The organism is Spirosoma soli, assembly GCF_042684525.1.
Classification (GTDB): domain Bacteria; phylum Bacteroidota; class Bacteroidia; order Cytophagales; family Spirosomataceae; genus Spirosoma; species Spirosoma soli.
In genome coordinates this window covers 1-115343 of the sequence record NZ_JBHULN010000006.1, presented here as the reverse complement: position 1 = coordinate 115343, position 115343 = coordinate 1, and the positions used below count along the sequence as shown (strand labels likewise).

At 47.0% G+C, this 115343-nt stretch carries 89 protein-coding genes (1 of these 89 running past the window's edge); 31 read left to right on the top strand and 58 right to left on the bottom strand.

Annotated elements, in window-relative coordinates:
• From ACFSUS_RS11685 to ACFSUS_RS11650, 8 genes are all read left to right on the top strand, one after another.
• Positions 1-776, top strand: partial view of a FecR family protein gene (locus ACFSUS_RS11685; RefSeq protein ID WP_381522691.1) — the 3' portion only. Its footprint begins 364 nt before the window's first position; 776 of the gene's 1140 nt are visible here — the last part of the coding sequence; its start codon lies beyond the left edge, outside the window; it ends in the stop codon at positions 774-776.
• A 204-nt stretch (positions 777-980) separates the two neighbouring features.
• The gene (locus tag ACFSUS_RS11680) at positions 981-4385 is read left to right on the top strand and encodes a TonB-dependent receptor (protein WP_381522689.1); all 3405 of its coding nucleotides are present in this window, start codon (positions 981-983) and stop codon (positions 4383-4385) included.
• A 19-nt stretch (positions 4386-4404) separates the two neighbouring features.
• A complete protein-coding gene (locus ACFSUS_RS11675; RefSeq protein ID WP_381522687.1) occupies positions 4405-5925 on the top strand; it encodes a RagB/SusD family nutrient uptake outer membrane protein in 1521 nt (506 codons plus the stop codon).
• A 90-nt stretch (positions 5926-6015) separates the two neighbouring features.
• On the top strand, positions 6016-8793 hold the full coding sequence (locus ACFSUS_RS11670; protein ID WP_381522686.1) for a glycoside hydrolase family 2 protein: 2778 nt from the start codon (positions 6016-6018) through the stop codon (positions 8791-8793).
• 57 nt (positions 8794-8850) lie between these two features.
• Positions 8851-10842, top strand: coding sequence for a glycoside hydrolase family 97 protein (locus tag ACFSUS_RS11665; RefSeq protein WP_381522684.1), 1992 nt, complete (start codon positions 8851-8853; stop codon positions 10840-10842).
• Positions 10843-10924: 82 nt separating this feature from the next.
• The gene (locus ACFSUS_RS11660) at positions 10925-11812 is read left to right on the top strand and encodes a sugar phosphate isomerase/epimerase family protein (protein ID WP_381522682.1); all 888 of its coding nucleotides are present in this window, start codon (positions 10925-10927) and stop codon (positions 11810-11812) included.
• Between the two features lie 441 nt (positions 11813-12253).
• Positions 12254-12448 (top strand): hypothetical protein, encoded by a 195-nt coding sequence (locus tag ACFSUS_RS11655; RefSeq protein WP_381523124.1) that lies wholly within the window; start codon positions 12254-12256, stop codon positions 12446-12448.
• Positions 12432-12497 carry a hypothetical protein gene (locus tag ACFSUS_RS11650; RefSeq protein ID WP_381523118.1) on the top strand — a complete coding sequence of 22 codons (66 nt, stop codon included), beginning with the start codon at positions 12432-12434 and terminating at the stop codon, positions 12495-12497. The genes ACFSUS_RS11655 and ACFSUS_RS11650 overlap by 17 nt, the downstream gene beginning before the upstream one ends.
• A gap of 175 nt (positions 12498-12672) precedes the next feature.
• On the opposite strand, the gene ACFSUS_RS11645 is transcribed toward ACFSUS_RS11650, so the two are convergent.
• From ACFSUS_RS11645 to ACFSUS_RS11570, 16 genes are all read right to left on the bottom strand, one after another.
• Entirely contained in the window at positions 12673-13461 is a 789-nt protein-coding gene (locus ACFSUS_RS11645) for a LytR/AlgR family response regulator transcription factor (RefSeq protein WP_381522680.1), read from the bottom strand.
• Positions 13458-13658, bottom strand: a complete 201-nt coding sequence (locus ACFSUS_RS11640; protein WP_381522679.1) for a hypothetical protein — start codon at positions 13656-13658, stop codon at positions 13458-13460. Before ACFSUS_RS11640 ends, ACFSUS_RS11645 begins: the two co-directional genes overlap by 4 nt.
• Complete coding sequence (locus tag ACFSUS_RS11635) at positions 13655-14719, bottom strand: sensor histidine kinase (RefSeq protein WP_381522677.1); 1065 nt, start codon at positions 14717-14719, stop codon at positions 13655-13657. The genes ACFSUS_RS11640 and ACFSUS_RS11635 overlap by 4 nt, the downstream gene beginning before the upstream one ends.
• Before the next feature lie 341 nt (positions 14720-15060).
• Positions 15061-15591 (bottom strand): hypothetical protein, encoded by a 531-nt coding sequence (locus ACFSUS_RS11630; protein WP_381522675.1) that lies wholly within the window; start codon positions 15589-15591, stop codon positions 15061-15063.
• Positions 15592-15908: 317 nt separating this feature from the next.
• Positions 15909-17147: a PQQ-dependent sugar dehydrogenase gene (locus ACFSUS_RS11625; RefSeq protein ID WP_381522674.1), complete on the bottom strand. Its 1239-nt coding sequence runs from the start codon at positions 17145-17147 to the stop codon at positions 15909-15911.
• 298 nt (positions 17148-17445) lie between these two features.
• Positions 17446-18456, bottom strand: coding sequence for a hypothetical protein (locus ACFSUS_RS11620; RefSeq protein WP_381522672.1), 1011 nt, complete (start codon positions 18454-18456; stop codon positions 17446-17448).
• Positions 18457-18586: 130 nt separating this feature from the next.
• Positions 18587-21283, bottom strand: coding sequence for a bifunctional YncE family protein/alkaline phosphatase family protein (locus ACFSUS_RS11615; RefSeq protein ID WP_381522670.1), 2697 nt, complete (start codon positions 21281-21283; stop codon positions 18587-18589).
• A gap of 2 nt (positions 21284-21285) precedes the next feature.
• Positions 21286-22350, bottom strand: coding sequence for a phosphatidylinositol-specific phospholipase C1-like protein (locus ACFSUS_RS11610; RefSeq protein WP_381522668.1), 1065 nt, complete (start codon positions 22348-22350; stop codon positions 21286-21288).
• Between the two features lie 158 nt (positions 22351-22508).
• Positions 22509-25259 carry a PAS domain-containing protein gene (locus tag ACFSUS_RS11605; protein ID WP_381522667.1) on the bottom strand — a complete coding sequence of 917 codons (2751 nt, stop codon included), beginning with the start codon at positions 25257-25259 and terminating at the stop codon, positions 22509-22511.
• Between the two features lie 217 nt (positions 25260-25476).
• A complete protein-coding gene (locus ACFSUS_RS11600) occupies positions 25477-26394 on the bottom strand; it encodes an alpha/beta hydrolase (RefSeq protein WP_381522665.1) in 918 nt (305 codons plus the stop codon).
• Between the two features lie 56 nt (positions 26395-26450).
• A complete protein-coding gene (locus ACFSUS_RS11595; RefSeq protein ID WP_381522664.1) occupies positions 26451-27701 on the bottom strand; it encodes a serine hydrolase domain-containing protein in 1251 nt (416 codons plus the stop codon).
• Between the two features lie 130 nt (positions 27702-27831).
• Positions 27832-29346: a capsule assembly Wzi family protein gene (locus tag ACFSUS_RS11590; RefSeq protein WP_381522662.1), complete on the bottom strand. Its 1515-nt coding sequence runs from the start codon at positions 29344-29346 to the stop codon at positions 27832-27834.
• Positions 29347-29575: 229 nt separating this feature from the next.
• Positions 29576-30955, bottom strand: a complete 1380-nt coding sequence (locus tag ACFSUS_RS11585; RefSeq protein WP_381523116.1) for a sugar transferase — start codon at positions 30953-30955, stop codon at positions 29576-29578.
• A 185-nt stretch (positions 30956-31140) separates the two neighbouring features.
• Positions 31141-32676: a capsule assembly Wzi family protein gene (locus ACFSUS_RS11580; protein ID WP_381522660.1), complete on the bottom strand. Its 1536-nt coding sequence runs from the start codon at positions 32674-32676 to the stop codon at positions 31141-31143.
• A 168-nt stretch (positions 32677-32844) separates the two neighbouring features.
• Positions 32845-33375, bottom strand: coding sequence for a T9SS type A sorting domain-containing protein (locus tag ACFSUS_RS11575; RefSeq protein WP_381522658.1), 531 nt, complete (start codon positions 33373-33375; stop codon positions 32845-32847).
• A 1-nt stretch (position 33376) separates the two neighbouring features.
• Positions 33377-34552: a bZIP transcription factor gene (locus tag ACFSUS_RS11570; RefSeq protein WP_381522656.1), complete on the bottom strand. Its 1176-nt coding sequence runs from the start codon at positions 34550-34552 to the stop codon at positions 33377-33379.
• A gap of 872 nt (positions 34553-35424) precedes the next feature.
• Between ACFSUS_RS11570 and ACFSUS_RS11565 the strand changes: the two genes are divergently transcribed.
• On the top strand, positions 35425-37074 hold the full coding sequence (locus tag ACFSUS_RS11565; protein WP_381522654.1) for a tail fiber domain-containing protein: 1650 nt from the start codon (positions 35425-35427) through the stop codon (positions 37072-37074).
• Between the two features lie 1209 nt (positions 37075-38283).
• Here ACFSUS_RS11565 and ACFSUS_RS11560 read toward each other — a convergent pair.
• On the bottom strand, positions 38284-39666 hold the full coding sequence (locus ACFSUS_RS11560) for a bZIP transcription factor (RefSeq protein WP_381522652.1): 1383 nt from the start codon (positions 39664-39666) through the stop codon (positions 38284-38286).
• Positions 39667-40041: 375 nt separating this feature from the next.
• Here ACFSUS_RS11560 and ACFSUS_RS11555 point away from each other — a divergent pair, with 375 nt between their 5' ends.
• Entirely contained in the window at positions 40042-41466 is a 1425-nt protein-coding gene (locus ACFSUS_RS11555; protein WP_381522650.1) for a right-handed parallel beta-helix repeat-containing protein, read from the top strand.
• A gap of 287 nt (positions 41467-41753) precedes the next feature.
• On the opposite strand, the gene ACFSUS_RS11550 is transcribed toward ACFSUS_RS11555, so the two are convergent.
• From ACFSUS_RS11550 to ACFSUS_RS11495, 12 genes are all read right to left on the bottom strand, one after another.
• A complete protein-coding gene (locus ACFSUS_RS11550) occupies positions 41754-42932 on the bottom strand; it encodes a WD40/YVTN/BNR-like repeat-containing protein (protein WP_381522648.1) in 1179 nt (392 codons plus the stop codon).
• Positions 42933-43207: 275 nt separating this feature from the next.
• A complete protein-coding gene (locus ACFSUS_RS11545) occupies positions 43208-44113 on the bottom strand; it encodes a glycosyltransferase family 2 protein (protein WP_381522646.1) in 906 nt (301 codons plus the stop codon).
• Between the two features lie 25 nt (positions 44114-44138).
• Positions 44139-44843: a glycosyltransferase family 2 protein gene (locus tag ACFSUS_RS11540; RefSeq protein ID WP_381522644.1), complete on the bottom strand. Its 705-nt coding sequence runs from the start codon at positions 44841-44843 to the stop codon at positions 44139-44141.
• Between the two features lie 5 nt (positions 44844-44848).
• Positions 44849-46075 carry a hypothetical protein gene (locus tag ACFSUS_RS11535; protein WP_381522642.1) on the bottom strand — a complete coding sequence of 409 codons (1227 nt, stop codon included), beginning with the start codon at positions 46073-46075 and terminating at the stop codon, positions 44849-44851.
• Positions 46065-47027 (bottom strand): glycosyltransferase, encoded by a 963-nt coding sequence (locus ACFSUS_RS11530; RefSeq protein WP_381522641.1) that lies wholly within the window; start codon positions 47025-47027, stop codon positions 46065-46067. The genes ACFSUS_RS11535 and ACFSUS_RS11530 overlap by 11 nt, the downstream gene beginning before the upstream one ends.
• A 19-nt stretch (positions 47028-47046) precedes the next feature.
• Positions 47047-47772, bottom strand: coding sequence for a glycosyltransferase family 2 protein (locus ACFSUS_RS11525; RefSeq protein WP_381522639.1), 726 nt, complete (start codon positions 47770-47772; stop codon positions 47047-47049).
• 66 nt (positions 47773-47838) lie between these two features.
• Positions 47839-48942, bottom strand: coding sequence for a glycosyltransferase family 4 protein (locus ACFSUS_RS11520; RefSeq protein ID WP_381522638.1), 1104 nt, complete (start codon positions 48940-48942; stop codon positions 47839-47841).
• A 27-nt stretch (positions 48943-48969) separates the two neighbouring features.
• On the bottom strand, positions 48970-49581 hold the full coding sequence (locus ACFSUS_RS11515) for a class I SAM-dependent methyltransferase (protein ID WP_381522637.1): 612 nt from the start codon (positions 49579-49581) through the stop codon (positions 48970-48972).
• Between the two features lie 215 nt (positions 49582-49796).
• Complete coding sequence (locus tag ACFSUS_RS11510; RefSeq protein ID WP_381522636.1) at positions 49797-51161, bottom strand: oligosaccharide flippase family protein; 1365 nt, start codon at positions 51159-51161, stop codon at positions 49797-49799.
• A complete protein-coding gene (locus ACFSUS_RS11505) occupies positions 51158-52147 on the bottom strand; it encodes a GDP-mannose 4,6-dehydratase (RefSeq protein ID WP_381522634.1) in 990 nt (329 codons plus the stop codon). The genes ACFSUS_RS11510 and ACFSUS_RS11505 overlap by 4 nt, the downstream gene beginning before the upstream one ends.
• On the bottom strand, positions 52144-53247 hold the full coding sequence (locus tag ACFSUS_RS11500; RefSeq protein WP_381522633.1) for a Wzz/FepE/Etk N-terminal domain-containing protein: 1104 nt from the start codon (positions 53245-53247) through the stop codon (positions 52144-52146). Before ACFSUS_RS11500 ends, ACFSUS_RS11505 begins: the two co-directional genes overlap by 4 nt.
• Before the next feature lie 20 nt (positions 53248-53267).
• Positions 53268-55667, bottom strand: coding sequence for an SLBB domain-containing protein (locus ACFSUS_RS11495; RefSeq protein ID WP_381522631.1), 2400 nt, complete (start codon positions 55665-55667; stop codon positions 53268-53270).
• A 259-nt stretch (positions 55668-55926) separates the two neighbouring features.
• On the opposite strand from ACFSUS_RS11495, the gene secA reads away from it, so the two are divergent.
• The 4 genes from secA to ACFSUS_RS11475 all read left to right on the top strand — a co-directional run bounded on the left by secA (position 55927) and on the right by ACFSUS_RS11475 (position 62826).
• Positions 55927-59316, top strand: a complete 3390-nt coding sequence (secA, locus tag ACFSUS_RS11490) for a preprotein translocase subunit SecA (protein WP_381522630.1) — start codon at positions 55927-55929, stop codon at positions 59314-59316.
• A 125-nt stretch (positions 59317-59441) separates the two neighbouring features.
• A complete protein-coding gene (locus ACFSUS_RS11485) occupies positions 59442-60524 on the top strand; it encodes a hypothetical protein (RefSeq protein WP_381522628.1) in 1083 nt (360 codons plus the stop codon).
• A 98-nt stretch (positions 60525-60622) separates the two neighbouring features.
• Entirely contained in the window at positions 60623-61777 is a 1155-nt protein-coding gene (locus ACFSUS_RS11480; RefSeq protein ID WP_381522627.1) for a glycosyltransferase, read from the top strand.
• A gap of 110 nt (positions 61778-61887) precedes the next feature.
• Positions 61888-62826: a 3-oxoacyl-ACP synthase III family protein gene (locus ACFSUS_RS11475; RefSeq protein ID WP_381522625.1), complete on the top strand. Its 939-nt coding sequence runs from the start codon at positions 61888-61890 to the stop codon at positions 62824-62826.
• 67 nt (positions 62827-62893) lie between these two features.
• On the opposite strand, the gene ACFSUS_RS11470 is transcribed toward ACFSUS_RS11475, so the two are convergent.
• The 15 genes from ACFSUS_RS11470 to ACFSUS_RS11400 form a co-directional block, all read right to left on the bottom strand.
• Positions 62894-64864, bottom strand: coding sequence for a M1 family metallopeptidase (locus tag ACFSUS_RS11470; RefSeq protein ID WP_381522624.1), 1971 nt, complete (start codon positions 64862-64864; stop codon positions 62894-62896).
• A gap of 61 nt (positions 64865-64925) precedes the next feature.
• Positions 64926-65534, bottom strand: a complete 609-nt coding sequence (locus ACFSUS_RS11465; protein ID WP_381522622.1) for a cytochrome c oxidase subunit 3 — start codon at positions 65532-65534, stop codon at positions 64926-64928.
• Between the two features lie 74 nt (positions 65535-65608).
• Complete coding sequence (gene ispE, locus ACFSUS_RS11460) at positions 65609-66415, bottom strand: 4-(cytidine 5'-diphospho)-2-C-methyl-D-erythritol kinase (RefSeq protein ID WP_381522620.1); 807 nt, start codon at positions 66413-66415, stop codon at positions 65609-65611.
• Between the two features lie 79 nt (positions 66416-66494).
• Positions 66495-68954 (bottom strand): OmpA family protein, encoded by a 2460-nt coding sequence (locus tag ACFSUS_RS11455; RefSeq protein WP_381522619.1) that lies wholly within the window; start codon positions 68952-68954, stop codon positions 66495-66497.
• Positions 68955-69042: 88 nt separating this feature from the next.
• On the bottom strand, positions 69043-71202 hold the full coding sequence (locus ACFSUS_RS11450; RefSeq protein ID WP_381522617.1) for a gliding motility-associated C-terminal domain-containing protein: 2160 nt from the start codon (positions 71200-71202) through the stop codon (positions 69043-69045).
• Positions 71203-71464: 262 nt separating this feature from the next.
• Positions 71465-72877 carry an ATP-binding cassette domain-containing protein gene (locus ACFSUS_RS11445; RefSeq protein WP_381522615.1) on the bottom strand — a complete coding sequence of 471 codons (1413 nt, stop codon included), beginning with the start codon at positions 72875-72877 and terminating at the stop codon, positions 71465-71467.
• Between the two features lie 65 nt (positions 72878-72942).
• Positions 72943-73536: a hypothetical protein gene (locus tag ACFSUS_RS11440; RefSeq protein WP_381522613.1), complete on the bottom strand. Its 594-nt coding sequence runs from the start codon at positions 73534-73536 to the stop codon at positions 72943-72945.
• A 180-nt stretch (positions 73537-73716) separates the two neighbouring features.
• A complete protein-coding gene (locus tag ACFSUS_RS11435; protein ID WP_381522611.1) occupies positions 73717-75435 on the bottom strand; it encodes a GMC oxidoreductase in 1719 nt (572 codons plus the stop codon).
• 105 nt (positions 75436-75540) lie between these two features.
• On the bottom strand, positions 75541-76182 hold the full coding sequence (locus tag ACFSUS_RS11430) for a gluconate 2-dehydrogenase subunit 3 family protein (RefSeq protein ID WP_381522609.1): 642 nt from the start codon (positions 76180-76182) through the stop codon (positions 75541-75543).
• A gap of 96 nt (positions 76183-76278) precedes the next feature.
• Positions 76279-77982, bottom strand: a complete 1704-nt coding sequence (locus ACFSUS_RS11425; protein WP_381522607.1) for a DUF885 domain-containing protein — start codon at positions 77980-77982, stop codon at positions 76279-76281.
• Between the two features lie 133 nt (positions 77983-78115).
• Positions 78116-79432 (bottom strand): esterase-like activity of phytase family protein, encoded by a 1317-nt coding sequence (locus tag ACFSUS_RS11420; protein ID WP_381522606.1) that lies wholly within the window; start codon positions 79430-79432, stop codon positions 78116-78118.
• An 89-nt stretch (positions 79433-79521) separates the two neighbouring features.
• Positions 79522-80136 carry a YdeI/OmpD-associated family protein gene (locus ACFSUS_RS11415; RefSeq protein ID WP_381522604.1) on the bottom strand — a complete coding sequence of 205 codons (615 nt, stop codon included), beginning with the start codon at positions 80134-80136 and terminating at the stop codon, positions 79522-79524.
• Positions 80137-80286: 150 nt separating this feature from the next.
• Positions 80287-80892: a hypothetical protein gene (locus ACFSUS_RS11410; protein ID WP_381522602.1), complete on the bottom strand. Its 606-nt coding sequence runs from the start codon at positions 80890-80892 to the stop codon at positions 80287-80289.
• Positions 80893-80947: 55 nt separating this feature from the next.
• Complete coding sequence (locus ACFSUS_RS11405) at positions 80948-82135, bottom strand: M20 metallopeptidase family protein (protein WP_381522600.1); 1188 nt, start codon at positions 82133-82135, stop codon at positions 80948-80950.
• Between the two features lie 80 nt (positions 82136-82215).
• Complete coding sequence (locus ACFSUS_RS11400) at positions 82216-82911, bottom strand: RDD family protein (protein WP_381522599.1); 696 nt, start codon at positions 82909-82911, stop codon at positions 82216-82218.
• 173 nt (positions 82912-83084) lie between these two features.
• Here ACFSUS_RS11400 and ACFSUS_RS11395 point away from each other — a divergent pair, with 173 nt between their 5' ends.
• From ACFSUS_RS11395 to ACFSUS_RS11360, 8 genes are all read left to right on the top strand, one after another.
• Positions 83085-84044, top strand: a complete 960-nt coding sequence (locus ACFSUS_RS11395; protein ID WP_381522597.1) for a stage II sporulation protein M — start codon at positions 83085-83087, stop codon at positions 84042-84044.
• Positions 84041-84934, top strand: a complete 894-nt coding sequence (locus ACFSUS_RS11390) for a hypothetical protein (RefSeq protein ID WP_381522596.1) — start codon at positions 84041-84043, stop codon at positions 84932-84934. The genes ACFSUS_RS11395 and ACFSUS_RS11390 overlap by 4 nt, the downstream gene beginning before the upstream one ends.
• A 10-nt stretch (positions 84935-84944) precedes the next feature.
• Entirely contained in the window at positions 84945-85715 is a 771-nt protein-coding gene (locus ACFSUS_RS11385) for a DUF4129 domain-containing protein (RefSeq protein ID WP_381522594.1), read from the top strand.
• A gap of 7 nt (positions 85716-85722) precedes the next feature.
• Positions 85723-86922: a DUF4350 domain-containing protein gene (locus tag ACFSUS_RS11380; protein ID WP_381522593.1), complete on the top strand. Its 1200-nt coding sequence runs from the start codon at positions 85723-85725 to the stop codon at positions 86920-86922.
• 103 nt (positions 86923-87025) lie between these two features.
• Entirely contained in the window at positions 87026-88000 is a 975-nt protein-coding gene (locus ACFSUS_RS11375; protein WP_381522591.1) for an AAA family ATPase, read from the top strand.
• Between the two features lie 3 nt (positions 88001-88003).
• On the top strand, positions 88004-89080 hold the full coding sequence (locus ACFSUS_RS11370; protein WP_381522590.1) for a hypothetical protein: 1077 nt from the start codon (positions 88004-88006) through the stop codon (positions 89078-89080).
• On the top strand, positions 89077-89886 hold the full coding sequence (locus ACFSUS_RS11365; protein WP_381522588.1) for a tetratricopeptide repeat protein: 810 nt from the start codon (positions 89077-89079) through the stop codon (positions 89884-89886). The genes ACFSUS_RS11370 and ACFSUS_RS11365 overlap by 4 nt, the downstream gene beginning before the upstream one ends.
• Positions 89887-89891: 5 nt before the next feature.
• Positions 89892-91253 carry a DUF58 domain-containing protein gene (locus tag ACFSUS_RS11360; protein ID WP_381522587.1) on the top strand — a complete coding sequence of 454 codons (1362 nt, stop codon included), beginning with the start codon at positions 89892-89894 and terminating at the stop codon, positions 91251-91253.
• Here the strand turns inward: ACFSUS_RS11360 and ACFSUS_RS11355 are convergent.
• The 5 genes from ACFSUS_RS11355 to ACFSUS_RS11335 all read right to left on the bottom strand — a co-directional run bounded on the left by ACFSUS_RS11355 (position 91250) and on the right by ACFSUS_RS11335 (position 95635).
• On the bottom strand, positions 91250-91468 hold the full coding sequence (locus ACFSUS_RS11355; RefSeq protein ID WP_381522585.1) for a hypothetical protein: 219 nt from the start codon (positions 91466-91468) through the stop codon (positions 91250-91252). The genes ACFSUS_RS11360 and ACFSUS_RS11355 overlap by 4 nt on opposite strands.
• Positions 91469-91474: 6 nt before the next feature.
• Positions 91475-91867, bottom strand: a complete 393-nt coding sequence (locus tag ACFSUS_RS11350; RefSeq protein WP_381522583.1) for a Uma2 family endonuclease — start codon at positions 91865-91867, stop codon at positions 91475-91477.
• A gap of 316 nt (positions 91868-92183) precedes the next feature.
• Positions 92184-93041, bottom strand: a complete 858-nt coding sequence (tatC, locus tag ACFSUS_RS11345; RefSeq protein WP_381522581.1) for a twin-arginine translocase subunit TatC — start codon at positions 93039-93041, stop codon at positions 92184-92186.
• A 102-nt stretch (positions 93042-93143) separates the two neighbouring features.
• Positions 93144-94436, bottom strand: a complete 1293-nt coding sequence (locus tag ACFSUS_RS11340; protein ID WP_381522578.1) for a serine hydroxymethyltransferase — start codon at positions 94434-94436, stop codon at positions 93144-93146.
• Positions 94437-94765: 329 nt separating this feature from the next.
• Positions 94766-95635 carry an AraC family transcriptional regulator gene (locus tag ACFSUS_RS11335; protein ID WP_381522576.1) on the bottom strand — a complete coding sequence of 290 codons (870 nt, stop codon included), beginning with the start codon at positions 95633-95635 and terminating at the stop codon, positions 94766-94768.
• Positions 95636-95800: 165 nt separating this feature from the next.
• Here ACFSUS_RS11335 and ACFSUS_RS11330 point away from each other — a divergent pair, with 165 nt between their 5' ends.
• Together ACFSUS_RS11330 and ACFSUS_RS11325 are read left to right on the top strand one after the other, a co-directional pair.
• Complete coding sequence (locus tag ACFSUS_RS11330; protein ID WP_381522575.1) at positions 95801-96634, top strand: phytanoyl-CoA dioxygenase family protein; 834 nt, start codon at positions 95801-95803, stop codon at positions 96632-96634.
• Between the two features lie 133 nt (positions 96635-96767).
• Entirely contained in the window at positions 96768-98876 is a 2109-nt protein-coding gene (locus ACFSUS_RS11325; protein ID WP_381522573.1) for a protein-disulfide reductase DsbD family protein, read from the top strand.
• Positions 98877-98963: 87 nt separating this feature from the next.
• On the opposite strand, the gene ACFSUS_RS11320 is transcribed toward ACFSUS_RS11325, so the two are convergent.
• Both ACFSUS_RS11320 and ACFSUS_RS11315 read right to left on the bottom strand, forming a co-directional pair.
• Positions 98964-99995: a fatty acid desaturase gene (locus ACFSUS_RS11320; protein ID WP_381522571.1), complete on the bottom strand. Its 1032-nt coding sequence runs from the start codon at positions 99993-99995 to the stop codon at positions 98964-98966.
• 219 nt (positions 99996-100214) lie between these two features.
• Positions 100215-100904, bottom strand: coding sequence for a porin family protein (locus tag ACFSUS_RS11315; protein WP_381522569.1), 690 nt, complete (start codon positions 100902-100904; stop codon positions 100215-100217).
• A 143-nt stretch (positions 100905-101047) separates the two neighbouring features.
• On the opposite strand from ACFSUS_RS11315, the gene ACFSUS_RS11310 reads away from it, so the two are divergent.
• Positions 101048-101836, top strand: a complete 789-nt coding sequence (locus tag ACFSUS_RS11310; protein WP_381522567.1) for a DUF3050 domain-containing protein — start codon at positions 101048-101050, stop codon at positions 101834-101836.
• A 143-nt stretch (positions 101837-101979) separates the two neighbouring features.
• Positions 101980-102783, top strand: coding sequence for a lysophospholipid acyltransferase family protein (locus tag ACFSUS_RS11305; protein ID WP_381523114.1), 804 nt, complete (start codon positions 101980-101982; stop codon positions 102781-102783).
• Between the two features lie 76 nt (positions 102784-102859).
• On the opposite strand, the gene ACFSUS_RS11300 is transcribed toward ACFSUS_RS11305, so the two are convergent.
• The 4 genes from ACFSUS_RS11300 to ACFSUS_RS11285 form a co-directional block, all read right to left on the bottom strand.
• Positions 102860-104281, bottom strand: a complete 1422-nt coding sequence (locus ACFSUS_RS11300) for an inorganic phosphate transporter (RefSeq protein WP_381522565.1) — start codon at positions 104279-104281, stop codon at positions 102860-102862.
• Positions 104282-104460: 179 nt separating this feature from the next.
• Complete coding sequence (gene rlmN, locus ACFSUS_RS11295; protein WP_381522563.1) at positions 104461-105507, bottom strand: 23S rRNA (adenine(2503)-C(2))-methyltransferase RlmN; 1047 nt, start codon at positions 105505-105507, stop codon at positions 104461-104463.
• Between the two features lie 43 nt (positions 105508-105550).
• Positions 105551-106087, bottom strand: coding sequence for a CvpA family protein (locus ACFSUS_RS11290; RefSeq protein ID WP_381522561.1), 537 nt, complete (start codon positions 106085-106087; stop codon positions 105551-105553).
• A 71-nt stretch (positions 106088-106158) separates the two neighbouring features.
• A complete protein-coding gene (locus ACFSUS_RS11285) occupies positions 106159-106608 on the bottom strand; it encodes a GatB/YqeY domain-containing protein (protein ID WP_381522560.1) in 450 nt (149 codons plus the stop codon).
• Between the two features lie 115 nt (positions 106609-106723).
• On the opposite strand from ACFSUS_RS11285, the gene ACFSUS_RS11280 reads away from it, so the two are divergent.
• From ACFSUS_RS11280 to ACFSUS_RS11265, 4 genes are all read left to right on the top strand, one after another.
• Positions 106724-107437, top strand: coding sequence for a pyridoxine 5'-phosphate synthase (locus ACFSUS_RS11280; RefSeq protein ID WP_381522558.1), 714 nt, complete (start codon positions 106724-106726; stop codon positions 107435-107437).
• Positions 107438-107535: 98 nt separating this feature from the next.
• A complete protein-coding gene (gene mnmH / locus ACFSUS_RS11275; protein WP_381522556.1) occupies positions 107536-108576 on the top strand; it encodes a tRNA 2-selenouridine(34) synthase MnmH in 1041 nt (346 codons plus the stop codon).
• A 118-nt stretch (positions 108577-108694) separates the two neighbouring features.
• Positions 108695-109519: an SGNH/GDSL hydrolase family protein gene (locus tag ACFSUS_RS11270; RefSeq protein WP_381523112.1), complete on the top strand. Its 825-nt coding sequence runs from the start codon at positions 108695-108697 to the stop codon at positions 109517-109519.
• Positions 109520-109660: 141 nt separating this feature from the next.
• A complete protein-coding gene (locus ACFSUS_RS11265; protein WP_381522555.1) occupies positions 109661-110575 on the top strand; it encodes a hypothetical protein in 915 nt (304 codons plus the stop codon).
• A gap of 130 nt (positions 110576-110705) precedes the next feature.
• On the opposite strand, the gene ACFSUS_RS11260 is transcribed toward ACFSUS_RS11265, so the two are convergent.
• Together ACFSUS_RS11260 and ACFSUS_RS11255 are read right to left on the bottom strand one after the other, a co-directional pair.
• Complete coding sequence (locus tag ACFSUS_RS11260) at positions 110706-112601, bottom strand: YgiQ family radical SAM protein (RefSeq protein WP_381522553.1); 1896 nt, start codon at positions 112599-112601, stop codon at positions 110706-110708.
• Between the two features lie 140 nt (positions 112602-112741).
• Complete coding sequence (locus ACFSUS_RS11255) at positions 112742-113326, bottom strand: hypothetical protein (protein ID WP_381522551.1); 585 nt, start codon at positions 113324-113326, stop codon at positions 112742-112744.
• A 181-nt stretch (positions 113327-113507) separates the two neighbouring features.
• Here ACFSUS_RS11255 and prfA point away from each other — a divergent pair, with 181 nt between their 5' ends.
• The gene (prfA, locus tag ACFSUS_RS11250; protein WP_381522549.1) at positions 113508-114581 is read left to right on the top strand and encodes a peptide chain release factor 1; all 1074 of its coding nucleotides are present in this window, start codon (positions 113508-113510) and stop codon (positions 114579-114581) included.
• Between the two features lie 166 nt (positions 114582-114747).
• On the opposite strand, the gene ACFSUS_RS11245 is transcribed toward prfA, so the two are convergent.
• Positions 114748-115086 (bottom strand): hypothetical protein, encoded by a 339-nt coding sequence (locus tag ACFSUS_RS11245; RefSeq protein WP_381522547.1) that lies wholly within the window; start codon positions 115084-115086, stop codon positions 114748-114750.
• Positions 115087-115343: the final 257 nt, after the last annotated feature.

Sequence of the window (115343 nt, the reverse complement as noted above, 5' to 3'; positions counted from 1 at the left end):
TCTGGGTAAAGCAGCAGTCGTTGGTTGGTTTGGCAAACAGGAAGACGATAAGCTACGAGCAACTTGTTGCTAACCAATCTCAGAAACTAGTTGAAACCGTGAACGCCACCAGCAAAGCTATGCCGGTCAAACTAAGCGATGGAACGCTGGTGATGTTGCAGCCGGGCAGTCGGGTGAGCTACGCGCCTACTTTCTCCACTGCCCGCCGGGAGGTATACGTAACGGGTGAGGCATTCTTCGAGGTAACCAAGAATCCTGAGAAGCCCTTCCTGGTGTACGCCAATGAGTTATTGACCAAAGTGCTGGGTACCAGCTTTGTGGTGCGCGCCCGCGATACGGACCCTCAAATACTGGTCGAAGTAAAAACAGGCCGGGTGTCGGTGTTTGCCCAGGCTGATCCGGAGAGTGGCCCAAAAGTCAGCGGTCAAAACCTGACAGGAGTCGTGGTAACGCCTAATCAGCGGATCGTGTATGCCCGGGAGGAGGAGCGAATGAGCCAATCTTTAGTTAACAAGTCAGACGTTATGGCTCCAGACCTTAGCAACGCAACGTTTGCGTTTGACGATACGCCCGCCAGCGAAGTGTTTAAAACACTGGCCGCAACCTACGGGGTCGATATTCAATTTGACGAAAAAGTCCTGGCCAAATGTCCGCTGACTGCGACGTTAACCACCCAGCCTTTATTTGCCAAGCTGGACGCCATTTGTAAAGTAATTGAAGCCAGCTACGAGGTCGTCGATGGCCAGATTGTCATTAAGAGCAAGGGATGCCAATAAGTTTGACTCCCCGAAAGCTAACCCATTTGCGTATGTAACAGCTGAAACGGACCAATTGCCAATTATAGAATAGAGGCCGACGGTGCTGGAACATCGTTGGCCTCCCGGATTCCCCGATAGTTTGGTGGCTGCCTAACTATATCTCCAGCGAGACGACGGGGTGTTTTGCCCAATATTCCTAATCCAACAAAACATACCGAAGGTATGGAAAAACCCTTACCCTCTAGAAAAGCCCTCTATAAGGCTATGAAAATCACGTTTTTTCAGTTGGTCACGGCTGTTTTGTTCGTCGGAGCGACCTATGCCATCGATGGAAGGGCGCAGACGCTTCTGGACCAGAAGATAACCTTGCCGCATCAGACCAAAGAAATGCGCGCGGTGCTTCATGCGATTGAAAAGCAAGCGGGCGTTCGATTTGTGTTTAGCTCCCGAATGATTCAGGCACGCCGACTCATTACAATTAGCGCACAGAACGAACCACTGTCTAATCTACTTAACCGGGTGTTTAAACCACTGGGTATTAGCTATGAAGTGTCGGAAAACCTGATTATGCTGAACCGGACCGAAGCGGTGGGGTTAGCCGATGCAAAAGACGGATTGGCGACACTGTCTAAACACGAAGCAATCGTTGAGCGACAGGTAACGGGTATGGTTACAGACGAAAAAGGAGAAGGTCTGCCGGGCGTGAGCGTAGTGGTGAAAGGCACCAATCGAGGCACGAGCAGTGACGCTGCGGGAAAGTACTCGCTGCGGGCTCCGGATGGCGACGTGGTCCTGGCGTTTTCTTTTCTAGGATACGAAAAGCAGGAAATTTCCCTGGGTAACCGCTCGACGCTGGATGTGCAGATGATATCAGGCACCAATAATCTCCAGGAAATCGTCGTGGTCGGGTACGGCACCCAACGCCGACAAGACGTAACCGGTGCTATTTCGTCCATCAAAGCCGACGACATCATCACGCAGGGAGCCAGCACGGTGCAAAAGTCACTCCAGGGGCGGGTGGCGGGTGTGCAGATTGAATCGGCGGGGGGCAGCCCCGGCTCGGGTGTACGCATCCTCATTCGGGGAACGGGATCGCTGAACAACAACAATCCGCTCTACATCGTCGATGGCGTACAGGTCGACAATATCAATAACCTTAACCCAACCGATATTGCCTCCATGGACATCCTGAAGGATGCATCGGCGGCTGCTATCTACGGATCGCGGGCCGCCAACGGTGTGGTGCTGGTCACGACCAAATCGGGTCGGAAAGGCGAAAACCGAGTGGAGTTCAACGCGTATTATGGCGTGCAGAATGTCGCCAGAAAATTAGACGTGCTCAACGCCCAGGAGTGGGCGACCGTCAATAATGCGGCCCACGATGCGGCTGGTCTGGCCCGTTTGGATATTGCCAAAAATCCAGAATCGCTGGGCGCGGGTACCGATTATCAAAAAGAAATTTACCAGGTCGCTCCGATGCAGAACTACGTGCTCAGCGCGAGCGGTGGTGGTGAGAATAACACCTATAGCGTATCCGGTGGCTATCTTGGCCAACAAGGCATCGTTAAAAAAACCAATTATGACCGCTACAACCTTCGTATCAAATCGGATTTCACCAAGGGGCGGGTTAAGATTGGCGAAACCATTATTCTGACCCGGGAGCAATGGCGGAACATGGCCGGTGGCTGGGGTGGTCAGGGTGGTAATCCGGTCGGCTCGGCCGTCAAGATGATTCCGGTGTTCAACGTTTATGATCCCAGGGCAGTGGGTGGTTACGGTGGCGCTTATGGTCCGGTCGTCAACGTGGCCAACCCGGTGGCGCAACTGAATCTGGAAATCCCAGAGTACACGTCAACGACGGCCATTATCAATGCCTTTGCTGATGTGTCTATCGTCAACGGCCTGAATTACCGCTTCAACTTAGGCTATACGAACCGGTTCGGCTACACCTACACGTACACCTACCCCTATGCGGTGGGGGCATTGTTCATCAATCAGGACGCTGACTTAAGCGAAAACCGGGACGAAGCAAACTTTTTTCTGCAGGAACACACACTGACGTACACCAAAACATTTGGCAAGAGTTCGGTACAGGCGCTGGCTGGCTACACCTTTCAGAACGGGCGATACCGGGGACTGAGTGGTTCCAAAAGCGGTATGCCCATGGGCGTAGAAGTGCTGGACGCCGGGACGACGAACATAGCCGCTGGCAGCAGTCAGCTGGAAAGTGCACTGCTGTCGTATCTCGGGCGGTTGGTGTATTCCTACGATGATCGGTACGTGTTCACCGGTACGTTTCGTCGGGACGGATCGTCGCGGTTTGGTCCAGCCTATAAGTACGGTAACTTCCCTTCGGTGGCGCTGGCCTGGAACGCATCCAACGAGAAATTCTTCGAGCCGCTGCGGTCCGTGGTTTCCAGCCTGAAAATTCGGAGCAGTTACGGCATACTGGGTAACCAGGAAATTGCGGATTATCGCTATAGCCCGGCCATTAACCTAAATACCAACTACGTGATTGGGCAGGACCAGCACCTATGGTCAGGAGCTATCCAGACGGCCTTTGCGACGCCCAACATCAAGTGGGAAACGTCGAAAACGTTCGATATGGGGATGGACTGGGGATTTTTCGCGAACAAACTGACCCTAACGGCTGATTATTTCGTCCGGCGTAATTTGGACATTCTATTGCAGGTGCCGATTCCGCTATCGACGGGAGCCAACGCCAACAGCCCTTTTGTCAATGCGGGTCAGATCACAAACCGGGGTGTTGAGTTAGCCCTGAATTACAGCGGCACTGCAAAAGACTTTAGGTATCAGCTCACCGGCACGTTTACCGCGATCGACAACACGGTCGACAAATTAGGAACGGGCACACAGCAAATCTTCGGGGGGATACCGACGCACACGGGGGGATCGGCTACGGTGACGCAGGCGGGCTATCCGGTGGGGGCGTTCTATTTGATCAAAACGGCCGGTATTTTCAATACCCAGGATGAGATTAACGCCTATGCCAAAGAGGGGCGTCTGATTCAACCCCTGGCGAAACCCGGCGATGTCCGGTTCGTGGATTACAATAACGACGGCAAAATTGATCAGAACGACCGGCAATACTTGGGTAGCCCAACGCCCAAGTTTTCGTTTGGTTTTGGGGGGAACGCAGCCTGGAAAGGCTTTGATCTGAACCTGTTCCTGCAAGGCACGTATGGCAACAAGATCTACAACGGCCTGCGTCAGGATCTGGAGGGGATGAACATCGAGATGAACTACGCCAGGTCGACGCTGAACGCCTGGACTCCACAGAACCAGTCGGATATGCCCCGGGCCGTTATCAACGATCCAAACCTGAACTCGCAAACATCGGACCGCTTCCTCGAAGACGGCTCGTATCTGCGGTTTAAGACGTTGCAAATCGGCTATACGCTGCCGCAAACGTTGATGAAATCGGCTAAAATTTCGAGTTGCCGCGTGTACCTGAGCGTCGATAATCTGTTTACCGTCAGCAGCTATAAAGGGCATAACCCGGACATAGGACGAGGTGGCTCGGTGCTCGACCGGGGTGTTGACTTTGGTCATGTCGCCTATCCGTTGGCCCGCACTTCGCTGGCTGGCCTACAACTTACTTTCTGACCCTAAACCCGCACCCATTATGCAACGATATATCCTAACGCTACTCTTGTCGGGCTCCTTCCTGGCCTGCACCAAGGAGCTAACGCAGGTGAACCCGAACGTTATTACGCAGGAAAACTATTGGAAAACCGAAAACGACGTATTGTCCGGACTGGCGGCTACTTACAAAGTACTGCGGACACCGTTTCGGGGCTATTGGGGCTACAAAGGCGTTCAGATGGTCAACGGCCGGGGCGATGACTTTTTTATCCGGAACGATTCGAAGGATATGTACCAGCTCACGACGTTCTCGAACACGCCTACGACGAGCGTTCCGGCCGACATTTTCGCGGGTTGTTATACGGGCATTTTCCGGGCCAACCAGATTATTGAAAACACCCCGAACGCCCAGATTTCTGATGAGCTGAAAAAGCAGTACGTGGCCGAAGCTAAATTTCTGCGGGCGCTCAACTACCATCTCTTAGTGACCAACTTTGGGGCTGTCCCGATCATCACAAAAGTTCCGCAGGACCGGACCGCGTACTTCCCGCAACAATCGCCGGAAGAGCAGGTATGGGCACAGGTTGTCAGTGATTTACAGGAAGCCAAAGCTAATCTGCCCGTTTCTTACCCGGCCCAGTGGGTTGGGCGGGCGACCAAAGGAGCCGCCATTGGTTATCTGGCTAAATCCTACGTCTATCAGAAGAAATGGGCTGAGGCCGAAGCTGAATTTAAGTTACTGGCTCAGCCAACGGGGCAAGCGCAGGCTCCGTTTACCTACGATCTGCTGGCTAATTACGAAGATAACTTCCTGAAAGAGAAAGACAACAACGTTGAATCGCTGTTCGAGGTGCAGAACCAGAACGTGGGTGGTCAGGATCTGTCGGGAACCGAAAACGCGATTGAAACTCAGGGGTCAACCACGGCGCAGGCTTTTGCCCCAACGGAAGTGGCGGGCTGGTTCCAGGCGTACCCAACCAACAAAATGTTTACCGAATTTCAGAAGGAAAAAACCATGACCGGTGACGTTGACCCGCGCATGTACGCATCGTTAATATGGGACTACCCCGGCGCTACGTTCTACCGGAAGCCCTATAGCCAGTTTACTGTAGTATTTGGCAAACTATCTCGGATTAAAAAGTACCAGAATTTCCGGGATGTCGATGAAGGGGTCAAGGTGTCGGAGATCAATGAGAAAACCCTGCGCTACGCCGATATTCTTCTGCTGTATGCCGAGACATTGATCATGCAGGGCAAAACGACCGAAGCGTATCCGCTAATCAACCGCATCCGACAACGGGCGAAACTGGCCGATTTGCCAACGGGTTACACGCAAGACCAGCTCATGGCCGAACTTCGTCACCAGCGGATGGTCGAGTTCTTCCGCGAAGGGCAGCGGTTCTATGATCTTCGCCGGTGGGGTTTGCTCGAACAGGAAATCAAGAACAGCGATAAGGAGGGGCGCGAGTTTTTTAACCTGCAACGACACGCGTATTTCCCGATTCCCCAGGGCGAATTGAATACAAATCCGAACATCACCCAGAATCCAGCCTGGAAATAATCACCTGTTAATTCATCTATAGAAGCTAAGTCTCTCCGTGGAGGAAAGGACTTGTTTTTACTCATTTTTCTTAATTGTCTCTTATTTTCTATGCGTTCTTGCTCGCGTTTTTTGTCTCTCTTACTGCTATTGGCTCACCAGGTGGTGGCGCAAAAAACCGAAATTAAATACCTGTCCGGCACGGGCAATGACAATACTATAAACTGGGAATTTCAATGCACCCGCGGCCGAAACAGCGGCCAATGGACTACCATCCCGGTACCGTCGAACTGGGAATTTCACGGCTTTGGCAATTACACCTACGGGTACGAAAAGGAAGACCGCGACGAAGCCGGTCTGTATCGGCACTCGTTCACGGTACCGGCAAGCTGGCAAAACCGCCCCGTGTTTATCGTTTTCGACGGGTCAATGACCGACACCGAGGTTAAGATTAATGGGCAACTGGCGGGGCCGATTCACCAGGGCGCTTTTTATCGCTTCCGCTACAACATTACGCCCTTGCTGAAGGTCGGCCAACCGAACCTGCTGGAAGTGAAGGTAAACAAAGTATCGGCGAATCAAACCGTCAACGAAGCCGAGCGCACGGCCGATTTCTGGGTGTTCGGTGGCATTTTTCGGCCGGTCTTTTTAGAAGCTTACCCCGCTCAGTACCTTGATCGCATCGCTATCGACGCCAAGGCGGATGGTTCCGTGAGCATCGATGCGTTTCCGGGAGCACTCAAAGGGCGATCTACCGTCATCGCGCAGGTGACCACGCTGGATGGTAAACCCTTCGGCAACCCCTTCTCGGCTACCGTGCAGCCCGGTGATTCTGTGGTTCGGCTAAAGGGTCAGGTCAGCCAACCAGCGTTATGGTCGTCGGAGTTCCCGAACCGCTACCGGGTGGCAGTGCAACTCAAACAAGGCGCAACCCTGCTTCACACCGTAACAGAAACGATTGGGTTCCGTACCGTTGAACTACGTCGGCACGACGGCTTTTACGTCAATGGCCAGAAGATCCGGTTCAAAGGCGTGAATCGGGGGGCTTTCTGGCCCACCAGCGGCCGAACGACCAATCGCAAAGTCAGCATTCAGGATGCGAATTTGATTAAAGATATGAACATGAATGCCGTGCGCAGTTCGCACTACCCGCCTGATAAGCACTTTCTGGAGGTGTGCGACTCGCTGGGCCTGTTCGTGATCGACGAATTGACGGGCTGGCAGTACCCGCCCTACGATACGCCGGTTGGTCGTAAGCTGGTCAAAGAACTCATCCTACGCGATATCAACCACCCGAGCGTGGTCATGTGGGCCAACGGCAACGAAGGCGGTTTTAATTTTGATCTGCTCCCCGATTACCCGCGCTACGACATCCAGAAACGGCCCGTCATTCACCCCTGGAGTCTGGTCAATGGCATGAACACCAAGCATTACATCGGCTATAACTATGGCTTGAACACTTTTTTCAACGGTAACGAGGTATTCTTTCCCACGGAGTTTCTGCACGGCTTATACGACGGGGGCCACGGCGCGGGGCTAGACGATTTCTGGAATTTAATGATGAGTAATCCCTTGTCGGCAGGTGGATTCTTGTGGGATTTCTGCGATCAGGCCATCGTGCGAACCGACAAGAACGGTGAACTCGACACCAAAGGTAACTCGGCCGCTGATGGCATACTAGGGCCCTACCGGGAGAAGGAAGGCAGTTTTTATACTATTCGGGAAGTCTGGGCACCCATCGGGTTTGACAAACAATTCGTCAGCGAGGCCTTTACCGGCCAGTTTACAATCGAGAACCGCTATCATTTCACCAACCTGAACCGGTGTCGGTTTAGCTGGCAGTTGAAGAAGTTTTCGGGCGCCTTGGGTACTGCGCCACAAGCCCTGGCCGGACAAGCCACCGCCCCGAGCGTGGAACCTGGTCAGAAAGGCTCGTTGAAACTAGCATTACCGGCCACCTGGCGGCAGTACGACGTGCTCTACGTCAGCGCGAAAGACCAGTACGGCCGCGACATCTGCACCTGGTCCTGGCCGATTACAAGCCCAGATCAGGTAACCAAGCGCGTTGTAGAAAAAGGCACGGGTTCAATAGCCGTCCGCGACGAAAACGATCAGCTCACGATGACGGCCAATGAGGTAGCGGTGACGCTGGACAAGAAAACGGGCCTGCTCCTGAGCGCCCAACACCGCGACCGTACGTTCTCGCTGGCTAACGGTCCGGTACTGCTGGGTGGAGAGGCCACCTTTGCGTCTATGCGCCACTATGATACGTTGGGAACGCACGTGGTCGAAAGCCGGTACGAAGGCAAGAACCGCTTCCGGGCCACCTGGACAATGCATCCGTCCGGTTGGCTTGAACTCCGGTATCAATACCGACCTGAAAACGAACAGGAGCTCCTGGGCGTCAATTTCGCGTACCCCGAAGCACAGGTGAACGGGATTCAATTGCTGGCCAACGGCCCCTACCGCGTGTACAAAAACCGGCTCAAAGGGGGCACGCTGGATCAGTGGCAGAAGACGTACAACGACGCTGTAACGGGCGAGCGCTGGGAATATCCAGAGTTCAAAGGCTACTACAGCCAGTTTTACGGCGGCACCCTGCAAACCAAAGAAGGCAACATTCGGGTCTTTACAACCACCGATAATTTATTCCTGCATTTACTCAACCCGACCGTTCCGAAGGCGGCTGCCCGTACGCAGTCGGTGGCGACCTATCCGGCGTCGGGCGGCATTTCGTTTCTGCACGGTATTCCGGCCGTGGGCACCAAAACCCAGAAAAAAGAAACCCTCGGTCCACAAAGCCAGAACAACCTGACATTTGCCAATGGCGGCTTAGACACGTTTAGTGGCGTGCTCTATTTTGATTTTCGGTCCCAGAAAAACCAGTAATGCATCTTATCTATGACACTGACAATAAACCATCTTACCCTCTACAACTATTTTATCATGACAAAAAGAAAGTGGGCATTATTAGCTTTTTTACTTGTTTTCACGAGTACGCTCCTCAATGCGCAGAAGTCAAAAGAGTTTGACCTGAAATCGCCGGATGGGAATATTACTCTTCATGTTTCTGCTACCGATAAATTGCAATGGTCGGTTTCACACAAGGGACAGCAAATCCTTACGCCATCTGTTCTTTCCTTGCAATTAGAAGATGGATCTGTTTTGGGCAGCCAGCCAAAAGTCACCAACTCAAAAGTCGACAAGATTAATGCGACCATCACGGCCATCAACTATAAGAAGGCTCGCATTCCGGATCAATATCACCAACTTACTCTGAATTGTAAGGGCGATTATGGCGTCATCTTCCGAGTTTATAATGATGCCGTAGCGTACCGGTTTACCACCAAGAAAAAAGGTGAATTGATCATTAAAAACGAAGAAGCAACGTTCAATTTTACCGACGACCACAAAGCTTTTATTCCGATTCAATGGGATTACCGGGGCGGACAGAATTTTAACTCCTCGTTTGAAGCCCTGTATCACGAAATCAATCTGTCTCAATTTCCGAAAGATTCCCTGGCTTTTCTGCCCCTGCTGGTCGATGTAGGGCAGAACAAGAAAGTGGTATTGCTGGAGGCCGATCTGGAAGATTACCCCGGCATGTACGTGAACCTGAATGAGACGCAGAAAGGCTTCAAAAGCGTTTACGCACCTTACCCGCTGGAAGCCCAGTTAGGTGGCTCCGGGAACATGAACTTTATTCCCACTAAACGGGCTGAGTACATCGCCAAAACTGCAGGCACCCGCTCTTTCCCTTGGCGGGCTATTGCGATTAGCGAGCAGGACAAAGACTTGCTCAACAACGATATTGTTCAGAAACTGGCCTCACCATCACGGATTACGGATGTTTCGTGGATTCAGGCCGGGCAGTCTACCTGGGACTGGTGGAGTAGCCGAACCATTTCGCACGTCGATTTCAAAGCGGGCAACAACACCGAAACCTATAAGTACTACATTGACTTTGCCGCCAAGAATGGGGTAAAGTACATCGTCATCGACGCCGGCTGGTCGGATCGGGCGGACCTTTTAACGATTAATCCCGCCCTGAACCTCCAGGAGATTGTAGACCATGGCAAGCAGAAAAACGTAGGGGTTGTGGTCTGGGCTTATTGGTACACCATTACCCAGCAGATGGACAAAGCGTTTCCGCACTACGCGAAGATGGGCGTTAAAGGCTTTAAGATTGATTTCATCGACCGGGATGATCAGGTAGCCGTCAAATCGCTGTACGATATCGCCAAAGCCGCGGCTGACAACAAGCTGATGGTCGATTACCACGGCGTGTTCAAACCGACCGGACTCCAGCGGACCTATCCCAACGTCATTGGTTACGAAGGAGTGAAGGGTCTGGAAAACTTCAAGTGGGCCAACGAGGATCAGCCCCGCTATACGGTGAGTATTCCCTATATCCGCATGATGGCGGGACCGATGGATTATACGTCGGGGGCATTTCGAAACGTAAACCAGGCCAATTTTCGACCCATTAACAATTTACCCCTGGCTAAGGGCACGCGTAGCAATCAACTGGCCCAATTTGTGGTGTTTGAAGCGCCTTTCCAGATGCTTTCAGATAGCCCGACAACGTACATTAAGGAGCAGGAATGCACCGATTTTATGACCAAAATCCCGGCTGCGTTTGATGAAACCGTACCGCTGGATGGGAAAGTCGGCGAATACGCTGCCCTAGCCCGTAAGAAAGGCGATTCCTGGTTTGTGGGCGCTATGACTAACTGGACGGCGCGGGACCTGACCCTGGATTTTTCCTTTCTGCCAGCCGGAAATTATCAAGTTGAAGTATTCCGGGATGGTATCAATGCCGACCGTGACGGAACCGATTACAAAAAGGAGGTCACGAAAATTTCATCCGGTCAGAAGCTTCCTATACACCTCGCTCCCGGTGGTGGTTGGGCGGCCCGAATTGAGCCAACAAAATAATAAGAGGGAATGCCTTCTATCTAACAACGGCTTCTCTGGTTGCAGATCGTTCCTTCAATTAAGCATTGTTTATTTCTATAAAATGAAAAGAAGAAATTTCGTAAAGTGTGCCACTGGCATGATGGCCGGGATAGCCGGAGTCAATGCAATGGCTGAACATATTAGCCTAAATACGAACACTGCCCAGCTTTCACTGCCATTGGGGGTCTGTACGTCCTACGACAAAGCTGGGTTATTGAAGGGGTTAGGGTATTCCTTCGTCGAGGAGAGCGTAGGCCGATTTCTGATACCGGACCAGGGCGATGCGCAATACGAGAAAAATAAACTGGCCCAGAAAACTGAAGGTCTCCCGGTTCGGTCTTACATCTATTTTTTCCCGGGGAGCTTGAAGTCAGTAGGACCGGACACTCACCACGAGGCCATCTTACAGCGAGCCGACCTAGCCCTTAAGCGGGCTAAAGAATGCGGTTCGAAAAACATTGTATTCGGAAGTGGCGGTTCGCGGGCTATTCCGAATAGTTTCGACCGGGCCACTGCTAAAGCTCAACACATTGCTCTTTGCAAAAAGATGGCTCCCTTAGCCGAGAAACATGGCGTTACGCTGGCCGTTGAGCCGCTTAACCGGGGTGAAACAAATTTCATTAACAGTTTGGCCGAAGGTGTAGAAATCATTCAGGCCGTAAACAACCCCTGGTTCCGGTTGCAGTGCGATATCTATCATATGCTCAAAGAGGACGAAAAACCGGAGGAGATCGTCAAGTACGGTCAGTACATCGTGCATTGCCACCTGGCAGAAAAACAAAGCCGTACTCCTCCTGGTGTGAAAGGTGATGATTTCAAACCTTATTTCCGGGCTCTAAAACAAATAAACTACCAGGGAGGCTTATCGCTGGAATGCAACTGGACCGATTTTGATAGTGAGGTAAAGCGTGGTATTGCGGTTGTCAAGCAACAATTGGCGGACGCATAAATAACTGCCAAAATTGATTCTTTATCTAGCCAAACAACTCCAGTGAAACCAGTATTCTTCGTGCCTAGTAGCTGTAGGCTACTAAACAACGACTCATACTTAGGCTTAAGCTTACTGATTAAAAATAGCGGTTTGATGAGGCAGTATACGTAGCAATGGGCTCAATAAGTACGCTGATGGTCTGCGAAAATTGATTTACGATTTACTCCAAACAGTTCCGTTGGGTACTGCTTTAATTAAGTATTCTGGGCTCAAATCAAGAACCAATATTTTGGTTAAAACTACCTATGTTTCGCATGAAGTGCTCAAACAGCTTTCTGTTAACATACCACTTTCAGGGGGTATCTCAACCAGAACGGTCTGCTCAAAGACTACAGCAAGGGCCAGGGCGTTGGCAACAATTATTACCAGCAGCGCTACAACTATCGGTCTAACTTAGACATGAGCGTGACCAAAGGGCTTGACCTCCGGCTCGACCTGTATGGCAACTTCGGCCAGGTGAATACGTCCAACGCGGGTAGCGGCTCCGACCGCTTTGTGGGCGGTAACCGATTTGGCTTGTTCCCGGCCGTATCAGCGGGCTGGAACATTTCGGAAGAAGAATTCTTCAGAGCAGTATCTGAATCCCCTGCCTGATCCGGAGATCCGCAAAATGCCAGCCACCAAGCAGAATCCAGGTTGGTAAACAAGATGGGAGCGCTTGAGTTAATTTATCTGCCGGTACGGAGTAATACCCGTACCGGTAATCTTTTTTAGTGCTAGTCTATTTGCCTCCCCAAAGAGCATTTGACAAAATAAAAAAGGGCACACTCGTTATTTCTGGCTTAGAGTAACCCATCGTAAGGCTTATTTACCTGATCTTACTTGCCCATCCACTTTTTAAACTCGCTTACTTTTTCTCGGCTGACGATGGCTTCTTTATCAAAAACAGGTTGCATCGTCAGTGCCAGGCGGTTACCAAAGTAAGGCTGGATCTGCACTACTGAACGATGGGTAACGATTACGCCCCGGTTGATGCGATAAAAATCGGCCGGGTCGAGGGCATCGGCCAGTTCGTCGAGTGTGTAGTCAACCAGAAATTTCTGGTTGGTATGCGTACGGAAAAAGCTAAAGCGCTCATCGGTATAGAAGTAGGCAATCTCGCTCGTTTCGACCGACAACAGCCGCTGGCCCTGACGAACCAGAAACCGCTTCCGGTAGTCTTTAGGCTGCTGCTGAAGCTGCAACTCACGCAGGAGCTTATCCAGGTTGAACGGTTGCCCGCCACCGGCCTGTTCATCGGATTGCCTGGCAGGATGCAGATCATGAAATTTTTTCAGGCTGCGCTGCAAATCCTCTTTCTGAATTGGCTTGAGCAAGTAATCAATGCTGTTGACCTTGAAGGCCTGCAAAGCATACTCATCGTAAGAGGTGGTAAAGATCACCGTACTGCGCACTTCGGTTCGCTCGAAAATTTCAAAGCTTTGTCCGTCGGCCAGTTCAATGTCCATAAAAATCAGATCTGGAGACGGGTTGTGCTGCATCCACTCCACTGTATCTTCAATGCTGGCCGTGACTCCCACAAGTGACAAGGTAGGGTCCACTTCGCGCACTAGTTTTTGCAATTTGCGAACGGCCAAATCTTCATCTTCAACAATCAATACGTTCATAAACTCACAGGTGATAACAAGGGTAAAACTACGGTAAAATAGCCGTTATCATCGCTGATAACTGGTTCAGATTGGGCTAATAATCGGTACTTTGCGATAACGTCAGTTAGTCCGATCTGATTAGACGCTACCCGAATGGTTTTGCCAGAGCGAACGGCGGCTAGTTGCCGAAACCAGTGGCGAACAACTAACTTCATACCGCTTTTATGAGTTGAGTCTCTGACAACAAGGGCAATAGCACCGTGAAGTACTGGCCATCGTCTTCAACAACAATATCCTGTTTGCTAAGCATTTGGTATTTAGCCGCAATGTTCGACAAACCTACCTGGTTAGACCCGGTGCGGATGGTTCGCTTCTGCAAATTATTACGGACCATCAACTGACCAACGTGCTGATGAACGGAAGGCATTGCTTTAATCTCAATCGTTAAAGGCTTATGATTTAGAATAGTATTATGCTTCACTGCGTTTTCGACCAGCATTTGCAGGGTTAAGGGTGGCAAGTAGCACGTATCTTCTACGGCTTCAACATCAACCGTTACCGAGATGCCTTTGCCATAGCGCGTTTTGAGCAAATGCGTGTATGAGCTGATGAACCCCAGCTCCGTCTTCAACGTAGTTAATTCACCCTCGTTGGATCGCAGCAAATAGCGATACACTTTGGCCATCTCGTCCACGAATCGTTCGGCTTTGGCCGGTTCGTCACTGATCAGCGAAGAAAGTGAATTGAGACTGTTGAACAAAAAATGCGGATTTACCTGATTCTTCAGACTTTCAAACTGCCCCTGCCATTGCACCTTCAATAAAGCTTCCTTTTCAGCATTCGTCTGTTGCCACTGCCGATAGAGGTAAATACCTTCATAAATAGCAATATAAATTGAATGATAAAACAACTGAATGCCCGTCGTGGTAGCGTAGTCGAACAAGCCAGGCCAATAAAACAGTTTGCCGGACAACCATGAATGAGCAACAAGCCGAATGAACACACCGATATTTACGAGGAACGGATAAACGGCCGCTAACCAGAGCAACCGTTTCTTAGTCTGGCCTAAGCCGGGGTTTCGCCGTTGAATAAGTAGAACCACCCAGCGCGTCAGGTTCCAGCAGATGTAGCCAGCCGATATGCCAATCCACTCGTACCGGAGAATCATGTTTAGATCTTCGCTGAAATAAACGTTCAGTCGAAAGAAGATTGTCCCGAAGGCGTATAGCACCAGTGGTCCAACAATACGCAAACGGGTCTCGTAATAAGGCTTCATAGCGTATGATGGGTTGATCGTAACGGCCCTGCTTCTTCAACCGGCCAAGGCAGCACCAGTACTTGCTCTCGCCTTGCTGGCAACTCATGCTTCGGTTTCACGTTTAAGCGAAAACTGGAACGACTTTTAATGGACGGTGTGGTATAGAATGAAGTCATGTCGGCTAATATCCGAAAATAGTAGCAAGTTCATAAAAACCCGTGCCAGGTTTGGCTCAAGTGTTTGATACGCTGCATGAGTTGGCAAAAACGGCGGATGAATTGTGGGACAAAAAACTGCCCGGCAATAACATCGCCGGGCAGTTTACTTCCCTAACCTAACTTCTATGTCCAAAATCTTTATTAGAATTTCGCCGTAAGGCCGAGCTTAAGCGCTGAAACGCCGTAGCCAGCTTCGGCAAACACGCCAAGTTTATCGGAGAACTGGTAGCGGCCGCCCACGTGAATACCCAGGAAGAGGCCACTGTTATACGGGTTGTAATATTCACCGCTATAACCCGTGTTGTCGCTGTAACTGGCGTGGCGGAATCCCAATGATACGCCAGCGTAAGGATCGAGTTTGTCGTTGGCCAGGCTCAACAATTCGCCGAGGTGGTAAGAACCCCGTGCACCAGCGTAAATGAACGTGTAGTTCCACTTGTAGCCGCCTGAGCTATAACCATACCGGGCAAAGTCGGCAAAACCACCCACACTGATCTGTTCGGTAATTCCTTTCTCGAACGAAACACCTATCGGAATACCACCGGCGGTGTAGGCACCGAGTCCAACACCAACGTTGAGCAGGTTATCTGACTTCTGATACGATTGAGCGAAGGCGGGTGCAAACAGAGCCGCCATGCAGAGGGTAAGTGCGAGTGTAATGGTCTTTTTCATGAGTATTTGTTTTTGGTAGTACTTGTTGTTTAGTGCTTTAGGCCGTGTTATGTCCGGCTTGGTGTTACAAAGTTGTGGAGGATGCGGGGTTGTCTCTATCAATAGTTGAATGAACTGCTGGTTTTAATCATCGAAGTGTTAGAAGTGCCTCATGAGTCGAAATCGGCCAACGAGCTTTTTATCCCTAAGCGTACGTAGTACAGCTAAATTTCTCCTATGTCGACACGGCTGTTCATGCAAAAAACGGGGCAGGCTGATCAGCCTGCCCCCTACAATAGCTACATAAGTTGATAAGCAGCCTGCCCCTGGCTTGTCTACTATTTTTTGTAGCTCACCCGGTAAATAACGCCGTTGTTGTCGTCGGTGAACAACAGTGAGCCGTCGGGTAGTGTCGCGATACCGACCGGACGCCCAAACTGGGATTGGTTATTATCTACCAGAAAGCCGGTCACGAAATCATCCGACCGAACGGGCTTACCTCCTTCAAAGTGAACCCGAGCGACCTTATAACCCGAAGGTTGTGTCCGGTTCCATGAACCACGCATTGTTACAAAGACATCGTTCTGGTATTCGGCGGGGAAACCGCTGGTGGCTGCGTTGCTTGGGGTGTAAAACAACATGGCTAAGGGAGCGGCATGCGCTTCGTAGAGCAACGACGGCAAGGTCGTTTTAGACAAGTATTGAGCGTATGTACTGTCGCCCATAGGCCGAGGATGCGGATTATACTTACCATCCGCATAGATGTAAGGCCAGCCGTAAAAGGCGCCTTCCTTGATAAGGTTTAGCTCTTCCTGCTGTTGTTCATCGCCTAGCCAGTCAATACCGTGGTCGAAACCGTATAGCTCTTTCGTTTCGGGATGCCAACCGAAACCAATGGTGTTCCGTAATCCGCTGGCGTAGATCTTCCGTCCTGATCCATCGGCGTTAGCTCGCACGATGGTGGCGTTTTCGGCGTTCGGTTCAGCACAGGCATTACAGGTACTACCGACGGTGATGTACATTAACCCATCGGGTCCAAACGCAATGGTGCGGTTGGGGTGCTGCCCTGCGTCGGGTAGATTATCAATCAGTCGTTGGGGCGTAGCTAACGTGCCATCCGCGTTAATGTCAGCCGAATACACTTCCCGGATGGCTACCAGGTACATCTTATTAGTATGAATAGTCAGTCCGTGAACACTCTTGATGTTCGCCACCACTTGTTTCTGATCCGACTGTCCATCACCGTTCGTGTCGCGCAGTAGCGTAACGGTGCCCGCTTCACGATTAGTTACGTACACATTGCCCGACCCACTCACGGTGAGCATACGCGGCTTGCCCATCTGATCGGCAAACTTACCGATGCTGAAACCCGCGGGCACTCTGAGCTGAGCGATTCGCTCGTTGGTGGCCGGCACCAGCGCGGGTTCAAACACATTACCCTGCACCTGGGCGGTGGTGGGCTGGCCGTTCGTTTCGGGCACCTGCGCATTAAACACCTCGTCTTCTTTGTCGCAAGCGGTTAACATGACCGCAAAAGCTGCTCCCCATAAAGCCGCTGATCCAGATAGAATTTTCATTGAATACGTGATTATGAATAACGTTAAGTAAACGATGGTCAGTAGTAGGCTTTTCCAATACCGAATATTAACCAATTAAAGCAATAGATTATATATAATAACGTAAAAGTCTGCCTCCGGTTAACGGCGCTGTTCTTATGCTATTTACTGGTACGAGGCTTATCAACCCACAAAGAGATCTAAGACATTGATTCAGACAGCTTCCAACTGGTTGCATGCCCACTTGGCCGAGCGCCACAAAACGCAGAACGCTGATCTAAATAGATCAGCGTTCTGTAACCACAGCCGTTTAGCGATTCTATCGGTATTTGTTGTCGATGTACTGTAAGTCGAAGCTTCCCAGGTTCCTGAAGTAAGCCTGTATTAAGGCAGCGGGGTCTTTGGCCAAGGCACCGGCAGCTGGTCGGTCGTTTCCATCATCCCATCGCCAGGGAGCATTGGCACTGCCATCGCCCACACTTTTCTTGAAGTTTCCGTCTGGGCTAACAAACAGATTCGTGTTGAAACGTTGAGCCCATAAACCACCCGGCTCAAAAATATCTACAAGCTTATACTTAACATCGCGGTCGTCAGCGTTGGACGGTGCTTCTGACGTACCCGTTAGTGAAGGCAGATACTTGATACCATCGCCATTTATTTTGTAATACGGGTTTGCTTTCAGACCGTGTCCTTTCGCTTCCTGAGCCGTTGCCGGGCGCAGCTGGCCGTTATATAATTCCATGGTAAGCGTCCCATCAATGTTTTCTTCATTGGCCTGCAAGGGGCTACCACTGGGCACGAACGAGAAGAAATCTGAATGGGCCACCGTTACAATAGCCTGAAGGCTACCGTACTGGCTACCGTCTTTTTTGATGACCGACAAAAAGCCTTCGAGGTCATTTTCGTGCTCGTCGATGTTATACAGGAAAGCAATGTCGGTCCAGTCGCGGGCGTGGTAAAAGGCGTAAATAATAAACCAATGGGTGCTCGTTTCGACCACCGAATAATAGCAGTGGGCCGTTGCCGGGCGGTTCACAATGTTGTTCCAGTTGTTGGTTGCGATCCAGTCACCATCGAAGTTGATGGCGCTGATGTAGTCGGCTTTACCGCTTAGTCCGTGTGAGCCGGTTACATCGGTATCCTGATAATGAATGGGAGCCCATCGCAGCGCCAGGCTAGCCTGGTCAGCCGCCAGACGGGCCGACCGATTTTCGACGGCCTGAGGGGTAGTGGTTGGTGCCACTGGTTCGATGGCACTACAACCCGATAGTAGCCAGGTAAGCGTGAGAGCTGCCGCCGAGAGGAGCGGGCGGGGTAAAAACAATTTCATTCCGTTGGGGCGTTGCGAGGATTTAGGCACAACACCCCAAAACTATTGGGCCAACTTCAGTTAGTTGGCCCAAAGAGTAACCGTAATGATTTGATAAAAACTCGCTTGATTCCTTCACATTGGCGTTACGTTAACCATCGTCATCATCGCTTTTCACGGCACTGGCATAAGCGCTTGGGTATGGTAGTTTACCTTTAGCGGCAAACCACAAAATTCGATTCATCTGGTCATCGTCGCCCTTGTCAGTACCTTCTTTGGCATTTCGGGCGGAGAGTTTGGCAAATTTTAGTGCGGGGCCTGACAGTGACGTCAATGGTTTGTTCATTTCATCCAGCGGAATGCGATTGGGCAGAACCGTGTAAGGTGTAGCGGTCGATTTATTCGTAAAGCAATCAAACATAGGCAAAGCTGTTGCGTCGATGGGGTTCATCGGCGGTAAGCCCAGAATAAGTTCGATGGTTCGGAGCATAGAGATCTGGTTATAATTCGTTCGTACGGTACGGCCAAGTTTTGAGTATGGGCTGAGCACTAAAGCGCCCGTTCGGTACGAAGAGATATGATCCCAGCCGCCCTGCGAATCATCTTCCGTTACAAACACTACCGTCGACTCCCAAAAACGACTGTGTGTCAAGGCCTCCATGATTTTGCCTAAGGCCAGATCATTGTCGGCAACCATGGCTCGCGGGGTTGGAAAGCCGGGGGTCGTGCCAGCCGTGTGATCATTTGGCAAAGCAAGGATCATTAATTCGGGTAAGCTATCGCCGGGTAATTGCTCATAGTGTTTGATTTCCCGAATAAACGCGTCGGCCCGTAACTGATCGTTGATTTTTGGATCGTCGTAACCAGGGTAGTCCTGCGAAAGTATCGGGCGTACCCGCGAAATAGTGCTTGTATTCTTAAAATCGAACGGCTCCTTCTTAAGGTACTTCTGGTAAATGTCGGCCCACTTCAGCGACTCATCGAATTCGGTAAAGCAGGCTTCGCCGTAGATACGTACTGATTTACCATGGTCGAGGGCATGATTCCAGATAAAACCGTGTTGCGAGTACACCATGGCATCGTATTGGCGGTGTGGGTAACTCCGGAACCAGGCCCGCACATTCTTTTCAATATAATCAGATACCATGCCCGCATCCGTCCACTGATGACCTTCGGCCGACGATTTCCCTGCGGCATGGTAATTATCCAGCAGCGAATAGGTTAAGGCAAGTTTATGCTGGTTAGGCGTGATGCTATCGCCGTAAATGCATAACGAAGGCATACCACGCCCCTGCTTCAGATCACCGTATACCTGATCGTAGGTACGGTTTTCTTTAATAATGTAAATTACGTGCTTGAAAACCGACGGTTCACCCGTCCGCTCGGGCACTGGCACTGGTCGTATATTGGGACGAGGCAATAACTTGCTCAGCTGCTGCCGGAACGTCAGGTTCATAGTTTTCACCTGTTTGGTATACGTAGCCAGTTGCGCCGGATTTGGTACGGGAATGATTGACAGCGAAGCCAGCTGCTCATGAGCATTATACGCGCCTTTAGCCGATTTTGGCATGTTCGGAAAGCGCTTCTTTAGCTCAGGGGTTTGGTTAGCAACCCGAGCTCCCCGTGCTTCCAGATTGGTAACGTACAGCGTGTTGTTAGTCCATAACATACCCGACGGATAAGCCTCAGTTGGGATATAGCCAGCTACGGTGGGCTTCTCTCCTAGCGTAACCACGGCAACCGCATGATCAAGCCCATTGGCCACGAATAAGGTGTTGCCTGCTTCATCAATGGCTAAGCCATTGGGGCTGCTGCCAATTAAGGTAGAATCACTAGCAAACAAGCCAATCGGAATTTGACCGGTTACGGCATCGGTAGCGGGATCAATGACTGAAATATTGTCGCTATTCCCATTAGCTACGTACAAGGCCCGTTTATCCGGGCGAACTACTAACGCATTGGGGTGAAGACCAACTTCAATTTCCTTAATTGATTGTCCGTTAGCCGGATTAAAAACGGATACTGTTCCCTGACGCGTAGCACCTGTTTTGGGATTGATGAACGCTTCGCCATAAGGCACACCCGCTGTTTCGCCTTGTGCGCTACCCGTTCGTGGGCCATCCGGCCGGGGGCCGCCCGTTCGTGGGCCGCCCCAGTTGCTGACATATAGTTTGTTATTGACAAGCGCTACACCGAACGGTGCTACGCCGGTTGGTACCGTCCAGACGACAGACCGATCCTTAAACCGGACCTTTGCTAGCTGATTATTGCCGTTTAAAACGACATACAAATAACATTCGTCACCTTCAAAACTAACCGCTACGTCGTTGGGTAAGGCTAAGGGCGAAGGAGCCACAGGACCAAATGGTATCATGTCGACCTGGCCAACTTTACCTTCCGCCCATTTTGCGACCATTACTCCCGATTTGCCCTTTTCTCGCTCCGAGGCCCCCCAGACAATATAAGTTTGGTTCTGATAAACAAAGGCTTCGATACCGGAGAAGGTGCTCATCAGCGCTTTATAATCGGGTAGGTCGCGGAAGGACCACCGATGCACAATCTTCTGGCTCGCTCGATCAATAACCGCAATCCCGTACCGATCTTCCACTACGGCCTGTGTACCACCCGGCAGCAGGGCGACATCGAGCGTATGATTCTCCTGTCGGGGATCGCCATAGGTAAGCACCGTCCCGGCCGATTTAGCCAGTCGGTTATAAGGCATAATCGTAGGCGATCTGTCAGCGAGCGTCTGCTTATCAGAACGATGACGATACGCTCGTTGCTGGGCTACAGCTGACAGACTTACGGCAAGCAACAAACAGACAATTCTAAAACGGAATGGCTTCATGGCTAACGTAACGACGGATTTAGCCGAAGGTACTTGCCACCGTCGAAACTCACGACATAGTCGGACTTAAAAAATGTGCTGGGCGCGTAATAATCCGTCGTAATGATCTGTGCCCCCGACTGGCAGGCCGCATCAAACGTTCGTTTGTCGTTAGCACGTGCTTCTTTCGTGTCCGCGTCGGCTCGGGTCCGGACGATGTACCCTTTTTTGACCAACTCCTGAATTTTAACAGCGTCGGTTATGGGGTTATTCAGAATAATAAAGGCGGCTTCTGGCGTGCCCGGCTCGGCATTCGCGAACAACATACGACCTTTCAGGGATGGATGACCGGCAATGTAAGCGGCTCGCTTTTCGCCGGTTTCGTCGAGCACAAACATGAATTTTCCCTTGGCTGCTTTTACTGTTGGCCAGTTACCTGCCCGAACGGCTCCTTCAAGCGTTTGGTTTTGCCCTCGCACATCGTCGGGAGTTATGAGCTTCGTACGACCTAACGCATTCAGGATAACGCTGTCGAGTTGATCGAACGTCCGGGTTGTGAATTTTTCCGGCACCGTGAAACCAGGGCGTTTAATGACCTCATCTTTGGCATTCATCGTAATGAAAACCGGATAATGATTCGGATGGGCATCTGACCATTGCTTAAGTTCTTGTAAACAACCTGCGAACGTCGGGCAGTTACTCCGAAAATCTATATCCTGGATGTGAAATACCTTAAAGCCTGGCTGTTTCATTACGCCCTCAACATCATAAGGCTTTTGACCGGTAGCCCAGTCAAGCCCTTTTGGGTGTGCATATTTGCCGCCTTTCTCGTCAGCGTAGATGTCAATTTCCAGATTTTGTAGCCCCTTATTAAGCTGTTCGGATAAGCTCACATGGCTGTACTCAATGCTTCTCATGGTTGTTGAGTCGGCCCGCTTGAGCCTCGTAAGCAAAGCGGGTTCAATAGCCTGCTTGTAACTGTTATGTGACCCGATAACCTGAATTTGATTGAGCTTGACGGCGTCAATGTCAGGTAACACAAACGCCGAAGCAATGGCGAGTGCCCAAAAAAGAAAAGGAAATTTCATTGATGATGGAGGATGTCTTACGGGACCAATTTACTGGCCTTGACATTACCGGTACGTTAAATCTGCACCTGACGAAAGTTCAATCTACAAATAGAACGCTGATAATTATCATAATCATCAGCGTTCTATTTAAGTCTGATTGTGATTTATTTACGTTGCTATTCGTTCTGAGAAGGTAAGTAGATAGTAAACGTCGTTCCCTGTCCTTCCTGGCTTTCTACAGTGATAGTGCCACCGTGATTTTCTATCGCTTTCTTGACCACCGCCAGCCCAATACCGGTTCCACTGTACTGGTCTCTACCATGCAATCGTTGAAACACCTGAAAAATACGATCAGCATATTTGGTAGCATCGAACCCAATACCGTTATCACTCACCTTGATGACCCAGTAAGATTGCGCAGTGATAGCTTGGCGGGAGAACGACATGGGTAATTCTTCGGCGGTCAACAAACGACTAGTAACGGTTATCAGGGGCACAGTGCCCGGCTGGTGAAATTTGAGCGCATTGGAGATAAGATTCTGCATAACCTGACGCAGCTGCGACCGAACGCCCGCAACTTGGGGCAAGTCACCAACATGAATCTTAGCGCCAGTCTGCTTAACTGGATGCCAGAGATCTTCAACTACCTCATCCAACAAACTTCGCATATCGACAGGCCGAAATGGCTCCTGTTGAGTACCCAGCCGAGAGAAGGTTAGTAAATCGCGGATAAGCAGAGACATTCGCTCGGCAGCCGACTGCATGCGGTATACCATGTTTCCACCTTGTTCGCCCAATTGCGGAGCATAACGTTCCTGTAATATCGTTCCGAACGCCTGAATTTTACGCAGTGGCTCCTGCAAATCGTGACTGGCGATGTAAGCAAACGATTGTAAGTTATCGTTGGATCGACGAAGGTCGGTATTCAGCCTCTCTAACTGCTCGGTACGTTGTTGAACCTGCCACTCCAACTCCTGCTCGGTTAGCCGCTGGGTTGTAACGTCCTGAGACGTTCCAACGATGAGATAAGCAACGCCTTCTTCGTCAAAGAAAGTACGTCCCTGCGAGTGTATTATACGCTTTTGCTCCGTCTTTTGATTAACTAATTCGTACTCGACATCTAGGGTTCCGCCTAGCTCTACCTGCATTGAACGCGTAACGGCTTCCGTAATCAGATAGCTATCAGGAACGCATTGCAAGATATCTTCTAACGTTAAGGACTGATCCGGGTCGTAACCGAGCCAATGCTTTATTCGGTTCGAAACAGTGATGGCTGACTCAAGTGGGTAAATCTGCCAGGTACCTAATTCAGCCAGATCTACAGCCATTCGTAAACTCTCTTCGGCTGCTTTAAGTTGTTGGCGCGCTAAGACCAGATCGGTTACATCGACACCGGTGTTGATAACTCCGTAAATTGCTCCTTCAACATCACGCAGAGCCTTATAGGTAAAGTTGAAATAGAAGGTTTGCATTCGACCGTTTATCATTAGATCAACCCGATCTTCCGTAGCACGATAGGTAACGCCCGTCGTGTAAACATCGTCTAGCAGTTGATAGAACGGTTGGCCTTCCAGCTCAGGCAGAGCTTCCCGAAAGGTTTTACCAATTACGGACGCATCCTTCCCCCAGGCATTCAGAATAGCCTCGTTGGCCAGCTGAACAACCATGTCCCGACCAATGTATACGCCAATGGGCATTGGAGCACTCAAGACAAAATTCCGGAAGCGTTCTTCACTGATCTGTAAAGCATGTCGAGCCGCCAGTTCGGCCCGCAAATCTCTCAGTGTAACGCCCCGCGCCATGGGCTTTCCAGTAGCGGGATCGTCAATTCGAATGAAGTTAGCCTGGCACGGAATCAATTCGTGGGTAGTAAAATGCTTTAATTGAATGTTACCACTCCAATGCCCCTGGCTCCAGACGGCCGGTAGGATCTGATTTTTTAAGTGCGCAAAATGGGCAGACGTATAAAAGTTTTCGACCAGTAAACTCGTTACGTCCTGCTTTGGGTCAAGCCCTACGAGTTCCCGGCCTGTCTGATTCAGATAAACGAGTCGTCCTTCGAGGTCAGCCACTGCCATAAAGTCAGCGCCATTTTCTACGAGCGCGAGTAACTTTTGTTGCTGCGCCCGGGCGTTTTGCCGGTATTGAGTGATGTCGCGGGTAGTACCTACCAAACCGTCGTTGAATTTTACGACCGTCAGCTCATACCATCCATTCAGACCTTCTCCATCATAAAACAATTCCTGATGATAAGGTTGCCCAGTTTCAACGACAGCACAGAAATCATCAAACAAACCAGCAGATTTCACACTCGGATACAACTCCAGATATAACCTGCCGACCAGATCAGTGGCGGCTACCCGGAACATCTGTTCGAAACTGTGGTTAACCTGCCGGTACCTAAAGTCTATAATTGGACTATTAGCTTTATTATCTGGCTCCCGAACGGCCTCCAGTACATAAACAGCGTCGAGCGATGCATTGACCAGACTATCCAGATAGCGGCTTTGTTCCTGGGCCTGGATAGCCGCTCGTTTAAGCGCAGTGATATCTGTAAACGTAACAATAACCGTATTTCCTTCCCGAACAGCCCGAATATCAAACCAACCGCTTACCCAGTCCGTATCGCGATACGTCTCTGGGAGGTGAAGTGGTTCGCCCGTGTTGAGAACTTGCCGATACAGGTCCAGCAGACCGCTGCTTTTTACTTGTGGAACGGCAGTCAGATAATTCTTACCGACTAGTTGTGAAGCAGGTTGGCCTACTATGCTTGCAGCAGCAGGGTTGACAAACAAAAATTTAAAATCAACGAAAACTCCTTCGGCATTTCGCACCGCTTCTAGGATAACCACGCCGGTCTGGCTATCGGCGATGATACGTTCAAACAGAAAGGCAGAATCACTGAGCGTTGAGGGAGCAGGGAGCATCGTAAATTGTAACGAATGATAGGCAAACGGACTGGTCGTTCAAAACTCCTTTCGTTACTCAATTCTAAGGATAAAAAGCAACACAATTGTCAAGTCGCCCAGAACTACCCATTAATTATCTAGCCATCCTATCACTTTGTTCAAAAATGACGCTTAAAGGCTGAGCCTGAACAGATAAGGCTCCAGACGCTTAACAGGCCAGAATGGTTACTCATCCTTACTTCACCGCCCCTAAAGAGGTTAACCAGGCTTTACAGCTTTCTGGCCAGGTATTAAGAGAACCGAACTTCGCTGTGCGTAGCCCATAGCCGTGCCCGCCAGTAGGATACAAATGCATCTCAGCCGGTACGTTGTTTTTCAAACACGCCAGGTAGTACATGATGCTATTCTCGACCGGTACAGTTTTATCGTCTTCCGAATGAACCAGAAAAGTAGGTGGAGTTTGACTACTTACCTGCTGCTCATTCGAGTAGTACGTAATCATGTCGGCCGACGTGTTTAACTTACCCAGTAACTTATCCCGAGAGCCGGTATGTGCTTTGTCGCTAAAGGTCACGACCGGATAAAGCAAAATAGAGAAGTTAGGCCTGGCCTGCTCGTCAGCTTTTGCTCCCCGGTGGTAATGTGTCGATAGGGTAGAAGCGAGGTGACCACCGGCCGAAAATCCCATTACGCCAATCTTGTCCGCATTGATACCGTAGCGGGCTGCGTTCTGTCGGATCAACTTCATGCCCTGCATCGCATCCATGAGCGGAACCTCCTGCTGGTTGGTCATGATTTTCTCATTGGGCAACCGGTATTTAAGCACAAATGCCGCTACGCCCATGTTGTTGAGCCACTGAGCGACATCGGCCCCTTCATGCCCAGCGGCCAGAATGAAATAGCCACCACCGGGGCAAATCATTACGGCCGCTCCGGTAGACTTTTCCTTCGGGGGTAAGTACACGGTGAGTGTTGGCACTGATACGTTACTAATGCGCAATATACCGTCAGTCGTCTCTGACTTTTCGGTTATTTCTGCACCAGCAATCGCATTCGGTATGGCTCCATCGGGCCAGAGCTTAATAACTTCCTGTGACAAGGCGGTTTGTACAAATACTGTAGTTAGAAGCAGAGTAAGAACGGTAGAGCGCATAAATGATTTAAGAAGTCAGCAATGAGCCGAAAAGTCAAAATAAGGGTTAGCTCTACTCATATTTCTGCTTCATCATCCTGATCGGTCATTCCTTCTTTGGCTCCTCCGTTCAACACGTCAATAAGCTCTTTTACGCGGTACACCGTTTTGTTGTACTTATTTCCCAGAATGATAATAACGTACTCATCTTTGGGACTAAACCAGAACATCGTATTATAGCCTTTCCACCAGCCGGAATGATAAATGTATTCGGGCTGATTCACCTCATTCAGCATCATTCGGAATCCATATCCGTAGTTCTTTGCCCCTTTCCGCTCAAAACTACGAGGAACAAAGGCTTCAGCGAGGGTCTTCTTTTGCAGTAAGCAATCGCCATTCAGCGCCCGGTACCAGCGAAATAAATCACCCGTAGTTGAATAAATTCCCTTATCACCGACAACGTCATCATAATAATCCTTTGGAATACGCCGATTCCATTGATACCCCGCCGTTCGATGATGATTGATTGAATCGTTTCTAGTGGTAGCCACAAACGTCTGGTGCATACCCAATGGTTCAAAAATGTTCCTGCGAATGAATGCCTCGTATGACTGCCCAGTTGCTTTCTCAATGATCGAAGCAAGCACCATGTAGTTCGTATTACTATAGCTAAACCCTCGTCCGGGCACATTATATCGCGGTGGCGTTGGTTTTACCGTAGCAAACCAGTGCATGATGACCGCGTTGGTGGGATAAGGCTTCTCCTTCTTATAGAAGTTTACCTTCATACTATCGTCGAAGGCGTAGGCATAATTAGGCAACCCACTCCGGTGGCTAAGCAAATCACGGATGGTAATGCCATGGTACGGGAAATCAGGATAGAACTTCTGGATGGTATCTTCCAGGCGTAATTTACCCGCTTCAATCAGCTTGAGTGTTCCGACAGCGGTAAATGTCTTGGAAAGGGAAGCGAGTTGAAACTTTGAATCTTCGGCTAACGTATCCCGCTCTCCGCGTTCAAAATGGCCCAAGCCAAAGCAGTGCTTGTAGAGCACCATGCCTTTCTGGGCTACCAGTACGTTGCCATTAAAGCCCTGCCGTACCTTTTGCTGGAAGATCTCTTCAATTTTGCGGGATTTCTCGTCGGCATTGATCTGCTGCCGAATCGCTTGCTGCTCCCGAGGGGTCAGTATCTGCTCGTCAGCGCAGGACCGTAACGCACGGGCCGATTGGTTCAATTCTTTCTGGCCGTTTTGACCACACGAGCTACCTAGCCCGAGTACAATTACTACACTAAACCAACGCCAAAACTGATTCGTCCGCACCATCCTCACACGCTATTACGTAGACTCTTTACTATACCGGCCAACTTCCACAAAAATAGTAATTAGCTTATACGTACAGGGATTATCCTATAAAAAAGTGGCATAAAAGTTTTAGCGTGTAAGTACGAAGCAGTTAACGGAACCGCATATAAGGAGTAGTGACAGGTGTTTTCGAACGTTTACCCAAAAAACCCGTTTTCCGCAGGCTGATATAAGTGCCTACGCTATTCGGCAGCAACTCTCCCGAATCCACTGCAAATGAGCCATTCAAAGTAGTACCCCCTAATATATCCAAAGGAACTGACGCGGTGAGCAAGCCGGAAAATTGGCGGGGGGTGGTGGGGTATACTACTGTATAAGTCCCGGCATTAAGGCTATAAGATAGTCGCGTTGTTATACCTATTTTGTTGAACAACAATGCACTTATTCCCAAATGATAGACACTCACCCGATTGTTAGATATAGCTAAACCGGGTGGTAGAGATGGATTGACTTCATCTTTAGGAGTAAGAAAAGGAGTTCCGATAGTACGCTTGTAATACGTCCAGCCATCAATAAATTGGCTATGATTAAAGTATTCGTCTCTGCCTCGTCGCTTATCATCATCTATCACAAATACATCTCCCCCCTGGCTACCCGTGAATAAATATTCAAAAGTGATTTGTCTTAAAAAGAATCCTGTTCCAGGAGGCTCCTGCCGATTCTTAATACGCAGACCGTTCAAGCCATCGGCTACATTCGTACCATAAAATAATGATCCGTCGTCGTATAAGAATTGACGATAAACGAAAATATTCAATTGGCCCACGTTCACATCAGTAGCAATATCAAGCGACCCTAAGTGATTACCTATCCGGTTATCTTCAAATGAAGTTACATCAACTCCATTAGGTTGAGTCCCTCGTGAGCCTAAAATTACAGCTGGGTAATAGCGAATACTCGACGGTAACTGTCCGTTTACCGCCACATAATCTGGAAGGAAATTAGACTTACCCGCCCAAATTACCTGATGATTGAAACCAGCGTACAAACGAAATGGCCAGGTAGGCTTACCTAGACGGCCGTATAAATATTTTTGATGTAAATACGATCCCGTTACCAATCGGTCTGAGTTCTCGAACCAACCGTGGGCAAAGGCTCCCATAAAAGAGAGTACTCCTTTCGTAAAAGGAATAGCCGTAAACGTAGGGACAGCCAACTGTATCTTAGGGATAGGTAATGCATTGCCTGACCAGGCATACGCTCCCGTCGTTAGTAATGTATCCACGAGTCCAACTATCTCCCGACGGCGACCGACATATAGCTCAAACGCCCCTACACGGCCTTTTATGTAAGCCTCCGGCAATAGAAATTGATTCGCTACACCAGCGTTGGCTACTGCATCCAGCTTATACCCCCAATCCGTTTTACGTCGGTGTCCCGTGCTATCAGCCGGACGGTAATCGGATTGGAAGCCAGCATTAAAACGAGCGAATGAACCACGCAATGGAACAATGCCGTATTGATTGGCTCGTAGCCAGAACGGTGTCTGATCGGATGCAACCAGCCCACCCACTTCAACATGATATTCGTTGGTACGCTGACAGTTAGCAGAAAAGCTAATTGAGTAGAAGATAATTAAGTAAAGGCAAGCAATGGATATTCTCATAGAAAGGTTAGTTAACCTTCATGCTAACGAAACTTACCTGAATAAGCAATCGTCACAATGATTAAAAATAAATAGCATCAGGTAAGGCAACTATTAATGAGGCCTGTTTACTTGAAAGCTGCTGCTGTTTTTATAGTATAAGTTTATGAAGAAAAATTGCACAGCTACTGGCTTTATGCCTAAGATATCTATGCTTTATCCAGGTATAACAGCGCTGACTAGCAGAAGTCTATTTACCTCGGCCCTGTGCCATAACCCGTAGCGTTTGAGCAATGATCCACATGTCGAAGACAAACGACCGGCGTTTAGGATACAATAGGTCATACCGTAGCCGCTGTACCATTTCATCAATGTTGGCAGCGTAGCCATATTTAATTTGGCCGATGGATGTAATACCTGGCTTAACTTTTAACAGCGAACGATATTCTGGCGCGATTTCTACAATTTGATCAATAAAGAATTGACGTTCGGGGCGCGGCCCCACCACCGACATGTCGCCTTTTAATACGTTGAAGAACTGAGGAAGCTCATCCAGACGCGTTTGCCGCATAAATCGCCCCCAGGGTGTAATACGACTGTCGAGCAGTCCTCCGGACAGAACCGGCCCTGACTTTTCAGCGTCGGTGTACATGCTCCGAAACTTGTATATTTTAAATGGCTTACCTTCCCGGCCAATACGTTCCTGAGCGTACAAGATGGGCCCCCGTGACGTAAACTTTGTTATCAATGCCAGTACTAAAAAAATAGGTAGCCCCAGCGTAATCACGCATAGGGAAAAAATGATGTCAAATGCCCGCTTAAATACATTAACCCGGAAATCAGCCAACATCTGTGAGGACAGATTGAGTACGGGCAAAAAATCATGGTATTCAACGGATGCGCCCTTGGCTAAAAAGCCCCTGAAATCAACGAGTAGTTTCACCTGATAATCGACTTCTTCAGCCTGATCGACAATATTTTTCAAATGAATGCTATCAATGTATGGCATGCAACAATACACACAATCAATTCCCTGTGTTTTGACATAATCCCGCAGTTCGCCGTAATTTCCCTTAAGCACTCCCTCGTTTTCAGTAGTAGGCTGATCGAAATAGCCATAGAATCGAAAGCCCATCTCGGGATGTGCTTCGTAAAAGCTCTGGATTGAAACTGCCAGCTTGCCATAGCCCACTATGACAAAGCGCCTATTGTTGTATCCCCTGGCGCGATATTCTCTCAAAAAAATTAAACCACCTATTCGAAATGCTGCGGCCAGACTCGTGAATAAGATGTAAGTTATCAGCAGATGCTCCCGAGAATAATAATATGCCTTTATGGCTACCCAGTATACCGCAATAACGGCCACATGAATAACCATTAATATAAGTAATTTCTTTATTAAATGGTCCGCTTTAAATAACTGCCGGGGGAATATATAAGGCTTGAGCAGCAATATTTCGATCAGCCAAATTGAATTAAAGAACCACCATAGCGATGCATATGGAGGGTCAGAAACACCTTCAAGCGTTTGAAATTTGATCCAGTAAGCTCCAGTAAACGCTACGTTAAGACTCAGAAAATCAGCGAATACGTGGAGCGGAAAGAAAAGTATGGAATAACGATGCCTCATACCTGGAAATTTACTCATCAGAGTTTGGCCGACAATTTTCCAAACTACGTACGCTAAAATAGTGTATCCGGTTGACGAGCTCGTACTAATATTATCTTACGGCGTTCAAACCGTGGCGCAAATTAGCCAGAAAACATGGCTAAAAAAACGTATCCCGGAATGTCTATATTGTTACCTGCATTTGTCTACTTTGAATTCCATGTTTTTCGAACGCTAAAGTAAGCGCCTACACCTTGTGGATAAAGTGTACCAGCGTCGGTAGCCAGACTGCCTGACAGTTGCAAACCACCTAAAATTTGTAGCGGAGCATTTACACTTAAATACCCCGAAAACTGATCCTTTGCCGGTTGATAAGGTTCATCATACGTACCCAGGTTATGGCTGAATGACAGTTTAGCCATATAGGATATAGGACTAGCCAGCATTGACCCTGACACGGGCAAATTTCCTGCCAACCCAACATGAAACACCGTCACTCGGTTGTTAGCGGTGAACGTTCCATAGGGATATTCGCCATTCGGACCAAGGGCAGGTGGTATAAAGGGGGTACCAATAGTATGCTGCCGGTATCCCCAGCCATCGCGAAATTGCTGATGGTTAAAATAATTATCCCGGCCCCTGAATTCCGCTTCCTCTAATATAAATACAGACCCACCCTGGCTAGTCGTATTCAAAAACTCAAACAGAATATCGCGGACGAAAGCGTTAGGGTCATTTCGCCGAATCCGTAAACCATTTAATCCATCAGCGATATTTATTAATGAAGCGAGTGATCCGTCTTCAAACAAGCTCTGCCGATAAGCGTAGAGTGTATGCCGTACCAAATCAACTTCAACAGCAAAATCAATAGACCCCAAGTGGTTACCGACACGATTGGTGCGGTCAAAAAATGTGTATTTAGTCGTGTCAGTACGTCCTTTATTAATGCCAGTAACGACGTAAAAGTAGTCGATTAAGCCTGAAGGTAATTTACCCCCAACCGGAATAACGCCAGGGATACCGTTTACAAAATCAGTCTGCCCTCCCCAAACAACCTGATGATTGAACCCTCCATAAAACCGTAACACCTCTGTGGGTCTTCCCAATCGTAGGTACAATGATTTTTGATGAAGCATGGTATTCCGCACAAATCCTGATGCGCTCAAGAAACCATGCGCAAAGGTCCCCTGTATGGATACCCAACCTTTGGTGAAACCAATAGGTGTAAAGTTGGGAATGGCAATCTGAATTTTAGGAATGGGCATGGCATTGCCCGACCAGGAATACGAGCCCGTTGACAATGTTGAGTCAGCTAAGCCAAACTTTTCGCGTCGTCGCCCAACGTAGGCTTCAAAAATGCCGCGCCGTACTTTTACATAGGCTTCGGGTAATAACACCGTTTTTTCGTACGACAGCTGATTCCGGTTTGCATTAGCTACTACGTTTAAACCATATCCAAAATCGTACCCTGATTTTTGACGACGATCTGCCTTGTGGTTTGTCGAATCATACTCACTATACACGCCAACACGAAACGTTGCCGACGGTGAACTATAGGGTACTATGCCGTACTGGTTCGCTCGTAGCCAAAAGGGAGTCTGAGATGACGATGAAAGATAAACGCCCGCTTCAACTAAATACTGATTAGGCTGGCGAATGGCCTGAGCTTGTAATTGCAGGGAAAAGCGGAGAAAAACGCTAATGAGTGCGCATAATAAGTATGGTTTTGGCCAAATATGCATCCAGGGAAGTTATCGTGTAGTGAATAAGTTTACAATGATAATGTACCAACCTTTCTTTTATTGCTAGGAGTGTCAGATTATTAGGCTACACCTGTTGCTAGCAAAACGTACTAAAACAATAAAACCTGCCTTTGGAGAGCAGGTCTTACTGTTAAAGCTACCTTTAAATTACTTCTTTACAACCCGACTGGTTGCCTTTTGCCGGTTTGCTTCAACCATTGGAATATAGATACCAGCCTCAGCTGATTGCGGCTTCCACTCAACCTGATGCTTTCCGGCAGTCTGTTCTTCTCCCTGTACTAATTGACCAACTACTTTGCCCTGCACGTCAGTAACCCACACATTGACCTTACCGTCTGTAGGTAAATAGTACTCAATAGTTGTCGAATGCTCAAACGGATTAGGGAAGGCCGTTAACCGTAATGGGTTTTCTTCACCACCTACCGACTTAATCTCTGCTGTAAACGTACTACCATTCCGGGCTTCAAAACCTGGTAGCATGGTGACAGATCGGCCAGCTTTGTAATTAACAGCGCTGGACACTCCAATCTTATTAACAGCTTCAATTGTTTCTACCGCCTGCTCCAGATACTGGCCTGCTTTTTCGTAGCTAACCTTAATGTGTAGCGACCGTTGAGGCCCCTGCGCCAAACTAGCCCATGTTAAACAACACCCTATTAATGTGATTAGTAATCGCATGTTATTTACGAGGTTTAGCTTGCAGTTTGTTCAGACGCTGTTCTAATTGAGCACTTTTCTTTTTCAAGCTATCGTTTTGCTTCTTCAGGTCGATCACATACAAAGTCAGTTCTTCTACTTTCTCCAACAGCTTAGCCTGCATCTGTCCCACATCCACCCCCTCTTTTACTACCTCCTCAGCCGAAGGCACACCGGGTAGGTGCTTCTCCTGGTTAATGAACTGCTCCACCTCCTTCAATCCACGCAGCTTATAACCGCTCTCAAACACCCGATCCGACCAGTCGTTGGTGCTCTTCACTGCTACCTTAACTTTCTCAGTTAGTACCCCATCTGCAACGTACAACCTATAACCAGCTGGAGTCTTACTAACCCCCGGTCCAATAACTATGCCACCAGCATTAGTGTTGACCAGGTTATCGCCTTCTGCTTTCCATAGATCATTGGCCGCTGCCTCCCGGAAAGGACTACTGGTTGTGCTGCCCAACACCACATCACCCTGATCGTTGACTGTTAAGAACTTGGTCTGTCCTACATACGTCGCCTGACTAGCTCTTGTTAGATTAGTAAACCTCAAGCCGCTATTGCCATTGGTGCCTTGAGTAATCTCCAGCTTAGCCTTGGGCGCTGAGGTACCAATACCCACATTGACGTTGTTGCCAAGAACCATGGCATTGTTAGCACTCACTACGGCATTAGCTCCAATAGCCGTCGCATTCTCTAAGTTAGAACTGTTCTGGTCCCCACCCGCTGCTTTACCAATGAATGTGTTGTTGTTACCAGACTTGTTGCTGGCGCCTGCGTCCTGCCCAAGCATCACATTGTAGTTACCACTAACAGTGTTGAACCCGGCTTGAGCTCCCATGAACAGGTTGTAGTTAGCGTTACTTGTGTTGTAGCCAGCCCCATTCCCAATGAATGTGTTGAAGCTACCAAGCTGGCTTTGCTGACCAGCCGAGTTGCCGATGAAGGTGTTATAGTTACCAGATTGGTTAGAGTACCCCGCGTTGCTACCCAGGAATATGTTGGCAAACCCGGTGGTGGTGTTATAGCCAGTTCGCTGGCCGATGAAGGTGTTAAAGGAAGCGTTTGAGTTAGCACTGCTGAAGCCCGCATAGGCCCCCAAGAACAGGTTAGACCCCCCCAAGCTATTCAGGCCCGATTGAAAGCCAACATACACATTCTCAGAAGAGTTAGAGCTGTTAGATCCAGCTCTAACCCCAATAAGAACGTTAGACTCTCCGGAAGTATTATTTGAACCAGCAAGAGACCCCATAAATATATTATTTTTTCCACTTGTATTTCCTGAACCGGCATCAGACCCAATGAATGTGTTATCATTTCCTTGAGTATTCGCATAACCTGCTCCAGTACCGAAAAAAGCGTTATTGTTCCCTTCCACATTAAAGTACCCAGTCCGATATCCTACAAAAGCGTTATTATAGCCATTACTATTTGTGAAACCACTTTCCGAACCAAGAAACGTATTGTTATTGCCACTAGTATTGCTTAGTCCAGCAGAGAATCCAAGAAACGAGTTACCCTGCCCAGATGTATTTCGACTTCCTGATGATGCTCCTAAGAACACATTTTGAGTACCTGCCATATTTTGCATACCCGTCCCCCTACCTATGAATAGGTTATTTGCTCCGCTCATATTTAGATTCCCGGCACCAACACCTATTAGGGTATTATCGGAACCTGGAGTTGTTGATGATGGACTTGTAGATACATAGTTTGTCTGAGCAAGCACCTCTGGAGCAAGTAAAAAAGGTGAAAAGGCAATAATTCGTAATAGTTGTTTCATACATAATATATTTTTACGCAATAATAAATAATTTTATTTACATACACCTGTTGAAGCTCTTGCAATTTATGTAATAATTTGCAATTATATATACACTTGGGGTTACTCATTTATTAAATAATTAATTATTTATATATTTATCGTATTATCATCAACGGTACTAACTTTGTGTTAGATATCTACAAGTGATATAATACGCTTGACATAATGGGTAGTAATGTTGTATAATTCAATCAGTTAAACCGATGCAAAACATATACAAAGCATTTTTGACAATCACATTAACAGTTTATGTAAGTATTGGTGGATATTGCCAACTACGAGTAGGGCCATCTTCTGGAGCAGTAGATGGATCTGCTACACTTGATGTCAAAGCTGGTCCCTATTCTTCAGGTAGCCCTTTCAGAGGGCTGTTGACGCCAACTATGACTACTTCAGAACGTAATCAGATTCAGAATCCTGCTACTGGTATACTGCTTTTTAATAGAAGTAATCAGCAAGTTGAAGTAAATATTGGAACTCCCGCAAGCCCAGTTTGGGCACCCGCTGTTGGTAGTGGTACAGCTTGGTCAGTTACAGGTAACAATGGAACAGTAGATAAAACCAATTTTATTGGTACTGGTGATAACGTCCCTTTAAATTTTCGAGTTTTTAATCAACCTGCAGGCCGAATTGATCATATATTGTTTAATTTAGGATTAGGCTTTTTCTCTATAAATCCCAATACAACTGGGACGTACAACACAGCGGTTGGAAGCTATACATTACGAAACAACACAAGTGGTATTGCAAATACGGCTGTAGGTGCGGGTGCGTTAACAACTAATACATCAGGTACAGCTAACACTGGTATTGGGCATGATGCATTAATTGCAAATAGCACTGGCCTTGAAAATACTGGAGTTGGCCAAAACGCTTTACGTAGCAATACTAGTGGATTTTCTAACTCAGCTTTTGGGGCTGATGCATTGTATAATGCTATTGATGGATATGATAATACCGCTTTAGGCGGCTCTGCTTTGTTTTATAATACGAATGGCTATTCCAACACCGCTGCTGGAGCGCTTGCTTTGCGTTATAACACCGTTGGCTACAATAACACAGCAATCGGTAATTATGCATTGCAAAATAATGTAAACGGTTATTTAAATTCTAGTTTGGGGTTTAATGCAGGTCCGTCAAACGGTAATGGCTCTGTACATCACTCGATAGCTGTTGGTTCTGCAGCAGTAACGAATGCTATATATTCAATCGCAATTGGCTCAGATGTAACAATTAACAACAGTGCGAACGGGTTATCAACTGCCATTGGAGCTCTTTCATCAGTTGGAGCAAATGTTACAAATTCAACGGTTATCGGCGCTCGTGGTGTTGTAAACACAAGTAATACTATTGTACTGGGTGATGCAAACATTACTTCTCTGAGAAGTAATGTACAAACGATATCAACTTTATCTGATAGTCGTATCAAAGAGAATGTTAGACATAACGTTCCAGGGTTGAATTTTATAACTAAGCTTAATCCTGTTACTTACCATGTTAATAAAGCCAAAGAAGCCACCCTTACCGGCCGCAGTTCTAATGGTGTTCAAGAAGATAAGATAGTTCATAGTGGATTTATAGCTCAAGATGTTGCAAAAGCAGCTAAAGAAGTTGGCTACGATTTTGAAGGCGTTCGTCAGGAAGAAGGCAAATATTATACTATAGGTTATACTCTCTTTGTGATGCCTTTAGTGCAAGCGGTTAAAGATCTTAATGCAGAAATAAAAGAACTTAAAGACCAATTGCAACAAAATATATCTGTGCAAAAAAAATTAGCGGCTCAGGTAGAACAAATGCAACTGTTACTAGGCGTATCTGAAGTAGGCACATCTCACAAGGTAAGTAAGAAGTAACTTATTCCTCAAGAGTATTTAATTAAATGCGTTAAATTATAATTCACTAATTGCCAGTCAAATACAAGCTGAACTGGGCAGATAGAAATAAAAAAAGGTTCGACTACCAAATCTTCTATAAAAGGATGCTTCGGGACGATAAAGAACTCGATGGCAATGATTTTAACACTATTGCCCAAAAGATTTACTCGATGCAGCTCTTTGAGGCAGACTACACTTAAGTAATTGCAATGAATTTGCATGAACAGATTGATTATCAATAATCTTCATATTCAAATGTTTCATTATAGTACGGATTAGCATTTCTATACCGTCTTGAAATTAAGCCGTTGCCGTTGTAACTCAATTGATAACTCTTGTTACCATCATTAATGTAGTTATTTGTACTAATTGCTAATGGACCAGCGCCAAATACTACCCATAAATCATGTAAGGGGTTGGGTGTGCTATCATAAACATATGTGGCAGTGTTAGCAAAGGTTGGAGGAGCGGTATTAGATACCGACTGTACTACGTTACCACCACTATATACATAATTTATAACTGCGTTGGATATTACTTGTGAATTGTTAACGGAAGTTAAGCCAGAAGGTAGACTACTACCGTCGTTGTAGTAGAAACTGATGGTTGAATTCTTAATGAACTGGTTCGTATTCGGATAGTTTATATAAGATGTGTCAGCAACGAGGTTACCTTTGACATCATAACTGTATAGATGTCGATTTTGTGGTGAGCCGATTCTATAATAGTGGTTAAAATCAGCTTAAATTAGGTGTTCCTGCTGGTCATAAAAAAGGCGAGACAGCTGATTGGTAGGGGAGCCTACTGACGGATCTGTACGGAAGCTGAAACTAATTAGTTTACCATTGATGCTATAAGAAAAATTATATAAGTAAGAAATATTCCCAATAGTTGTATTAATTGCTTTCAATCGAAACCGCTGCTCAGGTGAGCGATGATCTTGACAAGAGAGCAAGATTGTTACTGAAATAATCGTCAAGCTTAGACGTAAACAATTTAATTTATTAAAAAAGAAAGCATATAAGAATGAATTACATGCTGAAATAGTATCTACATGCAGAAACCTCAGATTTTTAACTGAGTTGATGAGATGGTTAGCATCAGATAAACGCTGCCACGTAAGTAGTTTGTTGTCGTTCATAGGAGGCATTTCCGTGTCCTGTACTATTGCGCTATCTCAGAATTAGTCTATTTTATTTTTCGTTGAAGCTGATTTACTAACTTTTTGAGCTCTTGAATCTCTTTTTGTTGAGTTCGGTTAGTCTTTTCTACTTGAATAGTATACAAAGTCAGTTCTTCTACTTTCTCCAACAGCTTAGCCTGCATCTGTCCCACATCCACCCCCTCTTTTACTACCTCCTCAGCCGAAGGCACACCGGGTAGGTGCTTCTCCTGGTTAATGAACTGCTCCACCTCCTTCAATCCACGCAGCTTATAACCGCTCTCAAACACCCGATCCGACCAGTCGTTGGTGCTCTTCACTGCTACCTTAACTTTCTCAGTTAGTACCCCATCTGCAACGTACAACCTATAACCAGCTGGAGTCTTACTAACCCCCGGTCCAATAACTATGCCACCAGCATTAGTGTTGACCAGGTTATCGCCTTCTGCTTTCCATAGATCATTGGCCGCTGCCTCCCGGAAAGGACTACTGGTTGTGCTGCCCAACACCACATCACCCTGATCGTTGACTGTTAAGAACTTGGTCTGTCCTACATACGTCGCCTGACTAGCTCTTGTTAGATTAGTAAACCTCAAGCCGCTATTGCCATTGGTGCCTTGAGTAATCTCCAGCTTAGCCTTGGGCGCTGAGGTACCAATACCCACATTGACGTTGTTGCCAAGAACCATGGCATTGTTAGCACTCACTACGGCATTAGCTCCAATAGCCGTCGCATTCTCTAAGTTAGAACTGTTCTGGTCCCCACCCGCTGCTTTACCAATGAATGTGTTGTTGTTACCAGACTTGTTGCTGGCGCCTGCGTCCTGCCCAAGCATCACATTGTAGTTACCACTAACAGTGTTGAACCCGGCTTGAGCTCCCATGAACAGGTTGTAGTTAGCGTTACTTGTGTTGTAGCCAGCCCCATTCCCAATGAATGTGTTGAAGCTACCAAGCTGGCTTTGCTGACCAGCCGAGTTGCCGATGAAGGTGTTATAGTTACCAGATTGGTTAGAGTACCCCGCGTTGCTACCCAGGAATATGTTGGCAAACCCGGTGGTGGTGTTATAGCCAGTTCGCTGGCCGATGAAGGTGTTAAAGGAAGCGTTTGAGTTAGCACTGCTGAAGCCCGCATAGGCCCCCAAGAACAGGTTAGACCCCCCCAAGCTATTCAGGCCCGATTGAAAGCCAACATACACATTCTCCGTGCCTGACGTTGTGCGTTGTCCTGCTTGATAACCAACGAATGTATTGGAGCCGCCTGCTGCATTACTTTGCCCAACAAATACTGTGTTGTTGTTAGCATCTGACCGTATGTTAAACGGCTGTGCATCAGGTATAGTGATTTGTTGGCTAAAACTTACTGTGACAGTAATAAGCACAATTGAGATTGTTAGAACGTGTTTCATAAAAGCTTTGCAATTAGTTAAGCGATAATTATTAGTAAGATGCGATAATACTTGTTCTTAGCAAAGTTAGCGCCAAGCTATTTACCTCACACTAATACATTAAAATACGTTACGATGTCGTTAAATTGTGTTGAAATAATATTCATAAATGAGTTTCTAATAATTCAATCAGACTCAATGTATCTTAAATAAGCACAAATATGTTCTTTTTATTCCCCTACAAACAATCCGGCGGTAAAAGCATTACATAATATACGACTAGGTAAAGCTGCAAAATTTGCATTTATACCTATTCCGTAAATATAATACCAATATTAGTATAGTTTAGTCAATATCTGATTAAATTATGTACTGTTACCTAGTTTTCTCAAACATATGAAGGGTCTTTTATTTTTATCAATGTTCCTGTTATCTGTAACGGTTAATGAAAGCGTAATAGGTCTCTTAAATAGTTTATCAGATTCTCGGTTCGTAAATAATGCCAAAGCCGGTAGAGTCACATTAGAGCAGTTCGGAGCTAAGGGGGATGGGGTAACGGATGATACTCAAGCTATCACCAAAGCGCTGAATTCTTTAGAGCCAGTAATTTATGCCTCTAAGATAAAGGCCTTCTACAAGGTATCGAATCTAGTAGTTGTTACGGGTGTAACTAATAAGAGACTAATAGCAACAGGCGCTAAAATTCTTAATAGTGACCTTACTAAAGCGACATTTCTTTTTCAAAATTCGAGAAACATACAAATCGAAGGGGGCACATTTGGGTACGCTACTATGCCAACAGCAAACGGTGGTAACAGCCAACATGTATTTCAGTTTGAAGGGTGTCAATCAGTACTAGTAAATAAAATACATATAATAAACTCACCTGAAATGGGGATTGCCATTACAAATAGCAATAGGGTCACAGTACAGAATTCTATTATTGAACACACCTTCCGCGACGGCACATACTCACACTACTCAGCAAATGTTAAGTACCTTAATAATACATACAACAATATCAAAGATGATGCTATGTCTTTTCATGATTACGGGATCGTTTCAGAAAAGTCGAAATTAATTAAATTTGGATACTACCAGGCAACAAATTTAGTGGCACAACACAACACAGTTTTAAATGCTTATCAAGGCTTTGGGTCAATTGGCGCTAACGGCGTAAAAGTTATAAATAACAAGTTTAAGAATACAGTTCTAGCAGCCATTGCTGTGTTTAACTCAAAAGAACTTTACGCTAATGGTACTTCGCTTGCTAGAAACGCTCAAATATTAAATAACAGCATTGAAGGAGCTTGCAGCACAGTTATTATTAACAATCAACCATTCACTAATAATGGACAAGCATCAACCGGGCGGGCCGCCATCTTTGTAGGTTCTTTGGGTACTAATAATCAACTGAATGCAGGAGAGACGAAGCGTTTAAAAAATATTGTTGTCAGTGGCAACAATATTGCCAACTCACGTGCCCATGGCTTCTTTGGCAGAGATATTGATAATCTTCGATTTCTGAACAATAGCTTTTCTAACTGCAGTGGTGCGGTGCCTGCTCAAAGCTTATCTGGAGACATTATAGAGTTAGGTAATATAACCAATTTTACAGCTGACAATAATGCAGTCATTGATACACGGCCCAAAAAATTACACCAGCACGGATATGCGCTTAATAATGTAGCAGGCCAAATGGGGAACTGGAACGTGAAGGGGGTTGTGGCAGGCGAAAAGCTTCTAACGGCTACACAATCTTTACGGTCTTTACCTAAGCCTAAGCAGCGGCCAATAACTAAACCGTCAGCCAAACGTTAATTTATAATTTTCCTTACCCTATTTGGTGAGCCGGTTTTAGCTAAAACAATTTATTAGGTGAAGTGCTCGCTTCTAAAAGTGCTTAAAGATTTGGCTCAAATAGCTTTCATTTCCAGTTCGCTCTACAGCATAGCGTAGCTATGGAGCTCTTCAACCGGATGAGAAGTTAACCTATTCGAAGATAAAAAGAATTTGTCCGCCCGGCTCAACCCGCATTGACGACTTATAAGCCTTTCCTGGCGAACGCTTTAAGAATTAATATATTACCCGTTCAAAGGCATCTGCTATTATTTCGTAAAAAACAACCTAGCTGAAGTAGAGGTAAAGAGCAGCTTTCCTCCATTATTGACAATCTGCTGTGCCTGGGCAGTGTTACTTGTGATATTGATCGTATGGCCAGGGTTTAGGGTAATAACATCGGTACTTATTGGTTCCCGACCACATGACCAGGTAGTAGGGTCTATCCAATCACCTGATTGCTTAGAAGCACATACAAATGATGTAGTCGTGAGGATAGTATAATCCCTACCTACGGCTATCCCGCGATTCCCAGTAAAATACACGCCGTGCAAGTTATTATCTGCTGGTGATTCATTTTCTCTCCAATTTATCCCATCTGGTGAGACTGCTATAGGGGGTCTACCAGTTAACAGACCGCCAACGGCTACCCATTGTGCTGCGCCATAACTTAAATCAGCTGTTTGTTGGCTCACTGAACTGGAACGAGTCCAATTGATTCCATCGGGCGATTTAGCAATGTAACCCTCCACCGTGCTAATCAGATAGTTTCCTGCTCCATAAGCGATCGAGGTAAGATAATTTACTGTTTGTACATCCCTACGAGTCCAATCGAGCCCGTTTGGTGAAGTAAACATACCGCCCCCTCCTAGTAAAAACCAGGTTCCATTCAGATAGTTCACATGGTTTAAGCTGTAGGACAATGACCCTGCCTGCGGTTGATAGGTCCAATTGATTCCATCTGGAGAGGTATAGTAAATTCCGTACTGCACTCTGACACTGTTCGTTTTACCAACGGCTAGCCAAAGTCCTGCACCGTGACTAACGCTATTTAATCTATTAGCAGGGTCCGTCTGCCGAAGTGTCCATGAAATTCCATTTGAGGAGGTTAATATAGTGCCATTAGTGCCAACAGCTACCCATTGTCCTGCTCCGTAAACAACTGATAGCAGGTCTTCTTTTGTTGGAGCACTTTGTTCTGTCCAGGTTAGTCCGTCCGGCGAAGTAAGAATTTTCCCTGCAGATCCAACAATAAGCCATTGCCCGTTACCATGGGTTACGTCATAATAATCTCCACACCTTTCGCAAGATGTAACTCTTGTCCATTGAAGTTGCCCAAACCCACTTGAAGAGGAAACAAGCCAGAGCCAAACAACTAACAGCAGGTGCCAAGTTGCCTTGGTATATTTGTGGTACAGCGCTATTAACATAATCAGGGAGGTAGACAAATTAGAAGCTTAAAAACAGCTTTATTAGAAAAGATACAATACCTCATGATATACTTTATGTAGCTCTGATTATACACTTGGTACAAAATCAAGTATGCATAAAGTTAATGTGTCGTAAGAACTAGGGGTAAAGCTCGCATAATAAGCTATCTGATCAAATTCTTTGCAAGCTTACATTTTAGTAGACTCCGGGGCCGAGTGTATTTGATGTTGAAAACGGAAGCCAATCATTCTTCGTTTGGGTAGATTAACATATAAAGAAAAACAATCGTTAATTACTTCCAAAAAGAACTATGCATACTTAAGGTGCGCTTTAACTGATTTGGTAAATACCTATGCCAGCTCCCGAGCCGATACCCGGCGTATTTAGCTATAGTTCGCACCACTTGAACTGGTATCAACCCTACATGTCCATTCTTACTTAGATACTGCCATTCTTGCATAACGTATTTAAGTCCTTCAGACTCAGCTTTAGAAAATTCGCGCAGTACAGATTGTTGTGATTCATGAAAAGCTCCGATATCAAAGTATCGCTTAAATTCTTCACTTAATGTATAATCATGGGAATGATATACTTCGGCATCAGCTGCATAAGCAACGGCCTTGCCTTTCAATATGAAGCGAGCAGCAACAGACACATCTTCACCAAGTACTGTGTCAGAAGGGAATCCACCTACTGACCGTAAATCATTTTTATAATATGCAGCAAACGAATTAGAACAAGAGCATGTTTTAATACCCATCTGGGGTATTAAAGCTTTCGTTTTTATTACACTAACATCTGGGTAATTTGCCAATCTTGCCAAGCGCCCAAACAGACCTGTCTGAGCATACGGTAGTTGCCTACCGTATGCCATAGCTATATCATCACGACTTTGTAGCATCGTCACCAACTGCTTTAGTGTATTAGAAGAAGCAGGTAATGCATCTTGAGTCATAAACACAACTATGTCTGACTGCGCTATAGATAAACCCAAATTACGAGTGGCACCATGGTTGAACTCAGCCTTTTTAATTTGAATTAAGGCAGCGTTACCTCCTTTAACAAGCTCTCTAGTATTATCCGTAGACTCTGAATCGATTACAATTAACTCGTGTAATAGCGTTTGTTCACGGAGCTTTTCTAGTAAAAGTGGAAGAAAAGGAGCAGCGTTATAAGTTGGTATGACAACAGACACCATAAGCAATGAAATTAGTTACACAAAGCTACATCCTCAACCTCTTAACGACGTTCAACAGCATGAAAAATCTATTGGATACTTGTTTAGTAAGTCCATAACCTTTCTCGCCTGTTGGTGAAGCATTGTTACCATGTCTTACGTATTTAATTAAAGGTGATGAATAAAAATACACTTTACCTTTTACCTCAACTAACAAACCAATCCACCAATCATGCATATGTATGTGACGGGGAAATGGCAACACGTAAGTCAAAATTTCTTTACGGAATGCCATACAGCATCCAACATAAGAATTTTTATATAGATTATGCCAAAACCCTTTCCGGCTACCGCGAAGGTTAAAAAATGACTCATGTAACACTAGGTTATTCTCATTAACAACTCGGCAGTCAGATAATATTAAATCGTGATCCTTCAATAAAGACTGAGTGATTTTAACTTTATCAGCTTCCCAAATGTCATCTTGATCAGATAAGTATATATAATTTCCAGTAGCCCTTTTTAATGCCTGTTCAAAATTACCAATTGGTCCAGAACGCTCCTTATTTACGCTTACACTTATGCGACTATCATTTATTTGGCTTATTATTAATAATGTGCTATCAGTAGAATTGTCATCAGATATAATCACTTCATCATTTTCCGACAATTGAGGAAGGATTGAAAGTAATTGTTTTTTTATATATTTTTCACCATTATAGGTCGCAATACAAACACTTATCTTATCCATATATATTATATTTTAAATCTAATTTTTTTAGCAAACAAAGGGAATCTAACTCTATTAACGTTAAACCCAATAAACCTTACTCTATACCTTTCTAATCTGGACAAAATAAAAGGGAAAAGCATCTGAAAACTCAAGCCCGAAAAATTAATCATGTTTTCAAACATATTAAATACTGAAATCACACATAAGATTGCTAAACCTGAAGTAAAATATTTACTATGACGTGGAAACGTTTTGATATAAAAGTATACAAAGGTAACGTAAAATAAGAAAACTAAAATAGGTCCATACCAACCTAGCCTTATATAAGGCTCGAAATAAATTGACCCAACCGTTAATATCGGATTAATAGAATAATCTAATCTATTTAAACCATCATAATCTGCCTCCATAGGTACAATTCTTTTCGAGATAAAATCTGGCAAAAGCTCCCAAGTTATGAATGTACCAACATCATATCTGTGTTTAACACTTGTTAGCGTAGCATTTTGAAAATTCGCAAAAGGTGAAGAAGCATATATATAAAACCAGTAGTACTCTTTTGGAATAAGACTTTCTGTATAATTGTCAGTTGCTTTAGTTAGTCTTAAAAAGGCGTATGGATCGCCGTTGAAAGACCTAGCATTTCCTAAGTAGCCAAACCCATAAAAAAATATACAGGCACTAATCAACAATACAACGACACGGCTTAACAAAACTTTTCCAATAGAAAAAAGGTAAACTATTAAACAAGCCGTCAATGTCATGATAAGTGCTCCTCTATTTACTATAAGTATATTAGGTAAAAGTAATATTATTACAAATAGTAATAGCCTATTGTCTTTTGTACTAGTATATTGATGAAAAGTATAAACAGTATAAAAACATGTGAACGTGTGAAGGATTACGTGAAACGTAGGTATTCCAAAATCCATATAAGCGAGATCAGCACCGCTAAAAAGCAAAAAAATTGGAATACCTTTATTGTACGTAAATTCTACTATATAACTTAATATGATTAACATGATAATGCTTTTACTAGCATCACTTCCTGTAATTTTCTTATATTCTATCTTATAGCTTATCTTTTTGCCCAAATACAAAGCTATCATAAAAGAGCTAATTAGAAAAATAGATACATCAGCTGTCAAGGTGGGATATATTTCAGACCATCCCCAAGAATATATCAGAAGAGCTAATCCGAAACTCAAGACATAACAATAAAAAGGATTAGCGAATAATTTAGTTTTCATTTTTACCTAGTGAAAAGGCCTTAATAAATACCTTAAAAAAACTAATACTTTTAAATCTGTAAGACATTAAGATGCTGCGTAGTCCAACCATAATAGTATAACCCAAGTAAGATTTTAATTCACCATTACTCAAACTTGCCGCTTTCGCACCTTGACAATAATAAGTAAATCGATTTAAAGCAAACTTTGCATTTGTATAATCAGAACTGGATAACTGATGTTCTATAAGGCAGTCCACTACTACAAATTTTTTATATAATACTTTCAACCGATCAAAAAAAACAAAGTCGCTAAAATACAGCCATACATTTTCGTCATAACCACCAACGTTTTGATAAGCATCTATGCTTATCAAAAGGCCACTATTTAACACATTTCTTGCCTTTAAAAAATGAACACCAGGTTCTATCTTTGCAAGATGTGTGCCTCTATTCATAATATATTTGCAAGGTGACAGTAATAAATTATTTGAGTATAGCATAGGGGCATAAACAGGAAAATTTGGATAGTTTTTTAAAGCATCCACGTACTTTTGCAGACTGTCGGTCTGCATAGTAGTATCCTGATCAAGCACTAACATCCATTCTTTTCCTTTTAATGAAGCGATTTCAGCTCCTCTGTTATAAGATAAACTTATACCAGGGTTAGCAGGGTCATGTAAATAATACAAATTGAATTCTTCATTATCTATTTGGCCGAAATCATCAATTTCCAATGATGGGCTATTATCACAAATTAATACATCAACGTAACCTTGAGAAAGAAACGGGCGCACAGTTTTTTTCAATGATTGAAAAGCTGGCGATTCATTCAAATCTGTTTTATATAAAACAATTAAGAATAATATCTTTGATACAAAATCAACGTTTTGTGCACTTGCGGATGACTGCTTTAGCGCTGATGATGTAAGAGACGATTGGTCTGCAATTATATTTTTTATTTGGTCCGGCATCGTCTGTCAAGAACTTTGTTCACTTAAATAAATGATTACGAAATTGTTTCTGCATATAATATAAATTTAGCAATAAAGATAATGATTTATTTACTATCTTATTACCAACATAAAATGATCTTATCGCGTTTGTTTCTCGCAAAGACATTGAAAAATTACTGCTAGCTCCTCCTTCTTGACAACGGGCGATTACCATTGGCAACCGCTGAACTGGGAGATTTTGCCTGTATATTTTCAGATTAAGTTCATAGTCAGATAAAATACGAAATTGAGTATTGTATCTAAAGTCAGTAAAAAGATTTTTTCTATAAAAAGCACCTTGATGATGGATTGTGTTTTGCATTAATATACGTGAACTTAAGAAAGACGGAACTCTTCTCCCATTATCAAAAAGAACATCGCCATGCGCCATAACACATTTATCGCTCAATTGTGAAGCTACTTGGTCTAGTACATTTGGTATTAATGTATCATCTGCACCTAAAAAGTATAACCACTCTCCCGACGCTTTATCAATACCTTTATTCATTGCATCGTAAATACCCTGATCAGGTTCGCTAATCCACCCAGCCAGTTGGTGTTCGTATTTATGAATCACCTTCAATGAACCATCATTACTACCTCCATCAATAATCCAGTACTCAAAAAATTCCCTCCTTTGCCCTATAACGCTTTTGATCGTAGCTTCTAATGTAGACTGAGCGTTATATACAACTGTTATAATTGAGATTAAAGGTCTGATCACAAGCGGTTTAGTATTTAGCTAATTTTCTAACACGTTGATGATAATATATAAAGATAACGGTCACGCTCACAGAATAGTCTCATAAACCTTAATAGTCTCTGTTGCTGTGCGCTGCCATGAAAAATGGGTCAATCGCTCTCGTCCTTTCCTAATTAATCCTTGACGAAGTTCAGAGTCGTTTAATATCCGTTCAACGGCATTGTTGATGGACTCCGATGATGTAGGATCAATATACAAAGCAGCATCACCAGCAACTTCAGGTAATGAGCTTAAATTACTGACTATACAGGGGCAATCGCAAGCGAAGGCTTCCAAAACAGGGATTCCAAAACCTTCATATAACGTTGGAAATATAAAAGCAAACGCTTGTTGATACAACCTTTGCAGAATCTCATCGTTAATTGACAGCTGTTCTACAAAATTGCCTACGCCTAATGAGTCAATTAACAAACGTTCCTCTTGACTAAAGGGATCTCCACCTGCGCACAGAAGCTTCAGTTTGTGCTTCTTTAACAGGGGATAAATGGCTCGCAGTAAGCCTTCAAAATTTTTATACCGCTCCCGCCTACCAACAAATAGCAGGTACGGGTATGAACTTTGTATGTTATTAATTTGCGGACGAGTAGGCTCAAGTGAATTTCCTAAATAAACTACCTTTACCTTACTAGGTTCCACATTTAACAGTTCGACTACGTCACGTTTAGTACTTTCTGAGATTGCAATAATTTGGTCAGCTCTATCAGCTAAAAATTGTTTTTGTCTGGTAATAACTCCACCATCATCTAACCCAGGAAATTGAGCAACAAATTTCTCATGAATCATATCCAGAAAAGTCACTACGAAGGGACGTCCTTTTAGATATGGAATGAAGTATGGGTCATAATAAGTTGCATGAAAAACATCAAACTTTTTTTGTTTAAGTTGATGCAAGCTGTAAATTTCATTTAGCCTATATATTATCTGTATTTTTTTATACAGATGATTGTCAGGAAAAAAGCTATTAACTTTAAGACCAGCTTCTTTAAGATGCGAATTATTAGAAAATAGTAGTGATATATAGGCTTGATTATTATTTGTATTATTAATACTTGAAACTAATTCAGTATAGTAACGTGATATTCCTCCGAAATTTTGAAGAGAAAAAGTTTGATGATCGAAGAAAATATCCATATTTAGTAATTTTTACTTATCTATAAATTAAGGTTGAGAAGGCGATTCACTCTTTATATTATTTTTAATAAATAAAAAATCTCTATTTAGCAAGGAACTTCGGTTACCTGTTAACTGATTATACCAACGACTCAGGCGTGGGTGTGTTATTAATTTAAACTTACTGTTGCTAATAACTTTACGGCTAAACAGATGTATGTTTTGTTCGTTCCAACAATAGTTTAATTTAAATCGATCAGCAAGAGCTTGTAATGATGCACGGCTATATAATGATATGTGCTGACCAGTCTCAGGTGTAAAATACCACCATGTTTCAGGAGTAACATCGAATGATGGCTGAACAGTAGTAGAAAATAAAATTGTATCACTAAGGTGAAGCATCTTTTCCAATTCCGATACAGGGTTGACCAAGTGCTCCATTACTTCAAACGCGGTTAACAATTCCGCTCGGAAGGGAGCCGTATCAGCAATATCAAATGATTCAGCAAAAAGGTTTTGACAATAAATATCCTGCCTATAAAAATCATACCCACTATCTCGCATCATACGTACAAACATACCGTAGCCCCCGCCATAATCAATAAATCGGGCGTCTTGTTTAAACCACTTCTTAATTGTAGCTTGTACTATAGGAACCATCAGTTGATTACGTTCGGTTAATCCTAAATCTAAGCGTGTAATTGCTGAACTGTAAGCTTCCTCTAACCAGTAAGGAGGTTCCGTAAAAATGAATTGACAATTATTACACCTAAAATATTGTACCTTATACTTATTGAGTATCTCAATAGTACAATAAGGCAAAGAACTAGACGTACAGATAGAGCAAGTCATGTAATTTTAGTAAAATGTGATCGTTATTTATTCCATATACCCTTAGCAGTTCCAGAAAGTATTTTGTAAGCTTGTATACCACCAAATACGGAGCCAAACAGCAAAGATACCCCTGAAGCTAAAATTACTCCTGCGCTTCCCATTCCCAGCATTTTTCCAAATAATACGGCCAATGGAACGTTAACAATGGCAGAAAATACAGAGTAATAGAGTTGAAATTGAATTTTTCCTACTCCATTTGCTACCGCTACAACAACGCTATTCCAGCAACTTATAATTACGAATATTCCCATACATATACTTAATTGTATGGGGACTACAACCCGGCTACCTACCCATAAAGAATAGATTGTGTTTGATAATAGTACCATAATTATAATTCCAACCACAAGACCTACCCACAATTTTTGCAAATAATAATATGTCTTCTTCATCCATATAGTATCATTTTTCGCATAAGCTTCTGTGAAAGCCGACCAATAGGGTGTGATAGCAATCATGAATAAAGTATTCGCTGCATTAAAATATCGAAATGCAACATTGTAGACAGTTACCTCACTTGAACCAAATAGTTGTGTAATAATCAAATTGTCCGTGTAAAATAATATGATGACAGCTAACTGAATTACAAAGAATTTGTACCCAAGTGACAGCAAACTTTTTGCATACTTGAAGTCAACCATACGTAGCGTAGGTTTGTATAAACTTAAACGACTTTTATATAATACAACACTACTAATACCAATAACAAGAATTGGGCTAACAGCTGTGACCACAGCCAAGTATTTTAGATTCCCGTGTAAATAATGTGTTAACAGGTAAGTACCTAAAAGAATTACTACATTTGATAATAACGCTATAAAGCTAGCCTGACTAGATTCCTGAAGTGCAAATAGTACATAAGAAACAATATCCATTACTAGTTTGACCGCTATGCCAATGGCGGTCAGAAGTACAACAAATTGAAGTTGTCCATTGTCAATAGTTGTGTTTAATATTTGCTGCCAAGGAACGAACCGAAATATTAATAGAAATACAACGATAAAAAAGAGTTGAAGAATTCCGAATATAAGATAAGCAGTACTAACGTAAGAACGAGCTAAATTAATATCCTGCTTTGAGATTGCTTCCGAAAGCTTGTTCCGCAACCCGTTTCCAATTCCTATGTCAAAGAACGTTAACATGGTTACGATTGAGCTTATTGTCAACCATGTTCCATATCTTTCTGTTGAGAGGTAATCTATAGTGAGTGGTACTAACAGCAATGAGATTGCCATCCCCCCCCCTTTTATTAACAAACCTAAAACAGTATTTAGTTGGGCTTTACGAGTACGGGGATGGGCATTACGGATACGCTCCCTAAAATAGTTAATCGATGAAGACATCATGAAGTTACTATTTGTGCAGCTCTCCTACCTTCTGTTTGTATTCTCTCCTCAACCATTAATTTGGCAACTTCGGCCATTTTATAATGAGCCTGCCAACTTAATTGCTTTCTGGCTTTACTGGGATTTGCATATCCTTCAGCAATATCAGTAGGACGAAACAGCGAAGGATCAATTATAATATGATCTTCCCAATGCAATCCAACTGTTTCGAATACGATCTGGATGAAATCTCGCAACTTACGCGTCTGCCCAGTTGCAATTACATAATCATCCGGTTTGGGCTGTTGCAGCATGAGCCACATAGCTTCTATGTAATCGGGTGCCCAACCCCAATCGCGAGCAATATCAATGTTACCCAATGTCAAAGTTTCGGCGCTTCCATTTGCAATACGGCAGGCAGACACTACAATCTTTTGTGTAACGAAGCGCTCCGGCCTCAAAGGTGATTCGTGATTAAATAAAATTCCTGTACTTGCGTGCAATTGGTAAGCTTCCCGATAATTGGCTACTTGCCAGAAGGCGGCTGCTTTGGCTACACCATAAGGGCTCCGTGGCCGAAACGGAGTCATCTCATCCGCAGCTTCCCTACCTGTGTCGCCGAAACACTCACTAGAACCCGCGTTGTAGAACTTGATCGGTAAGTTACTAAACCGAATAGCCTCCAGCAGATTTAAAGTACCAACGCTGATACTTTCTAATGTTTCTACCGGCTGTTCAAACGAAAGGCCTACAGAGCTTTGACCAGCAAGGTTATATACTTCGTCGGGTTTTACTTTAAGCAAGGTCTGCAAAACACTTCTAAAGTCATTTATGCTAACTGAAACGAGCTTAACATCTTGCCGGATACTCAAGCGAGCAAGGTTTGTAAAAGAAGCCATTTGAGCATCACGAGAGCCCCCATAAACTTGATATCCTTTATCAAGAAGCAATCTAGCCAAGTATGCTCCATCCTGCCCTGATATTCCACAGATTAAGGCTGTTTTCATGCGATATGAGTGAAATTGCGCCCTTTGATAAGTTTTACCAGCAACACAATCAGAGTTACAAAAGCTCCTATAACAGCAAAGCCTAGCATTATAAACGTACGTTTAGGCCCACTTTTATGTAATGGAACTGTTGGTGGCTCTAAGGTTTTAAATACGGGTGTTTCTTCCTGTACTTTAATTTTAGCTTGCTCTAACTGCTTTGATAGATCATTATAGACCGTCTGGGCTAACAAGTAGTCAGCCTGGAGCCTCTGTTCATCAATCTTAGCTGTGTTTAAAAACAAACTCCGATTACGATCCCGGTAATTTGATAAAGCATACTCTGCCGCTTGATAACGGGTCTTTGCTTCACCAACTTGCTTCACTAAAAAACCAACTTGTTTACTAGCTTTTTCAGTGCGGTAAGTGGTTATATAGTCAGTTAAATACTCTAATGACAAACGAGCAACAGTTGCAGCAACTACAGGGTCCGGTTCAGTTGTAGTTATTGTAAGAATCCCTGATTTCTTATCATAAACTGCAGTAGCACTTTCCTGCACAGATTTTATATATTCGTCCTGTTCTTTTGTGACTTGAAGAGCTTGACTAAAGTTCTTAGGGTCAATCCACTCATCTTTGTTGTTTTCGGAGTTTCTTTTATTATAAAATGAGTTTTCAACTTTTCTTATTATGCCATAATTACCCATGCGATTTAAAAATTCTCCTAAAGTCATCTCTTGCTTAAACTCAGAAGAATAAACCGGCTGTTTTAAAAGGTTTAAAGCAAAGGGAACACTTTGCAATACATTTGGATACAGATCAGGCCGAATAGCGTCTGAAGCGCTAAGATTATCTAAGTTAAGACCAGCTAAGCCAGCTAAGGACCCTAAACTACTTAATCCAGCGGTTCCTTTAGTCTGTATTTCGGGCATAACCGTAACTTGGGCGGTATACATATCCGGCTTAGAAAACGCATATAGTGCGCCCACCACTAAGCCAGATAAAGCGCCCAAAAGAATCAAACGGCGGCTATCTCTTAAAAACTGCACAATGTCACTCAGCCGAATCTCTATTTCGTCCTCCTCAAGTCGTTCTTTTCTTCTATCCTCTGTAACTGACATACTAATAGCAATGAGAAGAGTTAGCGAACCAACACATTAATAAGCGCAATGGACACTGTGGCTAGCAAAGAGAAAATACCAATCCGCTCAGCAGCAGTCAACTTATTGTTGTCAAGCGGCTTGAATGGTACTACCACTATTGATCCTGGTTCTACACGTGGTCTAGAAGCAAAGAACAAGAACTTATGCGTTCGATCTTTGCGTCCATTCGGATAGATAATATACGCTTTACCACTCCGGGCATTGTCTGTAAAGCCACCTGCTTCGTCAACGTAATCTCCAAATTTATAACCGGCTTTATAACTGACAGACGAGGGATTCAGAACGGCTCCCTGGACGGCTACAATTTCTGACCGACGAGGTATGATAAGCGTGTCACCATCGTTTAATAATAGATTTTCTTCGGCACCGGGATCATTTAAAATATTTCTAAGGTCGCTACCAACCACTTGCCCTAATCGTCGGTATTGGGCTCCGGCCATGTAGGCTTCGGGCTTGAGGCCACCCGCCCGTATGATTACATCCGCAATACGCTCCTGGCGGTTGTAGATGGCATAATTACCGGGTTGCATGACTTCACCTGAAACATACACCTGGCGCTGAACTTCATAGTTAGCCGAGGTTCGGACGTAGACAATGTCAAATGGTTGTAGTCGGAAAGCTGATGATCCGCCTACTCCAGTGGCTGGATTACCTTCTAAAGGGCTGATCTGCAAGTTTCGGTCAATAGAGAATCGAAAAATTTCCAGTCGGGTCGTGCGAACACCTACTGAGTCCTGTCGAATACGGCGAGCTACCTCCACTAGATTAGGCTTGGCTCCTTCCTGAAAGCCACCGGCCACAGCGATTAGATCAGCAACGCTCATGTTATTGACAAATTCGACTGTGTCTGGTTTGTTAACGGCTCCTTCAATAATAACGTAATACTCCTCGCGCAAGTCTCGAATGGACAATACGGTTAGGCTGTCTTGCCGCATTAAAGGAATATCGGGGGTTTCACCACGCATCAGCTTGCCAAGGTCAAAGGAAATATTTTCCGTATCCATGTCGGCTCGCTCGCGGATGATTGTTGCCCGATTCGTAAACGCATCTTTTTGCAAACCGTCCGCTCGGTTGATGAGCTGTTTAACAGTTTCTAAACCTGGCTCAAGCGCATAATCGCCCGGTCGCATGACAGCACCTGCTACCTGTACACGGTTTTCGTATCGCTCCAGAATTTTACCGACTAAATACTTATCACCACGTTGCGGCACAAATGTCGCTAATTGATCTTCAGAAATTGTTACGATCCGTCGCTCCTTAGCTGTGTTTCGCCGTAGTGTAATGGACGCCCGGTACGCATCGTCTGAGAAGCCACCCGCAAAGCCTAGTACTGTTTTGAGGGTTTCACCAGGAAGTACTTCAAAAATGGCCGGTCGACGGACTTCGCCAGCTAGCTCAATCCGGGTATCATAATCAGCGACCCGAATAACATCCTGATCTTGTAAGCGAATGTTATCACGTTGATCGGCGCGGAGAATAAAGTCGTACAAGTCAATAGTACGTACCACGCGGTTCCCTCTGATAACACTAATTTTTCGGAATGACCCAGTCTCGGGATTAGGGCCACCCGCTAAGTATAAAGCATTAAAAGCCGAGCCTAACGAGGATACGGTATACGTACCAGGTCGAACGACTTCGCCAACAAGCGTGACATTAATGCTACGAATGTTGGTTAAGGCTACATTGGCATCCGTACCGCTACCCGGAACGCCGAGCCCCTGGTAACCCGCTTTACGTAATCGGGCAACAATGCGCTGTTCGGCTTGCTCAATCGTTAGACCCGCCACAAAAATGGGCTGGATGTTAGGCACCTTCACCGTGCCCTCGGGAGTGACTTTCAATCTGAAATTATCAGAAGCAGCGCCCGAAATATCAATGCCAATCTCATCATCTGGGCCAACAATGTAATTACGAGGGGTGGCAATTCGTAGGTTAGGTTCAAACGACAAATTGGCATTCTCAAACAAAGATGCTCCAAATACCTTAAGGCGACGGCTTGTGTCCTTGCGAGTCATGTATAGTGATGTATCAGCAAACCGACGAGATAAATCAGTGGGTAGCCTGCGTCCATTACTAGTATCAGAATAAGACTGCCCCGTTGATCGCCCACCCTTTGATTGAAGCTCAGCAATCCGTTTACGCATTTTGGCAATGTCCGTAAGGGTAAATCCCTGAGACATAGCCGCCTGCTCAATTTGCGGCTCACTTAAACCGCTGGCCTGTGCTTTACGGTAAAACTCTAATACCTGGTCGTCAGTGAGCTGATCTACCCGCTGGGCAGTTGCCTGATACGTTCCAGCCAGCATGAACAAACTAAAAACGAAATAGTACGAACGTATACGGCAAGTAAAGTGTGACAATTTGTCCTTGGTACGCATGAACGGTGGCTGTTGGGCCAAAAATTGATTCGCAAAAGTAATAGATTACTTTTAAAACGTTGTTCCCATATGCTAAGGTACATGCTGCAACGTGTAACTTACCTTGTAGTCCCACTGTAATGCACTAAATTTGTAGAAAAAAGTTAATCAGCCGACTCGTTGGCGAGTTACTCATCTACTTAGCTCATTTCTTGTGTGCTAACCAGATGATCGCTTAGCTTATACCTTGGCTGACTAACTGACTCATTAACTGACAGAGATGATTAACCTCATAGCTAAATTTTTCGGCACTAAATCGCAACGGGATATTAAAGAGCTCTTCCCGTATGTCGAGAAAGTGAATGTCGAGTTTACCCGGCTGAAAGAGCTTTCAAACGACGAACTGCGTCAGGCATCAGCTGAGCTTAAGGCGCAAATTGCCAACGAACTCGCCGACATCGACGGGCAGCTGGCTGAATTCAACGAGCAGGCTAGCCACCCGGATGTAGACGTTAATGAGAAGGAGCGGCTCTTTAACCAGATCGATAAGCTCGAAGCAGACCGCAACACCGAACTGGAACGCGTTTTACTGGACATTTTACCCCGCGCCTTTGCTGTCGTGAAAGAGACAGCCCGGCGGTTTACGGAGAATGAGCAATTAACGGTTACCGCTACGGACTTCGACCGCGAGATCGCTTCGCGTAAGAAAAACGTAGTCATTGATGGTGATCAGGCGCACTGGGCCAACCAATGGGATGCCGCTGGAACACCTATCCGTTGGGATATGGTCCATTATGATGTGCAAATTATCGGTGGGGTGGTTCTTCACCAGGGTAAAATTGCGGAGATGGCAACGGGCGAAGGTAAAACCCTCGTCGCTACGTTTCCTGCCTTCCTGAATGGACTAGCTGGTCGCGGTGTGCACATCGTAACGGTGAACGATTACCTTGCTAAACGTGACTCCGAGTGGATGGCTCCTTTATTTGAGTTTCACGGTTTGCGCGTTGATTGCATCGATAAACACCAGCCCAATTCGGAAGCACGCAAGCACGCCTATCTGGCCGACATCACGTATGGCACGAACAACGAATTTGGTTTCGACTACCTGCGCGACAATATGGCCCGCGAAACGGGTGAGTTAGTACAGCGTAAGCACCATTACGCCATGGTCGATGAGGTGGACTCCGTCCTGATTGACGATGCCCGAACGCCACTGATTATTAGTGGCCCCGTACCCCGTGGCGATGAGCAGGAATACATTGAGCTAAAGCCCCGCGTGGCTCGCGTTGTAGAAGCGCAACGGAAGCTGGTGTATGATTTTTTGAACGATGCCAAGCGGAAAATTGCGGCTGGTGACGAAAAGGAAGGCGGCTTGTCGCTATTCCGGGCGCATCGTGGTTTGCCAAAGCATAAGCCACTCATTAAGTTCTTAAGTGAAACAGGAAACAAAGCGCTCCTGCAAAAAACGGAGTCGATTTATCTGGCAGAAAATCAGAAGTTAATGCCCGAGGCTGACGCTCCTCTTTACTTCACCATCGACGAGCGGCACAACAGCATCGACCTGACCGAAAAAGGTATTGACTACATTACCGGCTCGGGCGAAGATCCAAACTTCTTCATCCTCCCCGACCTTTCTATTGATCTCAATACAATCGACAAGGATAGTGAGTTTTCTGAGCAGGAAAAGATATTACGCAAAGAAGCGGTTGTTCGCGATTACGCCGTCAAGACGCAACGGATCAACACGGTCAATCAGTTACTAAAAGCGTATTGCCTGTTCGAGAAAGATACCGAGTACGTTATCATGGACGGAAAGGTGAAAATCGTTGATGAGCAGACCGGCCGGATCATGGAAGGTCGTCGATGGTCGGACGGGTTGCACCAGGCCGTTGAAGCAAAGGAGAACGTAAAAGTTGAAGATGCCACTCAGACCTACGCGACGGTAACGCTTCAAAACTACTTCCGGATGTATCATAAGCGGGCTGGTATGACCGGTACGGCTGAAACGGAAGCCTCTGAATTCTGGCAGATCTACAAAATGGACGTAGTCGTTATTCCGACGAACCGCTCTATTAGCCGGAAAGACGAAGAAGATAAAGTATATCGTTCCGTACGCGAGAAATACAACGCCGTTGTAGACGAGATTACATCTTTAGTTGAGAAAGGTCGTCCGGTGCTCGTCGGTACCACCTCGGTTGAAAACTCAGAATTGTTAAGCCGACTGCTGACTCTACGCAAAATTCAGCATCAGGTTTTGAACGCCAAGTACCACCAACGGGAAGCCGAAATCGTAGCTACGGCTGGTTTACCAGGTACCGTCACGATTGCGACGAACATGGCCGGTCGTGGTACTGACATTAAGTTAACGCCAGAGTCGCGGGCAGCGGGTGGATTGGCCATCATTGGTACGGAACGCCACGAATCGCGTCGGGTTGACCGGCAGTTGCGCGGTCGGTCGGGTCGTCAGGGTGATCCGGGTACGTCGCAGTTTTTTGTCTCTCTGGAAGACAGCCTGATGCGTCTTTTCGGCTCGGACCGGATTGCTAAGGTGATGGACCGTATGGGACTCGAAGAGGGCGAAGTTATTCAGCACTCAATGATTACGAAGTCCATCGAACGGGCGCAGAAGAAAGTGGAAGAAAATAACTTCGGCATTCGGAAGCGGTTACTCGAATACGACGACGTAATGAACTACCAGCGTGAGGCTATTTATAAGCGCCGTCGGAACGCGCTCTTTGGCGATCGTCTGCCGTTGGACATTGCCAACACGATGTACGACGTCATTGAGGAGACGGTCAATAACTCTGAGGGTAATTACGAAGAAGTTAAACTTCAGTTATTAACTACTCTTGGCTTCTCACCTACGTTGAGCACGGAAGAATTTGGCCGTTTGAAAAAGCCAGATCAAGCCCGACGCTTGTACGACGAAGCAGAAGCTCAATACCAGGCTAAGAATCATGCAATTGCCGAGAAAGCCTTACCAGTGCTTACGCAGGTGCTGAACGAGCAAGGCCATCAGATTAAGAATATTGTGGTACCCTTTTCTGATGGTTTGCACGAGCTGACCGTCGTTACAGATCTTCGCGAAGCAGTGGAGAGCGGTGGTCGTACCATTGTGACGGAGATGGAAAAAGCGGTAACGCTGTCTGTGATTGACCAGGAGTGGAAAGAGCATCTGCGCGAAATGGATGATCTGAAGCAGTCGGTACAGAATGCGGTGTTTGAGCAAAAAGATCCCTTACTGGTCTATAAGTTTGAGTCGGTTGAGCTCTTTAAGCGTTTCCTCAGCAAAGTTAACTTTGACACTATTAGCTTCCTGAGCAAAGCGGATATCCCCGCCCAGGAAGCAGAGGAGATACAACAGGAGATTCGCCAGGCACCCACCCAAAGCCGTCCTCAGCCACAACCCCAGCTCCAAACAAACATAGAGGACTTCGATGATGATCATCTGGCAAGTGGCCCCGAAGAGTACGCCCGTCGGATGGCTGAGAATAACGCCATGGGAGCGGGCGCCCCACCAATGCCTCCCCGCCAGCCGGTACGTGTTGCTAAGTTAGACCGTAACGCGCGTGTTAACGTACAATATGCGGATGGCTCGGTTAAGCGCGATGTCAAATTCAAAACGGTTGAGAACGACGTTGTAAGCGGCAAAGCCATGTTGATTGAGTAGGCATTGAGTTATTTTTTGCACGTAACAGGAAGCCCTTCAAACTAGGTAGTTTAAAGGGCTTCTTCATGCATAAGAGAGTGTATAATTACCGGCACTTTTGTGGTAAGTGATCCGTTTTGGACTCAATGAACAAGGCAGTTATTCTCATTTTTATAGGCGGACTTCTCTCGTTCGCGCCTTTAGCCGAACCGATTCGCCTGCGCCCCGAATCACTCCCTTTTACCCCCAAAGAATACTACATAGCTACCGTGACCGATCAACGGCCAGAGCGTGGGCCAGTCGCTCGATTGGCTTTAGTGCTTAACCAGCCTACTCAGCCCGTTGATCTGCAAGGTGGAGCCGCGGAAAGTGTTCGGGATTTTGTTACCCAGGGTTTAACGCGGAACAAAAAACTTCGCCCTATTGCCATGCGCATCTTACAGCTACGTGTGGTAGAGACAGCTGTTGGAAACCGCGTTTCGGGTCAGTTTGCCTTTTCGGCTGCTTTTGATCTGCTCGGTAAAGATGATAACGGCCAGGAGGTAAGCACCCGGCTAACAACCTATCGGGGTAGCGCTAACTATGTTCGCCCTTTAAACCAGACAGCTGTTATTGAACCAACGATCCGCCAGGCGATAGTTGCCTCATTACGTAGTCTGAATGAGTATATGAATCGGGAAGCCGGTAAAAACGAAAAGCTGGCCAAAAGCCTTACGGTTACCTTTACCGACGATTCCCGCATTACCGATGATGATACTGTTCACTATAACCCTTCTCGCAAGTTAACATGGGCTGACTTTAAGGCAGAACCACGGCGGGGCAGTCATTATGCGGCCGAAGTATTTACCAGCTTTGCTTATGAGGGTAAAAGTTCGGTTAAGAACGGAGTGATCAATGTAAACCTCACGGTCAAAGGCTATATGCTTAAGAATTCGTCCTGGGGGCGGGCTGATGCTAAAAACGACTATGCCTTGAATCACGAACAACGCCATTTTGACATCACTAAAATCATTGTTGAGCGTTTTAAACGGAAGGTACACCCTGACAGCCTGACGCTGGAGGATTACAATAGTATTATCCAATACCAGTTTATTGAATCGTACCGGGAGATGAATCGTATGCAGGAACAGTATGACGCCGAAACGAGCCATAGCATCAATCAGGCGGCTCAGGAACGATGGAACCAGAAGATTGACGCTGAACTGCGTAGCTTTGGTGTAAAAAAGTAGTGTAAGCGAACGGGAATAAGGTTAGTCCTTCACCGAATTTAAGCCGGTGAGTAATTTCAGAACGGCCAATGCTGCCGCCGTTTTGGGCATAACTCTGTATGAGAAAAGTTCGTATTCTGCACATTAGTACGGCTCACCAGCCTCAAGATCCCCGAATTGTGTTTAAGCAGTGCCAGACATTGAGTGCTTCCTACGAAGTGTTTTGTGCTTTACCCCACGCTCAGGCAGCTGTTGCTCCTGATATTCACTTTATCTGGTTACCGTACTTCAGGCATGTTATATGGCGAACGCTGTTTACGTCTCCGTTTGCTCTGCTCCGATGCTTATGGTTACGTCCGAAGATTGTGCATGTTTACGTGCCCGAGTTTATACCATTCGCTTTTGTATTCCAACTGCTGGGCGCTCAGATTATTTATGAGGTGCAAGAGAATCTGTACAAGAAAATGCACCTGAAAGCCATTAACAACGGCTATTTATTGACCAGGGCATTCTACTGGTTCGACCAACTGGCTCGACGGCACTTCTATCTAATTTTTACTGAACATGCTTACCTCGATACGTACAGCGAATTAGCTAAACCGTACGCTGTCATTTACAATTATCCGCTTTTGTCATTCCTGGAGCCGTTTCGGCAACCCTACCAGCCTGACCCCGCGCAACCGTCGTTCTTTTACATTGGCTGGCTAAGTTTCGAGCGAGCCTTTGACACACTCGTAGAGGCCTTCGCGCAGCTCAAAACGATTCACCCTGATTTCGTTGTGCATTTGTTTGGTCGGCGAACGTTCTCTGACGCCAGCCTGAACGCCCTTCCTGCCTACAAAGCAGTAGCGAATAACCTTCGCTTTTATGGTTATATGGATCAACGCATTGCTTTTCCCCATGCAGCGCACGCGACCGCTGGGCTGGCCCTACTTAAACCGATTGGCGATTACCCAGATTCATACACTACTAAACTGTTTGAATATATGGCGCTTGGTTTACCCGTCATTACGTCTGACTTTCCCCTCTACCGCAACGTAGTTGAGCGACATAAATGCGGTTTTTGTGTTTCGGCGTACGATGGCCCTCAAATTGCTACCTTATTAACGTATTTGATTGAACATCCCGATGAAAGCCGGGCGATGGGCCAGCGAGGTCGCAAAGCTGTGGAGCAAGAATATAATTGGGGGACCGAATCAGAAAAACTTTTACACTATTACACGCTCATTTTAAGCAATAGTAATAAGTACATAGAGGACTTTACTATTAACTAATCAATACTTTATATCATTGTTCTAATGTTTAATACCACGCTTTCACGGAAGGGTTTAACTTTCGGCTTAAATTCAGGTTACGCCTGTATTAGCTCCATTATTTTGGCCTGATGTACATACATGCAGTAAGCCATTACCTACCAACGCAGGTAGTTGGCAACGAACATTTCACCCAGCTCAACGGGCTCTCCAGTGACTGGATTATTGAACGCACCGGTATTGTAGAACGACGTAAAGCGGCTCCTGGTGAAAATACCAATACCATGACGCTGGACGTCATTCGCCTACTAGAGCCTAAAGCCGATCTTTCTACCGTTGATCTTATAGTTGGTGCAACTTACACTCCTTATGACACCATTGTTTCGCTGGCCCACGAAGCACAACATAGCTTAGGTATTGCCGATATTCCGGTAGTTTCCATTTCTACGGCCTGTTCATCACTTTTGAATGCGATCGAAGTTGTAGAAGGATATTTTGCCTTAAATAAAGCGACTCGGGCGTTAGTCATCGTTTCAGAGCATAACACCGCTTATAATAACGACCAGGATAAGATTTCGGGGCACTTGTGGGGTGATGGCGCTGCGGCATTGCTTATCACCAAAGAACGGCAAAGCGAAGGTGATTTCGCGATCAAAGCATTACTGACGGGTGGGGCTGCCCATACCAGTAAGGCAACTACGGCCGTGATGATGAAACCAATGGAAGGTGGTGTTACTATGCCTCATGGACGGGATGTGTTCATTAATGCGTGCCAATACATGCCTAAGGCAAGTTTGCAGGTACTCGAACGCTGTGGATTGACGCTGGCCGATGTAGATTATATCTTGCCTCATCAGGCTAATCTGCGCATCTCCCGCAACGTGATGCACACCCTCGATTTACCCGAAGAAAAGTTGATTTCTAACATTCAGTATCTGGGCAACACGGGCTGTGCAGGCTGTGCTATTGCGCTTTCAGAACAGTGGGACATGTTTGAAAAAGGGCAACGTATCGTCGTAACCGTCTTTGGCGGTGGTTACTCATACGGTGCCATGCTGATTGAGGTTTAAAGCTGTAAAGTCATAAAGTTGTAGAGCAGTTAAGAGCTCTACAACTTTATGACTTTACAGCTTCTCTTTATTGCGCTTCAGCACGCCAGGTGTTGTTCTTCTCATTAACATCCGGCAATTTCTCGTCCGGATCAACCACTACCGTTTTTAAAGGCGTGGTTGAGTTATATTTAAACGTCCAGGTACCTCCACGTTGCCATACTTCAACGGGTAAGTTTATTCGACCTTTTTTGCCGTTCGTTTCGGTCACTTCAATTGTTACTGGCATCGCCATTTTTTCGAGGTTCTCAATCGAGATAAGCGATCCTTTGTCGGCAGCTCCATCAACGTATTTTATTTCTTTAACGCCCTGATCCAATTTCCAGGTCTCGTAGAAGAAGCCGCGCCAGAACCAGCCCAGATCCTCACCGGCTCCGTCTTCCATGCTACGGAAAAAATCGTACGGCGTTGGATGCTTGAACGCCCAGCGGTTTACATAGTTCTTAAAGGCAAAGTCGAACCGTTCGGGGCCCAAAACTACGTCACGAAGTATTTTAAGACCCATTCCTGGCTTATAGTAGGCTAAGATACCCAAAGCCCGCGCTTGCTGCACATCCGGAATCGTCATGACCGGTTCGGTAGGATAGAACAAGGCTGGAGCGATGTCGTGCATAGTGCCCCGCTCCCGGTCATACTCACCTTTATTGAAGTTAGCGGTCGACAACGTATTGATGAACGTATTGAATCCTTCGTCCATCCAGGGGAATTTACGCTCGTTGTTACCGACAATCATTGGGAACCAGTTATGACCGAATTCGTGGTCTGTTACTCCCCAAAGCGCATCTTTCTTGTCTTTGTGATCGCAGAAAACGATTCCTGGGTACTCCATACCGCCCACGACACCGGCTACGTTGGTAGCGACTGGATAGCTGAACTCATAGAGATATTTAGAGTAAAACTCAATACAACCCTTGACGTATTCCGTCGACCGACCCCATGAATCGTTTGTAGCACTTTCGGCGGGATATACCGACTGCGCTAAAGCGGGTTTGCCACTCGGTAGGTTCATCTTTGCCGCATCCCACACAAACGCCTTTGACGATGCCCAGGCGACATCGCGGGTGTTCTGGCACCGGAACTTCCAGGTTAGCGTTCCTGACTTTTTCGGGCGCGTGTTGGCGTTCGTCACTTCGTCTTTGCCACGAATTATGACCGTCTGATCACTCTGACGAGCCTGCGCCAATCGCTTAATTTGTTCAGCCGTTAATACGTCGTTCGGATTCAGCAATTCGCCCGAGCCAACTACAATGTGATCCCAGGGGACGGTGACGTTGTATTCATAATCGCCATACTCAAGGTAAAACTCGCCGGCGCCAAGGTATGGCAGTACGTTCCAGCCTTCAATGTCGTCGTAAACGCACATGCGTGGATACCACTGCGCAATTTCATAGATGATACCGTCTTTCCGCTTCAACTGCCCCATACGGTCGGAGCCGTATTCAGGAATTTTGAACGAATAAGCCACCTTAATCTTTACATCACCAGCCGGCTTCACGGCTTCAGCTAAGCGAACCTGCATCCGGGTATCAGTAACAGTATAAGGCGCTGCAGCAAACTTCGCCTTACCCTGCTCAACTGTTACGCTTGTAATTGTCAGACCACCGGCGAAGCCTAAATTACCAAACCGACCACCCGTTGTTGGCGTTGTTTTGGCAGCCCGCGACGTATCACTGAATGCGTTCTGGTCTAGCTGCAACCACAAGAAAGGCAGCGTTTCGGGCGAGTTGTTTTTGTAAGAAATCGTTACCTCGCCAGTGATGGTATTTTGCTGATCGTCGAGCGTGACATTGATTTGATAGTCGGCCCGGTTCTGCCAGTAACGTGGCCCGGGAGCGCCACTGCCGGTGCGATAATCGTTTCCCGGCTGCATGTTAAACAGCGGGTGAAATAGGGCCAACGGATCGTATTTTGATGAAGATGACGTAGACGTGGGTCCTGTTTGGGCGAATGATGCCAAGCTTAAAGACCAAAGCCCCGCCCAGAGAGCGATTCTTTTCATGTAATTTTAAAGACAGATTATTATACAAATAACGCGATAAAGTCCTGAAACTTGATAGCGCCTATAAAGACAGCCGTAGATCAACGCCATGGTGAATTAGGAGGAAGACAAAGAGTCCAATCCAGAGAATGTCAACAAAATGCCAGTACAGCGTAATGAGTTTAAGCTTCAACCGATTAGGCGGGTTGACACTATAGACGAATGAGTCTATATAGGGCCGACGGCGCATGGCCTCGGCCAGGGCAATGACTATAAAAATCAGCCCAATCAGGATGTGCAGCAAATGGACGCCTGATATAATATAGATAAATCCACCTGCGGGGTTTCCCTCCAGGCCAACGCCCGCCCGAATTAATTGCCGCCATCCCCATCCTTGTAGCAAGATAAACAGCGTACCGAGCACTAAGGTAGTGGCCATATTGCTGCGGTAGCTTCCAAAACGTTCGTGTTTGAACGCCAGATTAGCGTTATGAAGGGTTAAACTACTTAAAATGATGGCGACGGTACTGACTAAAAATACATTCGGTAGTTTTACATCCGCCCAGCCAGGTCCCGTTCGCCGGACAACGTAAGCAGCCAGTAAAATCGTGAATAGCATTACGCTGCTCGCAATGCCCAACCAGACCATAAAGCGGAACGGTTCACGCCGTTTCGTCACAAAATTACTCATGAAGCAAGTAGGCAGTTCGTAATAGTAAGCAGTACAGGAAGTGACGGTCTCATCTGCGTACCGTAAACTGCCCACTACAATTTACTTTGCCAAACGCTGTAATACTTAAATTGGTTTGGAACAATAACTGGTGCGTTAAAAATGCCGTACAGTGTTGACCCAGAACCACTCATGCTGGCATAAACAGCATCAGCATCGTAGAGTTGCTGCTTAATTTCTGCTAATAGCGGATAGGTAGGAAACAGACTATCCTCGAAGTCGTTATGGATGGTTGTCCGCCAGGTTTCGATAGGCGCTAGTAGTTGCTCTCGTAGCGCTATTTCAGGTTGACGAGGTTTAATAGCAGCATAGGCTTCAGCCGTAGAGATGGCAAAGTTAGGATACACTAACAAGACATAATACCCGCTTAAATCAACAGCAATCTTTTCAAAAACGTCGCCTTTTTCGAGGCAGTACATTGGCTCATTGCGAATAAAGAAAGCGCAGTCGCTCCCTAATTTACGGGCATAGTCTTCTAATTGCGTTACGTCAATGCCTAGCTCAAATCGTTCGTTCAGTAGTTTGAGCGCAAAAGCAGCATCGGCAGAGCCTCCACCCAGGCCGGCCCCAATAGGTATTATTTTGTGCAGATGCATCTGCACGGGTGGCAGATCGTAATCGGCTTTCAACAAGTTGTAGGCTTTTACGCACAAGTTCTTATCTAGGTCGCCAGGGATGGGCAGGCCAGCGCTTGTAAAGCTGAACGTATCTGCCGGAATTACTTCCAGCGCATCGCTCCAGCCGACAGGGTAGAAACACGATTGTAGATTATGAAAGCCGTCGGCGCGTTTTTCGGTGATGCGCAGGCCAAGGTTGATTTTAGCGTTTGGAAAGACAAGCATTACGTCAGATATGGAATCAACGCAAAAGTAAGGCTTCTCCCCGCTTGTTACGCCATGCGTTCTTAACGCGCTTACTTACCTACTTTATCTCCACTACTTTAAATTCTGTCCGGCGATTGCGCTGGTGCTCGGCATCAGTACAGATAACGCCATCCGTACAGTTATTTACCAACTGAGATTCACCCATACCAATGGCCACCATACGTCGGCGACTAATGCCTTTAGAGACCAGGTAATCAGCCACGGCTTTGGCTCGTTTAGTTGACAAGGCTTTATTATGCGCAGCTTCGCCCCTGCTGTCGGTATGTGACCGGATTTCGATAATTAGCGTTGGGTATTTACGCATTGTGGCCACAATCTTTTCCAGTTCACGGGCGGCATCGGGCCGCAGGCTGAAGCGGTCAAGATCATAGTAGATATTATCAATTGTTACTACATCGCCCACGCTCAGCATGCGCAGATCTGCCTCTAATTCTTTGGGCTTCGCCTTTTTAGGTAAACGCTTAATCTTATTCGTGTTTGTGCCGAACGAAGCTTTTGAAGCAATCAACGTATAATCACACCCTTCAATTAAATCAAAGGTGTAGCGCCCATCAGCGCGGGTCACGTACTCACGCTGGGTCCGATCACATTCGTTTCGTAATCGCACAATGACGCCTTCAATCGGCCGACGGTCACGCTCGCTCACAACGATACCCCGAATTCGAGACCTGACAAGCTTTTCTCCCGAAGCAGAGTTTCTTGAATCCGCAATCGTATCCATTACAATTGTTGGCTTAATCAAACCAATCTCTAACCGGCTGGGCTGGTCATCCGTAAGATAACGGGTTGTAAAACCAACTGTACTACTGATATAGCCGTCACGACTGGCCTGAAACATGAAATCGTTGTCGCCTTCCAGGCACAGTTGGGCAAAGCCATTACGGTCAGTAGTTAAGGTTTGGTTAGCGCGCCCTTCGCCCCGCGCTTTCACCACCACACTGACGCTATCCAACGGCTGGTCGGATTCAGTATCGTACAGCCGGATTGTCAGGTCCCGACACCCGTAGAGTGAGCTTTCCCGAACAAAACGATAAATATCATCATTGCCATCGCGTCGGTTGCTGCTGAAATAGCCGCCACGCCGATTGGCATCCGTAATCAAACTAAAATCATCCTGAGGAGAGTTGATCGGCGCATCAAGATGGTCGATTGATTGGACTGTAACGCCATTCGTCACCGTGGCCACGAAAACGTCCAGTCCGCCAAAACCCTTTCGCCCATCGGTCGAGAAGTACAGATTGTTTGCTTCGTCTACAAACGGAAACAGTTCGTTACCCTTGGTATTTATCTCCTCTCCGAGGTTAATCGGGCGGCCCCACTGGCCATTCTGATAGCGGCTGACGTAGAGGTCGGTACCGCCATAGCCGCCGGGCATGTCCGACGCGAAGTAAAGCAGCTGCTCATCCCGGCTCAACGATGGGTGCCCAACCGAATAGTCGTCACTGTTAAATGGCAGTTCCTGAACATCTATCCAAGTACCATTTTGCTGACGGGCGGTGTAGAGTTTCAGCTTTGTTACCCCTTCGGCACTCTTACCCGAGCGCCCATTGTTGTAGTTATTTCGGGTGAAGATAATCCGCGATCCATCCCGTGAGAACGTAGCTGGTCCCTCGTGGTATTTAGAGTTGAGCGTGCGGCTAAAGCGCTGGGCATCGCCCGTTGCTTTGGTATCATACCCAAGTCCGTCCGTAATATTGATGCTTTCAGCAAAGTCAGGAACCGTTGGTGAGTCGTTGGCGGTCGGACGCGTGTACTCGTCATTACCGACACGGCGGTCGGTCTTGGTACGTTCGCTCGACACTTTCCCTACGCTTCCATCAGGATTAATTACGCTTTCGATCTTTAAGCTGTTTCGGTTAGGTACGTAAAACAGATCCAGATAGCCGCCCCCCCCGCCCTTGCCACTGGTTTCGGTAGAAGCATTTCCTTTTTTGCCAGCCACGTAAACCAGACCCTCCTGATAAAAGGCTGGGCTAAACTCTTCTCCAGGCGAGTTCAAATCAAGAAACTCCAACCGATAACGCGTCGGTTGTTTCTTTCCATTCACCAAAGCATCGGGGCCGGTACCGGTAGGGCCAGCCGCTGGTTGACGAGTAGGCGTTTTATCTTTTAGCTGTAAGTATCGTTCGTATTGTTGCTGAGCCTCCTGAAACTTACCGTTGGTAGCTAACACCTTAGCGTACTGCAAGATATTCTGCGGATTTTCGTCAGCACCTGCGTTTAATGCATCCCGATAATAACGTTCAGCTTTGGGGCCATCGCCAACCTGTAGGTAAGCATAGGCCAATCGGCTCTGCGCTGTAACCTTCTGAGCGGCCGAAAGTTGTTCGCTTTGCTCGGACAGTAACTGAGTATAAGCTTCAATTGCCCGCCCATATGCTTTGTAGTTGAGCAGGCGATCGGCCTGCTGCAATAGAGAATCCGTCTGCGCCCAAACTGTCGAGCAGCTTAGCCACAGTAATCCCCCCAAAAAACGCGTTACCCACTTCTTACTCATTGGTATCTTGCTTACATACCCGATAGACGAGACGATTGTCTTACGCCCATTCGGCAAACGAATTTGCTATTAAATCATTGCGAGACGCTCAGCGTGCCAATGTCAGAAACCGCACAAACTCGCGACCATCACTGAGCCGTATCTGGTAATAATACGTGCCATCAGGCAAGCCTTGTTTTGCATCCGTAGCTTTCATTCCCTGATTCGACGTGCCATCCCAATCGTTTTTGTACTCATTATTCCGGTAGACTAAATGTCCCCAACGATTGTATACTTCTAATTGAACGGTGATGTTGGCCGGTAATTGCTGAATTATAAATCGATCATTAACGCCATCATTATTGGGCGAAAACCCTTCCGGAATAAACACGGTTTCGGCAGTTTCTGGGCGCAAGGAATGAAGCGTTACTAAGGTCGGTTCTTCGTTATCAGCCGGGTCACCGTTCTGATCCGGATCAGCGTCGATACCGTTCGTAGATCGGTCGCGACACAGGCTTCCATTCACGTCTATAGCTTGGGCCTGGGCTTTGTTGCTAAAGGTTAATGTGTTAGCCTGGCTTACGTCCAGACGAACAGTTAACCAAACCTGGCTCCGTCCGCCGACCGTTAGATTTCCAGTAAGCAGTAACGTAGTATCAGCTCCCCGGCCGGTATAGGCTGGGTTGATCGTCAGGTTACTATCGGCCCGACACGTAACGTTCCGAACCTGTGCTCCAGCGATTGAAAAAGCAGCACCTAAATTATCGGACAATTGAACACTTGTTAGCGCATGTTTGCCCAGATTAACAACTCCCAATTGATACGTTAGTTCGACGAGCTTGTTGTTTCCCTCAGACACCCAAACCGGCTCGTTCACCTTTTTACTTAATCCGATAACCTCACGCGATAAGACCGGAGCCTGTACAACCAGTTGAGAAGATGCTCCGATACAGGGACCGTTACCATCCGGGTCAGGGGTTGTGAGCGTGAATACAGCTTCTCCCCGTTGCCGATCCGTTTCCGAAAGCATATAACGGGCCTTCAAGCCGGTATCCGTAAATAGTCCTCTGCCGCTACTCTGCCAATCCGCTTGCGTAGCCGAGCCACCCAACTGCCCTTTTAAGCGTACGATCCCCTTTGACCAATCAAGTGAGTCGAGCCGCACAGCAACGGTCGCCGGGTTACTCAGGCAAGGGGCAATCGCATTGGGGCACGAATTGATCGTGACGGTTATCGCGACAGGATTAGTATAACACCCCTTATCGTCACGTCCAAACACATAGTACGTTCCGGCCAGTACTGCGCCCGGCGACTGAACCTGTGGTGAATCGAGCGATGGTCCCGCTCGGAATGTATAATGAGCATTCAGCGTACCGTTAGAATTGCTTGTAACAGCTTTCGATAAATCACCTGTCTGGAAAGGGCAGCCGTTTGTCACCGTCGTCAATACGTTCGGTGTTTGTCCCAACGAACGAACCACTACTGATGCTGCGTCAGAGCTATCACTTTGGCAGGAACCAATTTGGCATACCGCCTTATAGGTTACCGTTTGAGTGGGCGTTACAGACCGCGTCGAACCTTCAGTGCCATCAGACCAGCGAACCGTACCGATACAGGACGATGCAGTGAGTTGAAGCGTTTGACCAGCGCAAATCTCATGTTTGCTCACTGTAACGATCGGCTTGGTTGGCAGTACCGCTTGTACTGCAATGGCTATCGACGGGTTACTAATACAATTATTTTGTTCGCAAGTTGCCTGAAAAGTGGTTGTTGCCTCAAGTTTTCCCGTCCAGTTTGCTCCTACTATTTCATTAACTCCAGCCGAATTTGTCCAGCGAACTGTACCGGCACAATTGGCTGCGGTTAACGTGACAGCTTCGTTAGGGCAGCTTAATTTAGCTGACGCCGTTACGACAGGCGCATTGGGTGTATTCACTGTTACTTTCCAGACGTCGGCAAAACAGCTGATGCAACCGGGTTGTGCCCGGCAAATAGCGGTATACTTCGTTGTCTGTTGGGGATGAACTGTAATGGTGCTACCCACCTCACCATTCGACCAGACCACCGTACCTGTGCAGCCCGTAGCTGTTAAAACAACGGCTTCATTTCGACAAATGGCCTTTGCAGAACCATTGATGATAGGTGGGGCGGGACTTTGGCACGTATCAGCAACTGGCCGTACACCAGCCATGAGCGGTGACGTAGCCAAAAGCCACACCAACACATACCCGTAGTTACCGATAAATTTATTGAGTAGCTGTTTTCTCATACGCTGATCCCCTTACTGCTTATCAAGACGAAATTCATGCCAAGCGGCTTTTTTCGCCTATTCTACTCTTTAGCACTATGCGATCGGTATCATTCTCTTTACGATGTAGCCTGTTTATATAGTAAAAGGTCACTTCACCTTTTATTACCAAACAGGTGCCTAATTCCTCACAAACTATGCCAAGCTTACGTACTTTACAGGGTAAAGACAGCCTAGTCTATAAATGATTATTTCTTAATTTAAGAATGAAGCTTAATTCTCGTTAAACTGATTCGCGATTGAGGCTAAAAACCTGGCTTACGCTGGCGGGAAGCTCTCGCCGGTCGTGCGTAATGAACAGTATCGTTTTGTTGCTTAAGTTGTCAATGTATTGCCGGGCCAGCTCAATATGGCGCGCGTCTAATGCCTGAAAAGGTTCATCCAGCAATAACACTGGAGAGTTTTTCAGCAAAGCACGAATCAGCAATACGAGTCGCTGCTCGCCAGTAGACAATGACCCAAACGAACGATCTGCGAGGTTACGAATCTCGAAATAGGTTAATAGCTGATTTAAGTCCGCTTCAGTGTTGGCCGGGACACGAGCCGGCACCGTTAACGTATCGGTGAGGGCAGTTAGCGCCACTTGCCGAACTGATAAGTGCTGGGGAAAATACAAGTGCAATTCGGGCGAAACAAACCCAATTCGTCGCTTTACATCCCATATACTTTCACCTGCTTTACCACGTCGGTGCCCAAAAACGCTGACATCGTTCGCGTATGCTTGTGGATGATCTCCATAGAGCAAACTTAGGAGCACCGATTTTCCGGCCCCGTTGGGCCCTACTAACGCCCAGCGCTCACCAGCCCGGACGGTCCAGTTAACTGCCTTAAGAATTGTTATTTCGTTGTAACGTACCGTAACAGCTTGTAATCTAAACACTTCCCTAAAGTCAGCAGAGCCGGCTGGCGTCTCTAAAACAGGAAATGCAGGAATTAGGACTGGTTCACTTTTAGGTTTGTAGCAGTCTCTGGGGCCAGCCCAATCAACGCGCCCCTCATGGAGCGCAATTACGTGGCTTACGAACGACGGAACAGTATCAGCATCGGTAACAAGCATCAGTCCCATTCCGTGCTGGATTAATTCGCCAAGCCAGTCGTTCAACTCAAGCCGCGATGCAGTATCTAAGCCGACGTACGGATTGTCAAGCAACAGCACAGTAGGATGGCGAAGTAGCGCTTTGACAATACGCGCTTTTCGAGCTTGCCCGTTTGACAGTTTCAAGAAAGACCGATCCAGTAGCGGGTCTAATCCTAATCGCTCAATCAGTGCTTTACTTTCAGACGTATCGGTCAGTTGTACGAAGTCTCGCAAAGTGGGAATGTGCTTTCCATCCCGGTCGTCACCCATCGTAGCCTGGTAACGTTGCTGATAGAAAAGGCCACTGTATGTAAATTGTTGTGATTCTTCCTTAAAAGAAACAAACTCGACAGTTGCGTGGCGCGATAGCAGGCCTGGCTTTGTAGGAAACTGGCCTGCCATCGTCCGTAAAAAAGTGGTTTTGCCACTGCCCATCGGTCCAACTACCGCCCAGCATTCGCCAGGGTTGAGTTGAAACCTAATATCAGTTAATAGCGTCGCACCACTTCGCTGAAGAGTCAACTTGTTGAGGGCAATCAAAGCATTTTGTTCGGGCATAAAAAAGCCGGGAAGATACCTTCACAAAGGTATCTTCCCGGCTCATTTTAGCACTTACCTACTCTCTATTTTCTTGGAGTCGTTGTTGTTGTTGAACTAGAAGACGACGATTTACTTTTCGTGCCGCGGCTGCTGTTTCCAGTCGAACCACTGTTCATGCGGTCAGTTGTGCCCGTAGAACTTGGCGATGTCGTCGTTGATGAACCACTGTTCATTGAACCAGTACCGGTTGAATATGTACCTGAATTAGTGGTAGAGCCCGTACCGGTCGCTGATCCGGTCGTACCCACTGTCGAGCCTGTGCCAGTTGTTGTTCCGGTAGTTCCTGTCTGTGGCTGAGTCTGATACGTACCTGACCCGGTTGTAGTACCTGTACCCATTGTCGAGCCAGTGCCAGTTGTAGTACCCGTGCCCATTGTTGAACCGGTACCGGTTGTGCCTACACCAGAATTAGTGGTTGGTGGCTGAGTTTGATACGTACCTGAACTCGTACCTGTATTAGAACCATTCGAATAGGTGCCTGATCCGGTTGTTGTACCGGTACCAGTACCAGTAGTACCTGCTGAGCCTGAACCCGTCGTCGAATTGGTCGTTTGTGCATTCGCATTAAGGGCCATGCCGGCTGCCAGCATGCATCCCAATACCATTACTTTTTTCATAGTTGAGTTTTATTCGTTTATCAAATTACTTTGACATTCAGGTATATAACACTACTCCCATAGAGTTGTTTGATTTATCTTGTAAATAATTAGAAAAATATGATTTATCCTGTTCAATGGTCCACAAAAAAAGCGGCAGACGTAAGACGCCTGCCGCTTTCCAAAATACACGTTCCAAAACTATAAATTGCCTTTTTTCATTTCCTTCACAGCAAAGTCAGCTGCGCGAGCGGTCAACGCCATGTAGGTCAATGAAGGGTTTACGCATGAAGCCGATGTCATACAGGCTCCGTCTGTATTAAAGACGTTTTTAACCGCATGAATCTGGTTATGTGCGTTTAACACCGATGTTTTTGGATCACGCCCCATACGAGCCGTTCCCATCTCGTGAATACCGATACCAGGGTGCTTCGATTCGTCGTTATACGCGGTTACATTCTTCAGGCCAGCGGCTTCTAGCATTTCAGCAGCATCGTTCATCATGTCCTTCCGCATTTTCTTCTCGTTCTCGCCATAAGCAGCATCGAACACAATCAGTGGTAGACCCCATTTATCTTTTTGATCGGGCGAGAGGGTCATGCGGTTGTTTGGATCAGCGATCATCTCGCCAAAGCCCCCCAGACTCATCGTCCATGGTCCTGGTGTGGTTAGGCTTTCTTTGAAGTCAGCTCCAAAACCATCCACGCCATTACCCCGGTTCCAACCACCACGACCAGCTCCACCCTGATAGCCGAAACCACGTACATAGTCGCGTTTGTCACCGCCCCAGTTCCGATAACGTGGCACGTAAACCCCGTTTGCACGGCGACCGTAATAGTACTGATCTTCCATGCCTTCAAACGTTCCGGAAGCACCCACGGCCAGGTGGTGATCCATGATGTTGCGGCCTAACTGGTCAGAATCGTTACCCATTCCGTTGGGGAACCGGCTTGACTTTGAATTCATCAGGATCGACGTACTGGCAAAAGCGGACGCGTTCAGGAAGATAATTCGGGCGAAATACTCTCGAACTTCTTTCGTGTTCTGATCGATTACCCGAACGCCCGTTGCTTTCCCTTTTTTCTCGTCATACAGCACTTCGGCTACAATCGAATCAGGAAGCAAGGTTAGTTTACCCGTTTTAACGGCAGCTGGCAACGTAGCCGCCTGCGTGCTGAAGTAAGCACCATACGGACAGCCGCGCATACATTGGTTCCGATACTGACAGGCTGCCCGGCCGAGGTCATAGTGTTGCTGCTTAGGCTGGGTCAAGTGGGCCGTGCGTCCGATGGTGACAACCCGTGACGGGAAAGCTTTCTCAATCCGTTTTTTCGCTTCTTTTTCGACGCAGTTCAGCTGCATTGGCGGCAGGAAGTTACCATCGGGCAGTACGTCGATACCGTCTTTGTTACCCGAAACGCCGACAAACCCTTCTACGTATGTGTACCAGGGAGCCAGGTCTTCGTAACGGATCGGCCAGTCGACACCAATGCCTTCTTTGGCATTGGCCATGAAATCTTCTTTATTCCAGCGGTAGCTCTGCCGTCCCCACATTAACGAACGACCGCCAACGTGGTAACCACGAATCCAGTCTACTTTTCGTTTTTCGAGGTAAGGGTTTTCTTTATCGTTTTCAAAGTGGTGGCGCCATTCTTCATTGGCGGTATAGCCGGTCCGCATGTTAGCCCAATACTCTTCGGCGGCTAACGTCGTAATACGCCCCCGGTGCGGAAAATCCCATGGGTTGTTAGTTGCGGTTACGTAACCTTCAATGTGCTTAATGTCACGACCACGTTCCAACATTAAAACTTTTAAGCCTTTTTGGGTTAGCTCTTTGGCTGCCCAACCGCCCGAAATACCTGACCCGACGACGATAGCGTCGTAAGTCATATCTTTTTTTGCGTCTATATTGAGATTCATTCTTATAAGAAGTTATAAAGTTATAGGGTTATAAAGTTGTAGAGTTGACTTGTCACTTTGTGAGCTGCGTTATAACTCTGTAACTTTATAACCAGACAACTTTTGTTAGATGGCCCATGCCTTTTGACCGGGTTTGAGAGGTACACAACCGTCGTAGCGGCCTGGAACGGCTACGTATTCAAGAGCTTGCGTACAGCCAATTTCCGAAGTAAAGTAACCGGTCAGCGTTAAGTCCTTCAGCATAGTAAAGAAAGGAGTCGCATTGCGTTTCTTGGCTTCGGGCATTTGCAGGTCAGCCTGAGAGTTTTCCACTTTTGCAGCAGCCCGTTCAGCAGCCATTTTGGCTCTTTGCTCTTTAGCATCTGCTTCGAGCTTTTTCACAATCTCGATACGCTGGGTAGGATCAAGCTGCACAAACGCCTTTCCGTAGGCATCCTGACTCAGCTTATTCGTCTGGGCTAGTCCCTCCACAAAGCGTTTTTGGTCGTCCTCTTTGTAGCAATCTTTTAAAATAACGTCAATAACCTCATTAACCTTAGCGGCTTTCGCACCCGGCGTACTGGTCGTCGGTATAATGGTATCAGCTAATTCGGCAACAGTTGCATCCTGGTCGGCCGTAAAAAAAACGGGCTTACCGGTGAGGGTACGCCGTGCGGCTGAGGCTTCGAGCGTGTCGGCCAGCGCAGGCAACGACATTGTTGCACCAGCCAGCGCGGCCACCCGCATGAGGGCGTCTCTTCTGTTCATATGCGTAGAGCGAGTTATACTTTCAGTTAGAACGATGTAAGGAACTACAAATGTATAAAAATCAGGGACTGAATAGGAGGATTAGGAGATGAATTATTACTGAATCAGCAACTCTCGTAGCAAACTTACGGGCGGCATACCGTGATCCAGCACCTGATCATGAAATGTCTTGAGATTAAATGACTTACCTTGTTTCTGTTGAAGTTCACTACGCAAGGCTAATAGCTGCAATTTTCCGAGCGAGTAAGACAGATAGCCGGGGTCGAAACTACCCCGCCGGGCCTCCTCGAAAGCGGGCTTCTCTTCGTAATAGCAGTTGTCCATGATGAACCTCGTTGCCTGTGCTACGGTCCAGTTATTGGTGTGCTCCTGAATCGAACAGACTAGCCGACAATAGCGCAGCATTGACTCCGACAACTGAGCCATTTTATATTTTGCTTTAGTGACCGCGTCTCCACCTTGTCCAAATCCCTGTTCCAACATCATCTGTTCGGTATAATGCGCCCAACCTTCAACGAATGCATAGCTCGAAAACATTTTTTTGACTCGGCTGACCTTCGACGCATTAAGGTGAAGAAATTGAACGTAATGGCCGGGATAAGCCTCGTGAATGGAAATAATTTCGGTCACGTATCGGTTAAAGAGCGTTAACCATTCTTGCTGTTGCTTAGGCGTCCATTCCTTTTTGGGGGGTGTAACGTAGTAGTAAGCTTCTGAAGCCGCTGGTTTCTCGAAGGGCCCTGGGGTGTTCATCGCTGCGGTAGCCCCAACCATAAATTCCGGCGTTTTGGTGATGGTAGCCCGCACCTCCGACGGAACGGTGACGATCTGCTTGTCAATCAAAAACTGCCGAATGGCTTCGCACTGGTTCCGTGTTGCCGAAAGCAAGCTGTCAGCGGTTGGGTGCTCGTCCTGAATCATTTTGAAAACCTGGGCGGGCGTCTTGGTGGGATCGATCACTTTAGCAGCGGCAGCGAACTCAGCTTTTTCGCGAGTTAGCTGCATCATGCCTATTTGCAGCAGACTGTCCGGATCAGCCGTTAGCCACTCGTTATAAAGCAGCATTTTGCGGTAGTTATCAGCCCCAATGGCGAACGAACCTTTCGCTTTCGGGAGCAGCGACTTAGCTAAGTAGTCGGCGAAGGCATTCGTGGCATCGGCTCCTTGTTTAAGAGCCGTTTTTAATTCGTCCTGCACCTTTGGGTCGGATAGATTCGCAAAAGCCTTCGGAATGTCATTCTGCATGTAGTCAGCCGATCCACGTAATCCCTCGATGGCCACGTCTACGTACTCGCGGGGTGGGTTCTGGCTAAGGTTCTGCCGGGCCGCGGCATAATAGGCCGGTAACTGACGGGTAATCGCAATTACGGATCGGGCGCGCTCTACGGGTGGGGCAAAATTCCGCTCGATATACGAACTAAGGTTGACCGAGTAGGTCATGGGATTTTCGTATACCTTTCTATCAACGATGGAATGAATGTCTGATTTGATACTCGCGGTTAGCAGTTTATAATCAATCTTATCATCGAGTGACAGTTTCGTTGTATCGAGTTTGGCAAATGTCGAATCATACTGCCGAAGTTGGCTCAGCCGACGGGCAATCGTATCGGCTGTCGGAATGATTAGCTTTCCGTCGTAGTCGTGGATACCCAGATAAACTGCCGTTCCTGGGTTGTTCGCCAGATACACATCAACGTATTCGTCGGCTAGTTTGGGAAAGTTATTTGGTTTGGAGCCAGGTTTTTGGCAATTAGTTAGCCCAACGCTGAGGGCGATCAGGAGTAGAGTTTGTTTTTTCATGCAAAGTCCGAATCAGACAGGTAAACTACATGAAAAAACGATGTAATGGGCAAACTAGAGCAAGTTTCGTTATGACTTACAACAAGTTAGCCGTCGGAGTGCCCATTCGCCAGACGGCTAACCTGCTAATATATTATTTCACGGGCGCTTTCAACGTTACAAAATAAACGCGGTTCTTATCAACGGTATTGGTCGCCGGTAATATCTTTTGAACATACGTGCCGACGCCGGTTACGCCAAAGTCATCGTCGTTGGCAATAGCCAATAGCGTTGGGTTTATAAGCGCCATACCCTCAGCTTTGTCGTGTGGATAAACGGGGGTAATCTCCGTTGCCATATCCAACACCAACGTTTTGCTTACTGGTACAATACCATTAGTCTGAAGCGCAGCCGCTGTTTTAAGCTCTTCAACGGTTTTACCACTGTAAAGCTTGCCAGTAGCTCCGTTAGCCGGGTCAGAGATGTCGGTAGCTCCGGCTAAATCGATCTTGTAAACGCGCTTGAATATTGTGTTCTTGTTGGCGTCGGTGCCGTATTCGCCATCGCGTTCCAGTACCAGAAACGTAGTGTTGGTAATTGCCGTAATCTCGCTATTTGCCTGTAGGTTGGCTCGTTCAATCAGATACACGTACTCTTTGGTGGCCCCGGTTGCAATGTCAAACGTCAGAACCCGTGTCACCAACGATCCCGACACGGCCGCTGCTGAAGGATTGTAGAGCGGGAATTGCATGATGCCTACCAGCGTTTTGCCATCGGGCGTAATGGTTAATCCTTCCATGCCACGATTGGCCCGACGCGTCGCATACACCAATGGAATTTTACGCCCACCCGTGCCCGTGCCGAATGGGTTAATCCGCTCAATGGTCTGTCCATTAGCATCGAAGTGAACAATATGCGGACCGTATTCGTCACTCACCCAAAAGGTACCGTCTGGAGCTACCGCTAACCCTTCTGAGTCTAACCCATCTGTGCTGGTAGCCAACGTATTACCGGCCACATCGAAAGCTGTTTCGCCCGTGCCGCCCTGATTAGCTGGATTTGGTAGCCCGTTCAGCTTTCCTCCTGTACTATTTTTAAGCTCAATGATTTTCTCCAGAATCATCTGGCCATTTTTGACCCGGAACTTACCAATCTGCGGGGCAAAATTAGGGACAGCAAACACCTTGGAATTGGTGACAGTGCCATCAATGTTTGGTCCCCGGTCGGTGAGCAGGAAAAAAGCGCCGGGATCATTTGGGTCAGCAGCAATGGCAGAGCCAAAGCCGCCATTAAAAACCTGCACACCATTGACATTGGCCAATACAGCGGGCTGAAACGTACCGGGATTCGTGGCATCAACTACGGCAGGTAAGCCTACAACAGAGGTTAACCGATGATCCTCGCAGGCAGTAGTAAATAAGGCAACAGCTGTAGTAAGGCTTACAGCACTTAGTAGAGATAAACGATTCATGCGGAGTGTTGGAGAGATAAGAAACCGCAAAATTCGCTGCCCTGTGTTACCTCACTGTGAAGTTGAACAACCTGATTATTAATCAATTGTTAAGATTTCCCGGATAAACCACCTGTTTCCCCAGATTTAGGAATGTACTGATTAGCTCGTTTGTTCTGTTCAGCCAAAGTAACTATCTCCATAATCCGTTTAGCCCGCGTTTGCGCAGTTTTTGCATTGAGTAGCCATTCGAGAATACCTCGCTTGGCAGATCGCGGAAAGGCATCGAAATAACTCTTCGCCGTCGGATTGACGTCTAGCTGGGCTTGCAAATCTGGTGGATTAATCAAATTCTCGACATCATCCAGTGCTGCCCAGGTCCCGGTTCGTTTGGCAAGGTCAATCATGGCCTGTCCTGCTTCGGTCATCAGACCGGCCTGAGTCAATCGCTCAACTTTGTTTTTATTGACCCGGCTCCAGTTACTCTTCGGATTACGTTTAGCAAAGAATTGCAAGCGGTATTCGTCGTCGCCTTTCTTCACCGAACTGTCGATCCAGCCAAAACACAGCGCTTCATCCACAGCCTCGTCGTAAGTCACGCTGGGCGTTGAACTGTTTTTCTTGTAGAGTTTAAGCCAGACGCTTTTCTCAATTGCGTGATGATCCGCGAGCCATTGCCGCCAGGCGGCCCGGCTTTCCGCGTAGATAGCGTTAGGGGTTTGCATAAACTGCTCTTTATGCAAACCTAACAAACGCAATGGGTTATGTAAAGTGGAGGCTAGCCGAAAGCCTAATAGACCTGAGTGCTTCTAACTCACAAGTAGCGAATCAACCGCCCGATGAGCAATTGACATAGAGCAATGCATTTACACCAGCTAGCGACTCAAATCAAGCACGTGCTGTAATATCCCCAACAGTTGAGGCAGATTCTGAATAGAATATCGTTCGCTATCAATCGTTACGATAGAATCAGTCAATTGTAGCGCCACCCATTCGTAACCACTGGTACAAAAACCATACATCATCTCTACTGGCTGCCCGTGATTTTGGTTGAAGATGCGGGCACCGCATAGCTGAGCAGCCGCCTGCGCCAGCGAACGGGGATTCTCAATGTCGCCCCGTTTGGCTTCTGTAATGGTCAGGATCGGGGCTTGTAACTCTACCGCACCTGGTGTTTTTGTAAAAATGAAATCACATTCTCCATTTAATCCCCGCTGGCGATCTGCTTCGAGGTTTTCACCCGAGAAAAGCTCGACCAAGTCGGCATTGCGAATCTTTATCTCTCGTAGTACCGGAAACACCAACGCTTCAGAGACCGCTTTCTCTGTCGTCAACGGAGTTGTCCGAGCCAGGCGGATTGATTCCAACAGAAAAGCAGATGGCTCCACCAATGCCGGTTTAGCCGAAAACAACGGCCCCGTCGTTTGACGAATGCCAAACTGCTGGCTTAGGTCGGCAAAGCGGAAGTTACGGTAAGCCATCGGAGTCCCCCTTTATGGTTTGAAACGTAAAAGTACGACGGACAGCGTGAAACAGCTACACCGCCCTTAACTCCTGCACCGCCAGCCAGCTCATTAAGCCCGCGCCGGTTTCTAAAGCCGACTCGTCGATGTCGAAGGTGGGGGTGTGAACGCCCGAAACGATGCCCCGCGCTTCGTTGCGCGTACCGAGCCGGTAGAAGCAGGAGTCAACAACCTGCGAGTAGAAAGCAAAGTCTTCGCCCGCCATCCAGAGGTCCAGATCAACAACGTTGTCGACGCCCATGTAATCAACGGCCTGAGCGCGTAGTCGCCGGGTTAGCTCAGGATGATTCTGAAGATAAGGGTAGCCGTGCACAATCTCAAACTCGCAGGAACCGCCCATGGCTTCGGCCATACTTTCGGCCATTTTAACCATGCGTCGTTTGCCTTCGGCCCGCCATTCTTCGTTCATACACCGGAACGTGCCCTGAATGGTCACTTCATTGGGAATAACGTTCGTTACGCCATCGGCAATGAACCGGCCAAACGATAACACCGACGGGCTGGCCGGGGGTCGGTTGCGGCTGATGATCTGCTGCAAGGCCACAATGATATGCGATGCAATCAACACCGGATCGACAAGGTTGTCGGGCATAGCCGCGTGTCCACCTTTGCCGCGTACGGTCAAGTACAGTTCGTCGGTGCTGGCCATGTACATGCCTTCCCGGAAGCCAATTTTACCCACCGGAATATTTGGTGCTACATGCTGGCCAATCATGCTCACAGGAGCCGGATTCTGCAGAACGCCCTCCTTGATCATCAGCGACGCACCGCCAGGAGCTTTCTCCTCGCCGGGCTGGAACACCAGCTTTATCGTACCGTCGAACTGGTCGCGCAGCACATGCAGAATGCGCGCCACACCTAACAAGCTAGCCGTGTGCGCGTCGTGCCCGCAGGCATGCATCACGCCATCAATGGTTGATTTATAAGGAACGTCGTTGGCTTCGTGAATGGGCAGCGCGTCCATATCCGCCCGTAAACCAACGATTCTGCTATTGGGACTGCGGCCTTCGATGACAGCTACCAAACCCGTATCGGCCACACCTTCCTGGGGAGTTATCCCAATGGCTTTCAGCTGGCCGGCGACAAACTGAGCCGTGTTTCGCTCGTGAAACGAAAGTTCGGGATGCGCGTGCAGGTGCCGACGGGTTTGAACAATATCAGCCGCGTACTGCCGGGCGAGAGATTTAATGGATTCAAGCATAAAAGTAGCCTGGACGGCCACGTCCGGGTGTTAATTGCTGATGCTCGCTACCCGAACGTGGCCGTCCAGGCTACGGCAAACTACTGTGTTGTTATAAACTGATAATCGCTGACAACCGTTTCCAGAAACGCCCGGCTCGACAAACTACTTTGAATACCAGTCACATCTTTAATCCGATCAGCGGTACGCCTTAATACATCTTCGTCGTTTCGTCGTAGCACTTCACGGACTACATTGATATCACGGTCGTTCAGCAAACGTACGTCAGGAAATTGAACAACGTAGTTTTCAGCTATAGGCCGTGCTATCACATCGTCTAAGGAAACCGCGGGCTTAAGCCGAACGACGGTTGTTCCGGCAGCAATATCGCCTAAGCGTTGTCCTTTCCCATTAACGGCTATGGTAATAATAGGAATGATACCACCCAAAAATAGTCCCGTTTCCACAATTCGTAATAACCAACGAATCAGATACGCGCCTAAGTCGGGCGGTGAGCCATCGAGTTTGACCACGCGGATACCCATTGCGATTTTCCCGAGGCTACGGCCGTTCAACAACGACTCACAAAGCAGGTCATAAAATATGACGGGCAGTATAACAAATGCGCTATAAAATCGCCCACCGGGTATGCCTAGTCCTGCGGGTAGCGCTATCATAAACAGGAACCAACCAAAAAAAACCAGGTAATCAAGCAGTGTAGCCAGAATACGTTCGCCGAGGCTGGCGGGTTCATACTCTACCAATACATTCTGGGAAGTGCGAATAGCAACGGCCATGAAACAGGGGGTCAGTCGATCAATTAATCAGTCAATTTGGGCCCTATGACTGACTGTTTTCAAAATTAGTATGAAGACGCTTTGCCGTTAGCACAATAATCGCCAAATTTTGACTTTTCGTAGTTTGATGCTACGTACTAGCTAGCCAATTTACGCCTTTATCAACTGAATACATGCGTGAAGCCCTTTTTGTTAAGCGCAATACCGACAAATGGAAAGACATCGAACAAAGTCTGAAGCCAGGAACGCCCCGGCCCGACCCCGATGAGTTGACCGACCGCTTTGTTGAATTGACCGACGATCTATCGTATGCCCGAACGTTTTACCCTGACTCAAACGTAACGCGCTACCTCAATGGCTTAACCGCGCAGGTTCACCGTGGCCTCATGCAGAACCGACGCGAAGAACGAGGACGATTCATTACGTTCTGGAAATATGAATTGCCGGCTTTGTTTTTGCAGTCGCACCGGTTACTTGCCGTTTCAGCGGGCATCTTTCTGGTGGCGGGTATCCTGGGCTGGGTATCAGCCGCGCACGACAATACGTTCGTGCGGTTAATTCTGGGCGATCAGTACGTGAACATGACGCTCGAGAATATCAAGAAAGGTGATCCCCTGGGCGTTTACAATAGTAGCGATCAGGCAACGATGTTTGTTCAGATCACGCTTAACAACATCTATGTTGCTTTCCGAACATTTGTGTTTGGGCTGTTTGCGTCTTTTGGTACTATGGCGATGCTGTTCTACAACGGCGTTATGCTCGGCTCCTTTCAATACTTCTTTTACGAACGTGGCCTACTGCTCGACTCTATCCTGAAAATCTGGATTCACGGCACGCTCGAAATATCAGCCATTGTCATTGCGGGCTGCGCGGGCCTGACCGTCGGTAATAGCCTGCTGTTTCCGGGCACCTACTCGCGACTGGAGTCGTTCAAGCGCGGTATCAAGCAAGGGCTAAAAATTGCTATTGGCTTAGTACCTATTTTTATCACAGCCGGCTTTCTGGAGAGCTTCATCACCCGTTTAACCTTGCCTCCGCTGGTCAGTGGCACTATAATTTTACTGTCAGCCGCTTTCATTATCTGGTATTTTATCCTTTACCCAATTCAATTAAACCGTCGTCAAAAGGTATGATTAATCTATATCAGCAACGTGACTTTGGCAATAAAATCAACGTTACGTTTCAGTACGTTACCGAGAACTTCCGCAGTTTCGGTCTGTCGCTTCTTTACATTGTCGGCCCTGTTGCGCTGGTAGCCGGTATTGCGTCGGGCGTTCTTCAGTCGAATCTACTGAACCTGGCGAAAACGTCGGCAGATTCGGGTGGAGCACAAAACCCGATGGCCGTTTTTCAACTCATGCAAAACATGTTTTCTCCCTCATTCTGGCTAACCATATTCTTTGGGATATTAGCCATTTTGGTGGTGAGCTTAACGACCTATACACACATGAAGGTGTATGCCCGTAAGAATGGTGAGTTTGTAACCGTGGCGGAGGTTTGGGAGGAGATGCAGCCGGTTATTGGTAGAGGTCTTGTTATTTCTATACTGGGCTCAATCATTACGGGGGTTGGCTTTCTGTTTTTCGTCATACCGGGTATTTACGTAGCCATCGTACTTGTGCTGGCCTTAGCGGTCACCACGTTTGAAGGAACTGACTTCGGCCGGACCTGGGATCGATGTTTCAAACTGATTCGCGACAAATGGTGGTCAACGTTCGGTTTGGTGCTCGTCATGGGCCTCATCTCCGGTCTGATTGGTTTGATTTTTACGTTACCCGCCGGTATCATCAGTTTTCTGGTCAGCGCTAAGTTGCTACCCGATGTATCAAACGTTTGGGTTGTGCTGGGTAATGTAATCGGCACGGTTGGCGGCACCTTGCTGCGCAGTTTGATTTATGTGGCGATTGGTTTTCAATACACAAACTTAGTAGAGCGGCAGGAAGGACGTGGGCTGATGTCGGCCATTGACTCAATCGGCACCGCGCCCACCCGACCCCGCGCTACGGACGAAGGCGACTATTGATTATCAATTTATGACGTTTGACACACGATTTAATTGGCGGCAGTTACGTTTGTTCGGCTTTTTTTGCCTGCTGATACAGCTGGCGAGCGGCCCCTGCTTAACCTACGCCCAAACTAAACCCGCATCCGTAACCGCCCGCGACGATCGCTCAGCGGTGCGGATACGGTATCCGATGCCTGAGCAACTCAGGGACTTGCAGAACGACCGAGACTATCAGTACGGTCGCGATGTGCCGCCACCCGAGAATCCGCTGGCGCGATTTTTCAGCTACCTTTACCGCCGACTCATGGAGTTCCTGGCAAGTGAAGCTTACCAGAATTTTTGGCAGTACGTTATTCTGGCCGCCATTGCCGGATTAGTGATCTACTTATTGGCTAAAGCTGAAGTCCTAGGGTTCATATTTCCTAAAAAAGCCCAGACCACCGGATTGGATTACGAGCATCTGGCCGAAAACATCCACGAAATAGATTTTGATACAGCTATTGATGAGGCTGTGAGCCAGCAAAGCTTCCGGCTGGCGGTCCGACTGTTGTACTTACAAACCCTTAAACGCCTAACTGATGCTGGTCTGATTGGCTATAAACCAGATAAGACAAACCGGCAGTACGTTTACGAACTCGCCAGTCTACCGATTCAGCCGGGGTTTGAAAATCTGACGCGGCAGTTTGAGTTTGTGTGGTATGGCGATTTTCCCGTCGACGATGCCAGCTTCGCTCACGTTCGGCAGCAGTTTCGTGATTTCGCGACCCTCATCGGGCGTCAACCCAAACCCGTAAACTGAATTAGTTTTGGTCAAAGCCAATAAATACCTGCTGATATTGCTCGTCACGGTAACGACCTATGTGCTCTTTGAGTACTATCGGCCGAAGCCCATTGACTGGTCGCCCACCTACGAAAACGACGACAAGATTCCGTTCGGGACCCAGGCGCTGTTTGAGTTGCTACCGGGTGTGATGCAGCAGTCAGCCGTGAAAACGGTTCGGTTACCCGTATACAACTTCTTAACCGAAACCAAACTACCTAACCGAAGCAATTACATTGTTGTATGCCGTGACTTCAATATCGACCGCAACGACCAGCGCCTGTTACTGCGCTACGTTCAGCGAGGCAATAACGCCTTGATTTCAGCGTATGATCTGCCCGACTCTCTTGGCGCGGTACTCGGCTTTAAGGCTGACGTGAAAGAACCGACGCAGGCCGATACGACGCTACGCCAAAACTTTGTGAATCTGCAGTTGCGTACACCCACCGGTTACAATTTCTTTCACGATGATGGGCGCAACTTCTTATCAATTAAAAAGTCCGCGAACATAACGGTGTTAGGTCGGAACGCTCGCCAAGAGCCTGTTTTTATTAGGCTACAATACGGCAAGGGGCAGTTTTTTATTCATAATTTGCCGCTCGCTTTCACAAACTACTACGTTTTAGACGCCAAGACATCCGACTATGCGTTTAAAGCCCTCTCCTACCTGCCAGCGCTGCCCACTTACTGGGATGAGTATCAGAAACAGGGCCGGTTTGACGAAGACCAGCAATCGATTCTGCGGTACGTTCGTTCGCAGCCAGCGCTTAACTGGGCGTATTATTTAGTGGTATTTGGCCTGATTCTCTACGCCATTTTTGCGGGTAAGCGTACTCAGCGCATCATTCCAGTTATTGAGCCTCCCAAAAACACATCGCTCGATTTTGTAAAGACGGTTGGCCAGTTGTACTTTCAACAAGGCGACCACGACAACCTGGCCCGGAAAAAGATTCAATATTTCCTGGCCGAGCTCCGCGAACGGTACGGCTTAAACACAAATAGCTTAGACAAAGAATTTACGGAGACGCTAGCTCGCAAGAGTGGGACGTCGTTGCAGGAGACCGCAGAGTTAGTGCGCTTGTTGCGCGATACTCAGAAAAGCATTTCGCTATCGGAGTATGATTTATTGACATTGAACAAAGCAATTGAAAACTTTAAGTCTGAACTCAGATTGAGCAGATTTTAGGATTTACAGGATTTTGCTTTTCAAAGTAACGATTGGCAAAATCAGTTTAATCCATCAATCTGCTCAATCCCGGCCGCGTCGGCGGTCCGATCGACAACTAATTATGACACCTTTCGAATCTCGTATCGACCTTACTTCACTCACAACAGCCGTAGACGCCATACGTGCCGAAGTTGGCAAAGTAATCGTAGGGCAACACCAGACGGTTGACCTCCTGCTCGCGGCACTGCTCGCCGATGGCCACGTGCTCATCGAGGGCGTGCCGGGCGTTGCCAAAACATTGACGGCTAAGCTGCTCGCTAAAACCATGTCCGTAGGGTTTAGTCGTATTCAGTTTACGCCCGACCTAATGCCATCGGACGTGTTGGGTACGTCGATTTTCGTACCTAAAGAAGGAGACTTTGTCTTCAAGCAAGGGCCAATTTTCTCAAATTTGGTTTTGATTGACGAAATCAACCGCGCTCCGGCTAAAACGCAGGCGGCTCTGTTCGAGGTTATGGAAGAGCGTCAAGTGACCAACGACGGCACAACGTACCATCTCGACGAGCCATTCATGGTATTGGCAACGCAGAATCCCATTGAACAGGAAGGTACGTATCGCCTGCCCGAGGCCCAGTTAGACCGGTTTCTGTTCAAAATTGTGGTCGGTTATCCAGCCCTTACCGAAGAGGTTGACATTCTCCGGGGCCATCATCAACGCCGAAATCTTTCCGACGCCGTTGAGGCTGCTACCGCCGTATTGACAGGCGATCAATTAGCCTCGTTACGCAGCCAGGTACATCAGGTCCATGTGGAGGACAAACTGTTTGACTATATCGCTCAAATTGTGCAGTCTACCCGGGCCAATAAGTCGCTGTACCTGGGAGCTTCTCCTCGGGCGTCGGTCGCGATATTGAACAGTGCGAAGGCCCTTGCTACGTTGCGGGGACGCGACTTCATCACGCCGGAAGACGTGCAGGAGTTAGCCGCGCCTGTGCTGCGCCATCGGGTTCTGCTTACGCCCGAGCGGGAGATGGAAGGCGGCACTGCCGACGAAGTAATAGCCCAACTGGTTCAGAAAATCGAGGTACCCCGTTGAGCCATGAAGACGGTCGGCCTGTTGGTTTCCTTGGTTTTAAGCCTCGTTTACGTCCGTGGTCAATCGCCAACGCGTGAGCAGTTGATAGGCACGTGGATCGGCGTTCACACGGAATGGGATACCGACGTTACCTGCCCGCTACCGATCTACTTAAAACTAGAGACAGATAGTACGTATCACCTGGGAATGGTCGACGGCTCGGCCGCTGAGAAAGTGTCGACCTGGGCCGTTACAAACCGGGTTGTTCGCCTGGATACCATCCATTATGCTCCAAAGCTTGTTCAACGCCAAAACGACCTGTTACGGATTGGCGTCCACTATCCAATGGTATTCCGGCGGTTTCAGGATGTTGCCATTGACTCCGCCACTGCCTACAAACAACTTGCAGGGGGCATATGGCAATCGGATAGTTTGAGTATCCGTCTGTATACGAATGGACGAGTAAGCCTGGAAAATGTAAAGACCAAACAGCGTACGGCCCATTTCTGGCAATTATCGCGGTTTGGCACATCGGTGTTCCTGGTCATTAGCGGCAATTCATATAATCGGGATGGTGGCTATAAACCCCTTTGGCAAATCACTGGCCTATCCGCTGGTCAATTTCGGGCTGTTAGCCACAATGGCCGGGCTGCGGTGCCAGAAACGTTCCGGTTTGCCAGGAAGATACCTCTTGGCGACTCCTGCCAACCCAGCGGTTTTCAACCTTGCCACAACTGTTTTGCCCGTATGTGGCACGGTACGCTATTGAACTCGGATAAGAAGTACACGATAAAACAAATCTTGAATACGCACTTTCAACCTGTTAACAAACCAGGTCAGTCGGGTTTAGTACGCGTACGGTTTGTTATCAACTGCCAGGGCGAACGTGGGTTGTTTGAGGTAGCGGGATTTGATGACGACTATTGCCCAAGAACATTTGACCCGCAGATAGTCGATCAATTAGTACGCATATGCCGGGACTATATTCCAGCTAATTTGTCAAACTATTCATCCGATCAACTCATTGGCGAACCGCTGGATTCAGCTACTTCGCTCACCTTCAAGTTTAAAGATGGACGTTTAACTGATATTCTACCATGAAACGGTTGGTGTTTTTATCCTTATTATGTCCACTATCGGCGCTGGCTCAGACCGGCGAACAGTACTTAAAAGCCTATGAATCTACACTGGCCCTTAACCGCAAAGCTCCAACTATGCATTTTTTTGCCGTTAAACGTGAGCAAATTCGGCAAGATACAATGGCAGCTTCCGGCCCGGCTTATCGATTTAGGGGGTTAGATTATGTTCGGCGACAAGAGTACGAACAGGCGGCTTACTGGTTTGAGAAGACCGCCAATACGTTTCCCAAGGAACACGGTGCTATTGGCGAATTCTATATGTCGTTTCTGCACGACTATTCCCGCGCCTTGCAGCACCTGGATGCTTATGATGCGCTGACACCTAACTTCGATGATCTTATTAACAATAATCGGGTAAGCTACATACGCGGGTTAACGTACCGTTGCCTCGGCGATCATGACAAAGCGATTGAGCAGTTTTCGATTAGCATAGATCCACTCGAAGCAAAACATGGGGCGGAGTGGGTAAACTACCGCCATTTTGTTAGCCGGGCCGTCAGTTATATAGCGCCCCGTCAACCCGAGAAGGCGCTAGTAGACTTAGACAAGGCTATCAAAAATTTCAACCGGAGTGCGCTCGTTCAGTATTACCGTGGGCAGGCGCTACTGCAACTGAACCGCACTGCCGAAGCACGCACCGCCTTCCAGGATGCATCTTTCTTTTATAAAGCGTTACGTTACGAGAGAACAGGTAATTATCAGGAAGACGACTTCAACCCGATTGTCGAGTCGGAAATTGAGGATGCATTGACCAAACTTAAAAATTAAATTCGTTGAAATCGCTTCGTCCTCTCTTTGTCTCCACCCGCTTGTGGCTTGCGCTCATAGCATTCGTACTTCTATTTGTGGCGGCTTACGCGTTGCCCTTCCTCTTTCCATTAGTGCAGGTAGCCTTTGTTGTTCTCGTCATCCTCATTGGCGTAGATGGCTGGCTGTTATTTAGAACAAAGGCTGGGGTTTTCGCTCGTCGGGAGTTACCCGACCGACTATCGAACGGCGACCAGAATCCATTGGCTATTTACCTGGAGAATCGTTACGTTTTTCGGGCCGATGTTGAAGTCATTGATGAGATTCCTTTCCAGTTTCAACGACGCGATGTATTATTTCGAACGCAGCTTAGCCCACGCGAAACGCGAGCTATTGCCTATGAACTGCGGCCAACACGCCGGGGCGAATACAATTTCGGCGCCATCAACGTATTTGTATTAACGCCATTGGGCCTATTAAAACGCCGGTATCAGTTTGAACAGGGCAAGACCGTAGCGGTCTATCCGTCTTTCTTACAGATGCGGCAATACGAACTCCTCGCTGCGACTAATCGGCTCACTGAAGTAGGCGTAAAGCGAATCAGACGTATAGGCCAAAGCACAGAGTTTGAGCAGGTACGGCCTTACACAACCGGAGACGACATCCGGACGATTAACTGGAAAGCAACCGCCCGACGAACCGTGATGACCGACCGTGACCCGCGTGGCGCTTCGCTGATGATTAACGCCTACCAGGACGAGCGTTCCCAGCCGGTGTATTGCCTGATTGACAAAGGTCGGGTGATGCAATCGCCATTTGATGGTTTAACCCTGCTCGACTACGCCATCAATGCAAGTCTGGTACTGAGCAATATTGCTCTAATTAAACAGGATCGTGCAGGCATATTGACATTCTCCGACCACATTGGCCAACTTCTGCCCGCCGACCGACGTACAGGCCACATGCTCAAAATTCTAGAATTGTTATATCGCCAGAAGACGCGTTTCCTGGAAACGGATTATGAGAGTTTATACGCCAGTGTCCGGACGCACATTCGGCAGCGGAGTTTATTGCTGCTTTTTACAAACTTCGAGACAGTCAGCGCCATGCACAGGCAGTTACCTTACCTGCGCCGATTAGCCAAGGATCATTTGCTACTGGTTATTTTCTTCGAGAATACCGAATTGCGGAGCCTGCTCGATCAACCAGCGGCTGATACAGAGCAAATTTATTTAAAGACGATTGGTGAAAAGTTTACCTTCGAGAAAAAGCAGATTGTTAAAGAGTTGAGCCAGTATGGCATTCAAACCATTCTGACAGCTCCCCAAAACTTAACGGCCAATACAATCAATAAATACCTGGAGCTAAAGGCGCGGGGCATGATTTAATTTTCGTTTAACCCGCCTTTCACTGACTCATAATCCGATTTGATACGTCCCATTTCTTTGGCAAGAAAGGCTTGCAGCTGGCGATTGAATTCATCCTTTTCGTTTTCAGGTAAGGATGCATACAAGTCTTTTAACTCCTGATTAATGGCAGCCCGTTCGGCATCGTTAGCCGCATTGATCGAGCGATAATGAAATTTTCTAAAATCGTATTGCATTGCTATTTATTCTTCGGGCAGATTCGCGAAAATGTCGTTTAACCGCACCTGATATTCGTCAATTTTTATGTCTTCGTCGGGCTTTGAATAAGTTATCTCTAACCATGCATTAGCTTGTTCTGTTCGGCGGCATACCACAACCTCACGGTCGAACGGGTTGACAAAAACAATCTCCTGCACCGTATCCATCTTTTCATACTGTTGGCGTTTGGCCCCCAAGTCATAGGTAAGCGTGGACTTGGAAAGGATTTCGACAATCAGATATGGATTAGTGATGATAGATCGAGATTTCCCCTGATAAACCGGCTTTCCTTTGATGACCGATACATCACCATTGTAATGGCCTTTTTTCCCGTTTTTACGAATGCCTGCTACCCAAAACGTAAAAAGGCTTGCCAAGGTAAAAGCCTGTCAAAATATAATTTAGCTGGCTTACAAGTAACTCGTGAATAATGGTGGCCAGCCCCATGATGACGATATGACCGTTGTGGTACTCTGCGCGATGGTTTGTTTCGGCCAAAAACTCCTCGAACTCTTCCCACGTAACCGGAATAAGCAGTAACTAGTCCTCTTCCAGCATAGTCTCCTGGTCATCACTAAGCTTTATTTTATCCACAACCTGCATCGCCACCCTTTTTAGTAAAGATACGACAACCGCCTAAAAACTAAAAGAGCTCTCCTGCGCAGGAGAGCTCTGAATCTAGCTTGATGTTACTCACTGTTTTTCTAATTCCTGCTGGTCCCTGAGTCTGGCTCGTTGGACGCGTCCGGAAACTAGTATACTGACCTCATACAACATCGCCAACGGAAGCGCTACCAGAACCTGGCTGTAAATATCTGGAGAAGGCGTAATAATACCGGCCACTATTAAGATTACAATCCACGCGTGCTTTCGATACTCGCGCATGAACGCAGGCGTCAAAACGCCAACTTTCGAGAGAACAAACGCCACCATGGGCATCTGGAAAATAAGTGCACAACCCAGTGAAAGCGTTACCAGCGTGGAGATATACGATGTTATATCATACTGGTTCTTGATCTCCGGCGAAATCGTAAAATTAGCCAGGAAGTTGATAGCCAGGGGCGACACAATGAAGTAGCCAAACAATAGCCCCAGCATAAACAGGAATGAGACGTAGAATACGGCACCACGAGCCGCCTTTTTTTCTGTCGGCATCAAACCCGGTTTAATGAATCGCCATACTTCCCAGAACGCATACGGAAAGGCAAATGATAGACCAATGATCAGCGACGAAGTCATAGCCATGGTGAAGTTGTCAGCCATGCCGAGCGCCTGCAATTCAAAATTCAGCTTCTTCACGCACAGATCGGCATAACCGGTCATGTCTGCCAGCTTACACATCATGCGATACGTCCAGAAATCGGGACGTTTCGGGGCAAGAATCACTTTATCAAAGATCTCTTCGATGAACACGAAGGCGATGATGGCAAACACGAAAATGGAGCCTACAGCACGAATAATATGCCAACGAAGTTCCTCGAGATGGTCCAAAAAGGACATCTCTTTACCGTCAGCTTCAATCTCCTCGTCGGTCAGTTGGTCGAGTGGCATTGTATTGAGCGAAAGAATGAATGAGCGAAAGAGTGAGTTGATAGCAATGGCGTTCCATTCTTTCGCTCATTCGCTTTTTCACTCTTCCCGCAATTGGATAATTTAACTTTTATAAAGTGGAAACGCTTTCATCCACTCATTAATTTCTTCTTTAACGGTCGCCAGCGTTGCTTCGTCGTCGTGATGCATCAGCACCCGGTCGATATATACGACGATTTGCTCCATGTCCGATTCCTTCAAACCGCGGGTTGTCATCGCTGCCGTACCAACGCGCATGCCCGACGTAACCATTGGCGACTTATCATCAAAAGGCACCATGTTTTTATTAATCGTAATATCAGCTTTGATCAAGGTGTTTTCAGCCAGCTTTCCTGTCAGCCCTTTCGAACGTAGATCAATGAGCATCAGGTGATTATCGGTACCGCCCGAAATGATTGAGTAACCCCGGTCTGTAAATGCCTTAGCCATGGCTTGTGCATTAGCTTTCACCTGAACAGCGTAATCATAAAAATCGTCGGTTAAAGCCTCACCGAACGCTACCGCTTTAGCTGCGATAATGTGCTCCAACGGGCCACCCTGTGTGCCGGGGAAAACGCCGGAATCCAGCAGCGACGACATCAGACGCGTTTCGCCTTTTATGGTTTTGATACCGAATGGATTCTCGAAGTCGTTACGCATCATGATCATACCGCCCCGTGTACCACGTAATGTTTTATGCGTCGTGGTCGTAACGATGTGGGCGTGTGCCAGCGGATCGTTCAACAAGCCCTTGGCGATCAAGCCAGCCGGGTGCGAAACGTCAGCCAACAGCAGGGCGCCAACTTCATCGGCAATGGCCCGCAAACGCGCGTAATCCCAATCGCGGCTGTAGGCAGATGCACCGCAGATTAACATTTTGGGCCGTTCGCGCTTTGCCGTTTCTTCGACTACATCGTAATTGATAACCCCGGTTTCTTTTTCAACACCGTAAAACGTCGGCCGGAAATATTTACCTGAAATATTAACCGGCGACCCGTGCGTCAGGTGGCCACCGTGCGACAGGTCGAAGCCCAGTATGGTATCGCCAGGTTGCAGACAAGCCAGGAACACCGCCGTGTTGGCCTGCGCTCCCGAATGGGGTTGAACGTTGACCCAGGTTGCCCCGAAAAGCTCTTTTGCCCGATCGATGGCAATCTGCTCAATCTGGTCAACCACTTCGCAGCCGCCGTAGTAGCGTTTACCAGGTAGCCCTTCCGCGTATTTATTGGTCAAAACACTGCCAGCCGCTTCCATAACCTGGGGCGACACAAAATTTTCGGAGGCAATCAGTTCAATCCCTGACTCCTGGCGGTGTTGTTCTTTAGCGATTAAATCAAATACCTGCGTATCGCGGGCGGTGGTAGTCGCGGTCGTCATACTACGAGCGGTTTATGCGTTCGGTTGATTAGACGTTTGGCTATAGTATCAAATATACCAAACAATTACTAGACAAAGGTACGGCGGAAAATGATAGAATTGAGTACCGATTACAGAGAGTTAGTCAATTGAAATATGCACTTTTGTTCAGTAAAAAATGCCTTAACTTTTTCTGAATTTCGAGGCACTATATTCATTAAGGATACCACGTCGAAGAAGTAATTATGTTTGGACGAACGGGTTTTATTGAGTAGCACCACCACACTAGATTGCCTGGGTGGCGGGTCATTGGCGACACTTGGGAAGATAGCCAGTCTTACTACGACTGGCTATTCTCTTTTAGCCATCACCTGGTAGTTCAACGGTGTGGTTCCGGTATGCAATTTAAACTGGCGATGAAAGTGGGAACTATTGTTGAAGCCGCATTCGAGTCCTACCTGACCTACGCTCATGTCCTGACTGGCCAGTAATTTACGGGCATGGCTAATCCGAAGCTCATTTAAATAGTCGATAAATGATTTGCGGGTACGTTTCTTAAAGTATCGACAGAAAGCTGCGGGGACCATACCGGCTACCGACGCAATCTGTTCGACACGTATTTCCTCCCGAAAATTTACCAGCACAAACTCCAGCACTCGCTTCATCCGCTCGGTTTCCGCCATGCCCGGCGCCAGCTGGTACCCATCGCTAGCCAGCAAACGAGCCTGCGTATCCGCCGACAATTCGTGTAAAATCGCTAAAAGATTCAGCAGTTGTTTAAATCCTGACTGATTGGGTAGAGCTTCTAGCTGATCAGCCAAAAATTGACTCATTGGAAGGCCCAAACACAAACCATACCGCGATCGGTCGAGGAGCTGACGTATGGCCCCGGCTTCAGAAACGGTAGCTAAACCTTGCTCAACGAACGCTATGGGAAACTGGACAACAATGGATTCGACCCGACTCTTGGCTTCCCCTTTGTAGAAATCTTCGTCGCTACGCCAGAAATGAGGTAAGTTGGGGCCTAGCAGTACTAGATCACCAGCCTGAAATGATTCAACATGATCGCCGACGAATCGACGGCCATACCCTTTAACGATGTAAGTAAGTTCGTACTCTGGATGGTAGTGCCAGGGGGCATCGAAGTAAGGCAGACAGAAACGCCGAACTAATAGCGACTTCTGTGCATCAAATGGTAGTTTTTCGAACAGTGCCTTCATAAGATGCTTTATTTTAACAGGTGAAGGGGTCGACTACTCTAAAAATAGTCATAATAACACACATATTAGTAAAAACTGGTTCATTTTGCTCTAAACGAGTAATCTACATTTGTACAACTTATTCATAAACCTTAAGCCATAGATCAATTTAATTGACGTTCGCCCATGGAAGCTACCATCGAAAAACAAACCTTACTTAACGAATTAGCTCGTCCATATGAGCTCAATTCCGAAACCATCGCCTTCTACCAGAAAAATGGCTATGTGAAACTCAAGCACGTGCTGAGCCAAGAGGTTTTGAGTTATTACGGCGACATCATTACGGAGCTGGTTTTCCGGCTCAATACGCTTGTGAAACCGATGGAAGAGCGCACCACCTACGAGCGGGCGTTTTTGCAAATCATGAATCTTTGGCAGGAAGACGAGCAGGCTAAAGAATTCGTTTTCTCGAAGCGACTGGCTAAGATTGCCGCCGACTTGATGGAGGTTCAGGGTGTTCGTCTATATCACGATCAGGCGTTGTATAAAGAGCCATCGGGTGGCATTACGCCCTGGCACGCCGATCAATTTTATTGGCCGTTGACCTCACCGAATACCGTAACGGTTTGGATTCCCCTTCAGGAAACCCCTATGGAAATGGGTCCGTTGGCGTTTGCTGAAGGCAGTCAATCAGTGGAGATTAGCCGCGATATAGAAATTAGCGACGAAAGCGAGAAGATTCTGGCAGATACGTTGCAAAAGCAAAACTTTCCGCTAAACGACACGCCGTTTGCGCTGGGCGAAGTGAGCTATCATGCAGGCTGGACGTTTCACCGCGCCGGGCCAAACGTTTCGGACCGTCCCCGTAAGGTGATGACCATGATCTATATGGATAAGGACCAAACCGTTATGCAGCCCCGAAACTCGTTTCAGGTTGCCGATCATGCCAAGTGGCTTGGCAGCGTACCGGTTGGTAGTAAACCACAAGATACACTCAATCCCCTTCTTTTTAGTTATTAAATTCATGCAAACGCCGTCATTTGGGCTGACCTAGGGGCGACTGCTAAGGTTTGTTTATTGGCTGACGCTGGAAATGGAAATATTTTTGCAGTATTTCTGTTGTCCTAGCAAACCATCACTTACCCAAAGCGGTATGAAATCAATTTTCGCGCTGGCTGCGTGGCTGTTACTTAGCGTTGCAGCGTATGCTCAACTAGTTAAACCAGCGAGCTGGTCGTACAAACCGGCTAAATCTTCGGTTCAAATTGGCGATGTAGTAGAACTGCGCTTTACGGCGTCGATCAAGGACGGCTATCATATTTATTCGTCGCAGGTTAATCCTAAGATAGATGGCCCTTTACCCACAGTTATAAATTTTACGCCGAATGATACGTATCAACTGGTTGGGAAGCTTCAACCAGTCTCGAAGGTAGAAACCAAGTTTGAGGAAGTATTTGAGGGCGATGTCTATTTGATGCATGGCCCGGCACAGTTCGTTCAAAAAGTTAAGATCTTCAAAGCGGACCCTAGCATAACAGGAACCATTGAATATCAGGTCTGCACCGACAGCGACGGTCAATGTATTCCCGGCAATGACGAATTTTCAATAACAGGTATAGTTGCTAGGGCTCCAGCGGCTACTTCTTCAGTAGCCTCAGCTCCTCAGGCCAATTCTATTTCGGCCAAGCCAACGACCCAAAGTGCGGTTGCCTCGGTACCTACGACATCCTCAGCATCTACTACTGTTACAGAAGGAATTACTGAGCCGACCGTAAAAGAAGCGGTTAAAGCGCCAGAGAATGTACTTGATGCAGCCGCAATGGTGCCAGCAGAAAAGACTGATACGTCCATGATGGGCTTCATTGTCGCAGCGTTTCTCTCCGGCTTGTTAGCCTTGTTGACGCCTTGTGTATTCCCAATCATTCCGATGACGGTAAGTTTCTTCACCAACCAGTCAGGTGGCCGCTGGAAAGCGTTATTGTTTGGAGCTTCTATCATCGGCATTTATGTGCTTGTCGGTACGGTTGTGTCACGTATCAACGGGCCAGCTTTTGCCAATTTTGTCAGCACGCACTGGTTGCCTAACGTGCTATTTTTCGCGATTTTCTTTGTGTTTGGCCTATCATTCCTAGGGCTTTTCGAGATTGTGTTGCCCAGTTCGTTAGTGAACAGTGCTGACGCCCGTGCCGAACGTGGCGGCTTGGGTGGTGTCTTCTTTATGGCTTTTACGCTGGTGCTGGTTTCGTTTTCATGCACTGGCCCCATCGTCGGCAGCTTATTAGTAGCGTCAGCGGGTGGCGAAGTTGTAAAGCCAATTATTGGCATGACGGCTTTCTCCTCGGCATTTGCCGTTCCTTTTACGTTGTTTGCCGCTTTTCCGCAATGGCTCAAAAGTATGCCTAAGTCGGGTGGCTGGCTTAATTCCGTTAAAGTGGTTCTTGGCTTCTTAGAATTGGCGCTGGCGCTTAAATTCTTAAGCATTGCCGACCAGGTTTACCACTGGGGCCTACTCGACCGCGAAGTATTTCTTTCATTCTGGATCGTAATCTTCGCCCTTATTGGTTTTTACTTCTTAGGTAGAATCCGGCTCCCCCACGACAGCGAGACCAAAACTGTGAGCGTTCCCCGGCTACTATTAGCAATTTTTACATTCGCTTTTGTTGTGTATATGATTCCGGGCTTATGGGGTGCGCCACTAAAAGCATTAGCTGGCTATTTACCGCCAGAAACCTCGCAAGATTTCAACTTGACTAGCGCATCGTCGGCCAACAACCAGCCGTCCGTATCTACAGCAGCCATGTCGACAAGACGGCATGCGAACCTGTTTAAATTACCTCGCGGGTTAGAAGGCTTTTTCGACTACAAAGAAGCCCTCGCCTATGCTAAGCAAGTAAATAAACCGGTATTTATAGATTTCACAGGACATGGCTGTGTCAATTGCCGGGAGATGGAGCAACGCGTTTGGGCCGACCCGGCTGTTAAGTCGAGGTTACAAAACGACTTTGTTGTTGTAGCGCTGTACGTAGATGATAAAACGGAGTTACCTGAAAACGATTGGTATACGTCGACGTATGATGGTAAAGTCAAGAAAAGCATTGGTGCCCAGAACGCTGATTTACAGATCACTAAGTACAACAACAACGCTCAGCCGCACTATTGCCTAGTCAATAGCGAAGGAAAGTTACTAGTACCGCCCAAAAACTACGACCGCAGCGTCGAGAACTTTGTAGCCTTTTTGGATTCGGGTAAAGCAAAGTTTTGAGTAGCTCTGACAAGAACAGCCTTAGATAACAAAAACGCCGAAGCAGTCATTGCTTCGGCGTTTTTGTTATCTAATGATGAAAGTACTTTAAGCAGGGTTTTCTACCCGAACAGGTTGCGCCTGCACTAATTCAAGATCGGGTTTCGATTGGTCGGCCACGCTTACACGTCCTCGCTCTTTGCGAACGATACGTGAGAAAAGAGAGATTTCCTGGTCGAACAGGAAGCGGAAGAACAGCCGAACGAACGATGTATGGTATTTCAACGAATCGTAGTATTCAGGAGCTGTTTTCTTAATTTCTGGTAACCTGTTCCAGGGAATGGATGGAAAATCGTGGTGCTCATTATGGAAACCAACGTTCAGGTTGGGCACATTTAGTCGGCCATAGTAGCTATACGTTTCCTGCTCAGGGTCCAGGGTCAGGTAATGTTCCTGTATCCAGCGCGCGCCAAGGGGATGAAAACCTACGGAGAAGAACAGGCACAAGCCCATAAAAATCAAAGCTTTCCAGCCGAATAACACCACAACCAGGACATCAAAGGCCAGTTGAACAATGATGTTTGCCGCTACCCACTTGTCGATAACTGCCAGTTCCTTCATCCGAATGGTCCGTATGGCCTGGAAAATAGGGAAAAGCAGCAACCAGATCGCTTTGCCGATAGCATAGTTTTTTATCAGCTTAGCTTCGTACCAGTCGGGTAGGTCGGCATCTAATTCATGAACGCCCTGAAATGCGTGGTGCTTAATATGGAAGTTCTTAAATGACAGCGCCGTTGGAAAAACGGTGGGCAGGTTGGCCAAAATAGCCGCCCAGGCATTGGCCGCTGGTTTGCGAAAAATCAGATTATGAGCCGCTTCGTGAATGCAGACAAAGAGCGTATGCGCCGGAAATGCACCAATAAACCAGGCAGCGGCCACAACTACCCACCACGACTGATCACGTACCAGGTAGGCCATACCGGTTAGCAGGGCAACGCAGCCTATAATGACCCAGAAGGTAGTGGGGTTTTTCTCGCCAATTAGCTTTTTGATTTCGGGGTGAGCCTTCAGAATTTGCCGGGTACGAATACGGTGCGGCTCAGAAGCGTTTGAACGAACAAAATCAGTCAAAGTTGCCATAAGTGGATGTCGCCGGAACAAATACGGTGAATAATGAATGGTAAAACTAACACATTTTCCGCTTGGCACCGCCATGCCATCAACCAGAAGTCTATAATTTTAACTGGATTCTCATCTAAAAAGAGAAAGGCGAAGTCAACAGACTTCGCCTTTACTGAATGAATGGTAGGCTTACTGATTAAATAGTGAATGATGGGCACGAACTACTAAAGCAAGTTCTTAGTAACCAATCGGGAATGAGTAACCCAATGAAACAGCAACTCCCTGATTACGGGCATTTATGTTAATAACCGGAATTTGAATCTGGCGTGTAAAGCCGTGTGTGTAGCGCCCTTCGATAAACAGTTTACCAACACCGGCATCCATTGACAGCCCCAGGCCGCCGACCGCGCTAACGTCCCAGCGGCTCAACATTCCGCCATAGTTTACGTCAACATCAAACGGTTTTGTCGAGAGAAACCCCGTCCCCCGTGTTCTGACGCGGCCATCAACGGCATAATTTACGGCAGGTCCCAGAATTACGTAAGGTTGTACTGAACCATTAGTCATATTAAATTTAAAGAGCAGGGGCACTTCAACGTTATGCGACTGGTAAGCCACTTTCCCACCCAGCGTAACTGGTATATTAAAAGCGTTGAACGTAAAGCCTTCCCGAACCATGACTCCCTTCTGTACGTAAGCCACTTCAGGCCGGAAAGACACAAATTCACTGAGAGGAACATCTAAAAAGATGGCACCCGTAGGACCTGCCGAAGGACGTAAGGAAGACGTTAAGCCATCTAAGATTTCAGGTTTAGAAGCGAAGCCCCAGTTGGCTCCACCCCGTATACCAACCTGAACCTGAGCAAAAGAGGTTTGGGCAGCCATTAAACCTAAAGTAACGATACCAGCAAGCACAATTCGTTTCATGACACTAAAGGGAAATTGATTGATAAAACTTGATTGTGTAGATCGTCGTAAATAGGCAATAATCTGTTTTTGTGTAACTCTTCGGTTGGACAAGACGTTGCCTGAAAGGATTAATCGATTCGTAAATTATTTTACAACCTACTATGAATGAGCAATTAAATCGGCTATCAGCCCAAATAGAGCCGCTACGTCAACAGCTAACCACTCACCCACTCTATACTTCGGTGCACACACACGCCGATTTGCAACGTTTTATGCAATCGCACGTGTGGGCCGTTTGGGATTTTATGTCGCTGTTAAAAGCACTCCAGCGCGAATTAACCTGTGTAAGCGTTCCCTGGCTTCCGGTTGGCAATCCGGCCACCCGCTATCTGATCAATGAAATTGTGGTTGGGGAAGAGAGCGACGTTGATCCAGAAGGCAACCGCATTAGCCATTTCGAGCTTTATCTCAAAGCTATGCAGCAAGCGGGTGCCGATACGAGCCTTATTGAATCGTTCATCGCTGGTCTTGTCGCTGGCACTTCGGTTCGTGAGGCTCTCGCTACCATATCATTACCTCATGGAAGCCATCAGTTCGTTAACTTTACGTTCGACTTAATCGAGAAGGGGAAACTGCACGAAATTGCGGCCGTCTTTACGTTTGGCCGGGAAGATCTAATACCAGACATGTTCATTGCCCTGGTTAAGCAATTGCGCGACCAGTCGCCCGAGCGGTTGAGTTTATTCACATACTACTTGGAGCGCCACATAGAAGTTGATGGTGATCATCACTCGCACCTGGCTAAAGCCATGACAGCCGAACTATGCGGCTCAGATCCTCAGCTGTGGCAAGAAGCAGCAACTGCCGTGGAAGCAGCTCTGCAAGCTCGAATTTCGCTTTGGGATAGCGTTTACGAGCAGATAGCCCCTCATCAGCCTTTATTTGCTTAATCGGTTAGCTATTAAGCTTTTCAACGCCCGAACTTGCGTACCGCTCGTTCGGGCGTTTTCTTTGTGATTCAGCCGTTGCACTTTTTCTTGAAAACATTGTAACGGCCATGTAACTTTACTGTTTACGTGCGACCTAACCTATGATGAAATACATTAAGCCAACTAAATTCAGCTATCTACCTAAGTTTTTAATGCCTTTAGACGTACTTGGTCTATTCGAGCGCGATCCGTTTGGCAATTCATTACTGGTCAGAAGAATGCTGATAGGAACCGTCGGCTGGTTAACCTATGCCCGTTACACGGTAGTAAACCGGATTCAGATCGAGGGTACCGAAAATCTGGAAAATCTGCCCATTAACAATGTCCTGTTCCTGTCGAACCATCAGACCTACTTTGCCGATGTGATCGCTTTCTTTCACATTTTTTGCGCGGTGAAATGGGGCTTTCAGAATACTATGCTTCCCCCCGTTTACTTACTGGGTCCACGGGCCAGACAATATTACGTGGCCGCATCTGAAACCATGAAAAAAGGAATTGTACCCCGCATTTTTGCCGCTGGCGGAGCCTTAACCATCGAACGCTCGTGGCGGGCCGAAGGGCGCGAAGTACAGCGCTCAGTGGATACGTCGGCCGAAGAGAAAATTGCGAAAGCGTTGGCGCACGGCTGGGTAGTTAGCTTTCCGCAGGGCACAACCAGCCCTTATGCACCGGTTCGGAAGGGCACAGGGCACCTCATCAAAAATCACGATCCGATTGTAATACCCGTCGTAATTAATGGTTTCCGACGCGCCTTCGACAAAAAAGGACTTCGCTTTAAGAAACGAAACACCCTGCTAACGGTTCGTTTTAAAGCACCTTTACAAGTTAGTCCCGACGAAACCGTTGATGATATTGTTGCCAAAGTACGTCGGGCTATTGAGCAGGACTCACCCGAGTGGGTAAAATGATAGAAATCAGTTGACAGTGAGCAGCTAGCAGTGTTTTGCACTACAGATTTAATTGATGGCTGCTCACTGTTACCTGTTACAAGAGCCAGCGGAAAAAGATGTAGAGTGTAAAGGACAGTAGCAGCGATACGGGCAACGTCAGCACCCAGGCCAGCGCGATGTTACGTACGGTACCAGCCTGTAGATTCTTGATACCTTTGTTGGCCACCATACTACCCGCAATACCCGACGATAAAACGTGTGTTGTGCTGACAGGTAGTTTCAAGCCGGAGGCCAGACCAATCATGCCAGCGGCTACTAGCTCAGCCGAAGCTCCCTGAGCATATGTAAGGTGTTGCTTACCAATTTTCTCACCCACCGTAACCACAATCCGGCGCCAGCCAATCATGGTGCCAAGGCCTAGTGAGAGGGCAATCATCAATATAACCCACAGTGGCGCGTAGTCGGTGTATCGACGCAACCCCTTTTCTTCACTTAGACTGCTTTTTAAAGCGGCCAGTTGATTCGGGCTAAGATTAGCGCCTTCATCTTCGGCAATTTTTGTCATGTTGCTGTTAATGAGCAGTAGATCTCTGCGGACGTCTAGTCGCTTTTCCTGCGGAATCCGATTATCGACGAGTGGTCCGTTGATGAGTGATTTCAACTCGCTAAGTTCAGTACGTGTACGAGACAAGCGAGCGCGGTTGACGGTTGATAACTGATTGGAGTCCAGAGCAGCAATAGTTTGTTCAACGCCACCGATGTTTGATTGCATCAGCCGCGGATCGACATCCGACTTAACTGCAAAGTGATAAGGAACGATACCAATCAGGATCAGCATAATTAGACCGACACCCTTCTGTCCATCGTTGCTACCGTGGAAAAAGCTAACCAAGGAGCAGGTAGCAATCAGAATACCGCGAATCCAGGCTGGTGGAGGTACGTTTTTCTTGGGCTCTTTGAACAACTGATCTTTTGTTTCTTCGGGTACCAGCCGACGAATCAGAAACATCAGTAAGATTACTAGACTGAAACCCAGCAAGGGTGAAAGTAAAAGTGCTTCACCCGTTTCAATGGCTTTTTCCCAGTTCACGGCAGAGCCCGTTTTGTTGTCAGGCAAGGTAGCGAAGGCCAGTCCTACCCCCAGAATAGAACCAATCAGGGTGTGCGAGCTGGAGCTGGGCAGGCCAAAATACCACGTACCGAGGTTCCAGATGATAGCACTTAGCAAAAGAGCCAGCACCATGGCAACACTATGATACACGTTTTGGTCAACCAATAACTCAACCGGCAACAGGTTAACAATACCCATCGCTACGCCAATCCCACCGAGTAATACCCCCGTGAAATTGCAGATACCAGACCAAACAACAGCGACGGTAGGCTTCAGCGAATTAGTGTAAATAACGGTAGCGACAGCGTTGGCAGTATCATGGAAACCGTTAACGAATTCAAAGGCACAAGCAGCAAATAAGCTGATAAATAAGAGGATAAAAACATCCGTTTCTAATCCAAACATGGGTGGGCAGTCTTCTGTGAGTAGCGAACGGTTGTTCCGCAAGCCAATAATTTTTCACAAAAGTACGGCAAACAAGCTAGAGCGATATTACTAAATTGTTAAGCAAAAAGTAACGCGGCCTTTTAGCCGCGTTCTGATTACCAATAACACTATCAGTAGAATACGGCTTTCCAGCCGCCTTACTTTTTACCTGCCAGCTGCCCACAGGCCGCGTCGATGTCTTTACCCCGGCTCCGCCGAACATTAACCGTTACCCCTTTGCTATCGAGGTACCCAGCAAATTTGTCGAGGGTTTGAGGGTCCGTATTCTTAAATGTAGCTTCGGCAATCGGGTTGTACTCGATAATATTTACCTTAGCTGGCACACGTTTGGTAAACTTCCACAATTCCTGAGCGTCTTGCAGCGTATCGTTGAAGTTGTAGAAAAGTATGTACTCGAACGTGATGCGTGTTCCTGTTTTCTTGTAAAAGTAGCCCAGCGCATCACCCAAGGCCTGTAGCGTGTTACTTTCGTTAATCGGCATGATCTGATCGCGCTTTTGGTCATTAGCTGCGTGCAACGAGAGCGCCAGATTGAACTTCACCTGATCATCGCCCAGTTGCCGAATCATTTTGGCAATACCCGCCGTTGACACTGTAATTCGCTTAGGCGACATGCCTAACCCATCGGGCGACGTAATACGATCGACCGATTCAAGCACATTCTTATAATTTAATAACGGCTCGCCCATACCCATGTAAACAATGTTGGAGAGCGGTACGTCGTAATTCTCTTTTGCCTGTCGATCAATAGCCACCACCTGATCGTAGATTTCAGCTGCGTCGAGGTTGCGCTTACGATCCATATATCCCGTAGCGCAGAATTTACAGGTCAGTGAGCAACCCACCTGGCTCGACACACAAGCCGTCATTCGATCTACGTCGTCGTTGCGCAGAGCCGGAATGAGTACACCCTCAACCAGATTGCCGTCGAACAGTCGGAACGACGATTTAATCGTTCCATCGTTACTCCGTTGTTGCTGGTCGACCGCTAATGGCCGAATTTCAAAATGAGCGTTCAGCAATTCACGCGTCGGCAGAGACAGATTGGTCATCTGCTCAAACGAAACAGCTGATTTCTTCCAAAGCCACTCGTGAATCTGCTTCGCCCGGAACCCCTGCTCACCATGTTGTGTAAGCCAGTCTTTCAGCTGAACCGCTGTTAGCTTACGGATATCTTGTTTCATTTTTCTAAGAGAGAAGGAGCGAAAGAGAGAATTGGTGAACCCCTTATTCACTCTTTGTATTTTCCGCCCGCCATTTTTTACCAGCTTCAAGTCCTTTGGGTACCCAAACGGCCGCCTTGTCCATTACCTTCGGCGCAATTGGCCGGATATAGGGATATAAGAACGCGCCATCTGTTTGACGGGCAGGCATTTTGACGCCCATATAACTAAACAACCAAAGGATAACACTAATTCCAAATACCCACGTAAAAAGGCCAACAGCGGCACCAGCCACACTGTCGAATGTGCCAAGGAGCGTGTATTTCAGGGATCGCCTGAGGGCAAACCCCATCTGGTTGATCATGAATATGGTCGGAAAAAAGATTACCGAAAAACCCAGCCAGGGTAAGAGCTTGCGGGCCAGTTCGCGGCTTATGTAGGGGCTCAGAAGGTCAATGCCGAATGCCAGAAACTTGAACCCGACGATCATAGCTACCACAAACGCGATAACCGCAATGATCTCCACCAAAAGACCTTTGCGGTATCCGTTAAATGCGCCCCAGGCCAGGGGAATCAGCATGAGTATGTCGAGGGTCGTCATAAAGAGGGAATGAGTGAATGAGGGAATGAGTGATTCAGCCTTTTCGCTCTTTCACTCATTCCCTCTTTCACTCATTGTAAAAGTATTTTCACCATGGCCGAAATCGCCTTGCCATCAGCCTGACCGGCGAGTTCTTTGGTCGCAGCTCCCATTACCTTACCCATATCGGAGGGGGCTGATGCACCGACCCGAGCAATGATAGTCTGTAATTTTTCCTTGAGTTCGTCTTCCGACAGCTGCTTGGGCAGGTATTGCTCAATAATCGCGATTTCAGTTTCTTCAGTAGCCAGTAAGTCAGGCCGGTTTTGTTGACGGTAGATGTCCGCTGAGTCTTTCCGCTGCTTTACTGCCTTAGTTAAAATACGCGTTTCATCTTCGGGTTTAAGCTCGCCCGAACCTCCTTCCTTCGTTTCTTCGAGTAAGATCATTGACTTTACGGCCCGCAGCGCACGAAGTTTATCCTGGTCTTTGGCCAGCATGGCCTGCTTAATATCGGCGTCGATCTGTTGTTTTAAAGCCATTTTATTGAATAATGAATTGTGAATGATAAATGGCGGCCGAACCAACCATCACCCGACAAAGTTAAGAACCTAAACATCATTCATAGTTTATCATTCATAATTCATCATTCCAACTGTGACTCGACTTAGCGTTAACATCAATAAGGTAGCAACCCTGCGTAACGCCCGCGGTGGCAATAACCCGAATCTCGTACGTGTCGCTCTCGATTGCGAACGTTTCGGTGCCCAGGGCATCACCGTTCACCCACGCCCGGACGAACGGCACATCCGCTATCAGGACGTACTGGATCTCAGAGAGGTAGTCACCACGGAATTCAACATTGAAGGCAATCCCGACGAGCGATTCATTGAGTTAGTCAAGCGGGTAAAACCTGATCAGGTAACGCTCGTGCCCGATGCACCAGACGCCATTACGTCGAATGCCGGTTGGGATACCATTCGTCATGCTGACCACCTTCGTCAACTGGTCGATACGTTCAAAGCCGATGGCATTCGGGTATCTATCTTCGTGGATGCCGACGAACGTATGGTAGAAGGTGCTAAAGCCGTCGGTACTGACCGGATTGAGTTATACACAGAACCTTATGCCGCGCAATTTTTCGACAATCAGGAAGCGGCCGTTGCTCCCTTTGTCCGGGCGGCCCAGAAAGCAAGTGAACTAGGTTTAGGGTTAAATGCTGGCCACGACTTAAGTTTAGATAATCTCCGTTTCTTTAACGAGCAGGTTTCTGGCTTACAGGAAGTTTCTATCGGACACGCCCTAATCTGTGATGCGCTGTATTTTGGCCTGGAGAACACGATTCAGATGTATTTGCGTGAATTAATGTAAAAATGAGTACCAATGGCCGTCTACCTTTTTTAGTAATATTTATCAAAGGAAGTAAGGCTTAGTGGCGAAACGGAAAGGTATTCGTTCTTTACAACAATATGGTCAAGCAGTTAAGCGTCGAAGATTTTTTAGAAAAGGCGGCAACATTACCCATCATTGACGTACGATCACCGGGCGAGTATGACCATGCCCATATTCCTGGTGCGGTTAGTATTCCTTTATTCGATAATGAGGAGCGGGCACAGGTAGGAACGAAGTATAAAAACGCCGGGAAAGATGCGGCCGTTATACTCGGTCTGGATCTGGTTGGCCCTAAGCTCGCCGGGTTTGTGAAGCAGTCCAAGAAGCTTAATCCGCAACAAAAAGAAGTACTGGTTCATTGCTGGCGAGGAGGCATGCGGAGCGGCTCCTTTGCCTGGCTACTCGATACAGCTGGATTAACGGCTTCGACGCTTATCGGGGGTTACAAAGCGTACCGCACGGCCGTCATGGCCGCATTTGCCGAACCGCGTACGCTCATCATTCTAGGGGGGAAAACAGGCAGCGGGAAAACGGATATTCTGAAAGAACTGGCTCGGCAAGGCGAACAAATCATTGATCTGGAAAAATTGGCACACCACAAGGGATCATCATACGGGGCTATTGGCCAGCTTCCTCAGCCTGCTACTGAGCACTTCGAGAACTTATTGTTCACCGAATGGCGTAAACTTGACCCTGCCAAACGTATCTGGTTGGAAGATGAGAGCCGTAATGTCGGGTCGTGTTTCATTCCCATGCCCCTTTGGCAACAGATGAGAGCTGCACCCGTTGCGTTCATTGATGTTCCTAAAGAAATCAGAATTCAACGGCTAGTAAAGGAATACACAGGCATTGACCACGCCTTATTGATCGAGGCCACCGAACGAATCCGGAAGCGGCTGGGTGGTAAAGTGACCCTGGACGCTCTCAACGCGTTGAATCATCAGGATTACACTAGAGTTGCCGACCTTACACTGGACTATTACGATAAGGCGTATTTACATGGCCTTTCGCAACGCAACCCCGCCCAGGTTCATCCGTTGGTCGTTCAAGCGGATAACCCTGCGCAAACGGCCCATCAGTTAATCGACTGGGCTGATACGCACATCACTGCGGTCTAAGAACCGCTGGTTTCAGTGTCCCTTCCGACTAAGCAAGTTCATCATGATCTGGCAGACAGGTGCTGTTACCGCGACAGTAAACCGTCGGCCAATTTTTCTTTTCATCCCGATGAATAAGATCAAACAGTTGCTTATTGCAGTAGCCCTGATGGGGCTGCTTAGCTCATTTAGCCATAAACCACTCACTTGGGTAGCCATCGGAGACTCTATTACCTATTTGAATGAGCATCTGAATGAAACTGGCAATCGCGTAACCAAAGGCTACATGACCCGTGTGGTTGACCGACTCCCTTACGTTCAATATACTAATCAAGGGCACAATGGATGGACTGCGGTTCGGATTGCCCAGTCAATTGAAACCCTTGGCATAACCAAAGCCGACGTTTACTCGATCTTTCTGGGAACTAACGATTGGTGGTCAGGCAAGCCTTTAGGCCGATTTATTGACTATCAAGACAATACTGGTACCGGCACGGTGTATGGTTCGTTTCGCATCATTATTGATAAACTCCGTAACCTTAATCCGCAGGCTCATATCTTACTGATTACCCCGATGCAACGAGCCGATTTTGTCTATCTAACTAATTACCAGAATAATGCTTATGGGTCTTACAAAGCTAAAAATGGGCAGCAGCTGGAATCTTTTGCCAATGCTATTGACTCCATTGGCCGCTTTGAGCACTTGCCGGTTGTCGATCTTTATCATACCCGAAGTTTGCGCATAAAAACACTCGTTAAGTATAAACGACTGAAAGATCCACAAACCGGCGCGTACAGAAATTACTCGTATCCAGCCTTCATCGGTGTTCCTTTCGATCCCAAAACCGATGCATACCCCTACCCGACCGAAGCCATTGCTATTACGTATGACGGCCTGCATCCTTCCGACAAAGGATACGCTATAATCAGCAAGAAGTTAGTCAAGGTTATAAGGAAATACTAGAGTGCTCACAGTTAGGCAATTACGCTGTCGCCAACCGCATCCTGTAGTGTTGTCTTTATTGTTTTTCTGTAGCAGCAACACCGTCGGCCGAATCTGCGTAATCGATATAGAACTAACTACTTATGGGTTAAGAGCTATATCATGAGAAACATCTCCCTTGTTTTTTGGCTGATAAGCGCGTCAGTTGCTGTGCAGGCTCAGGAAGTTGTGATTGATACAAATTACTACGCCCCTCTGCCAGTGGTACGTAAGCGGGTAATTATGGATGATCCAGACAATAATAGTAGTAATCGCCAGTCTAAAAGCGAAAAGCGAAACGACACTCGGCAAGATCTGCTCAACCAATTCCATGAGATCCAAACCTGGTACATCAGCGCCGAAGGCGGCTTTCGTAATGATGGCAGTACGTTAAACAATACATTAGATGGATTAGTGAGCACATCCAACCTGATAAAGGCGACTTGGGGTGTGTTATTCGGTTACACGTACCGAAATGTCTGGACTGTTGAGTCTGGCTACACTCGCTCTCCTATTCACCTCAGCATCAGAATTGCTAATGGGAACAATCCACTTACTTATACTTACCTCAACAACGGCTATGGAATTCCCTTCCGAATAAAACGTCGCCTTGGCTCCGCCCAACACGCAAAAAATGGAACTGGCTTCTGGATCACAGCAGGAGGTTGGCTAGTACCTAATGGTAGTGGTCAAACGGGCGATTTCAAATTAATTGGCTATAGCTCTCGGGGTAGAAATCGTATCGATACGTTGCGACTCAATAACACAGCTGCTATTTCTAACCAGGTGTCGGGCCTTGCCGAATTAGGTCTTGATTACACAACCCGACTCTCTTCTTATCTGGAACTAGGATTCTACGCGCGCAAATATTGGGGCTTGGGTAATGCACTCCAATCTGAACTGACGTACACAGTTAATAACCGTTCGCAGCAGCAGGCTATCATGACAGCAGATGGCACGGGTTGGGGGTTTGGCCTTGCCCTACGCTACATATACGGGCGGCAACACGAAATGAAAGACAACAGACGGGTACCTTAACGAGATCCACGAAGCTTTCGCTCTGTTCATACAATTGCACAGCAATCTTAGCTAAACACTGAACCAACGCTACAAAGAAATGGCCTAGTGCGCCAGTAGCACTAGGCTCAGATGCAATTGCTTTAACAGCTTATCGCTTTTTCTTACCAGAGTAATTTCCCGTAAATTTACTCTTGCCCGCGTTCTCTTTCTTTGGGCTACCCAGCAGCCGCTCGACCAAATCCGGCCGGTTTAATTTGTGCAGGCGGTTACGTATCCAGTCTTTATACTCGGGCTTGTACCAGAAGAAATAGCGATTCTGCGCCTGCTTCTCGTCCCGCGTTTTGGCCGTCTTAACGGGCTTCAACGTATACGGGTGAACGCCTGAATAATAGATCACTTCAGCAACCGTCATGGGTGTGGGTGTAAAGTCCTGCACCTGCTCGAGCTGGAAGCCCAGATCTTTGGTTTCGGCAGCCAGATTGGCCATATCCTGCTCTTCGCAACCAGGGTGCGACGAAATGAAGTACGGAATCAGCGGTTGCTTTAGGTTATGCTTCTCCTGAATCTGGTCGTACTTTTTCTTAAATAACTTAAAATATTTAAACGACGGCTTACGCATAATCCGCAATGTATCGTCCGAGGTGTGTTCAGGCGCGACTTTCAACCGACCCGATACGTGACGCGTCGTGAGCTGCTCCATGTACTCGTCATGGTTGCCGTCTTCATTGTTCTTATTAAAATCGTCGACCAGCAAATCATAACGGACACCCGAGCCGACAAAGGCTTTTTTGATGTTCGGGTTGGCGTCTACCTTGCGATACAACTCCGTCAGCGGCTTGTGCGACGTATCAAGGTTTGAGCAAATAACCGGGTGAATACAGCTTGGGCTTTGGCAACGGGCGCAGATCGACTCATCCTTACCCTTCATTTTATACATATTCGCCGACGGGCCGCCCAAATCAGAAATATAGCCCTTGAATTCAGGGTGCTTTGTGATTTCGTCTACCTCCTTCAGCACCGACTTCTCGCTTCGCGATGCAATGAATTTACCCTGGTGGGCCGATATGGTACAAAAGCTACAGCCACCGAAACAACCCCGGTGCATGTTGACCGAGAACTTGATCATTTCGTAGGCTGGAATCGTCCCTCGTTTTTTGTACTTGGGGTGAGGCAGACGCGTATATGGCAAATCGAACGACTTATCAATCTCAGCTTCGTCCATTGTCTTAAACGGCGGATTGATTACCAAAATCTGATCGCCAACTTGCTGCGTAATCCGATTAGCCTGCCACTTATTCGATTCTACTTCGACGATTTTAAAGTTTGCCGCGTACTTGATTTTATCGCGCAGACATTCCTCATGGCTTGCCAGCTCGACGGTACTCCAGTTGTTATAATCCCGCAGTTCGGCGTTACCGTCATGCAGAAACGCAACCTGGTTAATATTCCGCATCGACGAAAACGGTACTCCCTTCCGAGCCAGTTTCAAGATCTCGCGAAGCGGTTGTTCGCCCATACCATACACCAGCATATCGGCCCGCGCATCAACCAAAATGGAGGGCATTAATTGATCCTGCCAGTAATCATAGTGTGTGACCCGACGTAACGAAGCTTCGATACCGCCAAGCAACACGGGCACATCTGGGTACAGTTCTTTCAGGATGTTCGTATAAACAATGGTAGCGTAATCCGGTCGGAAACCCGCTTCGCCACCAGGTGTGTACGAGTCGTTGGAGCGTAGACGTTTGTTAGCCGTGTAATGGTTAACCATCGAGTCCATACAACCCGCCGTAACGCCAAAGAAATATTTCGGCTTACCAAACTTTTTAAAGTCACGAAGGTCGTCTTTCCAGTTCGGTTGGGCGATGATTGCCACACGAAAGCCTTCGCTCTCCATGATACGACCAATCACAGCGGTTCCAAAGGCCGGGTGGTCTACGTATGCATCCCCCGACACCAGCACAATATCAACCTCGTCCCAGCCTCTTTTCTCGACTTCTTTCATCGTCAGAGGCAACCAATCGGTAATGGGTCTTTCAATCATGAGTAAGCGGCATTATGTATTTCAAAAACACTGAATCTGCGAAATAATTCAATCTGAACAGTAAGGAATTAGCCGTTTTTGGTTTGTTTGCGGTTGGGACTTTTACTTACTAACCGCCATACCCTGGCTCCTGTCGTTAATTATTTCTTTTTCTTGGTTGCGCTCATTCGCTTAATTACTTCACGCTTACTGAAGGCCAATCGCCAGATGGCAAACGGCGTATTCTGATTAGCAAAACAAGTTTTACAAATCAGATTTTCGGCCGGCACGGCTGCATTGTAAATAAATAACGTATCGTTGATCTTCTGAATATTGGAGATTTGCGGTAGCTTCTGCTCGGCGTTATATAAATACGCGTCAAGCACTTCACGCTCTTTAGCACTCAGCGCTTTGTTTTGTACATCAGCGCTTCCTAGCAGGTGAATATCTATGGCGTAGCGTTGGGCGATAGCCTTTGTCTTGGGTAAGTTCTGCAATTGACAAAGCTTTACTCGTTCGGCCGGATCGGTTGTTTTCTCAAGTTGAGTCGCCAGCTCCTTTTGAATAATCTCAGTTATTTTGGTGCCCAGATTATCTACCGTCTCTACCAGATCGACGTTCGTGACCCGTTTAATTTTCATATTAGCCATTTCCTGTTTGAGTTCGTTGGTATACTGAACTCGTTCTGGATTACAGGCGATTAGAGTAATGACAAATAAGCCAATAAGAGATACAGAGGGCTTCATAAAGAGGAACTTAATAGGATTACGTTTCGTCATTTGTTTAGAAAACGCACTGCTCGTCGGCTTGGTTGCAAATAAGAACAACAAAGCCTAACTGCCAGTAATTTCGTATTTTTGTGTTTTCAGTACTTGTCATTATTACCGAGACGCTTAGTCGTCGGTACCAATATTAGAAGCGATATATATGCTTGACCAGTTAGAAGCCATTCGCGAACGCTTCGACGAAGTATCTCAGCAGATTGTGCAGCCTGAGGCCGTTTCGGACCAGAAGCGTTTCATGAAGCTGAGCAAAGAATATAAAGATCTGGAAAAAATTGTTGTCCAGTATCGAGCCTATATCCAGCTCCTCGAAGAAATCGACAACGCTAAGCAGATCATTGCCACTGAAAAGGATGAAGACTTTCGGGAGATGGCAAAGGGCGAGTTAGATGAGTTGCTGCCGCGCCGGGAAACGCTGGAAGAAACACTAAAAGAGATGTTGATTCCGAAAGATCCCAACGACAGCAAAAACGTCATTTTGGAAATTCGGGGCGGTACAGGTGGTGACGAAGCAGCCATTTTTGCGGGCGATATTTTCCGTATGTACCAACGTTTCTGTGAGAAGATGGGCTGGCGTATGACGTTAGTCGATTATACCGAAGGCACGTCGGGTGGTTACAAAGAAATTATAACCGAGATTGAAGGAGAAGACGTATACGGCAAATTGAAATTTGAGTCGGGCGTTCACCGGGTGCAACGCGTGCCAGCTACAGAAACCCAGGGGCGCATTCATACGTCGGCTGCTAGTGTGGCGGTGCTCCCAGAAGCCGAAGAAGTAGACGTTGAGCTGAACATGAACGACATCCGTAAGGACACGTTCTGTTCGTCAGGAGCCGGTGGTCAGTCGGTTAACACCACGTATTCAGCCGTCCGTTTGACGCACATTCCAACCGGATTAGTGGTGCAGTGCCAGGATGAGCGCTCTCAGTTGAAAAATATGGAGAAAGCAATGACGGTGTTACGTTCTCGACTCTACGAAATCGAGTTACAGAAACACAACGACGCCATTGCTTCACAACGTAAAACGATGGTAGGTAGTGGCGACCGTTCTGATAAAATCAGAACGTATAATTATCCGCAAAGCCGCGTGACCGACCACCGCATTGGCCTGACGGTTTACAACCTGCCTGCCGTGATGGATGGCGACATTGGTGAGTTCATCGAGCAACTTCGCATCGCCGAAAACGCTGAGCGGTTGAAAGAAGGGGCAACAGCGTAGAGATTTTGCTCCGAAAAGTACAAAGCCTGACTACTTTAATTCGTAGTCAGGCTTTGTACTTTTCAAGGGATGTTTTATAACTAACAATATGTTAATAAACACAGTTTAGAAAATTGGATAATTGCTGCTAAGTGCCTACATAGAAATAGTTCTACTCTACTGTCTTTCAGTTTTTGTCTTCCCATCGTATTCGCTTTAAAACCAGATACAAAGGTGTGTCTCCGGCGCCAGACTTGGGAATGTATTTGTAAGCATGATGATAGTTACCACTAAACTTAACTTTTCGTCCTACTCGTTTAAACGTCTCAGGCATATTGCAAACAAAGCCACTATATTGAACATCACTCATTTCACCGGGCTTTAGTGGAAGACTGTAAGCGATGTACCAGAGATCTGCCCGGTAGCCAACATACCCTATTTGCTCTTTTAGTTGCATGACAACTGGTCCTTCGATGTGACACTTTGAGTCAATGTCTTCCGGGAGCGAATCGGTAGGTGGCATCATAGAGACAACTGTTGATGATGGAGAAGTATTAGCTATTGTTGTTGCTTTTTTGGCACATGCTACAGCCAATAACCATGTCAACAACAAGCTAACTATTATATAAAGAGCCTTTAAACGCATTCTCCAATGTCGTATGCTACTGATATAGGTTTACAAAGGGGAACAAAGCTGACTTTCAACCTTATATTGCACATTTCCGTACCGCACTCTTTTATAAGGATACCATCTTAACTTGTGAAAACCTTGTTGTCGATGAG

What these genes read in the sequence shown, in the direction of transcription:
- ACFSUS_RS11530 (WP_381522641.1), bottom strand. Translation starts at nt 47,027, where the DNA reads ATGCCGGACCAAATAAAAAATATAATTGCAGACCAATCGTCTCTTACA.
- ACFSUS_RS11595 (WP_381522664.1), bottom strand. Translation starts at nt 27,701, where the DNA reads ATGGTGCGGACGAATCAGTTTTGGCGTTGGTTTAGTGTAGTAATTGTA.
- ACFSUS_RS11245 (WP_381522547.1), bottom strand. Translation starts at nt 115,086, where the DNA reads ATGATGCCACCTACCGATTCGCTCCCGGAAGACATTGACTCAAAGTGT.
- ACFSUS_RS11625 (WP_381522674.1), bottom strand. Translation starts at nt 17,147, where the DNA reads ATGAAAATTCTATCTGGATCAGCGGCTTTATGGGGAGCAGCTTTTGCG.
- ACFSUS_RS11400 (WP_381522599.1), bottom strand. Translation starts at nt 82,911, where the DNA reads ATGGCCGTTGCTATTCGCACTTCCCAGAATGTATTGGTAGAGTATGAA.
- ACFSUS_RS11495 (WP_381522631.1), bottom strand. Translation starts at nt 55,667, where the DNA reads ATGCGTACCAAGGACAAATTGTCACACTTTACTTGCCGTATACGTTCG.
- ACFSUS_RS11440 (WP_381522613.1), bottom strand. Translation starts at nt 73,536, where the DNA reads ATGAAAAAAGTAATGGTATTGGGATGCATGCTGGCAGCCGGCATGGCC.
- ACFSUS_RS11470 (WP_381522624.1), bottom strand. Translation starts at nt 64,864, where the DNA reads ATGAAAAGAATCGCTCTCTGGGCGGGGCTTTGGTCTTTAAGCTTGGCA.
- ACFSUS_RS11415 (WP_381522604.1), bottom strand. Translation starts at nt 80,136, where the DNA reads ATGCAAACCCCTAACGCTATCTACGCGGAAAGCCGGGCCGCCTGGCGG.
- ACFSUS_RS11445 (WP_381522615.1), bottom strand. Translation starts at nt 72,877, where the DNA reads ATGCCCGAACAAAATGCTTTGATTGCCCTCAACAAGTTGACTCTTCAG.
- ACFSUS_RS11290 (WP_381522561.1), bottom strand. Translation starts at nt 106,087, where the DNA reads ATGACGACCCTCGACATACTCATGCTGATTCCCCTGGCCTGGGGCGCA.
- ACFSUS_RS11630 (WP_381522675.1), bottom strand. Translation starts at nt 15,591, where the DNA reads ATGAAAAAGACCATTACACTCGCACTTACCCTCTGCATGGCGGCTCTG.
- ACFSUS_RS11465 (WP_381522622.1), bottom strand. Translation starts at nt 65,534, where the DNA reads ATGAGTAATTTTGTGACGAAACGGCGTGAACCGTTCCGCTTTATGGTC.
- ACFSUS_RS11675 (WP_381522687.1), top strand. Translation starts at nt 4,405, where the DNA reads ATGCAACGATATATCCTAACGCTACTCTTGTCGGGCTCCTTCCTGGCC.
- ACFSUS_RS11560 (WP_381522652.1), bottom strand. Translation starts at nt 39,666, where the DNA reads ATGAAACACGTTCTAACAATCTCAATTGTGCTTATTACTGTCACAGTA.
- ACFSUS_RS11300 (WP_381522565.1), bottom strand. Translation starts at nt 104,281, where the DNA reads ATGTTTGGATTAGAAACGGATGTTTTTATCCTCTTATTTATCAGCTTA.
- ACFSUS_RS11390 (WP_381522596.1), top strand. Translation starts at nt 84,041, where the DNA reads ATGATTAATCTATATCAGCAACGTGACTTTGGCAATAAAATCAACGTT.
- ACFSUS_RS11500 (WP_381522633.1), bottom strand. Translation starts at nt 53,247, where the DNA reads ATGTCAGTTACAGAGGATAGAAGAAAAGAACGACTTGAGGAGGACGAA.
- ACFSUS_RS11515 (WP_381522637.1), bottom strand. Translation starts at nt 49,581, where the DNA reads ATGGTTCCTATAGTACAAGCTACAATTAAGAAGTGGTTTAAACAAGAC.
- ACFSUS_RS11575 (WP_381522658.1), bottom strand. Translation starts at nt 33,375, where the DNA reads ATGCGATTACTAATCACATTAATAGGGTGTTGTTTAACATGGGCTAGT.
- ACFSUS_RS11425 (WP_381522607.1), bottom strand. Translation starts at nt 77,982, where the DNA reads ATGAAAAAACAAACTCTACTCCTGATCGCCCTCAGCGTTGGGCTAACT.
- ACFSUS_RS11640 (WP_381522679.1), bottom strand. Translation starts at nt 13,658, where the DNA reads ATGAAGTTAGTTGTTCGCCACTGGTTTCGGCAACTAGCCGCCGTTCGC.
- ACFSUS_RS11260 (WP_381522553.1), bottom strand. Translation starts at nt 112,601, where the DNA reads ATGATTGAAAGACCCATTACCGATTGGTTGCCTCTGACGATGAAAGAA.
- ACFSUS_RS11505 (WP_381522634.1), bottom strand. Translation starts at nt 52,147, where the DNA reads ATGAAAACAGCCTTAATCTGTGGAATATCAGGGCAGGATGGAGCATAC.
- ACFSUS_RS11600 (WP_381522665.1), bottom strand. Translation starts at nt 26,394, where the DNA reads ATGCGCTCTACCGTTCTTACTCTGCTTCTAACTACAGTATTTGTACAA.
- ACFSUS_RS11605 (WP_381522667.1), bottom strand. Translation starts at nt 25,259, where the DNA reads ATGCTCCCTGCTCCCTCAACGCTCAGTGATTCTGCCTTTCTGTTTGAA.
- ACFSUS_RS11335 (WP_381522576.1), bottom strand. Translation starts at nt 95,635, where the DNA reads ATGAAGGCACTGTTCGAAAAACTACCATTTGATGCACAGAAGTCGCTA.
- ACFSUS_RS11355 (WP_381522585.1), bottom strand. Translation starts at nt 91,468, where the DNA reads ATGCAATACGATTTTAGAAAATTTCATTATCGCTCGATCAATGCGGCT.
- ACFSUS_RS11610 (WP_381522668.1), bottom strand. Translation starts at nt 22,350, where the DNA reads ATGAAATTTCCTTTTCTTTTTTGGGCACTCGCCATTGCTTCGGCGTTT.
- ACFSUS_RS11455 (WP_381522619.1), bottom strand. Translation starts at nt 68,954, where the DNA reads ATGAGTAAGAAGTGGGTAACGCGTTTTTTGGGGGGATTACTGTGGCTA.
- ACFSUS_RS11510 (WP_381522636.1), bottom strand. Translation starts at nt 51,161, where the DNA reads ATGATGTCTTCATCGATTAACTATTTTAGGGAGCGTATCCGTAATGCC.
- ACFSUS_RS11255 (WP_381522551.1), bottom strand. Translation starts at nt 113,326, where the DNA reads ATGAAGCCCTCTGTATCTCTTATTGGCTTATTTGTCATTACTCTAATC.
- ACFSUS_RS11370 (WP_381522590.1), top strand. Translation starts at nt 88,004, where the DNA reads ATGAAGACGGTCGGCCTGTTGGTTTCCTTGGTTTTAAGCCTCGTTTAC.
- ACFSUS_RS11485 (WP_381522628.1), top strand. Translation starts at nt 59,442, where the DNA reads ATGAACAAGGCAGTTATTCTCATTTTTATAGGCGGACTTCTCTCGTTC.
- ACFSUS_RS11375 (WP_381522591.1), top strand. Translation starts at nt 87,026, where the DNA reads ATGACACCTTTCGAATCTCGTATCGACCTTACTTCACTCACAACAGCC.
- ACFSUS_RS11410 (WP_381522602.1), bottom strand. Translation starts at nt 80,892, where the DNA reads ATGGCTTACCGTAACTTCCGCTTTGCCGACCTAAGCCAGCAGTTTGGC.
- ACFSUS_RS11655 (WP_381523124.1), top strand. Translation starts at nt 12,254, where the DNA reads ATGAGCGTGACCAAAGGGCTTGACCTCCGGCTCGACCTGTATGGCAAC.
- ACFSUS_RS11265 (WP_381522555.1), top strand. Translation starts at nt 109,661, where the DNA reads ATGAGAAACATCTCCCTTGTTTTTTGGCTGATAAGCGCGTCAGTTGCT.
- ACFSUS_RS11635 (WP_381522677.1), bottom strand. Translation starts at nt 14,719, where the DNA reads ATGAAGCCTTATTACGAGACCCGTTTGCGTATTGTTGGACCACTGGTG.
- rlmN (WP_381522563.1), bottom strand. Translation starts at nt 105,507, where the DNA reads ATGAAACAAGATATCCGTAAGCTAACAGCGGTTCAGCTGAAAGACTGG.
- ACFSUS_RS11590 (WP_381522662.1), bottom strand. Translation starts at nt 29,346, where the DNA reads ATGAGAATATCCATTGCTTGCCTTTACTTAATTATCTTCTACTCAATT.
- ACFSUS_RS11330 (WP_381522575.1), top strand. Translation starts at nt 95,801, where the DNA reads ATGGAAGCTACCATCGAAAAACAAACCTTACTTAACGAATTAGCTCGT.
- ACFSUS_RS11615 (WP_381522670.1), bottom strand. Translation starts at nt 21,283, where the DNA reads ATGAAGCCATTCCGTTTTAGAATTGTCTGTTTGTTGCTTGCCGTAAGT.
- secA (WP_381522630.1), top strand. Translation starts at nt 55,927, where the DNA reads ATGATTAACCTCATAGCTAAATTTTTCGGCACTAAATCGCAACGGGAT.
- ACFSUS_RS11315 (WP_381522569.1), bottom strand. Translation starts at nt 100,904, where the DNA reads ATGAAACGAATTGTGCTTGCTGGTATCGTTACTTTAGGTTTAATGGCT.
- ACFSUS_RS11535 (WP_381522642.1), bottom strand. Translation starts at nt 46,075, where the DNA reads ATGAAAACTAAATTATTCGCTAATCCTTTTTATTGTTATGTCTTGAGT.
- ACFSUS_RS11310 (WP_381522567.1), top strand. Translation starts at nt 101,048, where the DNA reads ATGAATGAGCAATTAAATCGGCTATCAGCCCAAATAGAGCCGCTACGT.
- ACFSUS_RS11540 (WP_381522644.1), bottom strand. Translation starts at nt 44,843, where the DNA reads ATGGATAAGATAAGTGTTTGTATTGCGACCTATAATGGTGAAAAATAT.
- ACFSUS_RS11450 (WP_381522617.1), bottom strand. Translation starts at nt 71,202, where the DNA reads ATGAGAAAACAGCTACTCAATAAATTTATCGGTAACTACGGGTATGTG.
- tatC (WP_381522581.1), bottom strand. Translation starts at nt 93,041, where the DNA reads ATGCCACTCGACCAACTGACCGACGAGGAGATTGAAGCTGACGGTAAA.
- prfA (WP_381522549.1), top strand. Translation starts at nt 113,508, where the DNA reads ATGCTTGACCAGTTAGAAGCCATTCGCGAACGCTTCGACGAAGTATCT.
- ispE (WP_381522620.1), bottom strand. Translation starts at nt 66,415, where the DNA reads ATGCTTGTCTTTCCAAACGCTAAAATCAACCTTGGCCTGCGCATCACC.
- ACFSUS_RS11420 (WP_381522606.1), bottom strand. Translation starts at nt 79,432, where the DNA reads ATGAATCGTTTATCTCTACTAAGTGCTGTAAGCCTTACTACAGCTGTT.
- ACFSUS_RS11545 (WP_381522646.1), bottom strand. Translation starts at nt 44,113, where the DNA reads ATGGTGTCTGTTGTCATACCAACTTATAACGCTGCTCCTTTTCTTCCA.
- ACFSUS_RS11555 (WP_381522650.1), top strand. Translation starts at nt 40,042, where the DNA reads ATGAAGGGTCTTTTATTTTTATCAATGTTCCTGTTATCTGTAACGGTT.
- mnmH (WP_381522556.1), top strand. Translation starts at nt 107,536, where the DNA reads ATGGTCAAGCAGTTAAGCGTCGAAGATTTTTTAGAAAAGGCGGCAACA.
- ACFSUS_RS11660 (WP_381522682.1), top strand. Translation starts at nt 10,925, where the DNA reads ATGAAAAGAAGAAATTTCGTAAAGTGTGCCACTGGCATGATGGCCGGG.
- ACFSUS_RS11680 (WP_381522689.1), top strand. Translation starts at nt 981, where the DNA reads ATGGAAAAACCCTTACCCTCTAGAAAAGCCCTCTATAAGGCTATGAAA.
- ACFSUS_RS11670 (WP_381522686.1), top strand. Translation starts at nt 6,016, where the DNA reads ATGCGTTCTTGCTCGCGTTTTTTGTCTCTCTTACTGCTATTGGCTCAC.
- ACFSUS_RS11620 (WP_381522672.1), bottom strand. Translation starts at nt 18,456, where the DNA reads ATGAAATTGTTTTTACCCCGCCCGCTCCTCTCGGCGGCAGCTCTCACG.
- ACFSUS_RS11520 (WP_381522638.1), bottom strand. Translation starts at nt 48,942, where the DNA reads ATGGATATTTTCTTCGATCATCAAACTTTTTCTCTTCAAAATTTCGGA.
- ACFSUS_RS11340 (WP_381522578.1), bottom strand. Translation starts at nt 94,436, where the DNA reads ATGACGACCGCGACTACCACCGCCCGCGATACGCAGGTATTTGATTTA.
- ACFSUS_RS11285 (WP_381522560.1), bottom strand. Translation starts at nt 106,608, where the DNA reads ATGGCTTTAAAACAACAGATCGACGCCGATATTAAGCAGGCCATGCTG.
- ACFSUS_RS11325 (WP_381522573.1), top strand. Translation starts at nt 96,768, where the DNA reads ATGAAATCAATTTTCGCGCTGGCTGCGTGGCTGTTACTTAGCGTTGCA.
- ACFSUS_RS11430 (WP_381522609.1), bottom strand. Translation starts at nt 76,182, where the DNA reads ATGAACAGAAGAGACGCCCTCATGCGGGTGGCCGCGCTGGCTGGTGCA.
- ACFSUS_RS11665 (WP_381522684.1), top strand. Translation starts at nt 8,851, where the DNA reads ATGACAAAAAGAAAGTGGGCATTATTAGCTTTTTTACTTGTTTTCACG.
- ACFSUS_RS11305 (WP_381523114.1), top strand. Translation starts at nt 101,980, where the DNA reads ATGAAATACATTAAGCCAACTAAATTCAGCTATCTACCTAAGTTTTTA.
- ACFSUS_RS11565 (WP_381522654.1), top strand. Translation starts at nt 35,425, where the DNA reads ATGCAAAACATATACAAAGCATTTTTGACAATCACATTAACAGTTTAT.
- ACFSUS_RS11580 (WP_381522660.1), bottom strand. Translation starts at nt 32,676, where the DNA reads ATGCATATTTGGCCAAAACCATACTTATTATGCGCACTCATTAGCGTT.
- ACFSUS_RS11480 (WP_381522627.1), top strand. Translation starts at nt 60,623, where the DNA reads ATGAGAAAAGTTCGTATTCTGCACATTAGTACGGCTCACCAGCCTCAA.
- ACFSUS_RS11405 (WP_381522600.1), bottom strand. Translation starts at nt 82,135, where the DNA reads ATGCTTGAATCCATTAAATCTCTCGCCCGGCAGTACGCGGCTGATATT.
- ACFSUS_RS11435 (WP_381522611.1), bottom strand. Translation starts at nt 75,435, where the DNA reads ATGAATCTCAATATAGACGCAAAAAAAGATATGACTTACGACGCTATC.
- ACFSUS_RS11365 (WP_381522588.1), top strand. Translation starts at nt 89,077, where the DNA reads ATGAAACGGTTGGTGTTTTTATCCTTATTATGTCCACTATCGGCGCTG.
- ACFSUS_RS11475 (WP_381522625.1), top strand. Translation starts at nt 61,888, where the DNA reads ATGTACATACATGCAGTAAGCCATTACCTACCAACGCAGGTAGTTGGC.
- ACFSUS_RS11385 (WP_381522594.1), top strand. Translation starts at nt 84,945, where the DNA reads ATGACGTTTGACACACGATTTAATTGGCGGCAGTTACGTTTGTTCGGC.
- ACFSUS_RS11320 (WP_381522571.1), bottom strand. Translation starts at nt 99,995, where the DNA reads ATGGCAACTTTGACTGATTTTGTTCGTTCAAACGCTTCTGAGCCGCAC.
- ACFSUS_RS11395 (WP_381522597.1), top strand. Translation starts at nt 83,085, where the DNA reads ATGCGTGAAGCCCTTTTTGTTAAGCGCAATACCGACAAATGGAAAGAC.
- ACFSUS_RS11585 (WP_381523116.1), bottom strand. Translation starts at nt 30,955, where the DNA reads ATGAGGCATCGTTATTCCATACTTTTCTTTCCGCTCCACGTATTCGCT.
- ACFSUS_RS11645 (WP_381522680.1), bottom strand. Translation starts at nt 13,461, where the DNA reads ATGAACGTATTGATTGTTGAAGATGAAGATTTGGCCGTTCGCAAATTG.